The organism is Glycomyces niveus (assembly GCF_017592475.1).
GTDB classification, from domain to species: domain Bacteria; phylum Actinomycetota; class Actinomycetes; order Mycobacteriales; family Micromonosporaceae; genus Glycomyces; species Glycomyces niveus.
Genome location: NZ_JAGFNP010000004.1, coordinates 1 through 115343, shown reverse-complemented (window position 1 = coordinate 115343; position 115343 = coordinate 1). Strand labels below are relative to the sequence as shown.

Sequence of the window (115343 nt, the reverse complement as noted above, 5' to 3'; positions counted from 1 at the left end):
CGAGCAGGAGCTCCACGGCGAGGCGGCCCATCCGCTCGCCGTCCTGGCGGACGGTGGTGAGGGAGATGCCGGGGTGGCCGGCGATCTCGATGCCGTCGTAGCCCGCCACCGAGACGTCGTCGGCGGTGAGCCCCGCGTCCGCGACGGCGCGCAGGACCTCGAGCGCCGGTTCGTCGTGGCAGGCGAAGACCGCGGTCGGGCGTTCAGACCCCGAGAGCATCCGGAGCGCGGTCGCGTGCGCGTCGGCGGTGACGTCGGCGGCGCGCGCGACGCTGATGCGGTCGCCGAATCCGGCCTCCTGCATCGCCGTGCGGTACGTGTGGAGGCGGATCGTCTGCGGCACACCGGAACCGTTCGTGGCGTGGTCGGCCTCCCCGGTGAGGTGGGCGATGTCGCGGTGCCCGAGTTCGAAGAGGTGCCGCATGACGGCCCTGGCCCCGGCCTCGTCGTCGCTCACGACGGTGTCGTAGCCGTCGGCCCGGTCGTGGCGGCCGAGCATCACCACCGGCACCGTCGCCGAGAGTTCGGTGAGCCACGCGGGCTCGACCAGCGGCGAGACCGCGATGACCCCGTCCACCTGCCGGTCGACGAGGGCCCGGATGGCCCGGTAGCCCTCGGCGTGCGCGGGGTCGGCCGGGGCGATGATGAGCTGGTAGGGCGAGCCGGAGAGCGCCGCGGTCGCGCCCGCCAGCAGCAGCGGGAAGAACGGGTTGGAGAGCTCGGGTATCTCGATGCCGAGGGTGAACGTCTTGCCGCGCATGCCCCTCGCCGAGATGCTGGGGCGGTAGCCGAGCTGTTCGACGGCGGCCGTGACGCGCTCGCGCATCGCCGGGCTGACGCCGTAGGCGTCGCGGATGACCTTGGAGACCGCGGCCCGCGAGACGCCCGCCGCGCGCGCGACGTCCTCGATCGTGACCGAACCGGCCGGGCCGCGAGCCGCCATGCCAACCCCCGTCGTGTGTAGTGGCGATCAATCTACACATGTTGTAGAGCGATCTACAAGACCCGAGTCCGGGAACACTTCGGGGCCGCCCGCGCCTGCGGACGGCCCCTCGCACGATCGCGCTGCGGCGCTAGGTCATTCGGCGGTCAGGTGGATCATGACCGCCTGCACCGGCCACAGGCTCGGCAGCTGCAGGCCGACCTCGCCGAGGACGCGGCCGGGCACCGTCACGGCGTCCTTGCCGAGCCACGGCGGGGTCGTCCAGCCGTGCTTCGCCGCGCCGATCTCGTCGCGCACCCGCAGCGTGTAGCGGCGCTCGGGGTCGAGGCCGTCGAGCCGGACCCGTTCGGGCAGCGCGTCTTCGAGCGAGGCGACCGTGGCGACGGTGAAGACCGCTTCGGAGCCGTCGGGGGCGACGACGCCGCGCACGCGCAGCGCCGGGTCCACCGCGTCCGGGTGCACCACGGCGCCGGTGTGCAGCAGGCCGCGCAGCTCCTTGTAGAGCGCGCCGAACGCCTTGATCTGCTCGGTCTCCTCCTCGGTGCAGGAGAGGATGTCCCATTCGAAGCCCGCCGAGCCCTGCATCGAGGTCGCGATCCGGTAGGCGAGCGGCGTGGCGCGCCCGGAGGAGTGCGCGGGGGAGGGGCCGACGTGCGCGCCGATCATCTCGGGCGGCAGCACCAGCTCGGTCCAGCGCTGGATGTCCTGGCGCTCGACCGGGTCGTTCGAGTCCGAGGCCCACACGCGGTCGGTGCGGGCGAGGATGCCCAGGTCGGTCCGTGCGCCGCCGGAGGAGCACGACTCGATCTCGAGGCCGGGGTGGTCGGCCTTGAGCCGGTCGATGAGCCGGTACGCGGCGAGGGTCTGGGGGTGCACGCCCGGCCGTCCCCCGTGGACCGCTTCGACCAGGTCGCGGTTGTGGTCCCACTTGATGAAGGCGATGCCGAGCCGGTCGACGAGGGTCGACATCTGCGAGCGGATGTGTTCGAACGCATCGGGATCGGCGAGGTCGAGCACGTACTGCGTGCGGTACGAGAGGCCCTCGGGCGAGGGCACGGACGCGGGGTTGGCGAGCAGCCAGTCCGGGTGCGAGCGGGCGAGGTCTGAGTCGAGGTTGACCATCTCGGGCTCGAACCACAGCCCGAACTGCATGCCCAGGCTCCGCACGAGCTCGGCGAGCGGTTCGAGGCCGTCGGGCCACACGGCCGGGTCGACCTCCCAGTCGCCCAGGCCGGCGCGGTCGTGCCGGCGTGCCGTGAACCAGCCGTCGTCGAGCACGAACCGTTCCACGCCCACTTCGGCCGCCTTGCGCGCCAAGGCTTCCACGCGGGCGGGGTCGTGGTCGAAGTACACGGCCTCCCAGGTGTTGAGCACGAGCGGGCGGGCGGTCCGCGGGTGCTGCGGGCGGGCGCGCATCCAGGTGTGGAAGCGGGCCGAGACACCGTCGAGCCCGGTGTCGGACCAGGCGAAGTAGGCGGTGGGCGTGCGGTAGGTCCCGCCGGTCTCGAGGCGGATCTCGCCGGGGCGCAGCAGTTCGCCCGCGCCGATGAGCGTCACGTGGTCGGTGTGGCGGTCGGTGCGGTGGCGCACGTCGGCGCTCCAGCCCAGGTGCACGGCCCACACGTCGCCGCTGCGGTTGCGCGGGGATCCGTTGGAGGCCAGGGTGACCCACGGCGAGTCGTGGCCGCCGCGCCCGCGCCGCGATTCGCGCACGGTCGAGCCGCGCGGGATCGCGCCGGTCGCCGGGGCCTTCTCCCGCGCCCAGCGGCCGGTGAAGGAGGTGAGGTGGTCGGCGGTCTTCGGCATCGGGAGCACCGTCTCGAGCCAGGCGACGTCGACCGTGCCGCCGCCGTCATTGCGCAGCTCGTGGTCGACCAGGACGAGCCCGCCCGCGCCGATCTCGAGCCGGGTCGTCAACGTCAGCCCCGCTTCGGCGTCGACGGCGGTGACCGTGGCGGCCGTTTCGCCTTCGGGCGCCACCGTCGCGGTCCAGCGCGGGAAGAGCGGCATCCCGTCGCGGGTGGCGAGGAGGGCCGGACGGCCCGACCAGCCCTCGGACTCCTGCGGCGCCAGCGAGAGCCGCCACGCGGCGTCGAGCGTGCCGGGCGCGGTCTGGCGGCCGGTGAGGCGGTCGAGCCCGTCGAGGTCCGCGGCCGTGAGCGGGCCGAGGTCGGCGCCCCAGTGCAGCACGGCCGGGAGCCCTGAATCCGGGGCGCTGAGGATGAGGGCCACGCCGTCGCGGCGCAGGAGGGTCGGGGTTCCGTGGTTCACGTTGCTCCTTCGGGTGCGGACAGTGCTTGCGGCGCTTGCAGAGTGGTCGGCGGCAGCGCCGCCGCGCGTCTCGCGCGGTGAAAGTCGCGGCGGAAAGGCGCGGTCCAGGGGCACGCTACAGGGCTTAACCGGGTTAACGAAACCGGATTCTCAACCCGTTCCAATGATATGTGATATGTGATATGTTACTGCGAATCCGACGGCGTGAGGCAGCACGCAAAGGGTCCAACGGCACGCACCCTCCCGCGCACCCCCCTGCATGCCAGCGCGAACTAGCGATTGGAAATCCCCCCATGATCAGAAGAGCAACCCGCGCGGCGGCGGCGCTCGCGGCGGCGGCGCTGCTGCTCACCGCATGTTCCGGCGGCGAGAGCGGCTCAGGCGGCGACGGCCCCGGCGGCGAGCCGCAAAAGGGCGGCACCGTCCACATGCTCCAGAACGCCGACTTCTCCTACCTCGACCCGGCCCGCGGCTGGGACGGCGGCGTCAACGCCTTCTACCGCCTCATCTACCGCGGCCTCACCATGCAGGCCGCGGGCGACGCCGAGGACCCGAACGCCGTCGTCCCCGACATGGCCGAAAGCCTCGGCACCGCTTCGGAAGACGGGCTCACCTGGACCTACACCCTCAAAGAGGGACTGAAGTTCGACAGCGGCGACCCCATCACCTCCGCCGAGCTGAAGTTCGGCATCTCCCGGGCCTGGGACCCCGAGATCGGCATCGGCTCGCCCTGGCTCCGGAACACGATCGAGGCCCCCGAGGACTACAAGGGGCCGTACCAGTCCGGCGAGCACCCCGGCATCGAGACCCCCGACGAGCGCACGATCGTCTTCCACCTCAAGGCCCCGTTCCCCGAGTTCGACAACGTCGTGGCGCAGGTGAACGCCGTGCCCTTCCCGGTCGGCACCGGCGCGGGCGACGAGTTCATCAAGGACGTCATCGCCTCCGGCCCCTACACGCTCGAGTCGTACACGCCCGGCAGCTCGATCAAGCTGGTGCGCAACGAGCACTGGGACCAGGCCACCGACGACGTGCGCAAGGCCTATCCGGACGCGTGGGACTTCGAGATCGGCCTCGAAGGCGCCACGATCGACGAACGCCTCCTCGCCGGGCAGGGCTCGGACGTGAACGCCATCTCCGGCAAGATCCAGCCCGCGACCCTGGCCCGCCTCCAGTCCCCGGAGCTCCAGGACCGCGTCGTCAGCGCCGAGGCCTATTGCGTCACGTACATGGGCATGGACACCACACAGGCCCCGTTCGACAAGCTCGAGGTGCGCCAGGCGATGAACTACGCCGTCGACCGCACCTCCCTGCAGACCGCCTCGGGCGGCACGCAGCTCGCGCTCCCGGCGACCACGATCATCCCGGACGCGGTGAACGGCCACAAGGACTTCGACCTCTACCCGAGCGAAGGGAACAACGGGGACTCCGAGAAGGCCAGGGAACTGCTCGAATCGGTGGGGCTGGGCGGCGGCTTCTCGTTCGTCCTCGACATCCGCTCGAACCCGATCATGCAGGCGCAGGCCGAGTCGATCCAGCAGGCCCTCGCCAAGATCGATGTGGAGGTCGAGCTCAACGTCATCGACACCTCCACCTTCTACGAGACCATCGGCACCCCGTCGCAGATGCACGACGCGGCGATCACCGGCTGGTGCCCGGACTGGGCCTCCAGCTCCAGCACCATGGTCCCGCCGCTCGTCGACGGCCGCGTCATCACCGAGAAGGGCAACACCAACATCGCGCAGATCAACGACGCGGGGCTGAACGCCCGCATCGACGAGATCCGGGCGATGACCGACCTCGGGGCGGCGAACGTCGAGTGGGGCGAGTTCGACGAGGAGGTCATGGCGCTGGCGCCGATCGTCCCGCTGCTGCAGGAGCCGAGCGTGTTCCTGCCGGGCGAGAACATCGCCGGCTACATCCCGAACACGAGCATGACCGACCTGACGATCATCGGCCTGAGCGACCCGTCGCGAGGCTGATCTCCGATGACCTTCACTCCGACCGAGCTCGAAGTCGAAGGCGCGGCGGGCGGCGAGGCGGTGCGTGAGGGCGCCGCCGCGCCGCCCGCCCGCGGGCGGCACCTCGTCCGCGCCTTCCTCCGCGACCGCGCGGCCGTGGCCTGCAGCGTGTACATCCTCCTCATCGTCCTGACGGCGCTCGCCGCGCCGCTGCTGGTGAAGCTCAGCGGCTACGGGCCGCTGGAGTTCGACCAGGACGCCGTCGACCCGAACCTGGGCGGCATCCCGCTCGGGGCCGCCGGCGGCATGGGCGCCGACCACTGGTTCGGCGTCGAGCCGGGGAACGGGCGCGACATCTTCGCGCGGATCGTCTACGGCGCCAGGGTCTCGATGCTCATCGCGATCTCGGCGACGGTGCTGACGGGCGTCCTCGGCGTCGTCTTCGGGCTCGTCGCCGGCTACTTCGGCGGGCGCGTCGACATGGTGGTCTCGCGCGTCATGGAGTTCCTGATGGCGTTCCCGGCGCTCATCTTCATGATCGCGGTCCTCTCGGCGCTGCCCGCCGAGAACCGCCAGGTCCTGCTGGTGCTGGTGATCTCGTTCTTCGGCTGGCCGTACTTGGCCCGCATCGTGCGCGGGCAGACCATGTCGCTCAAGGAAAGGGAGTTCGTGGAGGCCGCGAAGGCCTCGGGGGCGACGAGCGCGCAGATCATCTTCAAGGAGATCCTGCCGAACCTGACCTCGACGATCATCGTCATGACCACGCTCGCCGTGCCCGGCTACGTGGGCACCGAGGCGGGCCTGTCCTTCCTCGGCGTGGGCGTCGTCCCGCCGACCCCGTCCTGGGGCCAGATGATCGCGAGCTCGGTGCCCTGGTACGCGGTCGACCCCGCGTACTTCCTCATCCCGGGGTCCTTCCTGTTCCTGCTCGTGCTCTCCTTCACCGTCCTCGGCGACCGCATCCGCAAACTCCTCGGGGAGGGGGCCGCATGATCCGCTTCGTCGCGAACCGCGTGCTCGGCATGCTCGTGGTGCTGTTCCTGGTATGCCTGTTCACGTTCGTGATCTTCTTCGTGCTCTCGCCCGACCCGGCGGTGCAGATCTGCGGCAAGAACTGCACGCCCGAGGCGATCGACCGGATCCGCGCCAACCTCGGCGTCGACCGGCCGTTCTGGACCCAGTTCGGGACGTTCCTCGCCGGGCTCTTCGCGGGCCGCACCTACGGGACGGGGGCGAACGCGATCGAATGCGCCGCACCGTGCCTGGGCTACTCGTTCCAGTCGAGCCAGGCCGTGACGGACATGATCGTCCAGCGCCTCCCGGTCTCGGCCACCGTGGCGGTCGGCGCCGCCGTGCTGTGGCTCCTCGCCGGCGTCGCCGGGGGCCTGCTCAGCGCCGTGCGGGAAGGGAAGTTCGCGGACCGGTTCATCGCGGGCCTGACCCTCACGGGCATGTCGATCCCGAACTACGTGCTGGCGCTCTCGCTCCAGTTCGTGCTCGTGGTGACGCTCGGCTGGCTGCCGTTCCCGCAGGCCGTGCCGTTCTCCGAAGACCCGCTGCAGTGGTTCCAGAACTTCCTCATGCCCTGGATCGTGCTCGCGATCGGCATGGCCGCGGTCTACACCAGGCTCACCCGCGCGAACGTCATCGAGACGCTGCAGGAGAACTACGTGCGCACTGCCCGCGCCAAGGGGCTCAGCCCAGGCCTGGTGTGGCGGCGGCACGCGCTGCGGCCGGCGCTCACGCCGATCGTCACGATCTTCGGCATGGACTTCGCCGGCCTGCTCGGCGGGGCCCTCATCACCGAGACCGTGTTCGGGCTCAACGGCATCGGCAAGATGGCCGCCGACTCGATCACCAAGAACGACCAGCCGGTCATCATGGGCGTCACGCTGCTCGCGGCCTTCCTGGTCGTCGTGGGCAACATGGTCGTCGACCTGCTGTACACCGCGATCGACCCGCGAGTGCGAGTGGGGAGCACGGCATGACGGACACACTGCTGCGCGTACGGGGACTCACCGTCTCATTTCCCAGCGCGAACGGCCCGGGCGAGGTCGTCAAGACCCTCGACTTCGACCTGGCGCGCGGCGGCGCGCTCGGCATCGTCGGCGAATCGGGCTCCGGCAAGTCCATGACGAGCCTCGCCATCATGGGCCTGCTCCCCAAAGGCGCCGAGCGGACCGGCTCCATCGAGTTCGACGGCGCCGAACTGACGGCGCTGCCCGAACGCGCCATGCGCTCCTACCGGGGCGACCGGATCGCGATGATCTTCCAGGACCCGCTCTCGTCCCTCAACCCGTACTACACGGTCGGGACGCAGATCGCCGAGGCCTACCGCTCGCACCGCAGCGGCGTGACCCGCCGCCAGGCCCGGGCCGTCGCCATCGAAGCGATGGAACGCGTCCACATCGCCGACGCGGCAAGGAGAGTGGACCACTACCCGCACCAGTTCTCCGGCGGCATGCGCCAGCGCGTCATGATCGCGATGACCCTCAGCATGGAGCCCGAGCTCATCATCGCCGACGAGCCCACCACCGCCCTCGACGTCACCGTCCAAGCCCAGATCCTCGACCTCCTGGCCGAGATCCGCGCCGACACCGGGGCCGGGCTCATCCTCATCACCCACGACCTCGCGGTCGTCAGCGAGGTCGCCGACCACATCGTCGTCATGCGCGACGGCGACCTCGTCGAGCAGGGCACGGCCGAGCGGATCTTCACCGACCCGCAGGCGCCCTACACCCGGATGCTCCTCGACGCCGTGCCGCGCATCGACGACGAGATCGGGCTGCTGCGCACCCTGACCGAGGAGGCCCGATGACCGACACCCTGCTGCGCGCCCGGAACCTGGTCAAAGAGTTCACCGTCTCCGGCGGCGGCCTCCTCGGCCGCTCGGGCAGATTCCGGGCCGTGGACGACGTCTCGCTCGATGTCCGCAGAGGCGAGACCCTCGCGCTCGTCGGCGAATCGGGCTCGGGCAAGTCCACCACCGCCCGCCTCATCGCCCGCCTCATCGACACCACCAGCGGCACCATCGAGTTCGACGGCCGCGAGGTCCACGCGCTCACCGGGAAAGCCCTCCACGCCTTCCGCTCCGAAGTGCAGATGGTGTTCCAGGACCCGTACTCGTCCCTGAACCCGAAGCACACCGTGGAGCGGATCGTCACCGCCCCGCTCGTCTACCAGCGCCGCCCGATCCCCGGCGGCGCACGGGCCTTCGCCGGCGCGCTCATGGAACGCGTCGGCCTCGACCCCGACCACGCCGGCCGCTTCCCCGCCCAGTTCTCCGGCGGGCAGGCCCAGCGCATCGGCATCGCCCGCGCGCTCGCCGTCTCGCCCAAGCTCATCATCGCCGACGAAGCGGTCTCCGCCCTCGACGTCTCCGTGCAGGCACAGGTCATCAACCTCCTGCGGCGGCTCCAGGAAGAAGAAGGGTTCAGCTACCTGTTCATCGCCCACGACCTCGCCGTCGTCCGGCAGATCGCCACCCGCGTGGCGGTCATGAACGGCGGACGCATCGTCGAGACCGGCGACCGCGACACCGTCTTCGACGCCCCGCAGGACCCGTACACGCGCAGGCTCCTCGCCGCCGTCCCACGCATCCGACCCGAATGGGACGCTGCCCGGAGGCGGAACGAACAGGCCCGCCGCGAACGAGAGGAAGCCGAACTGTGAAGGACCCCAAGGCGGAGTACCAGCTGCCCGGCATCTGGGTGCGCGAGCGGCACACGACCGTCCCGCTCGACTGGTGGCGCCCCGAGGCCGGCACCATCGAGGTCTTCGTGCGCGAGCTCGTCGACCCCGACAAGCGCGGCGACGACCTGCCGCTCCTCACCTACCTGCAGGGCGGCCCCGGCGGCGCCAACCCGCGACCGCTCGAACCCGGCGGATGGATCGAAGAGGCCCTCCAGCACTACCGGATCGTCCTGGTCGACCAGCGCGGCACCGGCCGCAGCACCCCGCTCGACGCCCAGATCCTGGCCGCAATGGACGCCGAAACCGGCGCGGACCACCTCGCGCGCTTCCGGGCCGACTCCATCGTCCGCGACCTCGAGCACGTTCGCACCCACGTCTACGAAGGACGGAAATGGGCGACGCTCGCGCAGAGCTACGGCGGCTGGCTCACCCTCGCCTACCTCTCCCACGCGCCCGAGGCGCTGGCCGCCGCGTACGTGTGCGGCGGCATCCCCGGCAACCCGATGAGCGCCGACGAGGTCTACCGCCGCACCTTCGACCGCGTCGCGGCCAAGACCGCCGAGTACTACCGCCGCTACCCGCACGACGTCGAGACCGTCGCCCGCATCGCCGACCGCCTCGCGGCCGAACCGGTCCTGCTCCCCGACGGCGACGTGCTCACCGTGCGCCGCTTCCAGTCACTCGGCATCGACTTCGGCATGAAGCCGGGCTTCGAGCGCATGCACTGGCTCGTCGAGGACGCCTTCGTCACCGGCGACCGCCTCTCCGAGGGCTTCCTCGCGGGCGTCCTCGCCCGCACCTCCTCCGCCGGGAACCCGCTCTTCTGGACCCTCCAGGAGTCCATCTACGGCGACGGCCCCAACGGCCCCACCGCGTGGGCCGCCCAGCGCGAACGCGACCGCCGCCCCGAGTTCGGCGAGACCGTCCGGCCGCTGCCGTTCACCGGCGAGATGGCGTTCCCGTGGATGTTCGAGGAGGTCCGGCTCCTGCGCGGCTTCGGCCCCGCCGTCCACGCTCTCGCCGCCCGCGAGGCCTGGAGCCCGATCCTCGACCCCGAACGCTTGGCCGCCAACGAGGTCCCCGTCGCGGCCGCCGTCTACTTCGACGACATGTTCGTCGATTCCGGACTGCAACTCGACACCCTGCGCGGCATCGGCGGCGCCCAAGCATGGGTCACCAACGAATACGAGCACGACGGCATCGGCGCCGAGCGGGTCTTCGCCCGCCTCCGCGAACTGGTGCGCGACCGAGGAGGAGAACGCCGATGACCGGCCAGAGGCCGCCCTACGCGGGCACCCGCTACCCGAAGATCAAGGACGTCAAGGGGTTCACCGACTTCATCGCCACCGGCTGGGGGACCGACCCCGTCCCCGCCGCGCCCGTCGCCGGTGCCGCCGAAGCGGCCGCCGACCACCGCCGCCGGCTCAGCGAGCGCCTCCCCGGCGAGACGCTCGTCGTCGCCTCCGGCTCCGCTCCCACCCGCAACGACGACAACGCCTACCCGTTCCGCCCCGACAGCGACTTCGTGTGGCTCACCGGCTGCCAGGCCGAGGACGCCGTCCTCGTCATGACCCCGCGCCCCGGCGGCCACGACGTCCGCCTCTACCTCCCGCCGCCCTTCCGCCCCGGCGAGACCGGATTCTTCGGCGACGTCAACCACGGCGAACTGTGGGTCGGCGCCTCCCCAGGCCTCGCCGAATGGGCCGACGCCCTCGGCCTCGACGTCGAGCCCGCCAAGCACCTCGACGACCTGGACATCAAGGGCGCGTTGACGATCCAAACCACCGATGCGGCCTTCACCGCTGCACACGGCCTCGAACCCTCCGCGCTCCTCGACCGGCACCTCTCAGTCCTGCGCATGGTCAAGGACGCCTGGGAGATCGCGCAGATGCGCCTCGCCGTCGACGCCACCGTGGACGGCTTCGCCGCCGTCGCCCGCGAGATCCCGCGCGCCGTCGGCGAGGGCCTCGGCGAGCGGTGGCTCCAGGGCACCTTCGACCGGCACGCCCGCACCCACGGCAACGGCACCGGCTACACCACCATCGTCGGCTCCGGCCCCAACGCTCCAGTCCTCCACTGGGTCCGCTGCGACGGCGCCGTCCTCCCCGACGCCGCCCTCCTACTCGACATGGGCGTGGAGGCGAACAGCCTCTACACCGCCGACGTCACCCGCACCCTCCCCGCGAGCGGCGCCTTCAGCCCGCAGCAGCGCGAGGTCCACGACCTCGTCGAAAAGGCCCACCGCGCCGGCATGGCCCAAGTCCGACCCGGCGTCCCCTACCTCGACTTCCACTTCGCCGCCATGGAGGTCGTCGCCCAAGGCCTCCACGACTGGGGCCTGCTCCCCGTCTCCGTGGACGAGGCGCTCTCCCCGCCAGGACAGCAGCACCGCCGCTACCTCGCCTGCGGCATCGGCCACCACCTCGGCCTCGACGTGCACGACTGCGGTCACGCCGAATACGAGGAGTACATGGGCGCCGACCTCGAGCCCGGCGTCGTCATGACCGTCGAACCCGGCCTCTACTTCCACGCCCACGACCTCACCGTCCCGCCCGAACTGCGCGGCATCGGCGTGCGCCTCGAAGACGACCTCCTCGTCACCGCGGACGGCGCCGAAGTCCTCTCCGGCGCCCTCCCCATCGACGCCGCCGGCGTCGAGGCATGGACCCGGGCCCGCCTCAAGGAAGCCCCATGACCGCACCCTCTTTGCGGCCCTTCCCACTCGGCGCGGTCCGCATCGACGACGCGAGCGTCTTCGCCCGCGCCCGCGACGAGATGCTGCACCTCGCCCGCGCCTACCCCGTCGACCGGCTCCTCGCCGTATTCCGCCGCAACGCAGGCCTCGACACGCGCGGGGCGCTCCCGCCCGGCAACTGGGAGGACTTCGGCCACCCCGACGAACGCCCCTGGAACGAGGCCGACTACCCCGGCCGCGAGCACGCCCCCACCGCCAACCTCCTGCGCGGCCACTACGCCGGGCACTTCCTCTCCATGCTCGCCCTCGCGGCGGCGGGCGAACGCGACCCCGCCCTGCAGGCCAAAGTGGACGAGTTCGTGGCGGGCCTGGGCGAAGTGCAGGCCGCGCTGGCGGCCACGGGCCGCTACTCGCACCCGGGCTTCCTCGCGGCCTACGGCGAATGGCAGTTCTCCCGCCTGGAGGACCACGCGCCGTACGGCGAGATCTGGGCGCCCTACTACACCTGCCACAAGCTCATGGCCGGGCTGCTCGACGCGCACGAGCTGACCGGCAGCGCCGAGGCATCGGCGATCGCGACTGCGATGGGCCACTGGGTCCACCACCGCCTCGCGCGCCTCGACGCCGCACGCCGCCAGCGCATGTGGTCGCTGTACATCGCGGGGGAGTTCGGCGGCATGAACGAGACTCTGGCGCGCCTGAGCGCCGCCGCGAACGAGCCGCTGTTCTTGGAGACGGCCGCGTACTTCGACCAGGAGAACGTCCTCGAAGCGGGCGCGAGCGGGATCGACATCCTCACCGACATGCACGCGAACCAGCATCTGCCCCAGCTCATCGGCTACGTCGAGACGTACGAGCAGACGGACGAGGCCCGTTACCTCGAAGCGGCGCAGGGCATCTGGCGTCAGATCGTGCCCGGCCGCATGTACGCCCACGGCGGCACCGGCGAGAGCGAGCTGTGGGGTCCGCCCGGCACGGTGGCCGGGGACGTGGGGCACCGCAACGCGGAGACGTGCGCCGCCTACAACCTGCTGAAACTCGCCAGGAAGCTGTTCGCGCACACGCTCGACCCGGCCTACATGGACTACTACGAGCGCACGCTCCTCAATCACATACTGGGCTCGCGCCGCGCCGTCAGTTCAGCGACGAGTCCCGAGGTCACGTACATGTTCCCGGTCCACCCGGGCGCGTTCCGCGAATACGGCAACACCGGCACCTGCTGCGGCGGCACCGGCCTGGAGAACCACGTCAAGTACCAGGACACGGTCTACTTCCAGGGACCGGACGGCCTCTACGTGAACCTCCCGATCGACTCCGCACTCGACTGGGAGGAGGCCGGGCTCCGCATCAGGCTGCGCTCCGGCTACCCGCTCGGCGAGGGCGTCACGCTCGCCTTCGACGGCGACGCCGCTGCGGAGCGCAGCGTGCACCTCCGCGTCCCGGCTTGGGCCGCAGGCGATCTCGAACTGCGCCTCAACGGCGAGCCGACCGGAGTGGACCCCGTTCCCGGCCGGTACGTCGCCGTCACCCGCGCCTGGAAGTCCGGCGACGAACTGCACCTCGCCACCCCGGCCCGGCTCCGCGCCGAGCCGGCGAGCGACGACGAGCGCCAGTGCGCGCTCTTCCTCGGCCCGACCCTGCTGCTGGCCCGCTCGGAGCTGACCACGCCGCTGCCGTTCCCGCTCGCGGCCCGACGCGACGAGCACGGCCTCCCGAGCGGTCCGGAACCGCTGGCTGAACTCGCCTCGGCGGGCGTCGTCACGCTCGACGGCGTCGAGTTCGAGCCGTGCTGGTCGGGGCTGGACACGAAGTACCACATGTACGTCCGCTCCCACGAGGCCGAGATCGCCTTCGACGGCGTCGGCTCCGGCATGCCCGGCGTGGCCATCGAGATCCTGACCGAGCCGGCCCCCTCGGGCTGGTATACGACCGCGCCCGCGGTCCGCCTCCACATCCTCGAAGCCGAGACCGCGGCGGCCGAGAGCGTGGAATGGCGGCTCGGCGACGCCGACTGGCGGCCCTACACCGCGCCGTTCACCGTCGAAGTCGAAGGCGTGCAGCGCATCGAGGCCCGCGTGCGCGACAGCGAGGGCCGCACCGCGGCCACCGCCCGCGAGATCAGCGTGGACACGGCGCCGCCGGTCTCCCGCGCCACGGTGAAGGAACTCGGGTCGAGCTGGGAGATCACGCTCCACGCCGACGACGGCGTGTCCGGTGTGGAGCGGATCCAGTGGGAGGGGCCCGGTACGTTCTGGGGCACCTTCCAGGAGGCGTTCGTGCGCGCGCTCGGTCCCGAACCGCAGGTCATCGAATACGCGGCGACCGACCGTGCGGGCAACGAGGAGCCGCGGCGGCGGCTCGTGATCCCCGGGACGGGCAGCCCGCGATGAGCGGCCGCCGCCTCGAGCCCGGCGAGAGCCTGCGCGTGCGCGTGGGCCGGATGCTCTCGCTCGCGATCATCTCGGGCGAGCTGGCGCCCGGCACGCTCATGACCGTGCCGCGGGTCGCCGAGCAGTTCGCGGTCTCGGCCACCCCGGTCCGCGAGGTCATGCTCGACCTCGAGAAGCGCGGCTTCGTGGAGACGGTGCGCAACAAGGGCTTCCGGGTCACCGCCGTCAGCGACGAACTGCTCCAGGACATCGTCGAGATCCGCCTGCTCCTCGAACCGCCCGCGATGGCCCGCGTCGCCCGGGACTTCCCGGCCCACCGCCTCGCGGACTTCCGCGCCCAGGCGGACGCGATCGTCGCGGGCGCCCGCTCCGGCGACCTCCCGGCCTACCTCCTCGCCGACCAGCGGTTCCATCTTGAGCTCACGGCGCTGCTCGGCAACGGCGTCCTCGTGGAGACGATCGCGGACCTGCGGGAGCGCACCCGCCTCGTCGGGCTCGTCTCCCTCGTCGAGTCGAGCCGCCTCCACGTCTCGGCCGACGAGCACCACCGCCTCCTCGACCACCTCGCCGACGGGGACGCCGAGGCCGCCGAGACCCTGATGCGCCAGCACATCCGCCACGCGACCGGCTGGTGGGCGGGCAAGACCGAGGACCCTCGCCCGCGCGGCTGAAAGTTTTTTCGCTCCTCCTGTCACAAACCGCGGAGCTGCCTTGTCCTAGCTCGTATCGGGGCGGCGAACCGCTCCTGCGAAGAGGAGGACATCATGAAGATCGCTGTCATCGGCGGCACTGGGCGCGTCGGATCGCAGGTCGTGGACCTGCTGAACGGCCACGGCCACGAGGCGGTGCCGCACTCGCCGTCGACCGGGCTCGACGTGCTGACAGGGAAGGGCATGGCGGAGGCGCTGGACGGCGCAGACGTCGTGGTCAACCTGACGAACTCGCCGACCTTCGACGAGGCGTCGTTCGAGTTCTTCCAGAAGAGCATGGACAACATGATCAAGGCCGCCGACGAGGCCGGGGTCGGCCACGCGCTGATCCTCTCGATCGTCGGCGTGGACCTCGTGCCCGACCTTGATTACTACCGGGCGAAGACGCTCCAGGAGGACCTGCTCAAGGCCGGGCCCGTGCCTTACACGATCGTGCGGTCCACGCAGTTCTTCGAGTTCATGGAGGCGACGATGTCCTGGACCTCGGACGACACCACCGTGCGCTTGCCCGCCACGCCGATGCAGCCGATCGCGGCGGCGGAGATCGCCGCGGCGGTGGCCAAGGCGGCGGCGGGCGCCCCGCTCCAGGGCACGCGCGACGTGGCCGGGCCCGAGGTGTTCACCCTCGACGAGATCGGCCGGATCACCCTTGCGGCCCATGGCGACTCGCGCAAGGTCGTCGTCGACGACACGGCCGGGCTGTTCGCCGCCGTCAAGGGCGACGCCCTGGTGCCCAAGGGGGACGCCGTGATCACGAAGACCACCTACCGGGAGTGGCTCGCGCGTTAGCCGGTCGGGCCCGCGTCCAGGCCTGTCCTGCGGATCGATCCGATCGTCATACGGCTCCGCAGGACAGGCCCGAGCGCGGGCCCGCCTTTCAATCCCGTCGCGGCAGCGCCGTCAGCTTCTCGGGGTTCACCATCCACAGCACCTGGTTGATGCCCGCATCGGAGGCGCTGACGGTGATGACCCCGTACACCTCGCCGTCGCGGCGCAGCACCGCGCCGGTCTGGCCGTTGACCTCGACCAGCTCGATCTCGAGGGCCTCCCAGAACCAGCTCGCGATGGCCACGAGGAACTTCGCGACCCGCACCGCGCCGACCACCGGCCGCCGCGAGACCTGATGCGCGCCATTGCCGTCGGACAGGCTCGTCACGTCGGCCGCGAACAGCTTCTCGAGCTCGCCCATGTCGCCGGACTTCGCCGCGGCGAGGAACGCGGACAGGAGCCGGCGCTGCTCGTCTCGCTGCACCGGCGTGCGCCGCCCCAGCGCCACGTGCTTGCGCGCCCGGCTCACCAGCTGCCGCACGGCGGCCTCATTCACCCCCACGATCTCCGCGATCTGCGCGTACGGGTAGTCGAAGGCCACCCGCAGCACGTACGCGGCGCGCTCGTTGGGGGAGAGCCGTTCCATGAGCAGCAGCGACGCGAACTCCAGGGCCTCGCCGCGCTCGGCGCCCAGGTACGGGTCGGCCTCGGTGTCGACCGGTTCGGGCAGCCACGGCCCGATGTAGGTTTCGCGCCGGGCCCGCGCCGACTTGAGCGCGTTGATGGCGAGGCGCGTGGTGGTGGTCGCGAGGAACGCCCCGGGGTGCTCGACCCGCGCCCGGTCGTATGCCTGCCAGCGGAGCCAGACCTCCTGCACGAGGTCCTCGGCTTCGGCGGCGCTGCCGAGCATCCGGTAGGCGATGCCGAACAGGCGCGGCCGCACCTCGGTGAAGACCGCCGCGGCCTCGTCGAGCGCGTCGTCCGGCCGCCGCTCCGCCTCAGTCGACACACCGCGCCCCTTCCGCTCGCCCGCTCCGGAGCGTACTCCGCGGGCGGGCGGCGCCGCCCCGCGCGCACACCGTATTCATATACTTGACTACGTTAATTAAATCTCGCTACGATCTCCGGGAGCGCTCCCGAAAGGACGTTGCGATATGGATGTCAAACGAAGCAGGCGGCTGGCCCTCACCACCGCCGCGGTCGCGGCCCTCGGCGCAGGCGCGCTGACGATCGCCACCGCCAACCAGGCCCAGGCCGAGGACGGCTGCGAAGTCGAGTACAAGGTCGTCAGTAGCTGGGGCAGCGGGTTCCAGGCGAACGTCGCCGTCACCGCCGCCGAACCGATCGACGGCTGGGAGATCACCTGGGACTTCCCGGCCGGAACCACCGTCTCCAGCGCCTGGAACGTCGACTGGAACCAGTCCGGCACCGGTTTCAGCGGCGCCGACGTCGGCTGGAACGCGCAGATCGGCTCCGGCCAGACCCGCGAGGTCTTCGGCTTCATCGGCTCCGGCAGCACCGCCGCACCGCAGGGCATCGCTGTCAACGGCGATCTCTGCGACGGCCAGTCCGAACCCACCGGCGGACCCACCGACCCGACCGCGACACCCACCGTCGACCCGCCCGGCGAGCCCGTCACGATCATGCCCCTCGGCGACTCCATCACCGGCAGCCCCGGCTGCTGGCGCGGCAACCTCTGGGACCTCCTCGACCAGGCCGGCCACGAGGTCGACTTCGTCGGCTCCCTCTCCCAGGCCTGCAACCCGGCCGGCTCCGACCCCGACCACGAGGGTCACGGCGGCTTCCTGGTCACCCAGTCGGTGAACAACGGCAGCGTGCGCGGCTGGCTGGAGCAGCACACCCCCGACGTGCTCATGATGCACTTCGCCACGAACGACGTCTGGTCGGCGATCCCGCCCTCGCAGATCCTCGCGGCCTACACGCAGATCGTCGCCGACCTGCGCGAACTCAACCCCGACGCGGTCATCCTCGTCGCGCAGATCATCCCGCTCCACCCCGACCCGTCCTTCGGCTGCACCGACTGCCCGCAGCGCGCGATCGACTTCAACGCCACCATCCCGGGCTGGGCCGCCGGGCTCACCACGGCCGAGTCCCCGATCGTCGTGGTCGACCAGTGGACCGGCTTCGACCCCGCCGTCGACACCTACGACGGCGTCCACCCCGACGAGGACGGGTACGTCAAACTCGCCGCCAACTGGTTCGAGGCCCTCGACCCGATCCTGTCCTAGCCCCACGGCCCGGCACCGCCGCCGGGCGCCGAGCAGGGCGCCCGGCGGATGCTTTCGCGTTCCGCCTGGGTACGGCACGCCCTCGTTCTACCGTTGACGCATGGCGCCGCTCACCCGGCGGGTGAGCGGCGCTGACGTTTCGTGGCGGTCACTGGCTTTCGCAAGCGATCCCGTCACTGTCGCCGTCCAGGTGCTCTGCGTACCGATCGTCGGTCGCGGGGATGTCGTTCGCCCCGTCAGCGCGAGCCTCGGTGCAGTTGTCGTACTGGGAATCCTGAGGAGCCTGGCCCGATCCCTCGGAGTCCTGCCCGGTTCCGGTCCAGTTCTCGCATCCGACGCCATCGTTGTCGGCGTCCAGGTGCTCGCCGAACCCGTGTTCGCTTTCGAGGACGGGAGCCGCTCCCGCATCGCGAGCCGCGTCGCAGTTCTCGTACTCGAAGTTCGGATCCGACTCTGCGGCCGATTGTTCGTCGGTGTCGTCCATCGACGTTTCGCCGGAGGCGCCGTCGTCCGACTCCTCCATCATCGCTTCCTCGTCTAGCGGCTGGAAGTCGACCAGTTCGAAGTCGCGGGCGACTTCCCGGTCTTGCGTTCGTTCTCCGCCTGCGGGCGAAGCCGCGATGACACCCAGGGCGAGCGTCATGACCCCCGCTGCTTCGAGCAGCACTCGAGGCAGTAGACGATTGCGGTGAGGTTGCGTTTCGTGCCGTCTGTTGTGGACTGACGGCGAGGACGGTGATCGCATCACTACCTCCAATAGCATCGCTTTCGTGCTATTCGACGACCCCTCTGGGGCCTCCCTCGAAGGATAGGTCGGCGACTGCGGTCGAGCACGCAAGATTCGAAATCGAAGTGCGGGCCCCCTGGTCGCGAAGGGCGATCGGGTGCGGCCCGGCTGTTTTCGGCACGGGACGACCATGCCGAAAACAGCCAAAGCGCGCTGGGCTGGAGAGGCGCTTTAGAGCACCACGCCCTCGATCTCGAAGGTCTGCACCGTGTTCGCCGGGAACGCCCGCGAGAAACGCTTGGAGGCGACCTGCGTGTCCGTGTACCGCGCGTACCGCTCGGAGCCGCCGGTCTGGGTCGACCAGCGGGTGACGGTTCCATTAGGGACAGTGGCGAAGCGCGAGAGGTCGTACGTGATCGTTTGTGCCGTGCCGTAGTTGGTGGTGACGAGCACGAGCCGCCGCGCGGCGGCGTCGTAGGCCGCCACCGTGTTGGCCTCGCCGCCGTCGATGATGCGCATGCCGGGGCGGATGTGGCGGGCGTACTGGGCGTACACAAAGTACTTGGCGTTCGCCGAGCCGAGCGTGCCGGTCTCGTTGTTGGCCTCGATGAGGCCCCAGCCGCCGCCGTCGAGGACCTGCCAGTAGCACCACGCGGTCGGGTGCAGCCAGCGGAAGTCGAGGTTCAGGTTGCGCGCCAAGCGCATGCCGGTGGCGTCGCTCTCGCCGTACTCGGAGTTCCAGAGCTTCTTCCCTGCGGCGCTGACGGCGTTGTACACCGAGTCGCGGCGGCCGTTCTCGTACTGGTAGCCGTGGACGTTGACCTTGGTGATCTTGCCCTTCGCGGAGGCCGTGAGCCCGTTCCAGGTGCTCACGGCCTGGTCGTACAGGGACTCGTCGGAGGCGGTGATCGGCATCCACGAGAGGCCGCGCGCATCGAGCTCGGCCCGCAGATGGTCGATGACGATCGACTGGGTCGCGACGTTGAAGTGGCAGCCCTCCTGGGTGCCGGTGGCGGTCCACCAGTTCGCGATGGGCTCGTTGAAGGGGTCCACGTAGTCGAAGTCGACGCCCCAGTTGTCGTGGGCGTACTTCGCGATGGTGGCCATGTAGACGGCGTGCTGCCGCCGGTTCCAGGACTGGAGGTTGTCGGCGTTCCCGTCAGCGCCGCCGGAGGGGTTGTGGTTCACGCACATCCACCACATCGGCGAGTTCGAGAACAGCTCGAAGATGTTCGCGCCGCGGTCGCGGGCCTTCCACACGAGGTTGCGCTGGGCGCTGTCTACGAACCAGTTCCAGCTCGCGGACGCCGGGTCGCTGGAGTTCCAGTCGAGCCAGTAGCCGTCGATCTGGCGCGAGCGCATCATGTTGGGCGAGACGACCATCGACTCGCCGTTGATCGAGTTGGTGGAGCACGCGCCCGCGTTGTAGCGCACGATGTTGAGGCCCAGGCCCGGCAGGTTCGCGCCGCCGAAGGCCACTGTGTTGCGGGTGAACATGATGTCCGCGAGGTCGTTGCGGTTGCCGAAGGCCTTGCCCCACCAGGCCAGCGAAGTGCCCCAGCCTTCCCAGGTGCCCCAGTTCGTCGTCGGCACCGGGGTGGTCGTGTAGTCGGCCTGCGCCGAGGACGCGACGGCCCCCGAAGCGACGGCGCCGACTCCGGCGGCGGTGATGAGTGTGCGGCGACGCATGCGGGCCTCCATTGGCTCGGGCGGTGAGAGAACCCGATGATCGCACCCGCAATCGAGAAAGTCAACTCCTTCGATAAAGCATGAGAAGAAGTGGAACCCTAGCGCACGGACGCGATCGGATCGACGAATGTAAATTCGAATCCAGGCGCTCGCGGTCCGGTCCCGGCAGAGCCGCCACCCGCGACGCGCACAACGGTAGGGTGGGGCCGTCAGCGACCGAAAGGGGTTTCACGTGAGCGTCAGCGTGCTGTTCATCGGCGGTACCGGCCGCATCTCCACCTCCTGCGTGCGCGAGGCCGTGCGCCAGGGCATGGACGTCACCGTCCTCAACCGCGGCCGCACCGCCGAGCGCACCCTCCCCGCCGAAGTCGCCATCCTCACCGGCGACGCCAACGACCCCGCCTCCGTCCGCGAAGCCCTCGCCGACCGCACCTTCGACGCCGTCGTCAACTGGGTCAACTTCACCCCCGCGCAGGTCGAGCGCGACATCGAGCTCTACGCCGACCGCACCGGCCAGTACCTCTTCATCAGCTCCGCCAGCGCCTACCAGACCCCGCCCGCGTCCCTGCCCGTCACCGAGTCCACCCCGCTGCGCAACCCCTACTGGCAGTACTCCCGCGACAAGATCGCCTGCGAGGACCTGCTCGTCGCCGCCTACCGCGACACCGGCTTCCCCGCCACGATCATCCGCCCCTCCCACACCTACGACGAGACCATGCTGCCCTTCGACGGCGGCTGGACCGTGGTCGAGCGCATGCGCCAGGGCAAGCCCGTCATCGTCCACGGCGACGGCACCTCGCTGTGGACCATCACCCACGCCCGCGACTTCGCCGTCGGCTTCACCGGCCTCCTCGGCCGCGACGACGCGATCGGCGAGGCCTTCCACATCACCGGCGACGAGGCCCCCACCTGGAACCAGATCTTCGGCTGGGTCGCCGAAGCCGCCGGCGCCGAACCCCGCCTCGTGCACGTCCCCAGCGACGCCATCGCCGCCGCCGACCCCCACTGGGGCGCCGGCCTCCTCGGCGACAAGGCCCACTCCATGGTCTTCGACAACGCCAAGGTCAAGCGCCTCGTGCCCCAGTTCGGCCTCGGCGCCACCCCCTACAAGCTCGGCGCCCGCGAAGTGATCGAGTGGTACGACGCGCACCCCGAGCACCAGACCGTCGACGCCGAAGCCGACAGGACCATGGACTGGCTCGCCGACCGCTACACCCCCAAGGCGATGTAGCGACTAGTCGCCCGCCAGCTCCCAGCCGTCCGGCACCAGGTCCGCGTCCTCGCACAGGAGGGCGCGGCCCTCCTTCACCCGCACCTTGTCGACGTACACGCCGCGCCCCTGGTACGCCGGGTCGCTCGTGTACCGCCACCGCACCCGCGCCGTCCGGTCCGGCAGTACCGCCTCCGCCTGGATCCACTGCCGCCCCGCGAACCCCGAGAACACGCCCTCGGTCCGCCAGCAGTGGTCCTCCGTGCGCAGCGACAGCGGCACCGCCGTCCACGTCGCGCCGTCGGCGCTCGCCTCCAGCACCGCCTCGTCAGTCGCCTCGGTGTCGTACCACAGCGCGAACGACGCCTTCGCCCCCGAAGTCGCGCGCGGCAGCACCGCCGTCAGCGTCGCGGTCACCGCATCCGCCTGCCCCGCATACCAGGCCGTGCGCCCGGTCTTCGGCTTCACCGGCACCGCCCGGCCCATCGGGCGGCTCGCCGCCCGCCGGTACGCGCTCGCCGTGCCCCAGTTCCGCGTCGGGTGGACCCGGTTCGTCAGCAGCACCAGCATCGTCCCCGCCAGCGGGTCGAGCACGAGCGACGTGCCCGTGTACCCGGTGTGCCCCACCGTGACCGGCGAGCTCATCGCGTCCATGTACCAGCGCTGGCCGAGCTGCCAGCCGAGGCCGCGCGCGGCGCTGTCGCCCATGCCGGCGTTCATGTCGGTGAAGACGAGCCGCGCGGTGTTCTGGGTGAGGACCTCGGCGCCGCCGTAGCGGCCGCCGTTGAGGATCATCTGCCCGAAGACCGCGAGGTCCCAGGCGGTGGCGAAGACGCCGGCGTGCCCGGCGACGCCGCCGAACGCCCACGCGTTCTCGTCGTGCGCCTCGCCGTGGACCATGCCGCGGCCGGTCCAGGGCTGGTACTCGGTGGCGGCGGTCCGCGCCCGGTCGGCCGGGTTGTACCCGGTGTCCTTGAGCCCCAAGGGTTCGCAGATGAGCTCGTTGACGAGCGCGTCGAGGGGCTTCTCGGCCACGATCTCGAGGATCTTGCCGAGCACGATGAGGTTGAGGTCGGAGTACTCGTAGCCGCTGCCGGGCGGGCGGCGCAGCGGCCGCGCGTAGATCGCCTCCATGCGCGCCTGCTCGTCGGGCAGGCTGTACAGGTTGATGAAGGCGATCATCCCGGAGGTGTGGGAGAGCAGGTGCCCCAGGGTGATCGGGGTCTTCTGCGGGTCGAGCGCGTCGAAGTCGGGCAGGTACTCCACGACGGGCAGTTTGAGGTCGATGAGGCCCTCGTCCATGAGCGCGCCGGTGACGGTGGCGGTGAACAGCTTCGAGATCGACGCGAGGTCGTAGACCGTGCCGGTCTCGGCGGGCAGCCACTCGGCGGGCGGCAGCTCGATCGCCGTCTTCGCCGCCTCGTCCCAGCCGGAGTAGCGCAGCCGGTGCCCGCCGGCCGCGTGCTCGACGACCACGCCGTCACGCGCGGCGAGCACGGTGTAGCCGGGGAACGCGGGCGCCGGCCCCGACATGAACGACTCGAGGCCGGGGGTGATTCGGGCGATGTGGGCGGTGGTGAGGCGGGCGTCGCCGCACGAGCCGTACCGCAGCTGAGCAGGGTTTTCAGGGAACGTCACGTCGTAGGGGCCGGCCGTTGGCGGGCCGGTGAGTTCGGGCATGGAGGGGATCTCCTCGGCGTTGGCGCGGGAGGCCAGCGCGAGCGCCAGCGCCGCCCCCGCCGCGCCCCCGAGCATGGTTCGACGCTGCATTCGTGTCTCCTGGTTATCGTGCCATCACTAAGCGGTGCGGCGATAGAGCAAATACGACTCTCTTTGCTCGGAAAACGCATCCAATTCCTCGGCCCACAGCGTCGTCACCTCGTCGACGTCGGCGCCCGCCTCGATCGCCAGGCGCACGGCCTGGTTCCCTGTCAGCTTGTCCAGCCAGAACGAGGTCGTGTCCTGCGAGCGCCACCCGTACTGCGGGAAGGCCCGCCGCTGCGCGATGATCATCGCCAGCGCCGTCCGGATCGGGTCGAAATCCCTCCTGGAGGTCACCTGCAGCTCGACGCCGCCGCAGACCTTGCCCGCCCACTTCGAGAACGTAGGCGTGAAGTACGCCTCGCGGAACCGGGCGCCCGGGAGGCCTTGCACCGCCTCGGCCCAGGCGTGGTCGATCCCGGGAGCGCCGAGCAGTTCGAACGGCTTGGTCGTGCCGCGCCCCTCCGAGAGCGCGGTCGCCTCGAACAGGCACGTCCCCGGGTAGGCGAGCGCCGTGGCCGCGGTGGGCATGTTGGGGGACGGCGGCACCCACGGCAGGCCGGTCTCCTCGAAGTGCATGTCCCGCTTCCAGCCGCGCATCTTCACGACGGTGAGGTCCGCCGGGGTCGCGACGAACTCGCCGTTGAACAGGGACGCGAGTTCGCCCACGGTCATGCCGTGCCGCTGCGCGATCGGCTTGAGCCCCACGAACGTGGCGTGCTCGGGGTGGAGGACCGGCCCGCTCGCCTCCCGGCCGGTGACCGGGTTCGGCCGGTCGAGCACGACGAACCGCAGTCCGAGCTGCCCGGCCGCCTCGAGCGCGAGGTACATGGTCCAGATGTAGGTGTAGAACCGCGAGCCGACGTCCTGGATGTCGAAGACCAGCGTCTCGACACCGGCCTCGGCCAGCAGCGCTGCCATCTGGTCCTTGTTGTTGTAGGCGTTGTAGACCGGGATGCCGGTCTTCGGGTCGAGGAAGAAGTCCTCGCCCTCGCCGGCCTGGGAGACCCCGCGGAAGCCGTGCTCGGGTCCGAACACGGCCACGAGGTCCACTCGGCCGCTGGCGTGCATGAGGTCCACTTCGTGGCTCAGGTCGGGGAGCACGCCGGTGGGGTTGGAGACGACGCCGACCTTCTGGCCGGCGAGTGCGGCGAAGCCGTCCTCGGCGAGCACTTCGATGCCGGTGCGGACCCGCCTGCCGCCCGCGGCGGCCGGGACGGCGGCGGTGGTCGCGAGCGCGGCCCCGGCCAGTGCGCTCCCCAGGAGCCTCCTGCGCTGCATGACGATCCCCTTCACTAGTACGAGAGGCCGTGGCCGAAGGCGAACAGGACCGATTCGGGGTCGTCCGCGCGCGGGATGTCGACGGGCAGCCGCCCTTGCGGGTCGAGGTGGCCGAGGACGGCGGCGACGGCCGATTCGAGCCCGTCGGCCGAGTACGAGTAGGTCGCCAGGTAGGCGTTGACGTCCTCGGTGAGGTGCGCGATGTCGTACGGGTTGCGGACCCCGAGCGCCACGACCGGCACGCCGGTGGCGGCGAGCGCCTTGACGAGCGCGACCTGGCCGGGGTTGTCGCCGACCCCGTTGGTGCTCACCACGATGAACGCCTTCCCGTCGGCCGCGGCGACGGCCGTGTCGATCTGCGCCTGGGTCGGGGCGATGCCGGTGACGACGCGGGTGGGGGAGAAGCCGCGCTCGGCGAACTCGGCGGTGAGCACGTTGGTGGTGGTCTCGCCCCAGCCGGTGACGAGGAGCGCGCCGCCGTCGGTGGGGATCGGCAGCGTCCCGTCGTTGGTGACGAGGGTCGTGGTCCGGTCCGAGAGCGCTTGGGCCGCTTCGAGGTGCGCGGGGACGCCCACGATGGAGGCGACCTCGCCGGGGTCGGCGTAGGGGTCGTCGTAGAGCCCGAGCCGGTACTTGAGGCCGAGGATGCGTGTCACGGACTCGTCGATGCGGGCCTCGGTGAGCTCGCCGGAGGCGACGGCGGCGAGGACCGCGTTGTAGGCCAGGTCGAGGTCGACGGGCATGAGCAGCATGTCGATCCCGGCGAGGAGGGCGAGAACGGGGATGCGGTCGTCGCCGTAGCCTTCGCGCACGCCTTCCATGGCGAGGGAGTCGGTGACGATGACGCCCTCGTAGCCCAGCTCCTCGCGCAGCAGTCCGGTGAGGATCGGCTTGGAGAGGGTGGCGGGCGTCAGTGTCGGGTCGAGGGCGGGGAACTGGATGTGGGCGCTCATGATCGCGCCGACCCCGGACTCGACGGCGGCGCGGAACGGCGGCGCGTCGATCGCCTGCCACTCCTCGTAGGTGTGGTCGATCCGCGGCAGGTCGGTGTGGCTGTCGTCCTCGGTGTCGCCGTGCCCGGGGAAGTGCTTCACCGTCGCGGCGAGGTCGCCGCGCGCCTGGTAGCCCTCGACCTGGGCGGCGGCGAATCCGGCGACGTGCTCGGCGTCGGACCCGAAGGAGCGCACGCCGATCACCGGGTTCGCCGGGTTGACGTTGACGTCCGCGTCCGGCGCGAAGTTCAGGTTGAGGCCCATGGCGCGCAGCTCGGTGCCGCTGATGACGGCCGCGTCGTAGGCGGCCGCGTTGTCGTGGGTCGCGCCGAGCGCCATCGCGCCGGGCAGCTGCGTCGCGGGCGCGGTGATCCGCACGACCAGGCCGTGCTCCTGGTCGGTGGCGATGAGCAGCGGCTCGCCGCCGTCCGCTGTAGACGCGGCCTGGAGGCCGTTGGAGAGGCCCGTGATCTGGGCGGGGTTCGCGACGTTGTTCGACCAGGTGAAGTAGATGATGCCGCCCACTTTGTAGGCGGCGATGAGCTCGGCGGCGTTGTCCACGCCGTGCGTCTCCTGGTTCTTGGCGACGTCGGCGGCGTCCGTGGTGTCGGCGGTGCGCCCGTACGCGTACACCGTGAACAGCTGGCCCACTTTCTCTTCGAGGCTCATGGCCTTCAAGCGGCGCTTGACGAACCGCTTCTCTCCCTTGTCGCCGTGGGCTTGGGCGGCGCTCGCGGTGGCGGCGGCCGCGGCGGCGCCGAGGGCGGCTGCGAGCACGGTCCGGCGGGGATGCGTCATGGGCTCCTCCAGGTGGGGCGGGTCCTTTTTTGACCTACTTGACCCGATCGGCTCATCCTGGCAGAAAACTTCACGTGAAGGCAAGACTACGGAAAGAATTTTCAAAAGTGTTCAGTCGAGGGCAGGCTCCGCGAAGTGGAGGGTCCCGGCATCGGCGTCCAAGGTCGCCCTGAGCCCCAACGGGATCGACAGCGAACCGGCGCAGTGCCCGAACCCGAACTCCTCGACCACCGGGAGGTGCAGTCCCGCGAAGCGGTCGCGAAGGACCGCGCGGACCTCCTCGTACGGCCCGCAGTCGGCCCACGAGCCGAGCAGGACTCCGCCGATGTCGTCCAGGTACCCGGTCCGTTCGAGCTGGGTCAGCGCCCGGTCGATCCGGTAGGGCGCTTCGCCGACGTCCTCGAGGAGCAGCAGGCCGCCGCCCACGTCCTGCCGGTGGTGGTACGTCCCGGCCTCGGCGGCCAGGAGCGTCAGCGTGCCCCCGAAGGTGATCCCGGTGGCCGTGCCGCCCCGCAGCGGCTTCGCTGTGGGCGACACGATCCGCTGCACCCGTTCGGGTTCGAACAGTGTCGCCCGCAGGTGCTCCCGCATTGCCGCGTCCGATGCGAACAGCGACCAGCTCGGCATCGGCCCGTGAATGGAGGCGACGCCGAGTTCGAGGGCGATCGCCTCGTGCATCGCGGTCATGTCGCTGAAGCCCACGAACGCCTTCGGTTCGGCCGAGGCCAGCGCGGCCCAGTCGACGAGCTCGACCATCCGCTGCGAGCCGTACCCGCCGCGCGCGGCGACCACGGCCGCGAAGGACGGGTCCAGCCAGGCCTTCGCGAAGTCCGCGGCCCGGTCGGCGTCTGCGCCGGCCAGGAACCCGGTGCTCGCGTCCGCATGGGGCATGAGGACCGGCTCCAGGCCCCAGCTCCGCAGGACCGCGAGCCCGGCGTCCAGCGCGCCCTCGGGGTACGGGCTCGCGGGGGAGACGATCGCGACCCGGTCGCCCGGGACGAGCCGCCTCGGACGGCGCAGCGGCTTGAGGCTCAAGGCTTCAGCTCCAGTTCGAAGTCCGGGCCGGGGAACGCGAAGACCCGCGCGTACAGGGCGTGTTCGGCGAGCACCGCGTCGATGACCGTGGCGTCTCGGCGGAAGCCGTGCTGCTCGCCCTCGTACGTGCGGTAGGCGTGCGGCACGCCCCGGCCCTCGACCGCCCGGAGCAGCCGCTCGGCCTGCTCGGGCGGGCAGATCTCGTCGTCCAGGCCCTGCAGCAGCAGGAACGGGACCTCGATGCGGTCGGCGTGGTGCACCGGCGAGCGCAGGAATGAGCGCTCCTCGAGCACGTCCGGCCCGCCCACGAGCGAGTACACGTACTGCGACTCGAAGTCGTGCGTGCCGTTCCCGGTCCAGCCGGAGAGGTCGAGGATCGGGTACTTCACCACCGCGCACGCGTAGACCCCCTGGGCCGCAGGGGAGGTGAGCGACGCGGCGGCGGTCCAGCCGCCCGCGCTGCCGCCCCGGATCGCGATCCGCGCGGGATCGGCGGTGCCCTCGGCGGCCAGCGCCCGCGCGACGGCCGCGCAGTCCTCCACGTCCACCTCGCCCCAGCGTTCGCGCAGCCGCTCCCGGTACTCGCGGCCGTAGCCGGTGGAGCCGCCGTAGTTGACCTCGACGACGCCGATGCCGCGCGAGGTGAAGTAGGCCAGCTCCATGTCGAGCACCGCCCGCACATGGCTGGTCGGCCCGCCGTGGACCCACACCGCAAAGGGCGGCAGTTCGCCTTCCGGCCCTTCGTAGTCGGGGTTGCGGGGCGGGTAGACGTGCGCGTGGATCTCGCGCCCGCCCGGCCCGGTGAACGTCCGGTCCTCGGGGACCGGATAGTACGCCCGGTCCACGATGTCCTCATTCGCGGCGGCGATGACCCGCGCCGTGCCGTTCACCGCGTCGACCTCGACCACCTCGTAGCCGGTGTGCGGGGTCGCGGCCAGGCCGTACACGCGGTCGCCGACCGCGGCTATCCCCGGCGCCCACTCGGTCCAAGCCCCGTCGACGAGGTTCATCTTCCGGTCCCACGCGTCGAACACGCCCAGCCGGCCCTCGCCCTTGCCGTGCACGGCCGCGATGTCGCCGCTGGCGAGGATCTGGAACCAGCGCTTGCCCAGGTCCCACATCGGCCCCGCGAACTCCGCCTCGGCCTCGTGGACCGTGCCGGACTCGCCGGTGAACGGGTCGATCCAGTGCAGGTTCCACCAGCCGGTGCGGTCCCCGGTGAACACGAGCGTGCCGTCGCGCGACCACTCCGCCTGCGCGATCGCCTCGCCCTCGCCCCCGGCGACCGTGCGGACCTCCGCCAGCGACCCGTCCCCGGTGACCTCCGCGACCCGCAGTTCCGTCTCGTCCCAAGGCATGTGCGGGTGGTTCCAGGCGATCCACGCGACCGAGCCGCCGTCCGGACTGAGCTTGGGGCCGGTGAGGAACCGGTACGCGTCGTCGGTCAGCTCCCGCACCGCCGCCGCTTCGCCGCGGCCGGTCAGGCCCACGGCGGCGAGCACCCGCCGCACGTCGGTCGGCTCCGGCCCGGTGTGCTGCTCCATGACAGCCCACGCCTCGAACCGCTCGAGGTCGATCACCGGATCGGACCAGCGCAGCCCCCCGGGCCGCTCGGGCGCGGGCGAGACCGGCCGTGGCTCGCCGCCCCTGTCGGGCTCGAACACGTACAGGCGCTGGTCGTCGAAGTTCGTGAAGACCACGATCGGCGAGCCGTCCTCGAGGATCGCGCCCGCCCACGGCCGCCCGCCGTACTCGTGGACCCGGTTGCGCACGTTCCACGGCGGGGGCAGGACCGACACGGCGGTCCCGTCCTCGGTGCGGCGCATCAGCGCCCGCCGCCCGCCCTCGTCGGGGCGCGGCTCGGTCCACCACAGCTCGCCGCCGACCGCGCCGAGGTGCCCCGGCCGCCCTTCGGCGGCCGCGACCATCTGCACGGTGATCGGGGATTCCCAAGCGCCGTAAGGGGACTGCTTGCTCATGAGCGACCTTTCTCAGGCGTTGCGCAGGAAGTCGTCCAGGACCTTGAGCCCGAACCGCAGGCCCTCGACCGGGACCCGCTCGTCGACGCCGTGCGCGAGCCGACCGTACCCGAGCTCCGCGGTCTGGCCGAGCGGGGAGAACCCGTACCCGGTGATGCCCAGCTGCGCGAACTGCTTCGCATCGGTCCCGCCGGACATGCAGAACGGCACCGGGAGCCCCTCGGGGTCGAACTTCCGCACCGCCGCGCGCATCGCGGCGAACGTCGGGGAGTCGACCGGCGCGGCGAGCGGCTGCGTGCGGTGCTGGTACTCCCAGCGCACGTCGGGTCCGCACAGCTCGTCCATGGTCGCCTCGAACTCGGCCTCGCCGCCGGGCAGCACCCGGCCGTCCACTTCGGCATAGGCGTGCTCGGGGATCACGTTGACCTTGTACCCGGCCCGCAGCACGGTCGGGTTCGCGCTGTTGCGCAGCGTCGACTCGACCAACTGCGCGGCCGGGCCGAGCTTCGCGAGGAGCCCGTCCACGTCGTCGAGGTCCGGTTCGGCGCCGTACACCGCGGCCAGCTCGGTGAGCGCCGCCCGCACCGTGGGCGTCAACCGCAGCGGCCACTCGTGCGCGCCGATCCGCGCGACCGCGGCCGCCAGCTTCGCGACCGCGTTGTCCGGGTTGGCCTTCGAGCCGTGCCCGGCCGTGCCCCCGGCGGTCAGCCGCAGCCACGCCGTGCCCCGCTCGCCCGCCGCGATCGGGTAGAGCCGCAGCCCGTTCCCGCCGTGGAACGTGAACCCGCCCGACTCAGAGACGCCCTCGGTGCAGCCCGCGAACAGCTCCGCGTGCGCGTCCGCGAGGTACCCCGCCCCGTACTCGGCGCTGGCCTCCTCGTCGGCGGTGAACGCCACGACGATCGGCCGCCGCGGCTCGACCCCGGCCTTCGCCCACGCGCGCACGGCCGCGAGGACCATCGCGTTCATGCTCTTCATGTCGATCGCGCCCCGGCCCCAGAGCATCCCGTCGCGGACCTCCCCGGAGAACGGGTGCACGCTCCAGTCAGCGGCCTCGGCCGGGACCACGTCCATGTGCCCGTGCACCAGCAGCGCCGGAGCCCCCGGGTCGGTTCCCTCGATACGGGCGACCACATTGGACCGGCCCGGGGCCTTCTCCAGGATCTGCGACTCGACGCCGACCTCGGCCAGCTTCGCGGCCGCGTACTCGGCGGCCTCGCGCTCGTTCCCGTCCCCGCCACCGTGATTGGTGGTGTCGATCCGGATCAGCTCCGACGTGAACCTCACGACCTCGTCGAGCGCCTCCTCGCCGATCGGCTCACCCATATTGCTCCTCCATCGCCGCCGAGGCGATCGTCGTGACGGCCTTGAAGCACCGGATGGCCTCGTACATCGTGGGCAGTTCGAAGCCGACCCGCCGCTCACCGCACCGCTCCACGCCCGGGATGACCGTGACGGCCGCGGCCAGGTGCTCGGCGTCGAACTCGACCTCGATCCGGTGCGGCTCGACCACGGCCTCGCGCCGCCCGGCCAGCGCCACCGCCTCAGCCGCGCCCTTGCGGATCGCGCGTACCGCCCACTTCGGAGTCCGGCACGCCGCCGCATACCGCGAGATGCAGTCCTTCACCGCGATGCCGACCGCCTTGGGCGCGTACCCGTGCGCGTCCTCGATCGTCTTGTCGTCGCCGGTCACCATGATCACCGGCACCCCGAACTCGGCCGCCACGGCCGCGTTCAACCGGCCCTCGCTCGCGCGCACACCGTCGAGCCACACGCCCGTGATCGTGTTCGCCAGGTAGGTGTGCGCGAGCACGCCCTCCAGGCCCGCCCCGGCGTGGTAGCCGAGGAACACCACCGCGTCCGCGTCCCGCACGCCCTCTATCATGGACAGGTCCTTGTGCCGGCCGCTGATCACCGTCACCGGCCACTCGAACCGCTCGGGCATGAGGTTCCGCATCGACCAGTGCGCGTCGTTGACCACGACCTCCCGCGCCCCGCCCCGGTGCAGCCCCTCCACGGCGGCGTTCACCTCGTCGGTGAACAGCGGCCGCATCCGCTCCCAGCCCGGGCCCCCGGGCAGCACGTCGTCGGGACAGGTGACGCCCGTGGCGCCCTCCATGTCGGCGCTGATCAGAATCCTCACACTTCGATCCTCGCATCCGCGTGCGACGAGCGGTCGAGATGGCACGCGACCAGATGCGGTTTCGCCTCCGCCCCAAGGACCTCCGGGTCCTCGCCCGTGCACTGGTGCAGCACCGGCGCGGCGTTCCCTGACGCCACCTCCTGGCAGCGCGGCCGGAACCGGCACCCGCCCGGGATCTTCGACGCGTCCGGCAGCTCCCCGGCCAGCACGATCGGCTCGGCGACGGGCGAGTCCGGCAAGACCGACACCAGCGCCCGCGTATACGGATGCCTCGGAGCCGTGAGCACCTGCTCGACCGGCCCCTGCTCCACGATCCGCCCCAAGTACATGATCGCGATCCGGTCCGCGATGCTCCACGCCAGACCCAGGTCGTGCGTGATGATGAGCGACCCCAGGCCCTGCTCCTCCTTGAGCCGCAGCAGCAGCGCCAGGATCTCCCCGCGCACCGACGCGTCCAGCGAGGCGACCGGCTCGTCCGCGATGAGCAGGCTCGGCTCCAGCACCAGCGCCCCCGCGATCACCACGCGCTGGCGCTGCCCGCCCGACAGCTCGTGCGGGTACGCCAGGAAGAACTGCTCCGGCGGGCGCAGGCCCGCCCGCGACAGCGCCGCCGCCACCCGGCCCGGCTCGTCGTCACCGATCCCGTGGATCCGCAGCCCCTCGGCCACCGCGTCGTACACCGTGTGCCGCGGGTTCAGCGCGCCCGTCGGGTCCTGCAGCACCAGCTGCACCCGCCGCCGGTACGCCTTCAACGCCCGCGACGAGTACCGCAGCGGCACCCCGTCGAACGCGACCGTGCCTCCGGTCGCGCGCTCCAGACCCAGCAGGGTCCGCGCCAACGTCGTCTTGCCGCAACCGGACTCGCCCGCCAGCGCCACGATCTCGCCCGGCGCCACGTCCAGGTCCACCCCGTCCACGGCCCGCGCGACCCGCCCGCCCGGCAGCCCGAACTCGACCCGCAGCCCCCGGGCCGTCAACGCCCTCTCCTCAACCGACAACGGGCATCCCTTCCTGCGCGACGAAACAAGCGCTCACCCGCGCCGCACCCACCTCGAGCAGCTCCGGCGACTCGGCGCCGCACCGCTCCACCGCCACCGCGCAGCGCGGCCGGAACGAGCACCCCTCCGGCAGCCGCAGCGGATCCGGCGGATCGCCCGCCAGCCCGCCCGGGTGCATCCGCGCCGCCGGGTCCCCGATCACCGGGAACGCCGCCCCCAGCGCCGCCGAATACGGGTGCCGCGCCTGCGCGAACACCTCGTGCGCCGGGCCCTGCTCGACGATCCGGCCGGCGTACATCACCGCCGCCCGGTCGCACACCGCCGAGAGCACCGACAGGTCGTGGCTGATCATCACCAGGCCCACGCCCCGCTCCCGCACCAGATCCGAGATCAGCCGCAGCACCTGCGCCTGCACCATCACGTCCAGCGCCGTCGTCGCCTCGTCGGCGATCAACAGGTCCGGGTCGCACGCCAGCGCCATCGCGATCATCACGCGCTGCCGCTGCCCGCCCGACAGCTCGTGCGGGAAGCTCCGCGCCCGCGACGGCGGCAGCCCCACCCGCTCCAGCAGCGCCTCCGCGCGCTTCGCGGCCTGCGCCGGCGTCGTCTTCGGCTCGTGCACCAGGATCGGCTCGGCGATCTGCCTCCCGATGCGCTGCACCGCGTTCAGCGAGTGCATCGCCCCCTGGAACACGATCGACGCGCCCGTCCACCGCACCGCCCGCAGCCGCCCCCACCCCATCGCGAGCAGGTCCTCGCCGTCGAGCAGGATCTGCCCGCTCACCTCGGCGCTCTTGGGCAGCAGCCGCAGCACCGCCATCGCCAGCGTCGATTTCCCGCACCCCGACTCCCCGGCGATCCCCAGGGTCTCGCCGGCGTCGACCGCGAGGTCCACGCCCCGCACCGCCGGGAGCCGCCCGCGCGAACCCCGGTACGTCACCCGCAGGTCCTTGAACTCCAAGAGCGTCATGACGACTCACCCCGCAGCCTCGGATTGAACACGGCCTCCAGCGCCCGGCCGCACATCATGAACGCCAGCACCACGACCAGGATCGCGATGCCCGGCGGCAGCAGGTACCACCACGCGTGCGCCGAGACCGCCCCGTTCTCCGAGGCCCGGTTGAGGATCGACCCCCACGACACCACGCCCGGGTCGCCCAGGCCCAGCCACGCCAGGGACGACTCCATGAGGATCGCCGAGGGCACGAGCAGGGTCGCGCTGGCGAGCACGAGCGGGAGCACGTTGGGGAGGATGTGCTTGGTCATCTGGTGCCAGTGGCCCGCGCCGAGCGCCTTGGCGCGCTCCAGGTACGGGCGGGACTGGACCGTGAGCGTCTGGGCGCGCACGAGCCGGGTCGTGCCGGGCCAGGAGACGAGGGCGATCACGGTGATGGTGGTGGCCATGCTGCGGCCGAGCACGGCGAGGAGCGCGATGGCCACGACCAGGCTGGGCAGCACCATGAACCAGTCGGAGAGGCGCAGCGCGACCCACCCGTACCAGCCGCCGATGTGGCCGCTGGTGACGCCGACGGCGGTGCCGATGACGATCGCGACGACGGTGGCGGTGAGTCCGATGAGGAGCGAGAGGCGCGAGCCCCAGACGGTGAGCGCGAGGATCGAGCGGCCGGTCTCGTCGGTCCCGAGCGGGTAGCCCGCGCTGGGCGGGGCCATGCGCTCGCCGGTGGCGCGGGTGACGCTGAGCGCCGACTCGTCGATGAGGACCGGCGCGGCGAGGGCGATGACCACGATGGCGCCCAAGAGGACGAGCCCCCACATGCCGGTCCTCTGGCCGCGGTAGGCGGCCCAGGACCGCTGGAAGGACTGCCGCCGCCGCGCCCATGTGAGGGCGCGCGGGGAAACGGTGGTCGTACTCGTCATGACCTGCGGATCCTGGGATCGATGAACCAGTAGAGGATTTCGGCGCACAGCACGGCGACGATGGTCGAGCTGGAGAACAGCACGAACAGGGCCTGCAGCACGGGCCGGTCGGGGTAGAAGATCGCGTTGACGAACAGGGTCCCGAGGCCGGGCCAGCTGAAGACCGTCTCGGTGACGATGGAGCCGTTCACGACCGAGCCGAGCGCGAGGAACACCAGCGTCACGGTGGGCAGCAGCGCGTTCGGCACGGCGTGCTTCTGGCGAACCTCGTCGTCGCGCAGGCCCTTGGCGCGCGCGGTCGTGAGGTAGTCGCTCCCGATCTCGTCCAGGATGGACGAGCGCATGATCATGAGGTACCCGGCGTAGACCACGGCCGTGTAGGTGAGCACGGGCAGCACGAGGTGGTGGCCGATGTCGACGGCCTGCGACCAGAAGTCGGGCGGCGTGCTCGGCGAGCGCATCCCGTTGACGGGGAACAGCCCCAGGTACCGCGCGAAGACCAGGATCACGATCATGCCGAGCCAGAACGTGGGCGCCGAGTAGAGCACGAGCCCGGTGGCGACCTGGCCCTTGTCGAACCGGCTGCCCTGCTTCCAACCCGAGCGCGTGCCGATCCAGAATCCGAGCAGGACCGCCAGGACCATGCCGGTGCCCGAGAGCAGGAGCGTGGCGGGCAGGCGCTCGACGATGAGGTCGAAGATCGGCCGCCGGTACTGGAAGGACTCGCCGAGGTCCATGGTGAGCGTGCCGGTGATGTAGTCCCAGAACTGCTGCCACAGCGGCCGGTCGAGGCCGAGTTCGGCCCGCATCGCCGCCCGCTGCTCGGGCGAGACCGGCCGCTCCTTCGTGAGCTGGTCGATCGGGTCCCCGGCGATGAGCCGGAAGATGAAGAACGACGAGAACAGCACCAGCAGCAGCGACACGGCCGCGCCGCTCACGTGCTTGAGCAGGTACCGCCCGAACCCTGTTGAACTGCGCCTTTCGACAGCGCGGGCGGCACGCCCCGCGGACGGCGCCTCGGTGGAGGCGCCGTCCGCGGGTGGGAGCGGGTCGGTCATTCGCGCTCGTCGGCCGTCTGCTTGCGCCGCATCACGAAGAACACCGCGGCGGCCGCGGCCAGCACGGCCGCCGCCGCGACCGCGATCCACACGCCCATCGGGACGCCGCCCTCTTCGTCGGCGTCGGCGGGCTGCGCCGTGTAGTACGACCAGGTGAAGCCCTGCTGGCCGGTGTACATGCCGCCGCTCGGCTGCGGGGACATGCCCGTCACGCGCTCGTGGTTGAAGGCCTCCATGACGTTCTGGTAGTACAGCCAGATCACGGGGGTGTCGGTGTAGAGCAGTTCCTGCTGGCGCTTGACGAGCTCGGCGCGGGCGGCCGGGTCGGACTCGACCTTCTGCTGCTCGTGCAACTGGTCGAACTCGGCATTGCAGTAGGAGTTCTCGCTCGAGCGCTCCGAGCCGTCCGTCAGTGTGGGCAGCACCGCGCAGGTGTGCATGCCCAGCTGCTCGGTCGGGTTGGGGCCCACGCCCCAGCCGGAGAACGCGATGTCGAACTCGCCGAGGTAGGCCAGGTCGTTCAGGGTGCCCTGCTCGATGGCCTGGGCCTCGACGGCGATGCCGAGCTCGGCCCACCACTCGGTCACGAACTCCACGATGGTGGCGTACGCGGTGTTGTCGGCGTGGTGGTAGAAGCGGAAGTTCAGCGGTTCGCCGCCGCCGGGCATCGTGCGGATGCCGTCCGCGCCGCGGGCGTACCCGGCCTCGTCGAGCAGCCGGTTCGCCTCGTCGAGGTCGAACTGCACCAAGGCGTCGCCGCCGTCCCAGTGCCACTGCTCGAAGATCGCGGGGATCAGCGAGGTGGCGGGCTTGCCGCTGCCGTCGAGCACGGTGTCCACGAGGGCCTGCTTGTCGATCGCGGTGTGCAGCGCCTGCCGCACGATCGGGTCCTTGAGCGCGGGGTGCCCGTCGCCGAACTCGGTGCCGTCCTGCGTGACGGTGCCGTGGTTGATGGTGAGCGAGACGTACCGGCGGCCCTGCACGTCGTTGGTGGTGATGTGCTCCTGGGACGCGAGCGCCCCGATCTGGGCCGGGTTCAGCGCGCCCTGCATGCCGTTGCCGACGATGTCGACCTCTTCGGCCTCGAGCGCGGCCACGGCCGCGTCGGTCTCGAGGTAGTACTGGTAGACGACCTCGTCGAAGCCGGGCGCGCCCTCCCAGTAGTCCTCATTGGCCTCGAGCCGGATGAACTCGTCGGTCCGGTACTCCACGACCTGGAACGGGCCCGAGCCCACCAGCGGCAGCTGGTTGGCGTCGTCGGCCGAGGGGTCGGGGTACTGCGACCAGATGTGCTCGGGGACGATGTAGACCTCGCGGCTGAGCACCTCGGCGGGCGCGGGCTCGGCCAGCGTGAGCACGAACGTGGTCTCGTCGGTCGCCTCGGCGCTCACCAGGTTCGCGGCGAAGTCGATGTTCCAGTCGTGGATCGCCTGGTTCTCGATGAGCAGGCCGTACGTGTAGGCCACGTCGTCGGCGGTGAGCGGCTCCCCGTCGGACCAGGTCGCGCCCTCGCGGATGGTGAACGTCCACGTCAGGCCGTCCGCGGACTCCTCCCACTCGGTCGCCAGGCCGGGTGTCGGCTCGTAGTTGTCGGCGCTCATGCGGACCAGCGTCTCGTACGTCATCATGCTGGTCTCGTAGGTGATGACGAACCGCCGCTTGAACGGGTTGAAGGTGTCGACCTCCTGGTTCGTGGCGATCCGGAGGGTGTCGACGTCCTCCTCCTGGGCGGCGGCGCCGGGCGCGGCCACCGCGAGCGCGCCGGCCGAAAGGGCCAGCGCGGCGACGGCGGAGAGGCACCGCCGCATCAGGGCATGGGGATTCATGGGGTGCAAGGTCCTCGCATTCGGTTCCAGGAGGCGGGCACGCCGCCGGTCCTCGATGTACCGACCAGAATGACGGAATACTTCTCGAGTTGTCAATGAAGTGAAGAAAGTTTTCATTGCTGCAACATCGTACGACCCCGTCGCCGCGAATCCGACGAGCGAACCCACGCTCTGAGTGCCCCGCCCGTACGAGAGTCAGAGCGTCCAGGCGCCCTTGGCGTTCAACAGGATCGAGTACACCGAGTCGGTCGCGGTGATGAAGAGCCGGTTGCGCTTGGGACCGCCGAACACGAGGTTCGAGACGGCGGGCTGGGGGATCGGCAGGGTGCCGAGGTGGGTGCCGTCGGGGTCGAAGCAGTAGACGTCGTCCGCGGCGGCCCACACCCGGCCCTGCGTGTCGACGCGCAGGCCGTCGAGCCCGCCGCCCGGCGACTTGCAGAACTCGCCGCCGCCCGAGAGCCTCCCGCCGTCCACATCGAACGCACGGATGTGCCCGCCCTGCGTGTCGGCGATGTAGAGCACGGACTCGTCAGGGGAGAAGGCGAGGCCGTTGGGGCGCTCGAAATCGTCGGCCACGAGCTCGACCGCGCCCGTGTCGGGGTCGACCCGGTAGACGTGGCAGCCGTCGATCTCCGGTTCCGCCCGGTGCCCTTCGTAGTCGCTGAGGATGCCGTAGACCGGGTCGGTGAACCAGACCGCGCCGTCGCCGGAGACGACGACGTCGTTGGGGCTGTTGAACCGCTTGCCGTTCCAGCGGTCGGCGATGACGGTGACCGATCCGTCCAGTTCGGTGCGCTCCACGCGCCGCTCGCCGTGCGAGCACGAGACGAGCCGCCCCTGCCGGTCGAGGGTGTGGCCGTTCGTGTACCCGGCGGGGGAGCGGAAGACGCTCACCGAGCCGTCGGTCTCGTCCCAGCGCAGGATCCGGTCGTTCGGGATGTCGCTGAACAGCAGATACTTCCCGGAGGGCACGTACACGGGGCCTTCGAGCCAGCGGCCGCCGGTGTGGAGGCACTCAAGGTAGCGGTCGCCCTTGATGGCGAAGCGCTCGTCGAGTTTTCGGAAACCCACCGGAGCATTGTGCATCGAAACTCCTCGATATAGCCTGATTCGTGTGAACGTGAACAGCAGCTGTTCCGGTCACCGGTTGCGGCCCTTGGGGGCCGCATTCACGTTAGCCGAAGACAAGGCGGCCGGAATGGACCGGCCGCCGCTATGAGACGGGAAACGAACATGGGACCGGCACTCCCCAAACGAAGGCGCCTGCGCGCCGCGATCGCCGCGACGGCGGCGGCCGTCGTCGGCGCGGGCGCGATGGCGTTCACGATGCAGGCGGCCGAGGCCGCCACCGCCGGATGCGATGTCGACTACCAGGTCACCGCGCAGTGGTCCGGCGGCTTCAACGCCAATGTGGAGATCACCAACCTCGGCGACACCGCGGTCGACCCGTGGAGGCTCGAATGGGACTTCCCCGGCACGCAGAAGGTGACGAACGCCTGGAACACCACCGCGACCCAGTCCGGCGCGCACGTCACGGCCGTCGGCGTCGAGTACAACAAGCGGATCGCCCCCGCCGCGACGTCGAGCTTCGGCTTCAGCGGCACCTTCACCGGCAGCGCCGACGCGGTGCCGACCTCGTTCAAGCTCAACGGGGTCGCGTGCACCGGCGACACCGGACCGTCCCCCTCGAACCCGCCCACGAACGTCACCGCCTCGCCCACCGAGGTGCCGACGGGCGGCCCGGGCCAGATCGAATGGAACCCGCCCTCGCACCTCGTCCAGCCGCTGGGCGAGGTCTGGGCGCACGTCGAGGACACCTACAACCTGAACTTCCGCAACTTCGGCTGGGACCAGATCATGGCCACCAGCGGGAAGATCAACTACTGCGTCCGCTGGGACTCGCAGAACACCGTCACCGTGCAGACCCGCGACGCGATCGAGGCGAAGCTCCAGCAGCAGTACGACGTCTGGTTCGACCAGATGGCCGGCTTCAGCGAGTTCCCCTTCGACCAGATCGACGTGAACGTGGTCGGCTGGGCCGCGCGCGACCGCAACCTCCTGCAGTGGAACGACTCCTCAGTGGACGTCTACATCGGCGACATCCGCGAGAACGCACCGCAGTGCGCCGAGACGTGCGGGCGGTTCTTCCATCAGGACGGCAACTACTCGCAGTGCCCGGGCGGCGCTTCGCGCCACTACGACCAGAGCCTGTGGCTGACCCAGGGCATGGGCGGCGGCGCGGGCGGCGACTGGGGCCAGCGCATGGGCCAGGAGTACTTCGTCAACTCGCTGAACTCCAACCAGATCACGATCTACCTGCATGAACTCGGCCATACCTTCGGCCTGGACGACTTCTACGACTGGACGCCGACGGGCCAGTGCTGCTTCATCATGAACGCCGGCTCCTCCGCGACGGTCACCGAGTTCGACGTGTGGATGCTGCGCGACTGGTGGCGTCACCTCAAGAGCCGTTACGGCTACTAGTTCCCGATTTCCCACGGCGGCGGACCTCCGGGTCCGCCGCCGTCCGCGTATCCCGAATCCCCCGAAAGGCGGACACGGTTGGTCGGCAAGGACCGATAGCGTTTAGCATTGTCGAACGGGGCACTGCCTGAACGGGCGCTGCCGGGTGCGGCATCGTCAGGTGCGGCACCGCCGAAGGGGACTCGGCCGCGTCGGACACCTGAGGAACGGAGGCGTGCTGGTGGCCAAGAACATCCAGTCGCTGGAGCGGGCGGCGGCCATGCTGCGGCTGCTCGCGGGCGGCGAGCGCCGCCTCGGCCTGTCCGACATCGCCTCCTCGCTCGGCCTGGCGAAGGCCACGGCCCACGGCATCCTCCGCACCCTCCAGCACGAGGGGTTCGTCGAGCAGGACCCCGGCTCGGGCCGCTACCAGCTGGGAGCGGAGCTGCTGCGCCTGGGCACGACCTACCTCGACGTCCACGAGCTGCGGGCCCGCGCCCTGGTGTGGACGGACGACCTCGCGCGCTCCTCGGGTGAGGCGGTCTACCTCGGTGTGCTGCACCAGCACGGCGTGCTCATCGTCCACCACGTCTTCCGCCCCGACGACAGTCGCCAGGTGCTCGAGGTGGGCGCGATGCAGCCGCTGCACTCGACGGCCCTGGGCAAGGTCCTGGCCGCCACGGACCCGGTGGCGCACGCGGAGCTGGTGGACGCCAAGCGCGAGCCGTTCACGGCCCGCACGGTCACCGAACTCGACGAGATCGAGCGGGAGCTGGACCTCACCCGCTCCCAGGGCTACGCCACGGACAACGAGGAGACCCTGGAAGGGGTCGCCGCGGTGGCGGCCCCGATCTACGACCGGCGCCGCCTCGCGGTGGGCGCGGTCGGCATCACCGGCGCCGTCGAGCGGGTCTGCCGCGACGGCGAGCTGCGGCCCGAGCTCATCGCCGCCGTGCGCGACACGGCCCGCTCCGTCTCGCGCGATCTCGGGGCGAAACCCTTCTAGCGTTTCGTCCGTTTCCTGCACTTCCCTGCGCTTCCCGTGTGACCCTGGTATGCCTGTCTTGCAGGCGTTTCGGGTGTTTCATGATTGGAAAAGTGATGGACGTCACATATTACTTGACGGGTCGGTACGGAAGGAGAACACTTTCGTACATCGGTCGGCATTGTCGAACGCCTAACGGCTTCGGTGCTCGATCCGCCGCCCGTGTCGAAACAAGCCCTTCCAACGAGGTCGAAACCCCCAGTGTCGGCCTCGGACGCAGACAAAGGAGTCGGTGTGTCCAACTCAGACATCATCCTCGGCGAGGTCGTCGGCACCGCGGTGCTGATCCTCCTCGGCGCGGGCGTGTGCGCCGCCGTCACGCTCAAGAAGTCCAAGTCCCAGAACGCGGGCTGGCTCGCCATCGCCTTCGGGTGGGGCTTCGCGGTCCTCACCGCCGCCTACATCGCCGCCCCGATCTCGGGCGCGCACCTGAACCCGGCCGTCACCCTCGGCCTCGCCGTCCAGGGCAACGTGCCGTGGGACCAGGTCCCGGTCTACATCGTCTCCCAGGTCGTCGGCGCCCTCCTCGGCGCGGTTCTCGCCTGGGCCGCCTACTACGGCCAGTTCCAAGCCCACATGGCCGACATCGCCCACCAGGCCGACGCCGTCGAAGGCGCCAAGGACGCCAAGGCCGGCCCGGTCCTGGGCATCTTCTCCACCGGCCCCGAGGTCCGCAACGCCGCCCAGAACCTCGTCACCGAGATCATCGCGACCTTCGTGCTGGTCTTCGCGATCCTGACCCAGGGCCTCAACGACGCCGGCAACGGCCTGGGCACGCTCGGCGTGCTCATCACCTCGCTCGTCGTCGTGAGCATCGGCCTCTCGCTCGGCGGCCCCACCGGCTACGCCATCAACCCCGCCCGCGACCTCGGCCCCCGCATCGCCCACGCGATCCTGCCCATCAAGGGCAAGGGCCGCTCCGACTGGGGCTACGCCTGGATCCCGGTCGTGGGCCCCGTGGTCGGCGGCGTCCTCGCCGGCCTCCTCTACAACGTTGCCCTCGGGTAGCGATGAGGACACAATCGACGTATCCCTCGCCGACTCCCACCACGACAACGACGTTCTGGAGCGAACCATGACCGACACGCACACCGGCCCGTTCATCGCGGCCATCGACCAGGGCACCACCTCCTCGCGGTGCATCATCTTCGACCGCGACGGCCGCATCGTCGCCGTCGACCAGAAGGAGCACGAGCAGATCTTCCCCAAGCCCGGCTGGGTCGAGCACGACGCCGCCGAGATCTGGAAGAACGTGCAGGACGTCGTCGCCGGGGCCATGGTCAAGGCGGGCGCCTCCCGCGAGGACATCCTCTCCATCGGCATCACCAACCAGCGCGAGACCACCATGCTGTGGGACAAGCGCACCGGCAAGCCCGTCCACAACGCCATCGTCTGGCAGGACACCCGCACCGACGTGCTCTGCAAGAAGCTCGGCGGGGAGGTCGGCCAGGACCGCTGGCGCCAGGAGACGGGCCTGCCGCTCGCCGCCTACTTCGCCGGCCCCAAGATCGCCTGGCTCCTCGACAACGTCTCCGGCCTCCGCGAGCGCGCCGAGGCCGGCGAGCTCCTGTTCGGCACCATGGACTCCTGGGTCATCTGGAACCTCACCGGCGGCGTCAACGGCGGCGTGCACGTCACCGACGTCACCAACGCCTCCCGCACCCTCCTCATGAACCTCGAGGACCTGAGCTGGAACGAGGCGATCGCCGAGGAGATGGGCGTGCCCATGCAGGTGCTGCCCGAGATCCGCTCCTCCTCCGAGGTCTACGGCACCGTCACCGGCGGCCCCCTCGGCGGGCTCCTGGCGGGCGTGCCCGTCGCCTCCGCCCTCGGCGACCAGCAGGCCGCCCTGTTCGGGCAGACCTGCTTCGCCACCGGCGAGGCCAAGTCCACCTACGGCACCGGCACGTTCATGCTCATGAACACCGGCGAGAAGCTCATCCACTCCGAGTCCGGGCTCCTCACCACCGTCGGCTACCGCATCGGCGACCAGGACCCGGTCTACGCCCTCGAAGGCTCGATCGCCGTCACCGGCTCGCTCGTCCAGTGGATGCGCGACCAGATGGGGCTCATCAAGACCGCCGCCGAGATCGAGACGCTGGCGATGTCCGTGGAGGACAACGGCGGCGCGTACTTCGTCCCCGCCTTCTCCGGGCTCTTCGCCCCGTACTGGCGCTCCGACGCGCGCGGCGTCATCGCCGGCCTCACCCGGTACGTCACCAAGGCGCACATCGCGCGCGCCGTCCTGGAGGCCACCGCCTGGCAGACCCGCGAGATCACCGACGCCATGACCAAGGACTCCGGCGTCGAGCTCTCCGCGCTCAAGGTCGACGGCGGCATGACCTCCAACAACCTCCTCATGCAGTTCCTCGCGGACGTCCTCGACGCCCCCGTGGTGCGCCCGATGGTCGCCGAGACCACATGCCTCGGCGCCGCCTACGCGGCGGGCCTCGCGGTCGGCTTCTGGGAGAACGTCGAAGACCTGCGCGCGAACTGGCGCCGCGCCGCCGAATGGACGCCCGACATGGACCCCGAGGTCCGCGATCGGGAATACAAGAACTGGCTCAAGGCCGTCGAGCGGACCATGGGCTGGCAGGACGAGTAGAGGGAGCATCGCGATGACCACCTTGCAGCACGTCTCCGGCCCGGAGGCGAACCCGACCGGCCCCGTCCGCTTCACAGCGAACGTCGGCCGAGCCGAAGCACGCGAGCAGCTGGGGAGCGCCACGTTCGACCTGCTCGTCATCGGCGGCGGCATCCTGGGCATCTCCACGGCCTGGCACGCCGCCCAGTCGGGGCTGCGGGTGGCCCTCGTGGACGCCGGCGACTTCGCCGGCGCCACCTCCTCCGCCTCCTCCAAGCTCCTCCACGGCGGCCTGCGCTACCTGCAGACCGGCGCGGTGAAGCTGGTGGCGGAGAACCACTTCGAGCGCCGCGCCGTCACCCGCCAGGTGGCGCCGCACCTCTCCCGCCCGCTCAAGTTCTACCTGCCCGTCTACAAGGGAGGCCCGCACGGGGCCGCGAAGCTCGGCGCGGGCGTCTTCGCCTACTCCGCGCTCTCCGGCTTCGGCGACGGCGTCGGCCACCTGCTCAGCCCCGCCAAGGCCCGCGCGGCCGTCCCGGAGCTGCGCGTCAAGGACCTCAAGGCCGTCGCCGTCTACGGCGACAGCCAGATGAACGACGCCCGCATGGCCCTCATGACCACCCGCGCGGCGGTCGAGGCCGGCGCGTCGGTCCTCAACTACGCCGAGGTCACCGGCCTTCGCTTCACCGACGGCCGCGTCACCGGCGCCGACCTGCGCGACAAGGTCGACGGCACCGAGTTCGGCGTGAACGCCCACGTCGTCCTCAACGCCACCGGCCCGTGGGTCGACCACCTGCGCCGCATGGAGGACCGCGGGGCCGACCCGTCCATCCGGCTCTCCAAGGGCGCGCACCTGGTGCTCAAGCGCACCGCCGACTGGGGCGCGGCGCTGGCGACGCCGGTCGACAAGTACCGCATCACGTTCGCGCTGCCGTGGGAGGACATGCTCCTGCTCGGCACCACGGACGAGGTCTACGAAGGCGACCCGGGGCAGGTCTCGCCCACGAAGGCCGACTTCAAGCAGATCCTCGACGAGGCGAGCCTCTCGGTGCGCTCGCAGCAGCTCAATCCCGAGCTCATCACGTACGCGTTCGCGGGCCTGCGGGTCCTGCCGGGCGGCCCGGGGGCGACCGCGAAGGCCAAGCGGGAGACCGTGGTGACCGAGGGCCGCGGCGGGATGCTCTCGGTGGCGGGCGGCAAGTGGACCACGTTCCGTCACATCGGACGGACCGTGATGAAGAAGCTCGCGGCCCTGCCGGGCTACTCGCTCGGCCAGGAGATGGAGCCGATGGCGAACCTGCCGCACCGCCTGCCGCTGCCGGGCATCGCGAACCCTCACGCGGTCGCGCACCGGCTGCTCTCCGACGGCGGCGCGCCGCTGCCGAACCTCGGCGAGGACACCGCGAAGCACCTTGCGACGCACTACGGTTCGCTCGCCTTCGACATCACCCGCCTGGCGGGGGAGCACCCGGAGCTCGCCGAGCGCGTCCACCCGGACGCCCCGGAGATCATGGCCCAGGTCGTCTACGCCCGCGACGTCGAATGGGCCGAGACCGCCGACGACGTCCTCCGCCGCCGCACCACCCTCATGATCCGCGGCCTCGACACACCCGAGGTCCGCGCCAAAGTCCAGGCACTGCTCGACCGAAAGTAAAAGAGGGAGCGGCAAGGCCGCGACGCGAACCCCATTCGCGTCGCGGCCTTGCCATGTGCTGTCGCACCCCGATGGGACCATGGAGATCGGGGGGTCCCCGGGTGTCCGATTTGAAGGCTGGCGCCGCAAAGGCCCGTTAATCCCGGCCCGCGTCCGGGTGGATCGCCGTGAACAGCGAGTAGGGCTTCGCGTCCGGCCCCGGCTGGATCGCCGCCAGCTCGTCGAAGAGCACCTTGAACTTGCGGGTGACCTCCTCGTACTGCTCCTCGTTGAGCCGCATGCCGAGCCGGCCGATGTTCACCTTCGACGGGTCGCCCAGCTGCGCGACCTCGGTGCGGAACGCGTCCATCATCGCCGTCGACAGGTCCGACCAGTGCTCCTCGCCCAGCCGCAGCGCCCACGACTTCCGCGTCGCCAAGTACGGGATCTCCCGCGACCCCCGCGCGCCGACCCGCTCCTCCTGCGGCGCCAGGAACCCCGTTTCGACCAGCTTGCGCACATGGTGCAGCACCGTCGCCGGGTTCGACTCGAGCCGCTGGGCGATCTCCTTGTTCGTCAGCGCCTGGTCGAGGCACAGCCGCAGGATGCGCAACCGCACGGCCGACGCCACCGCCTTGGCCTCCGCCTCGGAGGCCAGCGGCCGGTCGTCCTTGAACCCCTCGGTCTTGCGCTGCTCTGCCACGCCTTCATCCTAGCGGTCCGAGTGATTGACAGAACCCAATTGATTGGGAATACTCAATCGCATGATCTCCCCCGGTGACGGCACTGCCGTGCCCCGCGACCGCCTCGGCCTCCTCCGCGAACGCGACTTCCGCGACCTCTTCCTCTCCACCACGGTCGCCCAAGTCGGCTACCAGATCACCTCGCTCGCCCTGCCGCTCGCGGCGGTCCTCGCACTCGACGCCGGCGAGCTCGAAGTCGGCGTGCTCTCCTCGATGACCATGGTCGCGTTCGTCCTCATCGGACTCCCGGCGGGCGCCTGGATCGACCGGATGCGCCGCCGCCGGGTCATGATCGTCAGCGACGTCGTACGCGCCGCCGTCCTGCTCACCGTCCCGATCGCCTGGTGGACCGGCACGCTCACCATCTGGCAGCTCTACGCCGTGGCACTCGTCATCGGCGCCTTCACCGTCTTCTTCGACGTCTCGTACCAGAGCTACCTGCCCCACCTCGTCGGCCGCGCGAACCTCGTCGAAGGCAACGCCAAACTCGAGACCGTCCGCTCCACCGCCCAGCTCGGCGGCCCCGTCCTCGCCGGCCAGCTCATCGCCTGGCTCACCGCGCCCGTCGCGCTGGCCTTCGACGCCGTCGCGCTCGGCGCCTCCGCGCTCTTCCTCCTGCGCATCCGCCGCCGCGAACCCAAACCCGAAGTGGCCCAAGGCTCCCGCATCGCCGCCGAGGTGAAGGAAGGCCTCGCGTTCGTCTTCAAGAACCGCATCCTCGCCTCGATCATCGCCTGCACCGGCTCCTGGAACTTCTGGATGGGCGCGTTCATGGCGATGATCGTGGTCTTCCTGCCCCGCGACATGGGCCTGACGCCCGGCGAGATCGGCCTCTTCTTCGCGCTCTTCGGCATCGGCGGCGTGGCGGGCGTGCTCGTCGTCGGCCCGGCCACCCGCCGGCTCGGCCAGGGCCCTGTCGTGTGGATCTCGGTCGCCGCGACCTCGCCGTGGATCCTGCTCATCCCGCTGGCCGAACCCGGTTGGCGCGTCTGGCTCGGCGCGGTCGCGATGACCTTCGTCGGCATCGGCGGCGTCGTCTACAACGTCACCCAGGTGAGCTTCCGCCAGCGCCTGACCCCCGACCGGATGCTCGGCCGGATGAACGCGACGGTCCGCTTCATCGTCTACGGCGCGTACGCGGTCGGCTCGCTCCTCGGCGGCGTCCTCGGCCAGGCCCTCGGCGCCCGCGCGACCCTCTGGATCGCAGCCGCCGGCATCTGCTCGGCGTTCCTGCCGGTCTTCTTCTCCCCGCTGCGGAATCTGCGCACCCTGCCCGAACCGGAACGGGAACGCGAACCGGTCGCGGCTTAAGGCGTCCTCGCGGGCAGCCCGTCGACGCCGCTGGCCGCGGGGAGGTCGCGCGTGCGCGCGACGTCGATGCTGGTGCGCACGAACGACCCGTCCACCGTGCCGCCGATGATGGCCGCGATGATGAGCAGCGGCAGGAGGACGGTGCGGATCACCATCGCCCACGGGCCTTTGGCGCCGATCCGCCCGCCGTCGCGCAGCCGTACCAGCCGCGTGCCGGTGCACAGCGCGCCGAGCGCGCGGCCGTCGGTGTAGCAGAGGCCGTAGAGGAGCGGCACGCCGAAGAGCAGCACCGCCATGCCCAGCACGAGCATGCCGCCGCCGAGGTGCAGCGCGTCATCGAGCGCCGCCAGGGCCCCGACCCCCATGAGCAGTCCGAACAGGACCACGATCGCGTCGATCAGCCACGCGAAGGTCCGCGCCCAGCCGCCGGCCTCGACGTACCGTGTCCCGTTGCCGAACGCCTTGACTCTGCTCGCTGCCATGCGTACCAGCGTATCCGCGCGTGTCGAGTCCGCTGTCTGGCGAGCGGGCGGCTCAGTTCTGGGCGTCGAAGCCGGGGGAGTAGGTGTAGGTGCCGCGCAGGTCGTCGCGCCAGTTGGCGAGCCTGCGGACCTGGAACGCGGGCTCCCACTCGGCTTCCTGCGGGTCGATGCCGTACCGGGCGGCGGGCTCGAAACCGAAGCGGCCGTAGTAGTCCGGGTTGCCGAGGAGGATGATCATGGGCTCGTCGCGCGCGTCGGCCGCCGCGATGGACGCGTGCATGAGGGCCGACCCGATCCCCTTGCCGTGCAGCGCCGGGTCGACGCCGATCGGGCCGAGGCCGAGGACGCGCTCGCCGGCGAGTCGCCCGTACGAGCACACGGCGTGCCCGACCGGCTTGCCGTCGATCTCGGCCACGAGCGAGAGCTGCGGCACCCAGTCCTCGCTCCCGCGGAGGGCGTCGACGATCGCGGCCTCGGTCCCGGAGGCGTAGGCGACCGTGGCGAAGGCGGCGTCGTGGAGGGCGTGGATGAGGGGCCCGTCGCCCTCGATCTCGCGGCGAATGAGAGTCATGGGGCCGAGTATCACAGCCTGCCCGAACGCCCGCAACGGATTTGGCGGGCCGCCGTCGGCGAGGCCTTGTCACGTTCGCGGTTCCCGGCGGGTCAGTACAGTGGGGCAGGCCCGAATGGAGGATGCGATGAGTCAGAGCATTGCGGTGGAGGCGCGGCGGTTCGAGGCGCACCGCGAGCACTTGCGGGCCGTGGCGTTCCGGATGCTCGGCAGCGCCGCCGAGGCGGACGACGCGGTCCAGGAGGCGTGGCTGCGGTCCGCGCGCACCGACACCGCCGACGTGGCGAACCTGCGCGGCTGGCTCACGACCGTGGTCTCGCGGGTCTGCCTGAACCTGCTGCGCTCGCGCCGCCACCGCCAGGAGGACGCGCTCGAGGCCGACCTGCCGCTGGCCGCGGGGCCGGGAGCGGGCGGCGACCCGGAGTCGGACGCGGTCATGGCCGACGCGGTCGGCTCGGCGCTCCAGGTGGTCATCGAGGCGCTCGGCCCGGCCGAACGCGTGGCGTTCGTGCTGCACGACCTGTTCGGCGTGCCCTTCGACCGCATCGCGCCGGTGCTCGACCGCACGCCCGAGGCCACCCGCCAGCTCGCCAGCCGCGCCCGCCGGCGGGTCCGCGCGGGCCGCGACCGCGCCGAGGCGGATCGCGATGCGCGGCAGCGCAAGTCGGTGGTCGACGCCTTCCTCGCCGCCGCCCGTGAAGGCCGCTTCGAGGACCTGCTCGCCGTGCTCGATCCCGACATCGTGGTCGTCGCCGACGAGGATGCGGTCGCGACCGGTTTCTCCGGCCGCGAGGTCATCGGCGCCTCCGCGGTGGCGGCGATCTTCAATGGCCAGGCCCGGGACGCGGTCACCGTGCTCATCGACGGCCTCGCCGGAGTCATGTGGGCCCCGGGCGGCTCGCCCCGCTCGGTCCTGTCCTTCGCCGTGGTCGACGGCAAGGTGACCAGCATCGAGATCATGAACGCCCCCACCACGATCGCGGGTCTCGCCCTCGAACCGGCCGGCGCCTGACAGACCGTAGATGAAGCCGCGCGCCTCGCGCGGCGGGTTTCCTCCGGCCATCGTCCGATGCCTGAGGGGCCGGCTCGACTCCGCGGCCGTCCCCGGCGCAGCCCTCTGCGCGGCGTTTCCCGGGCAGGGCTGACGCCATCGGCGCCCGGGAAGAAGTGCCCTTATGCAACGATCGCTCGGGGGTACGACATTTTCGGGTCCCTGAGTGCGGTAAGGGCCGGTGGTCTCGCTCACTGAGCTTCGACCACCGGCCCTTTCGAGGCTGTTCAGGAACAGGCGCCTACTGTTCGATGAGGACCTTCACGTCCCACGGCCCGAGCTGCAGGACCGCGCCCGCTTGGTGGGCGGTGTCGTCGATCGCGTCGGTCGCCGCCGCGGGCAGCGGGTAGTCGATCTCGTTCCAGGACCAGTTGTGGATGAACCGGACCGTGCGGCCTTCGGCCGTCACGCCGCTGGTGGTGGTCACGCTGGGGTGCTCGGGGCGCCATGCGTTCTCCGGGGCGATCCACTCGAAGAGCGCTTGGCCGAAGGCCGAGTTGGGGATGGTGCCGACGTACGTGACGCGGCCACTGCCGTGCGCCTTCGTGGTCGCCGCCGCGAAGCGGCCGTAGTGCGGGTGCACATATTCGGCGAGCGGTTCGGCGCCTTCGACATTGAGGCCGTCGGCCCACTTCACGGCCGCCGCGCCTTCGGGCAGCGCCAGCGGCGAACCCTCCGGCGAACGCAGGGTGAGCGCTTCCTTGAGGTTCGCGAACTCGTCGTACCAGACGCCGGCGGCCTCGGTGAGGCGCGCGGGCTTCACGTCGCGGCGCGCCCGCGCCTCCTCGTCGGCGTAGGCGGTGCGCGGCCCCACGACGAGGTGCCCTCCCGCCGCCGCGTAAGCGGTGAGCCAGTCGAGCAGGTCGTCGTCCTCCGCGTAGAGGCCCGCGGCCACGAGGACCGGGTACTCGGCGGCCGCTTCCTCCGGCGAACCCAGCTGGCTGGTGTGGACGATGCGGGCCTGGAGGCCGGCGTCGAACGCGGAGCGGTAGAACGGACCGTGGATCGCCTCGAACGAGCGGTGCTCGGGGCCGCCGTCGTCGTTCTGGATCTGCGGCTCGGCCGCCAGAGCCCATTCGCTGCGCTTCGAGTACAGGATCGCCACATCAGCGCTCGGCACCATGCCCTGCAGGGCCTCGCCGGTCTTGCGCAGCTCCGCGCCGATCCGGGCGAGCTCGCGGTAGGTCCGCCCGGGCTGCCCGCTGTGGGGCAGCACCCCGCCCCAGTACGTCTCGGTGCCGAAGTGGAGGGTCTGCCACTGCCAGTACTCGATCATGGCCGCGCCGCGCGAGACGAGCGCCCAGGCGGCCTGGCGCCACTGCCCGTCGAAGGCCGGCTCGTTCCACCACGGCATGCCGATGGCCTGCGCGTTGGTCTCGGTGACCAGGTACGGCGCCTGCTTCGAGGAGTACATGCGGTCGGCGGAGTGGTAGAGCGCCCACGCGCCCTTGGTGTTCCAGTCGATGGCGCTGCCGCCGTCGGCGGCGGGCATCGCGAGGCCGTCCTGCATCGCGTAGTACGGGTTCCCGGCGGTCACGTCGAGGTCCGCGGTGAGCGCGGGGTCGTCGATGCCGGGGCGCGAGTAGGAGATGCACGTGGTCACGAACTGGTCCTCGCGCGCGTACTCGCGGGCCAGCTCGGCCTGCCAGTGGATGAACTCGGTGGTCAGGTCCGCCTGGAACTGCCGCCACGCGAGCGTGTACTGCGGCTGCGCGTTCCCGTCGGGCCGCCACAGGTCGGCCCACGTGCTGAGCCGGTGCGACCAGTAGACCAGGCCCCATTCGCGGTTGAGGGTCTCGACGTCGCCGTACTTGGCCCGCAGGCGGTCGACGAACTGCTGGAAGACGCCCTCGTTGTGGAAGATCTGGAGGCCGGGCTCGTTGTCGACCTGGAAGCCGATGACGGCCGGGTGGTCGGCGTACCGGGCCATGATCTTGCGGATGACGCGCTCGGCGTGGAACTTGAACGCGGCGTGCGTGTAGTCGACCTCCTGGCGTCCGCCCCACGGGATGCGCTCGCCGGTGCGGCGCTCGCCGGCGATCTCGGGGTAGAGGCGCACGAGCCACGGCGGGACGGCGTACGTGGGGGTGCCGAGGATGACGGCGATGCCGCGCTCGTGCGCGCCGTCGAGGACCGGCTGCAGCCAGTCGAGGTCGAACCTGCCGTTCTCGGGCTCCCAGGTGCTCCAGACGGATTCGCCGACGCGGATGACCGAGAACCCGGCGTCGACCATGAGGTCGAGGTCGGTCTTGAGCCGCGCCCGGGCGGCCTCGGTGTCGAATCCGCCGACGGCGTCCGGCTGGTATTCGAAGTAGTACGCGGCCCCGAACAGGATCGGGTTCGGCCAGTGGGACATCTGCGGCTCCTTCTGACTACGTAGTCAGCCCGTACCGTACGCAACCCCGGGAGCGTATGTCAACCCCTATCCCGCCGCCCCGTTTCCGCACCACAGCAGGCGAATGCAAAGGGCCGCCCGCATCCGCGGGCGGCCCTCAGTCCATTCGATGAATATTCGATGCCGTCAGTATTCGACGCCCAGCGCCCGGCCGGACTCCTCGGCGTCGATAGGCGACTCGACCGGCTCCTCCTCGGCCAGCTCCGCCAGCCGGATCGGGGACGCGATGGGCCGCTTCGCGAATCCGGCGGCGTCGACGCCCGCCAGCTCGGCCACGTTCCGGCCGCACACCCGGCCCTGACACAGGCCCAGACCGGCGCCGCTCACGAGCTTGAGCGAGCGCACCGCCTCCACGTCCCGCTCGTCCACGGCCCGGTAGAGCGCCGCCTTCGTGACCTCTTCGCACCGGCACACGATCGTGTCGTCGCGCAGCCAGCCCTGCCAGCCCGGCAGCACCGGGTACGCCGCGTTCAGCGCCGCCGCGAACTTCCGGCCCGACCGCACCCGCGCCATCGCCTTCAACGGCGGTTCGACCGCCGCGCCCACGAACTTCGCCGCCGCCGCGCCCGCGACCTCGCCCTCGGACGCTGCCAGCGCCGCCCCGCCGATGCCCGTCAGCTCTCCGGCCGCGAACACGCCCGGGGCCGAAGTCCCTTGCGCCGCATCGACGACGACGAACCCGTCCTCGACCCGGCACCGCGCCGCCAGCGCGAGCTCCAGCTGCGGCGTGAACCCGAACCCGACCGCCACGGCGTCGGCCTCGATGCGCCGCTCCGTGCCCGGCACCGGGTTCCACAGGCCGTCGAGCCGCGCCACGGTCACCGACTCCACGACGTCGATGCCGTGCGCCTCGATCACCGCGGACCGCGACCGGTACGGCACCCGGTGCCGCGCCAGCGCCGCCGCGAACCGCATCAGCTCACCGGTCTTCGACCAGCCCGCCAGTGCCCCCGGCGGGTCGGAGAGCCACCCGGTGACCGCCGCATTCGCCTCCGCGACCTCCACGACCCGCGCGCCGGCGCCGATCAGCGAGGCCGTCACCGGCAGCAGGAACGGCCCGGTCCCGCCGACCACGACCCGGTCGCCGACCGCCACGCCCTGGCCTTTCGCGAGCGCTTGCGCCGCACCGGCGGTGAACACCCCCGGCAGGTCCCAGCCCGGGAACGGCAGCGCCCGGTCGTACGCGCCCGTGGCGAGCACGAGCGCCCGCGCCTCGACCGCCCGGCCGTGGCGCCGCGGACCGTCGGCGGGGCCGATGCGCAGGTGCACGCGGTGCCCGCCGTCGACCGGCTCGATCGCCCACACGGTCGCGTCCGCGACGTGCTCGACGTTCCCCGGGAGGACGAACGCGTCGCCGGGCGCGAGCGCGTCCTGCCGGTGGTACTGCCCGCCGAGCTTCGCGCCCGCGTCGATGAGGACCACGTCGACGCCGTGCCGCGCGGCCGCTGCGGCGGCCGCCATCCCGGCCGGGCCCGCCCCGACCACCACGATGCGCCTCATGACGGCAGCTCCGCCCCGGTCTGGGTGCGGATGTCGTCGCCGTCGGCCACGACCCGCTGGCAGGCCCGCACATCGGGCACGCCGTTCACGTTCACCAGGCAGTCGAAGCACACCCCGATGCCGCAGAACAAGCCGCGCGGGCGGCCCGCGCCGCGCGTGGTCCGCCACGAGCGGACCCCTTTCGCGAGCAGGACCCCCGCGACGGTCTGGCCCTCCTCGGCCTCGAACTCTTCGCCGTCGAACAGCACTCTCACGTCCGCACCTCCGCGATCACCGCAGGCCTGTCCACTCTGAACCGGGTCGGGTCCACCACGGGCGCCCGCCCGTACATCAGGTCCGCCAGCAGGCGCCCCGTCGCCGGCGCCAGGCCGATCCCGGCGCCCTCGTGGCCGGAAGCGTGCCACAGCCCCCGGAAGCGCGGGTCCTCGCCGATCACCGGCAGGTGGTCGGGCGTGTACGGCCGGAACCCGCCGTACGCGCGCATCACCGGCACGCCCGCCAGCACCGGGAAGAGCTTCACGGCGCTGCGCGCGAGCCGCCGCAGCACCTCCACTTGCAGGGCCTCGTCGAAGCCGACGCGCTGGCGGCTCGAACCGATGAGGACCGTGCCCGTCGCGGTCGACTCCACGACCGCCGACACCTGCAGGTCCACGTCGGAACTCGCCACGGCCGCAACGTAATCGGCGGCATAGACCTTGCGGCTCACGACGTGGGGGAGCGGGGCGGTCACCAGGACCATGCCCCGGCGCGGCAGCACCTCGACGGGCGCGCCCGCCGCGGCGCCGAAATGCCCCGCCCACGGCCCGCAGGCGTTCACGACCGCGCCGCACGCGATCGTCCCCTCGCCCACGCGCACGCCCGCGACCTTGCCGTTCACGACGACCAGGCCGTGCGCCTCGGACCAGCCGCGCACGTCGCCGCCGCGCGAGCGCACGGCCGCGAGCATCGCGGTGGCGGCGAGCACGGGCTGCAGCTGCGCATCCTCGGGATAGTGGACCGCGGCGGCGACGTGCTCGGTCAGGTGCGGTTCCATCTCGCGCGCCGTGGCGGCGTCGACGGCGGTCGCCTGGACGCCCGCCCGGCGCTGCGCCTCCGCGAGGATCGCGAGCGGGCCCCGGGCGTCGTTCTCGGTGGCGACCACCAGGCCGCCCTTGGGCTCCCATTCGACCCGCGCGATCTCGTCGCCGAGCTCGGCCCGCAGCGACTCGATCAGCTCGGGCCACAGCCGCCGCGACGCGACGGCCAGGTCCAGTTCCGGCCCGGGGGCCTTGTCCGACAGCAGCACATTGCCCTCGCCCCCGGCCGTGGTCCCCCCGGCGGGGGCGCCGCGATCGACCACGAGGACCCGCATCCCGGAGGCGCTGAGCGCCTCCGCACACGCGGCACCGATGATCCCGGCCCCGATCACGACGACGTCAGCGGTCTCGATGCGACTCACCTGCCCCTCAACACACGCACGATCAGAGAGTATGCCCGCTCCCGGACCCGGTTACACGGCGGTCCGCGGACCGGGCCGCGCCTCCCGCATGGTGAAAACGGCGCGACCGCCCGCGCCCGCTGCCCTTACCCTTCCCGCAGCGACGACGAAGGACGATGCCTTATGGAACCCCCGATCGACGGCCCCGTGCTCCAAGGCGACCGCGTGCGCCTCGAACCCCTCGCGCACGCGCACGCGGCGGACCTCGCCGCGGCCGCAGAAGAAGGCCGCGACCGGTACGGGTTCACGTGGGTCCCGCGCGCCGACGAGGTCGGCGACTACATCGACCAGCAGCTCGAACGCCAGTCCCAGGGCCGGCTCGCCCCGTACGCCCAGATCGACCTCGCCACCGGCCGCGCGGTCGGCGCGACCGCCCTCTGGGACCCGCGCCACCTGCCCGGCCGCGGCCTCTACGCGATCGAGGTCGGCTTCACCTGGCTCGCCGCCTCTGCCCAGGGCACCGGCCTCAACGCCGAAGCGAAGCTCCTGCTCTTCCGCCACGCCTTCACCGTCCTCGGCGTCGAACGCGTCGACCTCAAGACCGACGCCCGCAACGCCCGCTCCCGCGCCGCCATCGAGGCCGCGGGCGCGAGGTTCGAAGGCGTCCTTCGCAACTGGTCCCGCTCCTGGGCACCCGGCGAGGACGGCCTCCTCCGCGACTCCGCGATCTTCTCCATCACCCGCGCCGAATGGCCCGACACCGAAGCGGCCCTTGAGAAGCGCCTCGCCCGCATTCGCGAGCGATGCGCATGAGGGCCACTGTGGCGCAACGCCGCTAATCTGGCGCGCATGAGATCGAACCAAGGGCCGCCCGACCTCGACGGCGGGTCCGGTCCGCGATGGCCTTCGCGGCTCGGCCGCGCCCTGGGCATCACGGCGCTGCAGATCCTGGCCGCGGTCGCCGTGTTCGCTCTCTTCCTGATCCCGGCCGCCAACGCCACCTCGGACGGCCCCGACGACTGGCCCGGATTCGAGTACCTCGTCATTGGCGTGTTCGCGGCGCCCGCCGCCGCGGCGATCGTCGGCATGCTCGTCGCCGCCCGCATGCGCATGCCGCTCTACGGCCTCTACGCGCTGCCGGCGCTGATGGCACTGGCGGGATTCATAGCGTCGGTCACCGGCAGCCGACTGCTCCTCCCCGGCCCGTGGATCTTCATCGCCGGCAATCTCCTCATCGCCCTCGCCACCGTCCACATGCCACGCCGGCCCAGGAAGCCTCAAACCGGCGTCTCTCATTGACCAGAGCCGGCGGCGAGTGCGCCTTCCGAATGCCAATGCCGCCCTCGTCATGAATGCCGGATGAACTCCACGGTGCCGCCGACGATCTGCCCGCCCGCCTTCTCCAGCAGCCATTTGGAACCCGGGTTGGCCGCGTCGCACTCGGTGGCCACCGTCTCGTGGCCGCGATCGCGCAGCACCCGGAACGCCGTGCCCAGCAGCGCCGCCGCGACCCCGCGCCCGCGGTACGGCCGCGCCGCCGCGACCAGGCCGAGGCGCGGCCCCGACGCCACCATCCAGACCCGCACGATCCCGGCGAACCGCTCGGCCGCCGGGTCCCAAGCGATCGGATAGACCGCCGGGTCGTAGGCGGCGTCGCCGTGCTCGCCCTCCCAGAACGCGGCGTCCGAGCGCCATCCCCGCAGCCCCGGGATGTCGGCGCGGATCTCGTCGTCGAAGCGCCGCACCGCGTCCATGCCGAACGTCTCGGGCGAGCCGAGCGTGAACCCGGCCAGCGCCGCGTCGTCCCAGTCGGCCGCCGTCGCGACCGGCAGCGTCCAGTCGTGCTCGTACCGCTCGCCCACGAAACCGGCCGCAGCGAGTTCCCGCTGCAGGCCCCGCTCGTGCACGTCGGCCAGGGTGTGCACCGGTCGGTCCGCGCCGATCGCCGCGCACAAGGCGGCGATCAGTTCCGCGTCGATCGGGTCGAACCAGGCGAAGCGCTTTCCGTCCGGGCGGTCCCACACGTGCGCCGTCCCGACCCGGCCCGATCCATTACGGACTTCCCAGCGGTCCTCGACCTGCTTGATCTCCATGCTGCTCCTAGCCGCGCCTGGGCGGGGTGCCGTAGACCGGGCGGTATTCGGCGAACTCGGTCGTGAAGAGCGCCAGGCCCTCCGTGATGCCCGGGAGGCGCCGCTCGACGCCGTGGACGGCTTCGGTCGGCATGAACCCCGAGACGTAGCCGGTGGTCTCGGTCGAGAACTGGCCCTTGATGTTCGAGCGAGCCTCGCCGAGGGTCTTGAGCACCGCGTTGCCGGTTCCGGACGGGAACTCCACGTGGAAGCTGTTCACCGGCTCGCAGACCACGGTGCCGGCCTCTTTGAGCATGAGGTCGAGGAGGAACGCGGTGACCTCGCGGAAGTCGTTCGCGGTGCTGGCCCGGCCGATGTAGCCGGTGGCCGTCAACAGGACCCGGCAGTCGGTCACCGCCCAGCCGTACAGACCCCGCCTCAGGACCTTGTGGACGGTCTCCTCCACGGCGTTGCGGAGCGCCCGCGTCAAAGAGCCCCGCTCGACCTCGAGCCCGTAGTGCAGGCCGGACCCCGGCTCGCCCGGCTCCAGCCGCAGGCCCACGGTCGCGATGTGCGGGGTCTGCTGCCACGGGCCCATCTCGTGGAGCGCCTCGACCGTCCGGGCCGGGCGCTCGACGTGGATCGCGCGCGTCTCCTCGAACTCGACCGCGATGCCGAACTCCTCGTCCAGCAGCGAGGCCACTACTTCTTTCTGCACCTCGCCGTAGAGCCGCACCGCCATCTCCTCGGACAGCTCGTCCAAGTGCGGGTCGACCAGCGGATCCCGCTCGGCCAGGCTCAGCAGCGCCCGGTTCAGCGGGATGCGGTCGTGCGGATCGGCCGGGCGCACCACCGTCTCCAGCGTCGGCGGCGTGAAGAACCCGCCGCTCGCCAGCGCGTCCTCCGAGCCGATCGCGTCGCCGATGCGGACCTCGGTGAGGCCCTTGACCTTCGCGATGCTCCCGGGCTCGGCGACCGCCGTCACCGTCTCGGTGCCGGTCGCGAAGACCTCTACGGCGGTCACCTTGCCCTCGAAGGACTCGACGGTCCCGTCGACGCGGCGGAACGTCGTGAGCTGCTCCCGCGGTGCGATCCGCCCGCTGCGCAGCCGCACGTACGCCACCTTCTGGCCCGCCGCGGCGTGCTCGACCTTGAACACCGTCCCGACCGGCTCGCCCTCCGGGTCCCGTTGCGGCACAGGAAGATACCGGCGGATGCCGTCGGTCAGCGCCGCCACGCCCGCGCCGGTCACGGCCGACCCGAAGTAGACCGGGTGGGCCCGGCCAGTGCGCACCTGCGCGGCCAGCTCGGCGTCGCAGTCGAGCGCGTCGGGGTCGTCGAGGTACGCGGCCAGGAACTCGTCCGAGCCCGCGGTGAGCATCTCGACCGCCTGCTCGGTGAAAACCGGGTCGCCGAACCCGAACGGCGCCACTTCGGCGTCGCCGGTGCCGATCGCCCGGACCGTCCCCATCGGCAGCAGCCGCGGGCTCAGCATCTCGGCCAGGTCCCGCATGAGGTCGTCCTCGCGCGCGCCCCGGCGGTCGACCTTGTTGACGAACAGGAGCGTCGGCACGCCCAGCCGCTCCAGCGTGCGGAACAGGACGCGCGTCTGCGCCTGCACGCCTTCGACGGCCGAGACCACGAGCACCGCGCCGTCGAGCACGCGAAGCGCCCGCTCCACCTCCGCGATGAAGTCGGTGTGACCGGGAGTGTCGATGAGGTTGACGGTGAGGCCGTCCAGCTGGAACGCCACGACCGCCGACTGGATGGTGATACCGCGCCGCCGCTCCAAGTCCATGGAGTCGGTCTGCGTGCTGCCGGAGTCGACGCTGCCGACGCGGTCGATGATGCCCGCGTTGAACAGCAGCCGCTCGGTCAGGCTGGTCTTACCGGCGTCGACGTGGGCGAGAATCCCCAGATTCAGAAAAGGCAAAGCAGGTCCTCGAGAGTGAGATCGTCTGGTTTCGGATGAGGCACTCCGAGATTTGGCGCATGGCGATCTCCTGCTCAGGCGAGGACTGACACGTCTGGACCGACGATCAGCCGAGGGTAGGACCCCTCAGGGGACCGCGCAAGCGAATTAGCGCGCACCGGACCGCTAGCATCCGGTGCATGGAGCAGACCACCCTGCAAGACGCGCTCAACGCCGACGAGATCGCCGCCGCCAACGAGCTCACCCGCAGCTGGCTCACCGGCCGCGCCGAAGTCCCCGCGGTCGCCTCCGGGCTCGGCATCTGGCCCCTGCTCGCCGTCCTCGCGACCGGCGCGGTCGAAGCCACCCTCGACGAACTGCTGGAAGCCGCCGGGCTCGACATCGGCCAGGCCGCCGACGTCCCCGCCGCCCTCCTCGACGCGGTCAAGTCCGCCCCCGCCCTCAACCTCGCGCTGGCGGCCTGGGCCGGACCGAGGGTCACCCTCGACCCCGACTGGATCGGCGGCCTCCCGGTCGACGCCATCGGCGCGCTCACCGGCGACGCCGCCGTCGACAAGCCCGCCCTCGACGCCTGGGCCTCCCGCAACACCGGCGGCCTCATCGAGCGGATGCCGGTGAACCTGGAGGAACCGATCGAACTGCTCCTCGCCAGCGCGCTGTCGGTGCGCACGACCTGGCGCACCCCCTTCGACGAGCGCGCGCCCTTCCGCAGCGGCCCTTGGAAAGACGCCGGCACCGTCCTCACCGCCTGCTACCGCGAAGCAGTCCTGCGGGTCAGCGCCGACACGGCCGTGCTCACCGTGCCCGGCGGCGACGACATCGACGTCCTGCTCGCGCTCGGCCTCGAAACGACCCCGCCCCGAGACGTCCTCTCGACCCTCATCGACGCGGCCGCCGACCCCGCATGGGGCCGCCCCGCAACCGAACTCACCGCGGAAGCGCAGCCGATCGGCGTCACCCTCCTCGAGTACCCGAGCCCCCAGCCGCAGACCGGTCCCGAGATCAACGCGATCGTGCCCGCGTTCAAGCTCGACAGCGACCTCGACCTCCTCGAAGACGCCGCCTCCCTCGGCCTCGAACTCGCCTCCGACGACGAGTTCGCGCAGTTCGACCGCCTTGCGGCCCAACGCCTCTACGTGAGCCAGGCCAAGCAGACCTGCACCGCGGTCTTCAGCGCCACCGGATTCGAGGCCGCCGCCGTCACCGCGTTCGGCATGGACTGGATGGGCGCGGCCCCGCCGCAGGAGATGCACCGCCACCGCGCCGTCGTCGTCACCTTCGACCGCCCCTTCGCCTACCTCGCCCGCCACCGCCCCTCCGGCCTCATCCTCATCGCCGGCTGGGTCAGCGAACTCGGCGCATAGTCCGCAACCGCCGGGCGCGGCGGCACGACCGGGTTAGCATCCAGGGCATGGGCACCGAGACGACGATCCAGGACGCACTCGCCGAACGCGAGGTCAAGGCCGCCAACGAGTTCACGAGGCGGTGGCTCGCCTCCCGCGACTCGGTGCCGGCGGTCGCCTCCGGACTCGGCATCTGGCCCCTGCTCGCCGCGCTGGCGACCGGCGCCGTCGAGGACACCCGCGACGAACTGCTCGCCGCCGCCGGCATCGACGCGGACCAGGCCGCGAAGGTCCCTGCGGCGCTGCTCGAAGCGGCCCGGACCAGTCCGGCGATCCGCCTCGCCATCGGCGCTTGGGCCGGCGGCAGGGTCACGCTCGACCCCGAATGGGTCGCCAAGCTCCCGGTGGAGGCCGTCGGGTCGCTCACCGGCGACCCTGCAGCCGACAAGGCGGCCCTCGACGCGTGGGCGTCGCGGAACACCGACGGGCTCATCGAGCGGATGCCGCTGGACTTCCAGCAGGCGATCGACCTCGTCCTCGCCAGCGCCCTGTCGGTGCGCACCACTTGGCGCACGCCGTTCCGGGACGCGAGCCGCGCCTTCGACCGCGGCCCCTGGTCCAAGCTCGGCCGCTGCCGGGCGCTCACCGCGACGCTGAATGACGACGTCCTCCGCGTCGCCGAAGACGCCTCGGTCCTCACGGTCCCCGGCGACGGCGGCATCGACGTGCTCCTCGGCCTCGGGCGCGAAGGCCTTGCGCCGCAAGCGGTCATGAGCGCCCTCATCGACGCCGCGACCGATCCCGGCTGGGGCCGCTCCTCGACCGAACTCGAGGTGGGCGAGCGGGCCGTCGGCGTCGAAGTCGCCGAGTACCAGGGAATGCGGCCGCAGACCGGCCCTGAAGTGAGTGTCCAGACGGTCCGCTTCTCGCTCGACAGCAACCTCGACCTCCTCGAAGACGCCGAAGCGCTCGGGCTCGTGCTCGCCTCCGATGAAGAGCGCGCCCGCTTCGACCGCCTTGCGGCCCAGCCGGTGTACGTGACACAAGCCAAGCAGACCGCGATGTCGGTGTTCAGCGCCATCGGTTTCGAGGCCGCGGCCGTCACCGCGATCGCCATGACCCGCGCCGGGTTCTTCGCGAAGCCCCAGCACCGGCACGTGCGGGCATCGGTCCGCTTCGACCGCCCCTTCGCCTACCTCGCCCGCCACCGCCCGTCCGGCCTGATCCTCATCGCCGGCTGGGTCGACGAGCCCGAGCGCGGCTAGTCTCGATTCCCTCCCTTACTTTCCCTCCCTTACGTCCTCGATCGGTGGAAAGTCGTTCCGCCTCCCACGCACACCTCATCGCCTGGGCGAGGTGTGTCCGCCAGTCTGGACACCGTGGCGCTCAGCTGGTCGGAGTGATTGCTGCCTCGCATGAGGGCAATGGGTAGACCGGGTCCTCCAATGCCGGCCGGCATTGCCATTCACGCTGGCGGTCTTACGAGTTCGTGTGCCTCGTTCCGGGCACTGCCGCGGCCGAGGTGATCCCGACCGTCGATCTCCCGCCCAGCACGCCCCCGAAGGGCCGTGGTCAGCTGCGGATCCCGATAGCACCTGGGGCTGAGCGGTCGCGCTCGGAATCGGTCCGGTTTGGGTTTCGGCCAGAGGCTTGTCGTAGTCTGCTTGCACCTACTCGCCACCTGTACGTTTTCCGTACCCCTGTGCGTACCTCGATTGTCTCGCGAACAGCCTTGCCTGCCATCACCCACAAGTCGAGAAGATATTCATGTTTCGCCTGCCTGCCTGGGCCCCAAGGCAAAGCGCAAGGGGGTCCCTGCGGGTCGGGAGGTCGCCTCCAGCCACCCAGCGGCAAGCCCCCGAGCGCCCTCCGTCGCCGACAGGGGTAAGCGAGACCAGCGCAGTTCCCGACCATCGAAACCACCCGGCACCACCCTCGCCCCGTCGGCATCACACCAACGGATCAGTCGCCCTGCCACGCGTGCCAGAGTCCGGCGTAGACCCCGCCCGCCGCGAGCAGCGCGGCGTGCGGGCCCTCCTCGGCGATCCGGCCGTCCTCGACCACCGCGATCCGGTCCGCCGAAGCCGCCGCCTGCAGCTGGTGCGCGATCGCGATGACCGTGCGGCCCTCGAGCGCCGCCGCCAGCGCGACCTCCACATTGCCCGCGCTCGCCGGGTCGATGCCGGCCGTGGCCTCGTCGAGGATCACGATCGGCGGGTCGGCGATCACGACGCGGGCGAGCGCGATCTGCTGCGCCTCGGCCGTGGTCAGCTGCCGGTGCTCGGGGCCGAGCATCGTGTCGAGCCCGGTCGCCACGGCCCAGCCCGCATCGACGCGGCGCAGTGCCGCCACCAGCCGCGCGTCGTCCGCGTCAGGGGCGGCGAGGATCAGGTTCTCGCGCAGAGTCGCGGTGAACACGTAGTGCTCCTGGGTCACGAGCACGACGCGGCGGCGCAGCTCCTCGACCGGGATGTCGCTCACGGGGACGCCGCCGAGTGTCGCCGTCCCGGTGCGCGGCCGGTCGATCCCGGCGAGGAGGCGCGCGATCGTCGACTTGCCGGCCCCGGAGGGCCCGACGACGACCAGCCGCTCGCCCTGCCGCGGATGGAGGCTGAGGCCGTGGAGCACGTCGGGGCCGTCGCCGTATCCGAAGGTCACCGTGTCGAGCACCAGGTCGTTCCCGTCCGGAACGGCATCGCGGGTCTCGGGCTCGATGAGGCCGACGCCCGCGATGCGCGCCAGCGCCGCCGCGCCCTGCTGGAACTCGCTGAGCTGGGTCATGACCGAGTTCGTCGGGTTGGCGATGCGCACCACCACGGTGATCGCGGCGATCGCGGTGCCGAGGCTCATGCCGCCCTCGAGGTACCAGAACCCGGCGGCGACGACGACCAGCACGAGCTGCAGCCGGTTGAGCCACAACAGGAAGAAGAAGAACTCGACCTGCAGCCGGATGAGCCGCTTGAACCGCTCGAACAGGGTCTCGGCCCGGGCGTGCCCGATCGCCCGCCGCTCCTCCTGCATCGCCAGCGCCGCAACGGTCCTCGCGCCGCTCCCGGACGCGGAGAGCGTCTCGGCGGCCTCACTCATGGCCGCGCGCTGCTCGGTGAACACCCGGTTCGCCTGCCGCAGGTACCGGCGCGACGCCAGCAGCAGCGGCGGCAGCGTCAGCAGCGAGACCAGGCCGAGGAGCGGGTCGACCACGAACAGGGCGATGTACAGGACCACGACCTCGATCAGCGAGGTCACCATCGAAGGGCCGTTGTCCCGCAGCAGGTCGGCGACGGTGTTGACGTCGGCCGATGTGCGGGTGCCGAGGTCCCCGCGCCCGGCCTGCTCGACCCGGTCCAGCGGCAGGCCGAGGACCCGCGCGACCACGTCCTCGCGCAGCCGCGCTGCCGCCCGCTCGCCGAATCGGTACCCCGCGCGCCGGCCCGAGCGGCTGAGCACGAACTGCACCGCGACGCAGGCGAGGATCACCGCGCAGGTCAGGTTCACCTCGTGCGCGCCCCAGCCCGCGCCGATCCCGTCCACTACCCGGCCCAGCAGGACCGGGATGGCGACGCTGAACCCGGCCGCGAGCGTGTACATGATCAGGACCTGCACGGCCGGGCCCTTGTCGGCGGCGAGCAGCCCGCGGAACGCCCGGCGCACCTGCGCCGGGCTCGCGATCGGCAGCCGCTCGTGGAGGTCGGTGGCGCTCATGCGGTCTCCCCTCCTTGGCGAAGCTTGCGAGCCATGAATTCGCGCGGTGACGCGAGGCGGCGGTAGGCGGGGTCGGCCAGCAGCTCGGCGTGCGACCCGGTGGCGTGGACCTTGCCCTCGACCATCCACACCACCCGGTCGGCGTGCGCGAGCCACAGCGGCGAGGCCGTCACCACCAGCGTCGACAGCGACGCCCGGGCGGCGGACACGCGGTCGGCGATGAGCGACTCGGTGTGCGAGTCGACCGCCGAGGTCGGTTCGACCGCCAGGAGCGTCTGCGGTGCGGCCGCGAGCGCGCGGGCGAGCCGAAGGCGCTGGCGCTGGCCGCCCGAGAGGTTCCGGCCGCCTTCGGCGACCCGGCCGTCGAAGGTGCCGCCGAGGCCGGTGTACACGTCTGCGGCGCAAGCGGTCTCGATGGCGGCGAGGGCGGCGTCCGGCCCGACCCGCAGGGTCTCGCCGAGGGTCGCCTCGAACAGGTGGTCCTCGTCGGTGAGCAGCATGATCCGCTCGCGCACGTCGGCGAGCGCGTACGACTCGAGGGGCCGCCCGTCCCACACCGCTTCGGAGTCGCGGTGGCGGGCGAGCCGTTCGCAGGCCTCCGCGGCCGGGGCGGTCTCGGCGGTGACGAGGACGGTGAGCCCGGACTCGGGCACGACCAGGCCCGAATCGGGGTCGCGCAGCTCGCCGATCCCGCCCCGGAGCGTCCCGTCGTCGTCCACATCCGTTGCGATGGCCAGGAACCGGGTGAGCCGACCGGCGGCCACCCAGCTGGCGACCAGGTAGTTCGCGGAGATGATGAAGTTCCCGGAGACGGCGATGAAGATGGTCGCGAAGCTGAACGCGGAGGCGAGGCCGCCGATGGTGAGCGCGCCGTCCACCGCCAGGAGCGCGCCGACCCAGGTGATGACCGCGACGAACACGATCGGCATCGAGTGGCGCAGGGCGTGGATCCAAGAGCTGGAGTTCGCCACGGCGTAGCCGCGGTCGCGCAGTGCCGTCGACTGCTCCCGGTACCGGTCGGTGAAGAGCAGGTCGCCGCCGATGCCGCGCAGCACGCGCAGGCCGCCCACGATGTCGGCCGCCTGGGCGGTGAGGCCGCCGATCATGTCGCGGTAGTCGGCTTGACGGCGTTGCAGGCGTTTGAGGAGCGGCCCGGCGACCAGCGCGGTCGCGCCGCTCCCGGCGATGATGATGACCCCGAGCAGCGGGTGGATCGACCACACCAGGGCCGATCCGATGAGGAACATCGCGAGGTTGTTCGCGACGAAGCCGAGTTCGGTGACGGTGTGGGCCGCCTTGCGCATGTCCTCGCTGGGCAGGTTCACCAGCTCGCCGGCGGAGACGCGGCCGCGCACGCCGGTCCCGGCGGTGTTGAGGTGGTCGGTGAGCCGCCGCACGATGGCGCGCTGGCCGGCGGCGTCGGCGGTGTTGAAGAGCCGGAAGCCGAGCACCCAGAACGTCGGCTGCACTGTGACGGCGAGGGCCATGAGCCCCAACCAGAGCGCGAACGCGCCCGCGTCGCGGGCGATGAACCCCTCGTCGATGATCCGGCCGACGATCCACAGCCCCGACATCGAGGCGCCGCCCGCGAAGAGGAAGAGCAGCGAGCCGAGTGCGAGCCGTCCCGCGTGCGGCCTGGCCAGGCCGGTCAGCAGGCGCAGCGGGGTGAGCGGTGGCGGTGCGGAGGGCATGGGTACCAAGCTTACCGGCCGACCGGTATTCGAGAAAGCGCTTAAAGTGTCGCATTCCCGGCTGTGCCGATTTCGGCCGCGTCCTGTTTGCACCGCTTCGATCCGGGAACCCGGTGTCCAAGAACGACAGACACTAGACCGAACGGAATCGTCATGGCCCACGTCGTCACGCGCTACAACCCCCTGATCGTGCACATCATCACCGCGGTCTTCGGTGCGATCGCGCTGATCATCCTGCTGCACTTGGGGTTCGTCCTCCTCGAGGCCAACCCCCACAACCCGCTGGTGAACTTCATGGCCGACCTCGCCAACTGGTTCTCCTGGCTGTTCCGCGACATGTTCACCGGCATCGAGGACCCGAAGGTCCGCGCCGTCGTGAACTACGGGATCGCGGCCCTGGTCTACCTGGCCATCGGCGGGCTCTTCTCCGGGTTCGGCCGCCGCTGGCACGACTGACCCATACCCGCTTGAATTGAAGTTTCAAGTTAATGTGCGGAGCACCACGTTGGCGGTAGCGCGCGCGAGCCATTAGGCATGCCTTACCTAATCTGCTCGCGTGCTCGACGCCCAGCCCGCCACCGCCGCGGTCCCCCGCCGCACCCCCGCGCGCACTGCGGGGGTGTTCGCCGCGGGCATTGCGGCCCTTGCGGTCTGCGCGGCGCTCAGCCTCGCCCTCGGCACCCGCCCGGTGCCGCTCGGCACGGTCGTCGACGCGCTCTTCGGTGACGACACGAGCCGCGACGCCCTCGCCGTCACCGGCATCCGCCTGCCCCGCACGATCACTGGCCTCGTCGTCGGCGCCGCGCTCGGCCTCGCCGGTGCCGTCTGCCAGGGCGTCACCCGCAACCCCCTCGCCTCGCCGACCACGCTCGGCGTCAACGCCGGCGCGGCCTTGGCGGTGGTCACCGCGATCCACCTACTCGGCCTCACGCGCCCCGCCGAGTTCCTGCCCTTCGCGCTCGCCGGAGCCGCCGTCGCCGCCGTCGCGGTCTTCGCCCTCGCCCGTGGCGCGGGCGACCTCGACCCGGTCCGCTTGGCGCTCAGCGGCACCGTGCTCGCCTCGGTCCTCGCCGCCTGGACGTCGGCGGTCCTCCTCACCTCCGAGCAGACCCTCGACGAGGCCCGCTTCTGGCTCGTCGGCTCGCTGGCGAGCCGCAGCCTCGACATGCTCGTCCCCGTCGCCGCCCCGCTCATCGCCGGGACCGTGCTCGCCTTCCTGGTCGCACCCGCGCTGAACGCCCTGAGCCTCGGCGACGACGCCGCCTCGGCACTCGGCGTGCCCGTCGCCCGGACCCGCCTCATCGGCGGCGTCGCCGTCGTCCTCCTCGCCGCATCGGCCGTCGCGGTCGCCGGACCGATCGCGTTCATCGGCCTCGCCGCGCCCCACCTCGTGCGCGCCGTCGTCGGCCCCGACCACCGCCTGCTGCTGCCGGGCTGCCTCCTCGGCGGCCCGATCCTCCTCCTGGCCGCCGACGTCCTCGGCCGCATGATCGTGCGCCCCAGCGAGATCGAAGTCGGCATCATCACGGCGTTCCTGGGCGCGCCCCTCCTCGCCATCCTGGCAAGGAAGGCCGCCCGATGACCGGCGATATCGGCCGCAACGTGCGGTGTCCCGGCGGCGCGACCGCAGCGCTTTCGGATCGCTCGCCTGCGGAGGCCGGCGAACGCGCGCGCTGCGTCGCGTCCCTCTCGCTCGCCAAGTCCGTTCGCTTCGCGGGGAAGGCCGCCCGATGACCGCGCTCGCCACCGACACCGCCCCGGCCGCCCGCCGCCTCGGGGCCATCGCCCGGCAGCGCCGCCGCGTCGCGGTCCTCACGCTCGCCGGGCTCGCGCTGCTCGCCGCCGCGATCCTCGCCGGGATCTGCCTGGGGGAGAACATCCTCACCCCCGGTCGCGCCCTCAACGCACTCTTCCTCGGCACCGGCGACCGCGGCGAAGTGCTCCTCGTCGGCCGGTTCCGCACCCCGCGCGTGCTCAGCGCCGTGATCGCCGGAGCCGGGCTCGCCGTCGCCGGAGCCGTCCTCCAGCGCGTCGCCCGCAACCCCCTGGCGAGCCCCGACGTCGTCGGCATCACCGGCGGCGCCTCACTCGGCGCGACCGCCGCCGTCGCCCTCGGACTCGCCGCGCCGCTCACCCCGCTCGCCGCACTCGGCGGCGGCCTCTGCGCCGCAACCATTCTCGGCCTCCTCGCAGTACAACTCGACGGCTCGCACGCTTCGCCGAGACTGAAAGGCGGCATCAACCCGACCCGCCTCGTCCTCGTCGGCCTCGCCGTCCAAGCCGGCCTCACTGCCGCCGTGAACCTCTTCATCGTGCGCTTCCCGGCCGAACTCGCCTCCTCCGCGCTCCACTGGACCACCGGCTCCCTCTACGGCCGCAACTGGAACGAGACCATCGTCGGCGCCATCGCCACGACCGCCGCCCTCACCGCCGCCTTCGCCCTCCACCGCCGCGCCGCCGTCCTCGACCTCGGCGACGACGCCGCAGGCGCCCTCGGCGTCCGCCCCGGCACCGCCCGCCTCCAGCTCCTCGCCGCAGCCGTCGTCCTCGCCTCCCTCGCCGTCGCCCTCACCGGCCCGGTCGGCTTCGTCGCGCTCGCCGTCCCGCACCTCGTCCGCCGCCTCGCCGGCCCTCCGACCGCCGGAACGCTCGCCCTCAACGCCCTCGCCGGAGCGCTCCTGCTCCTCACCGCCGACCTCGTCGCCCAGCACGCACTGCCGCTCGACGGCCTCCCCGTCGGCGTCGTCACCGCCACCCTGGGCGCGCCGTTCCTGCTCGCCCTCCTGGCCCGCCAGAACCGACCCGACCCGAGGACCGTCCGATGACGAACGCCCCCAACGCCATCACCGCCGCCGGCCTCCGCATCGGCTATGGCCGCAACACCATCGTCACCGACCTCGACCTCACCCTCCCCGGCGGCCGGGTCACCGCCATCGTCGGCCCCAACGCATGCGGCAAGTCCACCCTCCTTCGCGGCCTCGCCCGCCTCATCGCCCCCGAGACCGGCACCGTCACCATCGACGGCGACGACGTCCACCGCATGAGCGCCCGCGCCCTCGCCCGCCGCCTCGGCCTCCTCCCGCAGCAGCCCACCGCCCCCGAAGGCATCAGCGTCGAAGCGCTCGTCCGACTCGGCCGCTACCCCCACCAACGCACCCTGCGCCCCTGGTCCCCGGCCGACACCGCCGCCGTAGAGAACGCCTTGGCCCGCACCGGCACCGCGGCCCTGCGCGACCTCCCGGTCGACCACCTCTCCGGCGGCCAGCGCCAGCGCGCCTGGATCGCGCTCGCCCTCGCCCAGGACACCCCGCTGCTCCTCCTCGACGAGCCGACCACCTTCCTCGACCTGCGCCACCAGATCGACGTCCTCGACCTCGTCTCCGAACTCAACGCCACCGCCGACCGCACCGTCGTCATGGTCCTCCACGACCTCGGCCAGGCCGCCCGCTACGCCGACCACCTCGTGGTCATGCGAGACGGCGCCCCCGCCGCGACCGGCGCGCCCGCCGACGTGCTCACCGCCGAACTCGTCGAGGACGTCTTCGGCGTCCCCTGCCGCGTCGTCCCCGACCCCGAGACCGGCACCCCGCTGGTGGTCCCGCGCGCCAGCGCCCGGCACCGCCGCTCCTGATTCCCTTGACACCCCTTCCACCCGAAAGGAATCCATCAAGAATGAAGACCACGATCCGGGCCGCGGCGGCCCTCCTGGCCACCGCCGCGCTGGCCGCCACGGCCGCCTGCGGCGCGGCCACCGCCACCGGCGACGCCGCCGAGCAGCAGGCCGACGCGACCGGCGCGTTCCCGCGCACCGTCACGCATGCCATGGGCGAGACCGAGATCCCCGCCCAGCCCGAGCGCGTCGTGGTCCTCGACTCCGGTGAGCTCGACGATGTGACGCTTCTCGGCATCGAGCCGGTCGGCGCGGTCGCCCCGCATTTCAAGAGCGGCGGCGGCTTCCCCGACTACCTGGCCTCCATGACCGAGAACACCGTGGACGTCGGCCCGATGGAGGAGCCCGACCTGGAGAAGATCGCCGAGCTCGCGCCCGACCTGATCCTCTCCTCGAAGATCCGCCACGAGGCCATCTACGCCGACCTCGCCGCGATCGCCCCGACCGTGTTCACCGAGACCACCGGTGTGGCCTGGAAGGAGAACCTCGCGGTCCACGCCGAGGCCCTCGGTCTCGAAGACGAGGCCGCCGGCGCCCTCGCCGCGTACGAGGCCCAGGCCGCCGAGCTCGGGACCGCCATCGAGGCCGTCTACGGCGAGGTCCCGACCGTGTCGATCGTCCGCTTCGTCGCCGGCCCGACCCGCCTCTACCAGAAGGCCACCTTCTCCGGCGTGATCCTCGAGGACGTCGGCGTCGCCCGCCCCGAGTCGCAGGACGTGGACGACTTCGCGCTCGAGGTCGGCCCCGAGCAGATCGATCTCGCGGACGCGGACTTCCTCTTCGTCACCGCCGCCGACGTCCCGGAGAACACCGAGCAGGAAGCGGCCATGGACAACCCGCTGTGGGCCGAGATGGAGGCGGTCAAGAACGACCGCGTCTTCAACGTCAAGGACGAGATCTGGATGAGCGGCATCGGCATCCAGGCCGCCCGCCTCGTCCTCGCCGACCTGGCGAGCGCCACCGGCGTCGAACTGCCGAACGCCGAGTAGCAGACCCGGGCCGCGCCCTCCTCGAACGGGGCGCGGCCCGTCACTCGCTGCAAACCGTCTTGCCGCCCGCGCCCGGCGATGCGAAGCTGGGGGACATGCCCGGTCCGATCGAAGCGCTGCGCGCCCGCTACCGCTCCCACACGTGGGAGCCGGTCGGGATCGGCCATTCCGACGCGCTGGTGTGGCGGCTCGCCGGGCCGACCGAGCTGTTCGTCAAGGTCGGCAACCAGCTCGAGCGCGAGGCCGAGGCGCTCGCCTGGCTCGCGGGCTTCGATACGGGCACCCCCGCGATCGAGGCCGCAGGCGCGCTCGACGACGGCCGCGCCTACCTCGTCACCACGGCGGTCCCCGGCCGCTCCGGTGCCGAGCCCTGGCCCGAGCCCGACCGGAAAGCGGTCGTGCAGGCGATCGGCCGCTACCTCGCCCGCTTCCACACCCTCCCGGTCGACCAGTGCCCCTTCCGAACCGGGACGGACCCTGAGGACCCCGTCGTCTGCCACGGCGACTACATGCTCCCCAACGTCATCCTCGACCCGCGGACGCTCACCGTCAACGGCGTGATCGACGTGGGCGCCCTCGGCGTCGCCGACCGCGGCCGCGACATCCACGACATGGTCTGGAGCCTCACCGCCGGGCTCAACCCGCAGTACGGCGAGGCCTACGCCGACCGCTTCCGGGCCGCCGCGACCTCAGTCGCCGCGTGAGTCGTACGCTTCGCGGCTGGCCAGGACCTCCTCGATGTGCGACTCAGCCCAGTGCTTGATGCCGAGACACAGATGATGCAGTGAGACACCGAGATCGGTCATCTCGTACGTGACCGTCGTCGGCACCGTCGGGGTCACCGTCCGGGTGATCAGCCCGTCGCGCTCGAGCGAGCGCAGCGTCTGCGTGAGCATCTTCTGGCTCACCCCCGCCAGCTTCCGCGACAGTTCGGAGTACCGCATCGGCTGCGACTGCCCGACGCGGTCGGGGTCGGCCTGCGGGTCGTCGCCGCCCAGCGCCGCCAGGATAAGCGCCACCCATTTGTCGGAGATCCGGCCGAGCATCTGGCGGCTGGGGCACGCGGCCAGATAAGCGTTGTACTTCATCTGCGCCTCTTCGCGCTGTTGCGCCGCGGTCCTCGTAGGCATGCGCCGGTCCTTCCTACTTCGGGGTGACCTACGCACTTCGAAGTGCGTACTTCCCAATAGAGAGTTACCCGAGCAAAGTAGAGCTGTCAAGCCGGAACAGCAACCACTGGAGCGAATCCATGAGCACGTCCACCTACCGCGCCGCCGTCGTCCGCACCCCGGAAGGCCCGGACTCGATCGAGATCATCGACGTCCCCCTCGCCGAGCCGGGCCCCGGCCAGGTCCGCGTCGCGGTCGCCGCCGCGCCGGTCAACCCCACCGACCTCGGTGTCGTGGGCGGCTTCTTCCACACCATGGGGATGATCGACCAGGCCGAGCACACGGGTCTGGGCTGGGACTTCGCCGGGACCGTGGACGCGGTCGGACCCGGGGTCGACTTGCCCGAAGGCACCCGGGTCGCGGGGATCGTCGTCGGTTTCGACCGCGACTTCGGCACCTTCGCCGAGCGGCTCATCGTGGACGCCGCCGACCTCGCCGCCGTCCCTGACGGCCTCGGTCTGGACGCCGCCTCCACGGTGCCGCTCAGCGGGCTGAGCGCGGCGCAGATCGTCGACCTGCTCGGCGACGTGCCCGCCGAGGGCGCGCGGCTGCTCGTGGCCGGCGCGGCCGGGGCAATCGGCGCGAATGTGGTCTCGCTTGCGCGCGAACGGAACTGGCGGGTGACGGGCCTGGCCCGCGCCGCGGACGAGGCGTTCGTGCGGGGCCTGGGCGCCGACTTCACGACCGAGGCGGCACCCGGCTGGGATGCGGTCGTCGACACCTCTTCCCAGCAGGAGTGGGGCATCGCCCCGGTCCGGGACGGCGGCGTCTTCGTCGGCGTCCGCCCCAACATCGTGCCCGAGCCCGAGCGGGGGATCACCGTGCGGACGCTGATGGTGCAGTCCGACGGGGCGCGGCTGGGCGAGCTCCTGGCGCTCGCCGCGTCTGGCCGCCTCGCCACCCGGGTGCACGCGGTCATGCCGCTGAGCCAGGCCGCCGACGCCTACAAGGCCACCGCCAAAGGCGGTCTGCGCGGCCGCTACATCCTCAAGCCGTAATCCCGGCCTAGCACTCAGCGCCCTGATCGGCAGGGATTTGAGGAGTTCTCGGAAAGTCGGACAGGGGTTGCGGCCCGCGGTGCAATGGGAGTGCCGACCGGTGCCACGACTGCCCGAAGCGCCGTCCGCCGGTCCGGCGACCAGGAGGATGAGCCCGATGCGCATGTGTATGAAGGCGCAGGTCCCGGCCGACGGAGCCACCAATATCTCCGACGAGGAGTGGCCGGCCAGGCTGAAGCAGATGCTCGACATGCTCAAGCCGGAGGCCGCTTACTTCTTCCCGCAGGACGGCATGCGGACCATGATGATCTTCTTCGACATGGAGGACGTGTCGATGATGCCGGTGATCTCCAATCCGATGTTCGACGACGTGCACGCGAAGATCACGTTCTCGCCCGCCATGAACCTCGACGACCTCATGGCAGGGTTGAAGAAGGCGCAGAACAACCGCTGAGCGTGACTGCAAGGCAACGAGAAAGGCCCGGCCGCTTGCGGCCGGGCCCTGCCGTTCGGGTCAGGAACCCGTCCGCCAGGTCAGGTCGGCCGAGCCGACCACGGCGCCGAACCGGGGGAGGTCGAGGGTCACCGCCCCTTCGTGCTCGGCCGCGCTGAGCGCGCTCATGGCGTCCTCGGCGAACACCAGGTCGTAGCCGTGGTCGGAGGCGGCCCTCGCGGTCGACTCCACGCCGAGGTTGGTCATGACGCCGGCCATGACCAGGGTTCGCGCGCCGAACCGGCGCAGCGCCTCGTCGAGGTCGGTGCCGTAGAAGCCGCCGATCGAGCGCTTCACCACGACCGTATCGGCGAGCTTCGCGACCGCCGGGGCCAGTTCGCTGCCCGGCGGCTGCGCCCCCACGTTCGGTCGTTCCACCCGCACCGCCACCACGGGCGCACCGGCGTCGCGGGCGCTTTCGGCGAGGGCGAGCGAGGCTTCGAGGACGGCGGGTCCGGTGCGGGGCTCGAGGTCGAGTTCCAGGAGCCGGGGCATCAGGTCGATGAGGACGACGGCGCTCTGCCGGGGATCAAGGGAGGTCACGCCGTCCACACTAATCGGGGGCGGCGACGGCTCGAGCCCGGCCGCGACGCGGCCGGGCTCGCAGCGTCCACTCAGTCGGCGTCGCGCATCCGCAGGAGCTTGCGCGCCTCTGCGGTCGTGATCGCCGGCCGCTGCGCCAGCGCGGCCGCCGCAGCGGCCCGCTCCACCAGCTGGTCGTTGCCCGTGACCGGCTGCCGGCGCGCGAACGACACCGTGTCCTCCATGCCCACCCGCAGGTGCCCGCCGTGGGCCAGCGAGGCGAACATGACCGGCAGCGTCGCCCGCCCGATGCCCGTGGCGGAGAACGTGGTCCCCTCCGGCAGGTACCGGCGCACGCCTTCTGCGAACGCGGTCACGGTCGAGGCGTCCCCGGCCGCGCCGCCGGGCACGCCCAGCACGAAGTCGACGTGCACGTGCCCGCCGAACGGCAGGCCCTCCTTGTCGAGCAGCCGCTCGAGCGCCGCCAGGTGCCCGAGGTCGAACAGCTCGTACTCGGGCACGACCGCCTTGTCCTGCATGCGCTCGTGCAGGCCGACGATGAACTCCCAGCGGTTCATGAAGACGTCGTCGCCGAAGTTCACGGTCCCCATCGTGCAGGAGGCCATGTCGGGTTCGGCGTCGAGCACCGCGAGCCGGGCGGCCTCGCCGTCGCGCACCGAGCCGCCCGTCGAGAGCTGCACGATGAGGTCGGTCGTGTCGCGAAGGGCCGCAACGGCATCGCGCAGCCGGACCGGGTCCAGCGTCGGCTTCGCCTCGTCGTCGCGCAGGTGCACGTGGATGATCGAGGCTCCGGCCTGCTCGCACCGCTTCGCGGCGTCGACGAGCTCGTCCAGGGTCACCGGGAGCGCCGGGACTTCGGCCTTGTCGACCTCGGCCCCGGTGGGCGCCACGGTGATCAGGGTGCCGGTCATGCGACCTCCGCGGCCGCGTCCTGGTTCGCGACGGCCTGCCGGGACTGCGCGGCGGCCGCGTTCCCGGCCTCCTTCGCGAGGACCGGCGGGTGCATGTGCCGCCACCACTCCTGGCCGGCCTTGGGCAGGGTGTCGATCGGGTCGTAGAACGGGTACCGGCGGGTGAGGGCGTCGGGGTCGTCGGCCTCGATGGAGGTGCGGTAGTTCTTGGTCCAGTAGGAGATCCCGAGCTCGCGGTCGTACTCGGAGAGCTGGTGGACCCAGCGCTTGCCGACCATCGGCACGTCGCAGATGATGCGCGGGGTCGCGTACCCGGGCAGGTAGCCCATGATCGCGGTCTGCAGCTCCTGGGCCTGCGCGACGGAGGTGCGCCAGTGCTCGGCGTTGGGGATCATGTCGCACATGTAGAAGTAGTACGGGAGGATGTTCGCCTCGCCCTGCAGCGCGAAGCACAGGTCGAGCAGGTCCGCCTGGGTGTCGTTGACGCCGCGCATGAGCACGCCCTGGTTGCGCACGTCCCGCACGCCCGCGTCGAGCATCGCCGCCGCCGCCCGCGCCACGGCAGGGGTCACCGAGTTGACGTGGTTGATGTGCGTGTGGATCGCGAGGTTCACGCCCTGCCCGGCCGCGCGCTTGGCGACGCGGGCCATGCCCTCGACGATCTCGTCCTGGAGCCAGTGCTGCGGCAGCCCCATCAGGGCCTTGGTGGCCAGGCGGATGTCGCGGATGGTCTCCACGTCGAGGAGCCGGTCGAGGAACCGCTCGAGCTGCTTCCACGGCAGGTTCGCCACGTCGCCGCCCGAGACGACCACGTCCCGCACGCCCGGGTGGGTCTCGAGGTAGTCGAGGATCGCCGTCTGCCGGTCGACCGGTTTGAGCGCCAGCCGTCGCTTGTCCACTGTGGGGGTCGAGTTGCCGACGAGGTCCATGCGGGTGCAGTGCCCGCAGTACTGAGGGCAGGTCGAGAGGAGCTCGGCGAGCACCTTCGTCGGGTACCGGTGGGTGAGGCCTTCGACGGCCCACATGTCGTGCTCGTGCAGGGAGTCGCGGGTCGCGAACGGGTGCGAGGGCCAGTCGGCGTGCCGGTCGGAGGCGACCGGGAGCATGTACCGGCGCACCGGGTCGGCGTAGAACGCGTCGGTCCACGAACCGGGCGCGGTCTCCTCGATCGCGGGCGCCATCGTGTTGAGCATCTGCGGCGGCAGCAGCATCGACATGGTCGCCGAGTGCGCCATGTCCGCCGCGAGGTCCTCGTAGAACGACTCGTGGAGCCGGTCGCCCACGACCTCCCGGAGCTGCTTGACGTTCTTGACGCAGTGCACGCGCTGCCACTGCGCCGAGGCCCAGTCGGCCTCGGCCACGTCCGCCCAGCCGGGGAACCGCGTCCAGTCCGGCTCGTCGAGCCTGCGCCGCCGGTACTGGTAGGGCTGCTCGATCACGGGCACCTTCGGCGACGCTTGCGAGCCGTCAACGGGCGCGGTGTCTCCCGTAGGTCGATCCGACACCTTCTCACCTCCATGTCCGGGCTGTTGGCCCGGGGAAACCTCGCAGACGGGGATGACCGTCCTTGTGACGAGGATAACCTTCCGTTACTGTTGTGCGCTAGGTCCCGCATATTGAGACTCTATAAACTCCCCGCTACCAGAAAGGGCGGCAACGATGTCGACAGGCTCACCGGTCGGATCGCACCGAGTCGTCAGCCCCGCCGGAGCGCTGCCACAAGCAGCCGACCGGCTCGACCCCGACCCCGATATCGCCGACGACGAGGTCCGCATCAGCGTCGAGCGCCTCAACCTCGACGCGGCCTCCTACCGGCAGCTCCACGACGCCCACGGCGGCGACGGCGAGGCCATTCGGGCCGAAGTCCGCGCCATCATCGAGCGGCGCGGCAAGATGCACAACCCCGTCACCGGCTCCGGCGGCATGCTCATCGGCACGGTCGACGCCGTCGGCCCCCGCTCCCCGCTCGGCCTCAAGACCGGCCAGAAGGTCGCCACCCTCGTCTCCCTGACCCTCACCCCGCTGCGCATTGATGATCGTTTGGCGCGCTGGGACGGCAGATCCGAGCAGGTGCCGACCAGCGGGCACGCCATCCTCTTCGCCCGCTCCATCGCCGCCGTCCTCCCCGACGACCTGCCCGAACACCTCGCGCTCGCCGTCCTCGACGTGTGCGGCGCGCCCGCGCTCGTCCGCCGCGTCGTGGGCCGCCGCCCCGAAGGCGCCGCCACCGTCGCCGTCATCGGCGCGGCCGGGAAGTCCGGCTCGCTCTCGCTCGCCGCCGCCCGCGACGCCGGCGCCGCCCAGGTCGTCGCGGTCGTCCGCGACGAGATCGAGGCCGCCCAGCTGCGCGGCTCCGGACTCGCCGACGAGATCGTCGTCGCCGACGCCACCGACCCGCTCCTCCTCGCCAAAAAGGTGAACAAGGCGCTCGACGGGGGCGGCGCGGACGTCACCGTCGTCTGCGTCGACGTCCCCGGCTGCGAACACGGCGCCATCCTCGCCACCGCCACCGGCGGCACCATCGTCTTCTTCTCCATGGCCACGTCCTTCCCGGCCGCCGCCCTCGGCGCCGAAGGCCTCGCCGCCGACGTCGAGATGCTCATCGGCAACGGCTACGTCCCCGGCCACGCCGACTACGCCCTCGAACTGCTCAGGGCGAACCCGCACCTGAAGGACCTCTTCATCGACCGCGTCGACCACGCGAACCGACAGCTCGCAAGCCTCTCCGAAGAGGAGCAAGCGTGACCGCCGAACTCCCGCTCGACCCGGCCGTCGTCGCCAAGGCCCGCCGCCTCGCCGCCACCGCCGCCCAACCCGTCGTCGACCTGGCCCGCAGCCACACCACCGTCTCCGTCGAACGCGCCACCCTGCGCCTCGCCGGACTCACCGGCGCCGACCCCGACGGCATCCCCTGGGTCAACCGCCTCGCCGACGCCGTCCAAGAGCAGGTCGGCATCGAGCACGGCATCGCGCTCCCGGTCTTCCACGCGCTCAAGGACTTCCCTGACCTTGAACGCCTCGCCCACGCGGCCGCCGCCGACGGCGCCCGCTTCACCCTCCCGACCGGCGGCGACGCCGAGGCCGCCCGCACCCGCGCCCAAACCGCCGTCCGCCGCGGCTTCGACCGCATCGACCGGTCCCGAATCAGGCGCGACGAACTCGTCGCCGAGATCGGCGACCCGCCCCAGCGCCCCTGGATCTACCTCATCGTCGCCACCGGCGACATCTACGAGGACATCCCGCAGGCCCAAGCGGCCGCCAAAGCCGGAGCCGACGTCATCGCCGTCATCCGCTCCACCGGCCAGTCCCTCCTGGACTACGTGCCCGAAGGCGCCACCCGCGAAGGCTTCGCCGGCACCTACGCCACCGGCGAGAACTTCCGGCTCATGCGCGCCGCCCTCGACGAGACCTCCCGCGAGGTCGGCCGCTACATCCGCCTCACCAACTACGCGTCCGGGCTCTGCATGCCCGAGATCGCCGCGCTGGCGGGCATGCACCGGCTCGACATGATGCTCAACGACTCGATGTACGGCATCCTGTTCCGCGACATCAACCCGATCCGCACCTTCGTGGACCAGCGGTTCAGCCGCCAGGTCCACGCCCGCGCCGGGATCATCATCAACACCGGCGAGGACAACTACCTGACCACCGCCGACGCGGTCGAAGCCGCGCATACGGTCACGGTCTCGCAGCTGCTCAACGAGCGGTTCGCGCACGAGGCCGGGCTCCCGGACCCGCTGCTGGGCCTCGGGCACGCCTTCGAGATCAACCCCGAAGTGCCCGAGTCGTTCCGGCTCGAGCTCGCGCACGCGCTGCTGGCCCGCCAGCTGTTCCCGGACGCGCCGCTGAAGTGGATGCCGCCGACCAAGCACATGACCGGCGACGTCTTCCGCGGCAACCTCCTCGACGGGTTCTTCAACCTCGCAGGGGTCATGACCGGGCAGTCGATCCTCTTGGTGGGCATGATGACCGAAGCGGTCGTCACCCCCTGGCTCTCCGACCGCGACATCGCACTGCAGAACGTGCGGTACGTGCTCAGCGCCTGCGCCGGCCTCGCCGAGGACTTCCATCCGCCCAAGGACGGCTTCATCGCAGGCCGCGCCAACCAGGTCCTCGGCGAAGCCGTCGACCTGCTCGAGCGGATCGTGGACGACGGCCTGCTCAACGCCATCGCCGACGGCACCTTCGGCATCATGAAGCGCCCCGCCGACGGCGGGCGCGGCCTCGACGGCGTCGCGAAGCGCGCCGACGACTACTGGAATCCGGCCGCAGAGGAGTTGGACCGGACGAGCCCCGACCAGGACGCCCCGCTCGCCGGCGCGCGGAAGGAGGCCGCCCGATGAGCCGCATCATCAGGCCTTACGGGGACACCACCGGCGACGGCATGGTGCAGCTGTCCTTCACCCTGCCCGTCCCGCACGACAAGCGCGCCGAGGGCGCGGCCCTCCAGCTCGCCGCGAAGATGGGGCTCGACGGCGCGATGCTGGTGCACGCCAAGGCCATCGGCGAGGGCTACACGTTCTTCGTGGTCTACGGCGCCTCCACGCACCTCGTCAACCTCGACGAGGTCAAAGTGGTCGAGAAGGACTACCCGCACTTGAGCCCCAAGGACGTCAACGACGCCATCCGCGAGAAGCTCGGCCGCAAGCTCTGCGTCGTGGGCGCGTGCATCGGCACCGACGCGCACACCGTCGGCATCGACGCGATCCTCAACATCAAGGGCGTGGCGGGGGAGAAGGGCTTGGAGTACTACCGGGAACTGCGGGTCGTGAACCTCGGCGCGCAGGTCGCCGTGCCCGACCTCGTCAACCGCGCGGTCGACGAGGAGGCCGACGCGGTGCTGGTGAGCCAGGTCGTGACGCAGAAGGACGCCCACCTGCACAACACCCGCGAGATGTCGGCGGCCTTCCGGGAGGCGCTGCCGCCGGGGCGCCGGCCGCTGCTCGTCGTCGGCGGCCCCCGCTTCGACGAGGGCGCCGCGACCGAGCTCGGCGTCGACCGCATCTTCACCCGCGGCACCACACCGTCCGATGTGGCCTCCTATCTCGTCCACCGTCTCGTCACCATGAAAGCGAACGCATGAGCGCCAACCACGACGGTGTCTCCGTCACCCACCGCCGCTACATCCCCCACGGCCACGCCCACTACGGCGGGAACCTCGTCGACGGGGCCTACGGGCTCGGCCTGTTCGGCGACGTGGCCACCGAGCTGTGCATCCTCACCGACGGCGACGAGGGCCTGTTCGCGTCCTACGCGGACGTGCAGTTCAAGGCGCCGGTGAAGGCCGGCGACGTCGTGGAGGCCACCGCCACGGTGGTCCGCACCGGCCGCCGCAGCCGCACCATCGAGTTCACGCTCAAAGTGGTGTGCCGCGCCGACCCCGAGCGCGGCGACTCGGCGGCGTCGCTGCTGGACGAGCCGATCACCGCCACCACCGCGACCGGGACGGTCGTCGTCCCGTGACCGAAGCCGTCGTCTGCGTCGACGTCGGATCGACCTACACCAAGGCCGCCGCCGTCGACGCCGGCTCCGGCGCGCTCCTCGGCGGGGCCTCGCGCCCGACCACGATCGGGACCGACGTCATGGACGGCCTCCGCGCCGCCGTCGCCGAAGCAGTCCCCAAGGGCGCCAAGGTGATCGACACGCTCGTGTGCTCGTCTGCGGGCGGCGGTCTGCGGCTCGCCGTCATCGGCAACGAGCCCCTGGTCACGGCCCGCGCCGCCTACCGGGCCGGGCTCAGCGCCGGCGCCAAGGTCGTTGACGTGCGCGCAGGAGGCCTGGCGGCGGGGGACTTCGTGGAGCTCGCCGCCGCCCGCCCCGACGTGATCCTCCTGGCCGGCGGCACCGACGGCGGCGACGAGACCGCCCTGCGCGCCCACGCCGAAGCGCTCGCCGAGTCCGGTTTGCGCACCCCGGTCGTCCTGGCGGGCAACGCGGACGCCGCCGAGGACGTCGCAGCGGTGCTCACCGCGGCCGGGATCGACACGACCCGCGTCGCGAACGTCCTGCCGCGCATCGGGGTCCTCAACCCCGTCCCCGCCCGCACCGCGCTCCGCGAGGTCTTCCTGCGCCACGTGATCGCCGGGAAGCACCTCTCGGCCAGCGCCGAATTCACCCGCATGGTCAAGGCCGCCACCCCCGACGCCGTGCTCACCGGCGTCGAACTCCTCGCCGAGATCACGGGCGCGGACCTCCTCGTGGTCGACGTGGGCGGCGCGACCACCGACGTCTACTCGGTGCTCACCCCCGACGCCGAACGCGAAGGCCCGCGCGCCGAAGTCGCCGGGACCGCTTGGCGCTCAAGGACCGTGGAAGGCGACCTCGGCGTCCGCCACACCGCCGTCGGCATCGTGGAGGCCGCCGACGAGGAGGACCTCCCGACCGGCTGGGGCCTCCCCGAGGCCGCCCGGCTGCGGGCCGCGAACCCGGCGTTCCGGGCGAGCGATCCGGCCGACGACGCCGAGCTGAGCGCCCTCGCCGCCCGCATCGCCGTGCGGCGGCACGCCCGCGGCGAGCGCATCGGCGGCCCGACCGAGCCGCTGCGCGGCGGCAAGGACCTCGCCGCCGTGAGCCTCGTCGTCGGCTCCGGCGGCATCCTGCGCCGCGACCCCGATGCGGCCGTGTGGCTGCGCGAGGCGGTCGGCGCGGACACCTCCGGCGGGGTGCGGCCCCCGAAGGGCGCCCGCTTCGCCGTCGACGCGGACTACCGGCTCGCCCCGGCCGGGCTGCTCGCCGCCAACGGCCGCCGCGGACTCGCGATAGGACTCCTCAGGTCCACTTCGTTCTGATCCGCGGGCAACCGCTCGCCCCGCTCCGGGCGTACCTGTGATGGAACATCCCTCAGCACCTTGCAAGCCAACGAAAGGCGACCATGGAACGACGCGATGTAATCAAGCTCGGCGCCGCCGTGACCGCTGGCGGGGCCGTTCTCGGCTCCGCCTCCGCCGCGCACGCGGAGCGGTCGACCGCGCAGGCCACCACGACCGCCCAGGCGATCAAGGCGGTCTGGGACGCCGAGACCGCCAAGGCCGGCGGCACCTGGCAGGGGTACGTGACCCTGCTCAACGGCACCGCCGCGCCGGTCGTGGCCGTGAACCAGAACTCCGCGAGCGTCCAGACCGCCGCGAGCATGAACAAGCTCGGCATCGCGCTCGGCGTGCTCGACAAGATCGACCGCGGCGAGCTCGCCCTGGACGACCGGATCACCCTGACCCCGGACATCATCCTCACCGGCTCGGGCTTCTACTTCCACCAGACCGCGTACGGCGACGAGATCACCGTCGCCAACGTCCTGGTCGCGATGCTCCTGACCTCCGACAACACCTCGGTGCGGCTGTGCGGCCTGGTCTGCCCGCCCGCCGAGATCAACGAGACCCTGGCGGCCAAGGGCTTCACCGACACCCGCGTGATCCCCAACCCCGCCAACCCGAACCGCATGTGGCTCGGCGACACCACCACCATCGAGACCAACAAGCTCCTCACCCGCCTGGCGAAGGGCGAGCTGCTCTCGGCGAAGGGCACGAGCTTCTTCCTCAACATCCTCAAGGGGCTCAGCGGCTACCACGACGGCTTCCGCCGCAACATGTCCTCGGTCGAGCGCGCCCGCGTCGCCATGAAGTACGGCGCGGACGACGCCACCCGCAACGAGTCGGGCGTCGTCTACAGCAGCGCGGGCGCGCCCGCCCTCGTCTACTCGTTCATGGCTCAGTTCACCAACCACTGGGGCAACTACGGCGCGACCCACCCGGCCGTGCAGGCGCACGCCGCCATGGGCCGCAAGATGTTCGACATCGTGAACGCCGCGGGCACCGCCGCGACCAACGCGGTCGAGCTCGAAGTGGAGCAGGAAGCCCTCAACGGCGGCCTGACCCAGTAAGCGATCCAGGAGGTCCCGGCCGCGGTGCGGCCGGGACCTCCGCACGTCCGCTGCAAACGTTAGCCACCGTGCAGACCGCGCTCACCGGGCCGCTACGATCCGTTCACCGCGCGCCGCGAGAGTGATGCTCACCGATGTTCCGCGGCGCCGCCCCCACGGCCGCGAGGCCCTGCCCTCCGCACTGAATCGAGCACAACATGCCAGGACAACAGCACACGATTGGCCGCCGCGCCCTCCTCGCCGGCTCCGCCGGGATCGTCGCCGCCGCGGTCGCCGCCGAGCACGCGGCCGCGAACGAGCTGCCGACTAGCGCGCTCCAGTCCACAGTAGAGTCAACCCCGACCGGGACGCCCCCCGTCACCGCCCAATGGGCCCAGTACGACGGCCCGGCCTTCGTGGACACCTACACCACGAACGTCCCGGTGAACACCACCGCGGAGACCAACGCGGCCATCCGGGCGCTCAGCGGCTTCGAGGAGATCTGGCAGACCGGCCCGACCTGGGACACCGGCACCGTCATCGACGAGCGCGTCCTCGAGGACAACATCGACTACAGCGTCGAGGTCACCACCGACCGGCCGCTCGCCGTCGCCAAGCAGTCCTTCATCTTCGACCGCCAGCACCAGAGCTACAGCGCCATCGGCGGCCTCGGCCCGCTCGCCGCCCACTACAAGACCGGCGCGAAGGCCGTCACCTCGATCACCGCCGCCCCTGACGGCGTCCCCGCCGGCAAGATCGACGACGCCGTCCCGGCCGACGCCCCGGCCGGGTCCGCCATCGGCGCCGGCGCGGCCGACTCGGACCTCGGCAAGGTCGTCGCGCTCATGAGCACCCTGCGCGGCACCTACGCCTCCGGGAACCCCAGCAAGGCCGCGTACATGTACCCGCGCCCGTGGCGGATGAACCGCGACAGCGAAGTGGCGCCCACGGGCGGCATCCCCGTCCTCGGCGTCCCCGCCTACGAATCGCCCGTGGTCGTCGCCCCGCAGCTGCTCCGCCACAAGTCCACCACCCCGGCCACGGACGGCGGCTTCCCCTCCGGCCACGCGAACGCCGCCTGGATCTCCGCGTACGTCTACGCCTACGCCGTCCCTGAACGCTTCCAGGAGCTGCTGGTGCGCGCCTCGGACGTCGCGCACTCGCGGATCACCTGCGGCATGCACTCGGTGGTCGACGTCGTCGGCGGCCGCCTCCTCGGCACCGCCCTCGCCGCCGCCACCCTCCACGACCCGGCGAACGCCACGGTCAAGGCCGAGGCCCGCGCCCAGGCCCTGGCGTACTTCACTGCCGTCACGGGCGTATCGGCCGACGAGCTGTACGCGTACGCGCACCGCGAGGGCCCCGACACCGACGAGTACGCCGACCGCGAGGCCAACCGCGAGCGCTACCGCGAGCGCCTCACCTACTTCCTGGAGCGGTCCGGCTCTGACACCGCCATGGTCGTCCCCAAGGGAGCGGAAGTGCTTCTGGAGACGCGACTGCCCTACCTGGACGCCGACCAGCGCCGCGAGGTGCTGCGCACCACCGCCCTCAAGGGCGGGTACCCGATCCTCGACGGTCCCGAGTACTGGGGCCGCCTCGACCTCTTCACGGCCGCAGACGGATACGGCCGCTTCGACGCGGACCTCACCGTCGCCATGGACGCCGAGAAGGGCGGCTTCAACGCCGCCGACACCTGGCGCAACGACATCGGCGGCAGCGGCAAGCTCACCAAGACCGGCTCCGGCGCGCTGACCCTCGCCGGCGACAACTCGTTCTCGGGCGGCGTGGTCGTCCAGGAGGGCGTGCTGCGCGCCGCCTCGGCGAACGCCCTCGGCAAGGGCGGCACCACGCTCACCGGCGGCACCTTCGCGGTCGACGCCGCCCAGCTCGAACTGCGAGCGCTCGCCCAGTCGAACGCCACCCTCCAGGTGGTCCTGAACGACGGCGGCGAACCGGCCCTCGACGTCTCGAAGCAGGTCACCCTCGGCGCGGGCGCGGTCCTGCGGATCGCCCTCGACCCCCAGCGCCCGCCCGTCGCGGACGTGGAGCTCCCGGTCGTCAAGGCCAAGGAGGTCAAGGGGAAGTTCGCCGAGGTCGTGCTCGACGTCCCCGGCTACACCGCCACTGTGGAGTACGAGAAGCAGCGCGTCAACGTCCGCATCGGCGCGGCTTAAGACCCGACTCATCCCGTCCTGCCCCGGCCGCCGAGCGGCCGGGGCAGGCGCGTCTTCCGTTCGGCGTCCGCTCGCCGCCCGTTCCCCGGCCATCCGCCTAGAAATCGACGTATCTCGATGTTTGGTGGTGTGGAACCCTTGTCCTCCAGCGGATCGGGACAGGATAATTGCAGGCGTTCCTGCATGTTCACGGGACATCGATCCATCGTCACGCCCTCATGACGACTAGGGCCCTCACCCCTGGGAGTTCGTCGACGCCGACTGATGCGCCGTACCCCGGTACGCCGCCGGCCTCCGCCGGCCGGTGCGCCGGGCGACACCCCCAAGGAGGCCGACCATGCGAAGCCGCATGCGAACGCTCATCGCCACCCTGTCCGCCCTCGCCCTCGCGATCGGCACCGCCGCCATGGTCATCGTCGCCGCCGCGTCGCCCGCGCAGGCGCAGACCTGCAACGGCTACGTCGCGCTCACCTTCGACGACGGACCCAGCTCGGGCACCACTGCAAACCTGCTCAACGCCCTGACCTCCAACGGCCTGCGGGCCACCATGTTCAACATCGGGCGGAACGTCGCCGCCAACCCCTCGCTGGCCCGTGCGCAGGTGAACGCGGGCATGTGGATCGCCAACCACACGCAGACCCACCCCGACCTGACGAAGCTCTCCTCCTCCCAAGTGGCACAAGAGATCTCCAGCGCCCAGCAGGCGATCCGCCAGGCCACCGGGGTCACCCCGGTCCTCTTCCGGCCGCCCTACGGCGCCACGAACGCCACGGTCAAGTCCGTCGCGGCCCAGCAGGGGCTCACCGAGATCCTCTGGAGCGTGGACTCGCGGGACTGGGATTCCAGCACCACGACCGCGCAGATCGTGCAGAACGTCCGCAGCGTCCAGAGCGGCGGCGTCGTCCTGATGCACGACCTCTACCAGAGCACGATCAACGCGATCCCGCAGATCGCCGCCGACCTGCGCTCGCGCGGGCTGTGCGCCGGGATGATCTCCCCGAGCACCGGCCGGGCCGTCGCCCCCGACGGCTCCGGCGGCGGCACCGACACGGACATGCTGCGCAGCAACTCGGCCGGCAAATGCATCGACGTGCCGAGCAGCAACACCGCCAACGGCACCAAGGTCCAGCTCTACACCTGCCACGGCAACGCGAACCAGCAGTTCGCGTACACCGCGGCCCAGGAGCTGCGCATCCTCGGCAAGTGCCTCGGGGCACCTGCGGGGAGCAACGGCACGCAGATCCAGATCAACGCCTGCGGCGGCGCGGCGAACCAGAAGTGGACGTTCAGCTCTGACGGCACCATCCGCAGCGTCGCCTACGCGAACATGTGCCTGGACGTCTACAGCTCCTCCGACGGCGCCCCCGTGCAGCTCTACAGCTGCTGGGGCGGCGACAACCAGAAGTGGACCCGCGTCTGACGGAAGCGAGTGGCCTCCGGCCGACACCGGCCGGAGGCCCGGCAAAATTCCCACAAATTCAAGCCCGCACATTTGTACGATTGAATTTGGAAGAATAGGCACGAATTTCCTTAGGCTTCAAGGCACTCCACCGAAAGGAACGCCATGAGCGCCAGTGAAGTCCTCGCCTACTACACCCAACCGGGCCCGCTCTCCGACGCCGGAGCCCACCGCGACGCCCTCCTCGCCGTCCCCGGCGACCTCCCCTCGATCCTCACCGCCGTGCAAGGCGTCCTCGTCCACCAGGCCCTCACCCACCTGTACGGCTTCGAACTCGCCGAAGCCCGGCGCGAGACCGCCCACCTCCGCGCCGCCGACCGCATCCTCGGGCAGATCCTCGACGACGACGCCCGGCCGCTCGCCGACCCGCGCGAACCGCAGCACCGCCTCGCCTGCACCTGCCGCACCTTCACCCTCATGACCGTCGCCGCCTTGCGCGCCCACGGCGTCCCCGCCCGCGCCCGCTGCGGCTTCCTGCACTACGACCCGGCCTCCGAGTGGTACATCGACCACTGGGTCGCCGAGCACTGGAACGGCGAACGCTGGATCCTCTCCGACGCCCAGATGGACCCCGTCCAGGCCACGGCGTTCAAGATCGACTTCGACCCCGCCGACGTGCCCCGCGACAGGTTCGTCGTCGCCGGGCAGGCCTGGACCGCCTACCGCGCGGGCGAACTCGACGCCGACAAGTGCGGCCTCCCCGGCATCCCCGGCGAGAGCGGTCCCTGGTGGATCGCCGCCAACCTCATCCGCGACGCCGCCGCACTCACCAACATGGAGCTTCTACCTTGGGACGTATGGGGCCGCATGCCCGAACCCGAGGACGAGATCGGCCCCGACCTCCACGCGCTCCTCGACGAACTCGCAGCCGTAACCGCCGACCCGGACACCGCCGCCGACGTCCGGTCGCGCTACGAAGCCGACGAGCGACTCCGCGTCCCCGAGCAGGTCCTCAATGCGGTCCGGCAGACCGCCGAACCGGTCATCCCGGTCGACTGACCGCCCCGTGCGGTACGGTTCGGTGCGTATCCCACACAAAAGGAGTCACAAAAGTGGACGTGGAGCGCACCGAGCTGCCCGGAATCGGAGTGCGGTTCGAATTCGAGACCAAACGGCATGTCCGCCTAGGCATCGTCGCCCACCGCGAAGGCCGCCGCGACTTCATCATCTACGACCCCGACGATCCCGACTCGATGCTCGACTGCATCGTCTTCTCCGCCGACGAGTCCGCCGCCATCGGTGAACTCCTCGGCGGCGCCCGCATCGTCGAGAAGCTCAACCGCCTCCACCACGAGATCGACAACCTCGTCTCGCGCCAGCTCAAGGTCGACGCCACCAGTCCGTACGCCGAACGCCCCCTCGGCGACACCCGCGCCCGCACCCGCACCGGCGCGTCCATCGTCGCCATCGTCCGCGCCGACGGCGTCGAGACCGGCCCCGCCCCCTCCGCGATCCTCCACGTCGGCGACCGCCTCGTGACGATCGGGACCCAGGAGGCCGTCGACGAAGTCGACCGAATTCTGCGCGGTTCCGCCTAATGCACGGGACCGTCGCGCTCCTCCTCGAACTCGGCCTGCTCATCGGAGCCCTCGGTCTGCTCGGCGCCGTCGCCGGCAAGTTCGGCATCTCCGCCATCCCGCTCTACCTCCTCGCCGGCCTCGCCTTCGGGCACGGCGGCATCTACGAGATGCACGCCATCACCGGCTTCCTCGACGTCGGCGCCGAAGTCGGCGTCGTCCTCCTCCTCTTCACCCTCGGCCTGGAGTACACGCCGCGCGAGCTCCTCGGCACCATGAAGACCTCCTGGCTCGGCGCCGTCGTCGACCTGGTCCTCAACGCCGCCCCCGGCGTGGCCTGCGCGCTCCTGCTCGGCTGGGGCCCGGTCGCCGCCGTCGTCTTCGGCGGCGTCACCTACGTGTCCTCCTCCGGCATCATCGCGAAGGTCCTCAGCGACCTGGGCTGGCTCGGCAACCGCGAAACGCCCACGATCCTCGCGCTCCTCGTCGCCGAGGACATGATCATGGCGCTCTACCTGCCGATCCTCACCACCATCCTGGCCGGGCTCGCGTTCGCGCAGGCCGCCGTCGGCCTCGGCGTCGCCCTCCTGGCCGTCGCCGCGGCCTTCGTCATCGCCTCCCGCTTCGGCGGGCTCCTCTCGCGCTTCCTCGCCTCGCCGAACGACGAGATCCTCATGCTCAAGGTCATGGGCATCGTCCTCGTCGTCGCCGGACTCGCCGAGCAGGTGCACGTCTCGGCCGCAGTCGGCGCGTTCATCGTCGGCATGGCCCTCTCCGGCGAGGTCTCGCGCCAGGCCGAGGAGACCCTGGAACCGCTCAAGAACCTGTTCGCGGCGGTCTTCTTCGTCAACTTCGGGCTCGAGACCGACCCGACCGCGCTGCCGCCGGTGCTCCCGGTCGCCGTCGCGCTGGCGGTCTGCACGATCGCGACGAAGTTCGCCACCGGCTGGTGGGCGGCGGGCCGCTCCGGCTCCGCCTTCACCGGCAAGCTCCGCGCCGGGCTCGTGCTCCTGCCGCGCGGCGAGTTCTCGATCGTCATCGCCGGTCTCGGCGTCGCCGCCGGGCTCAATCCCGCGCTCGGTTCCGTCGCCGCGGCGTACGTGCTGATCCTGGCCGCCGTCGGCCCGCTCGCACCGCGCCTGGCCGGACCGATCGTGGCCAAGCGCCGCAAGAAGAACCGCGCCCGGCGTCTCGCCGCGGCCGCGTCATGACGAGGCGGTGGCGGGAGTGAAGAGTGCGACTCCCGCCACCGCGCACCGCGAACCCTTATCCGGGCTTGATAGAACTCATGGATGGCTGAAACCGCGAACCCGCCCCGCCCGCAAGACGAGGTCGTCGACATCGCCCGCGACCTCATCCGGATCGACACCACCAACACCGGCGACAACGCGACCGCCAAGGGCGAGCGCGCCGCCGCCGAGTACGTCGCGGAGAAGCTGGCCGAAGTCGGCCTCGAACCGAAGATCTACGAGTCCGCGCCCGGCCGCGCCTCCGTCGCCTGCCGCTACCCCGGCGCCGACGCGAGCCGCGGCGCCCTCCTCCTCCACGGCCACCTCGACGTCGTCCCCGCCGAGGCCGGCGAGTGGACCGTCCACCCCTTCTCCGGCGAGATCAAGGACGGCTACCTCTTCGGCCGCGGCGCGGTCGACATGAAGGACTTCGACGCGATGCTCCTCGCGCTCGTGCGCGACTGGAAACGCCGCGGCAAGGTGCCCCCGCGCGACCTCGTCCTCCTCTTCACCGCCGACGAAGAGGCCGGCTCCGACTACGGCGCCCGCTTCATGGTCGAAGAGCACCCCGAGGTCTTCGAGGGCGTCACCGAAGCGGTCGGCGAAGTCGGCGGCTTCTCCATGACCCTTCCCAACGACCTGCGCGTCTACGTGGTCCAGACCGCCGAGAAGGGCCTCGACTGGCTGCGCCTGCGCGCCACCGGCCGCCCCGGCCACGGCTCGATGCTCCACGACGACAACGCCGTCACCCGCCTCACCCGGGCCGTCGCCAACATCGGCGAGCACCGGTTCCCGGTCGAGATGACCCCCACCGTGCGGCAGTTCCTCGAAACCGTCTCCGAACTCACCGGCATCGAGTTCGACCCGAACAACCCCGACGAGACCGTCGCCAAGCTCGGCCCCGTCGCCCGCCTCATCGGCGCGACCCTCCGCAACACCGCCAACCCCACCCGCCTCAACGCCGGATACAAGACCAACGTCATCCCCTCCACCGCCGAGGCCGTCCTCGACTGCCGCTCGCTCCCGGGCCGCAACGACGAACTCGAGGCCACCCTGCGCGAACTCGCGGGCGACGGCATCGACTTCGAGTACGAGATCCGCCAGCCCGGCTACGAGACCGGCTTCGACGGCGTCCTCGTCGACGCCATGGCCGAGGCCATCCGCCAGGCCGACCCCGGCGCGCGCACCGTCCCGTACATGCTCTCGGGCGGCACCGACGCCAAGGCCTTCGCGACCCTCGGCATCCGCTGCTTCGGCTTCGCTCCCCTGAAGCTCCCCGCGGACCTCGACTTCACCGCCCTCTTCCACGGCATCGACGAGCGCGTCCCGCTCGACGGCCTGAAGTTCGGCGTCGACGTCATGGACCGCTTCGTCTCCCAGTCCTAGCTGAAGCCCAACGGCCCCAAGCCAGTGAGCACGCTCACCGGCTCGGGGCCGTTCGAACTCTGGACACCGCACCCCGATCGCCGCTACCATTGGCGGCGATGTTGATTTTCCTTTAGAAAGCAGCCAGGTCCCGCGTAGAGCCGAGCTCCGCGAGGACCGCCGAGGCACGCATCGCAATCCACTGAGCCAATGGGCTTCTTCTGTGCACGCGTGCCGTTCCTCTCCCTTTCCCGAACAGGACTGCTTTCTGGAGGCGCGCATGCTCCGCCATGCCCAACTGTCCCTTGTAGAAGTAACCAAGCGCTACGCCGACCGCCTCGTCCTCGACCGCGTCTCCTTCACCGTCAAACCGGGGGAGAAGATCGGCGTCATCGGCGACAACGGATCCGGCAAGTCCACCCTGCTCAGGCTCATCGCCCAGGCGGAGGACCCCGACAACGGGGAGCTCACCGTCGTCTCACCGGGAGGCATCGGCTACCTGCCGCAGCAACTCGACCTCCCCGAGCACGACACGGTCGCCGACGCGATCGACCTCGCGCTGGCCGACCTGCGCGCGATCGAACGCGCCATGCGGCGGGCCGAGCAGCGGATCGCCGCCGGCGACGAGACCGCCGGCGACGCCTACGCCGACCTCCTCGCGGACTTCGAAGCCCGCGAAGGCTGGGAGGCGGACCTCCGCGTCGACCAGGCGATGGCGGCCCTCGGCCTGCCCGCACTCGACCGCGACCGTCCCCTGGGGACGCTCTCGGGCGGGGAGCGGTCGCGGCTCATGCTCGCCGCGACCCTCGCGTCACGGCCCGCGCTGCTGCTGCTCGACGAACCGTCGAACGACCTCGACGACGACGCCGTCACCTGGCTGGAAGCGCAGCTGCGCGACTGGCGCGGGACGGTCGTCGCCGTCACCCACGACCGGGCCTTCCTGGAGGCCGTCACCACCACCATGATCGAAGTGGCCGACCGCAGAGCCCGCCGCTACGGCAACGGCTACGCCGGCTACCTGAACGCGAAGGAGACCGAACGCCTGCAGGCGATCGAGGCCTACGAAACCTGGAAGAGCGAAGTGGACCGCCAGGAGGGCATCGTGGACCACAACGTGGTCCGCATGGACGCCATCCCCCGCAAGCTGGAGAAGGCCGGCTTCGGCCACGGCGGCTTCCGGGCTCGAGGCCGCACCCACGGCGCGAGCAGCCGCATCAAGGTCGCGAAGCAGATGCTCGAACGGCTGCGGGCCGACCCGGTGCCGCAGCCGCCCGAACCGCTGCGATTCAGCGCCGAACTCGCCGTCACCGCCGCCGAGACCGACGCTCCGGCCCTGCGCTGCGAGGGCATCCGCGTAGGCGACCGCCTCAAGCTCGACTCCCTCTCGATCGCGAGAGGGGAACGAGTCCTCATCACCGGCCCGAACGGCGCGGGCAAGACCACGCTCATGCGAGTCCTGGCCGGTGAGCTCGAACCGGACGAAGGCATGGCCGATCGCAACGGAGCAATCGGCCACCTCCGCCAACTCGCCGCACCCGGCTCCGACCGAGCGTCCGTCCTCCGGGCGTTCGCCTCAGGCCGCGTCGGCACGCTCGATGAGCACGCCGAAGCACTCGATCGCCTGGGACTGTTCACGCGCGAGGAATTCGGCAAGCCGGTGGCGACGCTCTCGGTGGGCCAACGCCGCCGTCTTGAACTGGCGAGACTGGTGAGCCGCCCAGTCGATGTCCTCCTTCTCGACGAACCGACCAACCACCTGTCCCCGCTGCTCGCCGAACAGCTCCAAGAAGCCTTGGCGGACTATGCCGGGACCGTGATCCTCGTCAGCCACGACCGGCGCCTCCGCGATGCGTTCCGAGGCCGCCACCTGCGAATGGACGCAGGAGCGATCGAGTAGACCGCGACGCGATCGGCCGTGACCGGTGTCCGCCCGTGCGGGCGCGCGCAACCGACCCCGGGGTCTCCCCGGGCGGGAACGCCGCTCGCACCGGCGGTCTTCGCGTGTCAGCAACCCGAGGGGATCCCGATCACACGCAATGTGCTTGCCGTGCATGGCGGTGGTAGGGAAGACCGGGTCCTCAATTGCCCGGCCGAGCCTCACCGTTCATGCCAGCGGTCGTGCAGTGATGTGCCTCGTTCTGAGCACCGCCTCCGTTCGAGGTGATCCCGACCGGCGATCTCCCACCCAGTACGACCCTGCGGGCCGTGGTCAGCTGTGGGTCCCGATAGCACCCGGGGACTGAGCCGATGAGCTCGGAATCGGTACGGTTTGCGTTTCGGCCAGAGGCTTGGCTGAGTCTGCTTGCACCTACTCGACACCTGTACGTCTTCCGCATCCCTGTGCGTATCTCAATGATCCCCGACATCGCCCCGGATCGTCATCGCCTACAGGAGTAGAAAACCCTCACGTTCCGCACCGGACCCACGGTGTCGCAAGGACACAGCGACGCCCGACCCCCGCGCCCGGGAGTGTCGCGAGCGCCCCGAGGCCGCAGACGAACCCCACTCCGCAACCCACCTCTCCGTCGCCGCCCGCCTGAGCCCCGACCGAGTGCGACCACGCCCCGGCAACGCACCCGGTCGGCGTACCCGCCCTCATCGCTCTCAGCGGTGGGCGGCGACCAGTTCCCTTCCCGCCGTGGCGCACTGCGCCGCGTACTCGGAGGGCGGGAAGCCGATGAGGTCTTTGAAGTCGTGGGTGAAGTGGGCCTGGTCCGACCAGCCGAGCTCGGCCGCGAGCCGGGCGAGGTCCGCGCCCGCGTCCTCGGCGAGGCGGTCGGCCGCGTCGTGGATGCGGTAGCGGCGGATCAGGGTCTTGGGTCCGAGCCCGATGTAGTCCTGGAAGAGGCGCTGGAGCGTCTTGGGGGACATGGCGAACCGGGCCGCCACCTCGTCCACCCGGGTGACCGTGCGGTCCTCCAGCATGGCCTTCACGACCGCGAGCGCCCGCCCGTACCGGGGGTCGGGCCGCTCGGGCATGCGGTCGGCGAGGAACCGCGAGGCCACCCGGATCGCGTCGATGTCGTTGCCGTTCATGATGATCGCGTTCAACTCGTCGACCTCGGGGCCGAACACGACCGCCGCGCCCGCCGACCAGTCGGCCAGTGCGGCCGCTTCGACGCCGCTGAACGCGGTGAACCCGCCGGGCCGGAACTTCACGCCGAAGACGCGGCCGCCGCCGGTGAGCGGGTGCCGCGAGACCGCGATGCCGGGCCCGTGGACCTCCGCGCCGAGGACCGGCATGAAGCTGAGGTTCACGCACGGGTGGGGGATCACCACGGACTCGTACGAGGCGCCCTCGGGCAGGTCCCAGCGCACCGACCAGTACCGTTCGACGTACTGGCCGAGCAGGCCGGTCTCGCGGTACCGCCGCAGGTCGATGAATCGCGCGGCCTCGTGCGGCCGCAGCAGGCCCTTGTCGCTCGCGGTTGCTCCGTTCACGTCCCGAATATTAGAGCGGGGGTGTGTCGTTTTTTCACAAGCGCGAGGTCAGGGGCTCGGCGAGACTGGCCCCATGAACGAGAACAAGGTCAATCCCATCCCTGACGGCTACCACTCGATCGTGCCGTTCATCGTCGTGAACGAGGCGGCGAAGGCCATCGAGTTCTACAAGGAGGTCTTCGGCGCGCAGGTGCTGATGCGCAACGACGGACCGGACGGCTCGGTCATGCACTGCGACCTCAAGATCGGCGACTCGGTCCTCCAGCTGGGCGACGCGAACCCGCAGTGGGGCCTCGAAGCGCCGAACGCGGAGCAGATCACCGGGTCGCTCGCCCTCTACGTCGAGGACTGCGACGCCGTGTACGCCAAGGCGGTCGAGGCGGGGGCGACCGTGCGCGAGGAGCCGTCGGTGTTCCTCACCGGCGACCGGTACGCCTCGATCGCCGACCCGTTCGGGCGCCGCTGGTCGATCATGACCCGCGTCGAGGACGTCTCGCACGCGGAGGCCGAGCGCCGCATCGACGAGTGGATCGCTTCGATGGGCCAGGAGTCCTAGGGAACGCAGACCGCCCCGCGCGCCCGCGCGGGGCGATCTTCACTGCCCTCTAGTAGCTCTCGGGGTAGCCGACCGTCGGCGCGGACACGTCGTCGAGCGCGAGGCGGATCTCCGGCGGCAGGAACAGCTGCTCGGCCGCGAGCGAGGCCCGCAGCTGCGTCGCGTTGCGCGCGCCCACGATCGCCGACGCGACCCCCGGCTGGTCCCGCACCCACGCCAGCGCCACCTCGAGCGGGCTCACCCCGAGCCCCTCGGCCGCCGTCGCGCACGCCTCCACGATGCCCGCCGACCGCTCGTCCAGGTACACCCCGGCGAACCGCGACCACTGCGCCGACACCGCCCGCGAATCCGCGGGCCGCCCGAACCGGTACTTGCCCGTGAGCACCCCGCGGCCCAGCGGCGACCACGCCAGCACGCCCATCTCCAGGGCCAGGCACGCCGGCAGCACCTCCCGTTCGACCCCGCGCTGCAGCAGCGAGTACTCGACCTGGCTCGCCACGATCGGGGTCCGCCCCGGCCACGCCGACTGCCACGCGAACGCCCGCGCCGTCTGCCAGCCCGTGTGGTTCGACAGCCCCACGTACCGGACCTTCCCGCTCGACACCGCCGCGTCGAGCACCGACATCGTCTCCTCCAGCGGCGTGTCCGGGTCGTACACGTGCAGGATCCACAAGTCGATGTAGTCGGTCCCCAGCCGCCGCAGCGACCCCTCCAGCGACCGCATCAGCCACCCTCGCGAGGTGTCGCGCTTGCGCGGCGCGCCGTCCGTGCGCACCCCCGCCTTCGTCGCGATGTGCAGCTCCGAGCGGGCCACGATCTTGCCCATGAGCTGCCCGATCACCGCCTCGGCCGCGCCCTGCCCGAACACGTCGGCGGTGTCCACCAGCGTGCCGCCGGCCTCCACGAACGTCTGCAGCTGCGCCGCGGCGTCCTCGAGACCGGCCTCGTCGGTGGTCCACGTCATCGTCCCCAGGCCTAGCGAGGAGACCTCGATGCCGCTGCGTCCAAGTGGTCGGCGTTCCATGACCACACAAGTTACATCGAGCAACCTTCGCATGAAAGCCTCAGGTGCGCTTGGAAGGACAACAAGTACGTCTCGGTCGCCGATCTCCGGCACTGGCCGGGCGGCCGGTATTCGAAATAAGATCGCGGGCATGGATTCCTGGACCGCACCGCACCTGCCCGCCCTCCCCGGCCAAGGCCCCGCCCTGCGCCTGCACGACACCGCCTCCGCGGGCGTGCGCGAGACGGTCAAGCCCGGCGCCGAGAGCGCCTCGATGTACGTCTGCGGCATCACCCCCTACGACGCCACCCACCTCGGCCACGCCGCCACGATGATCACCTTCGACCTCGTGCACCGTTACTGGCTCGACCAGGGCATCGACGTCAACTACGCCCAGAACGTCACCGATGTCGACGAGCCCCTCTTCGAACGCGCCGAACGCGACGGCACCGACTGGCAGGTCCTCGGCCTGCGCGAGACCGCCCTCTACCGCGAGGACATGGAGGCCCTGCAGGTCCTCCCGCCCCGCCACTACATCGGCGCCGTCGAGTCCATCCCCGCCGTCGGCCGCGCCGTCGCCCGACTCCTCGAGAGCGGCGCCGCCTACCGCCATGAATCCGGCGACGTCTACTACGCCGTCGAAGCCCACACCGCCTTCGGCGGCGAGTCCAACTACGACCGCGAGACCATGCTCCGCTACGCCCGTGAACGCGGCGGCGACCCCGAACGCGAAGGCAAGCGCGACCCCCTCGACGCGATCCTGTGGAACGCCCCCCGCGACGGCGAGCCCTCCTGGGACTCGCCCGTCGGCCCCGGCCGCCCCGGCTGGCACATCGAATGCGCCTGCATCGCCCTCGACTACCTCGGCGACACCATCGACGTCCAAGGCGGCGGCAACGACCTCATCTACCCCCATCACGAGTTCTCCGCCGCCCACGCCGAATCCCTCACCGGCGCGAACCCCTTCGCCCGCGCGTACGTCCACACCGGCATGATCGGCCTCGACGGCGAGAAGATGTCGAAGTCCCTGGGCAACCTCGTCTTCGTCTCCAAGCTCCGCGCCGAAGGCGTCGACCCCGCCGCCGTCCGCCTCGCCCTCCTCGCCGACCACTACCGCTCCGACCGCCAGTGGAGCGCCGCGAAACTCGCCGAAGCCGAACTGCGCCTCGGGCGCTGGCGAGAGGCTGTCGCCCGCGAACTCGCTGCCCCGGCCGGCGCGATGCTCAAGGCCGTGCGCGAACGCCTCGCCGACGACCTGGACACCGCCGGGGCGCTCGCCGCCGTCGACGCCTGGGCCAATGACACGCTCGCGAACGGCGGCGAGGACCCGTCCGCGCCCGACCTTGCCCGCGACACGGTGCGAGGACTGCTCGGAATAGACTGCACGCGCTGATTGTGCGAAATGCCGAGTATCGGTACGCTCACAGTTGAGCGTGGCCGACTCCCCATCCTCCTGGAGTCGAATTGAAGATCCTGCTGCTCGCGTCCGCGTTCAACGGACTCACCCAGCGCGTCTGGTGCACCCTGCGCGAGCAGGGGCACGAGGTCGGCGTCGAGCTCGCCCCCGCCTACCGCGCCCCCGAGGCGCTGACCCGCGCGGTCGAGCGGATCGACCCCGACCTCATCCTGTGCCCCTTCCTCAAGCACCGTGTGCCCGAAGAGGTCTGGAAGCGCTGGACCACCGTGATCGTCCACCCCGGACCGGTCGGCGACCGCGGTCCCTCCTCCCTCGACCACACCCTGCTCGGCCAGGGTCCCCGCTGGGGCGTCACCGCCCTCTCCGCGGTCGAGGAGATGGACGCCGGACCCGTCTGGGCCTGCTCCACATTCGACGTCCCCGAGGGCATCACCAAGTCCGCCCTCTACAACAGCCGCGTCGCCGACGCCGCCATGGACTGCGTCGCCACCGTCCTGCGCAAGGTCAAGAACGGCGAGCGCCCCGTCCCCGCCGCCGAACTCCCGCTCCCCGTCCCCGGGACGGGTGAACTCCCGCTCCTGCGCCGCGACGCCTTCGCGCTCGACTGGCGCGCTTCGGCGACCGAACTCGCCCGTCGCATCGCCGCCGCCGACGGCGCCCCCGGCGCGCCCGCCCTCATCGACGGCCGCACCTACTGCCTCTTCGACGCCGCCGCCACCACCGAGCACACCGGCGCCGAACCCGGCGCCATCGTCGGCCGCGACTGCGAATCCATCGCCTTCGCCACCGGCCGCGGCACCCTCTGGGTCGGCTACGCCGCCCTCCTTGAGAAGCTGGACTCATCCTCGGGTCGCAAGCTCCCCAAGCGCGGTCCGAAGCTTCCCGCAGCCATGGTCATCGACGCCTCCCGCGCGCCCTTCAAACCCGCGCCCGAGGCCATCGCCGAGTCCGTGTACCGCCGCGAAGGCGACATCGGCTACCTCTCGATCCGCTCCTACAACGGCGCCATGCACACCGAGCAGTGCCGCCGCCTCACCGGCGCGGTCGAGAAGGCCCTCACCGAGGACACCCGCATCCTCGTCATCACCGGCACCGAGCACGCCTTCTCCAACGGCATCCACCTCGGCGTCATCGACGCCGCCCCCGACCCCGCCGCCGAGGCCTGGGACAACATCAACGCCATCGACGAGCTGTGCCTCGCCATCGCGCAGGCCGAGCAGCTCACCGTCGCCGCCTTCTCCGCCAACGCCGGCGCGGGCGGGGTCATGGCCGGCCTCTGCGCCGACGTCACCGTCGCCCGGGACGGCACCGTCCTCAACCCCTACTACGACATGGGCATCTACGGCTCCGAGCTGCACACCTGGTCGGTCGCCAACCGCGTCGGCGAGGCCACCGCCGCCCGCCTCCTGGGCGACAAGCTCCCGATCTCGGTCGCCGAGGCCAAGCAGATCGGCCTCATCGGCGCGGTCGGCCCCCGCGACTGGGACGAGTTCCAGCGCTGGCTGCGCGCCGTCGCGATCGGCTACAACGAGCCGGTCACTCGCGGGCGCATGTTCGCCGCGAAGGCCCGCCGCCGCGCCGAGTCGAAGCCGCTGTCGTACTACCAGACCATCGAGCTGGCCGAGATGGCCCGCGACATGTTCGACGACCGGCACGGCTTCCACGCGAAGCGCCGCGCGTTCCTGGGCAAGGCGGCCCCGGCCGAGACCCCGGGGAAGCTGCGTTTCCCCTAGTCGGGGGCGGAGAGGGCTTGCCAGTCTCACCACCGCGTTGACAGCGGCCGTCCCACCTGATGGACTGTCCCTATGTTCGAAGAAGGACAGTACTTCGCGCCGGTCAACACCGACGCCGACGGCACGGTCGTCGTGGAACTGGGTGAGAACCACCCGGGCTTCGCCGACCCCGAGTACCGCGAGCGGCGCAACGCCATCGCGGCCCTCGCAATGGACTGGGAACCCGGCCTACCCATGCCGACCGTTTCCTACTCCGACACCGAGCACGAGATCTGGCGGCTGGTCAGCGCCGAACTCGCCGTGAAGCACCAAGCCCTGGCCGTACACGAGTACCTGGAGGGCGCCGAGCGCCTGAAGCTCCCCGCCGACCACATCCCGCAGCTGCACGAGGTCTCCGAGTCCCTCGCGCCGCTCACCGGCTTCAGCTACCTGCCCGCGGCGGGGCTCGTGCCCCTGCGCGAGTTCTACGGGGTGCTCGCCGACGGGAGGTTCCACGCGACCCAGTACATCCGCCACCACTCGGTGCCGCTGTACACGCCCGAGCCCGACGTCATCCACGAGGTCATCGGCCACGCCAACGCCCTCGCCTCGCCGCGTTTCGCCGCGCTGTACCGCGCCGCGGGCGAGGCGGCCCGCCGCGTCCACTCCGAGGACGCGCTCGAGTTCGTCTCCCGCGTCTTCTGGTTCACCCTCGAGTTCGGGGTGATGAGTGAGAAGGACGGCCTGAAGGCCTACGGGGCGGGCATCCTCTCCTCGTACGGGGAGATCGACGAGTTCCGCGGCATGGAGATCCTGCCGCTCGACCTGGTCACCATGGGCACCATCGACTACGACATCACGAAGTACCAGGACCACCTGTTCGACGCGGGGTCGATGGAGCAGCTCGAGGACGTCGTGGGCGAGTTCTGGACGACCTGCGACGACGACTCGATCGCCCGCCTGAAGGCCGAGCGGGAGTAGCCGCGCGCAGTGAAGCGGCCGGGCGCATCGCCCGGCCGCTGGAGACCCCCGCGTCATTTGCCTGACTTGAGCGCGGCCATGCGCGCCTCGATCTCGGTTTCGTCGGCGAGCCCGTCGAGGCTCTCGAACTGCTTGTCCAGCGAGGACATCGACAGCTCCGCCTGCCCGCGGACCTTCGCCTCCTCGCGGCGGACCTTCTGCTCGAAGCGGTTGACCTCGCTGAGCGGGTCCATGATGTCGACGCTGCCGACCGCCTCGTTCACCTGCCGCTGCGCCTGCGCGGTCTTGGCGCGGGCGGTCAGGCTGCTGCGCTTGGACTGCAGCTCGGAGAGTTTCGACTTCATCTGGTTGAGCGCGTTCTTGAGCTTGTCGACGACCTCCTGCTGGGCCTGGATGGTCGGCTCGGCGGTCTTGATCTCCTTCTCCAGCCCGAGCTGCTTGCCCAGGGCCACCTTGACGAGGTGATCGAACTTGTCGGCCTCGGCGGTGTTCCCGGCCGCGCGCAGCTCGTCGGCCTTGCGGCTGGCGTTGCGGGCCTTGTTCTCCCACTCCTGCGCGGCCTCCCTGTCGGCGGCCGCGTCCTCCTCCATCAGCCGCAGGTTGCCGATGGTCTCGGCGATCGAGCTCTCGGCCTCGGCGATGTTGTTCTTGTAGTCGCGCTCCATCTGGGCGAGCATCTTCTCCGGTTCCTCCGCGGAGTCGATGGCGTCGTTGATGTTCGCCTTGAGCAGCTGGCCGATGCGGCCGAAGATCGACTGCTTCTGTGTCATGGGTCCCCATGCCTTTCGGTTCGTTCCGGTAGTCGCTTGCGCCTCGCGGTCGTCAGAATCGGCCACCACCGCCCCTGCGGGTGCCCGCGCCGCCGAAGGACCCCGGCGAGGGGCCGCGGCGGCGAGAGGAACTCGGCGCGCCGAATCCGCCGCCGCGCCCGCCTCCGTTGAGGATGCCGCCCAAGAGGATCCCGCCGAGCATCGCGCCGGCGTTGCCGCCCATGCCGCCGCCGAACCCGCCGCCGGGTCTCGCCGGGTTGCGGTAATCGTTCACGTCCTGCTGGGCGTGGCGCGACGCGGCCGCAGCGAGCTGGTCGGCCCGCTGCGCCTTCGCGAGCGCCTGCACCGGATCGCCCGCGGCCAGGGCGCGAGCGGTGTCGAGCTCCTGGTTCGCCTCGTTGAGGCGGGTGCGGGCCTCAGTGCCGACGCCGCCGCGGTTGGTGTTGATGTAGTCCTCCACCGCGGCGGCCGTGGCCGCGGCGTTCGCGATCGTCTGCGCCAGTTGGGCTTTCGCGCTCTCGCGCTGCTCCTGCTCGTCGCGCACGGCCTGCAGCTCCCCGCCGAGGTCGGCTTGCGCCTGCTCGAGGCGGCGGGTGCTGTCGAGCGGATCGACCGGTCCGGCCGCCTGGGCTGCCCCGACCGCTTCGGTCACGGCCCGCGCGTTCGCGGCAGCGCGGCGCAGCCGCTCCCCGCCGGGCGAGCCGTCCGCTTTGCGTTCGGCCTCGCCGATGTCCTGGTCGAGCGAGGCGAGGAGCCCGGGCAGCCCTCGGGCGGCCTCGGCGAGTTCGGTCTGCCGCCCGGTGACGGCGTCGAGCAGCTGCTTCGCCTGCGCGAGACCGCCTTCGGCGGCGCGCACGCCCACCGCGGCCCGACCGTTCTCACCGGCCGCGAGCGCGTCGCGGGCCTCGGCGAGGCTCCGGTCGGCGAACCCGAGCCGGTCCTCGGCGTCGGCGACATTGGCGGTGACCGTGTCGAACGCCGACGCGGGGTACGCGGCCGCGAGCGACGCCAGCGCCTCCTTCGCCGGCCCGGTGCGCCCGGCGAGGGCCTGCGCCTCGGCGGTGAGCTTCTCGATCGCCTCGGGCGCGCGGCGGCCGAGGTCGCGCAGCTGCTCGAACTCTGCGGCGGCCCCGTCGAGCTCCTGGTCGGCCTTGGTGAGCCGGTCGACGATCTCGGTGAGCATCGCGCGGCGCTGCTCCTCGGTCTCGGGCACTTCGTCGTCGAGGGACTGGCGGATGCGGAAGGCCGCGGCGAGTTCGCTCCTGGCGGTCTCGAGCGCGGCCGAGAACTTGGCGGTGTTCTCCTGCCCGAACTCGGCGACGGCGAAGCCGAGGTCCTGGTCGCTGGTGCGGACGGCGTCGTCGCCCTCCACCAGGAGGCGGCTGGCCTCCCGGTCGAGGTTCTGGGTCGACATCCGCTGCACCTGCTTGCCCGAAGGGACACCCTGCCTGCCGCGACGCTTGCGCCACACCAGAAACACGATGACCGCGACGGCGACGAGGACGAGCAGGAGCACGATCCAGCCCGCGCCCCCGCCGCCCGAGCCCCCGGCCGCCTCGGCCCGGTACCCGTCGGCGGCGGCGATGGCCGCGCCGGCCCAGTCGTCTCGCGACAGTTCGGGTTCGATCGCCGAGGTGGCGACCTCGTTCAATTGCGAGTCCGACAGCGGGAACCCGGACGCGACCGACCAGGCGTAGCGGCGGTCGCCCGTGGCGACGGCGAGCAGGATGTCGTTGGTGCCGAGGCCGCTGTTCACGGCGGTCTGGTCGGCCCAGTCCTGTGGGGCCCACCCGGAGAACGAGTCGACGTACGCCACGTACAGCCCGATCGCGGCCTCGGACCTGAGCCGGTCGATCGCGGCGTCGACCTCCGCGCCCCGGCCCCCGACGGCGCCCACACGGTCGGTGACGGCCCCGGAGTCGAGTTCGATCGGCGCGACCGCGGCGGCGGTGGTGGCACCGGAGAGGGCGAAAACGAGGGCGGCCAGTACGGCCGCCGCGTATCTCACTGTTGCCGACATCGGCGCCCCTGCGTCTTCCCTGCCCTGAGCTGCGGATATTGCGAATCTCAGCGTAGGGAAGAAACCTCGCGGGTAGCGCGGTTCGGTGAAAGAGCCCGCCGTGTCCGGATCGGCGGAGCGGGTGCCGCTAGTAGAGGCCCGCCTCGTACTTGGGGCCGTACTTGTCGATCAGCTGCTCCAGCGTGGCCTCGACGACCTGGGTCTCCTTGACGAGCTGGGCGTGTTGGGGGACCGCGTCGGGTGTCCACGTCTCGGGCTTCCAGATCCCGGCGCGCATGGCGGACTTGCCGCAGTGGAAGTAGATCGTGTCGATCTCGATCACGAGCGCCAGGATCGGCTTGTGGCCCTTGACGACCATGTCCTCGAAGAAGGGCGCGTCCGAGACGATGCGGGCGCGGCCGTTGATCCGCAGCGTCTCGCGCCGCCCGGGCAGGAGCGAGAGCAGGCCGACGTGGGGGTTGGCGAGCACGTTGTGGTAGCCGTCGGCGCGGTGGTTGCCGGGCCGCTCGGGGATCGCGAGGGTCGAGTCGTCGAGGACGTGCACGAGCTTCCCTGCCGGGTCGCCCTTGGGGGAGGCGTCGCAGTTGCCGTCGGCGTCGGCGGTCGCGATCACGCAGTAGGTGGAGGCGGCGAGCCATTCGCGGTCGCGCGGGTGGAGCTTCGCGCGCTCCTTCGTGATGGCCTGCGGCATCACCTCGCCCACGATTTCGCGGAGCTTCTCCGGATCGGTCAGTTCGGTCCACATGCCCATTTCCGTGGCGTCCATGTGTGTCCCTTCTCAAACGATCTCGTTACGGACCGAGCCTACGCGCGGTACGAGGCCGGGGCCAGCTCGATCCACGCCTCTGCGAACTCCCAATCCCTGAAACCCGATTCCCATCTGGCGGCACCGGCCAGTACCCTGGAGCCGTGTCTGCGAACAGCCTTTTCCTTGATGTCCTGAGCCGCCGCGTCGTGATCGCCGACGGTGGTATGGGCACCATGCTGCAGACCTTCGACCCCACGATGGAGGACTACGACGGCTTCGAGGGCCTGACCGACATCCTCTGCATCACCCGGCCCGACATCGTCCTGGGCATCCACGACGCGTACCTGGCCGCCGGGGCCGACTGCATCGAGACGAACAGCTTCAACGCCAACTACGGCGGCCTCGTCGAGTACGACATCGTCGAGCGCGCCCGCGAGATCGCCCGCGCCGCCGCCTCGCTCGCACGCCAGAAGGCCGACGAGTACGCCACCCCCGAGTGGCCCCGCTTCGTCCTCGGCTCCATGGGCGGCGGCACCCGCCTGCCCACCCTCGGCCACGCGCCGTCTGCGCTCCTGCGCGACCACTACCAGGAATGCTCGATCGGCCTCATCGAAGGCGGCACCGACGCGCTCCTCGTCGAGACCGCCCAGGACCTCCTCCAGGCCAAGGCCGCCGTCATCGGCGCCAAGCGCGCCAACGCGGCCCTCGGCACGAACGTCCCGATCATCGCCCAGGTCACCGTCGAGACCACCGGCACCATGCTCGTCGGCGGCGAGATCGGCGCCGCCCTGACCAGCCTCGCCGCCCTCGGCATCGACCTCATCGGCCTCAACTGCGCCACCGGCCCCGAAGAGATGAGCGAGCACCTCCGCTACCTCTCCCGCCACTCGCCCGTTCCGATCTCGGTCATGCCGAACGCGGGCCTGCCGACCCTCGGTCCGAAGGGCGCGGTCTACCCGCTCACCCCCGAAGAACTGGCCGACGCGCACGAGGAGTTCGTCAAGAACTTCGGCGTCAGCCTCGTCGGCGGCTGCTGCGGCACCACCCCCGACCACATCCGGGCCGTCCGCGCCCGCCTCGGCGGCGCCCCCGGCACCGGGGACCCGGTCGTCCCCAAGGAGCGCACCCCCGTCCTCGAACCGGGCGTCTCCTCCTCCTACCACCACGTCCCGTACCTCCAGGACGCTTCGATCCTCAACGTCGGCGAGCGCACGAACGCCAACGGCTCCAAGGCCTTCCGCGACGCCATGCTCGCCGCCGATTACGACCGCTGCGTCGAGATCGCCCGCGAGCAGGCCGGCGGCGGCTCGCACCTGCTCGACCTCTGCGTCGACTACGTCGGCCGCGACGGCGCCGAGGACATGCGCGTGCTCGCCTCCCGCTTCGCCACCGCCTCCACGCTGCCGATCATGCTCGACTCCACCGAGCCGAACGTCGTCGAGGCCGGGCTCGAAGCCCTCGGCGGCAAGTGCATCGTCAACTCGGTCAACTTCGAGGACGGCGACGGCCCGAACTCCCGCTACCAGCGGATGATGCCGCTCGTCGCCGAGCACGGCGCGGGCGTCGTGGCCCTGTGCATCGACGAGGAAGGCCAGGCCCGCGACCGCGACTGGAAGGTCCGCGTCGCCGCCCGCCTCATCGACGACCTCACCGGCAGGTGGGGCATGAAGATCCAGGACATCTTCGTCGACGCCCTCACCTTCCCCATCTCCACCGGCCAGGAGGAGACCCGCCGCGACGGCATCGAGACCATCGAGGCCATCCGCGAGATCGCCCGTCTCTACCCGGGCATCAACTTCACCCTCGGCGTCTCCAACATCTCGTTCGGCCTCAACCCGGCCGCCCGCCAGGTCCTCAACTCCGTGTTCCTCAACGAATGCGTCGAGGCGGGCCTGACCAGCGCGATCGTCCACGCCTCCAAGATCCTGCCGATGGCCTCGATCCCCGAGGAGCAGAAGCAGGTCGCCCTCGACATGGTCTACGACCGCCGCACCGAGGACTACGACCCGCTGCAGAAGCTCATCGAGATCTTCGACGGCGTCAGCCTCGCCGGGACGAAGGAGGCCCGCGCCGAAGCGCTCGCCGCGCTCCCCCTGGACGAACGCCTCGCCCAGCGGATCATCGACGGCGACAAGAACGGCATGGACACCGACCTCGACGAGGCCCTCGCGAGCGGCAAGCGGCCCCTCGACATCATCAACGACAACCTCCTCGAAGGCATGAAGGTCGTCGGCGACCGCTTCGGCTCCGGCCAGATGCAGCTGCCGTTCGTCCTGCAGTCCGCCGAGGCCATGAAGTTCGCCGTCGCCCACCTCGAACCGCACATGGACAAGGCCGACGCGGCCGACAAGGGCACCATCGTCCTCGCCACCGTCCGCGGCGACGTGCACGACATCGGCAAGAACCTCGTCGACATCATCCTGTCCAACAACGGCTACACCGTCGTCAACCTCGGCATCAAGCAGCCCATCAACGCCATCCTCGACGCCGCCGAAGAGCACCAGGCGGACGTCATCGGCATGAGCGGCCTGCTCGTCAAGTCGACGGTCATCATGAAGGACAACCTCGCCGAGATGATGGCCCGCTCGATGCACACGCGCTGGCCGGTCCTCCTCGGCGGCGCCGCGCTCACCCGCGCGTACGTCGAGGACGACCTCCGCGAGATGTTCGAAGGCGGCCAGGTCCACTACGCGCGCGACGCGTTCGAAGGCCTCGACCTCATGAACAAGGTCATGACCGCCCGCCGCACCGGCGTCCCGATCGTCGACGCGGAGAAGGAGGCGAAGATCGCCCTGCGCCGCGAACGCCGCGCCAAGCAGGCCACGATGGTCGCCGACACCCTCCCGGACTTGAACGACACGTCGGTGCGATCCAACGTCGCCACCGACGTCGAGGTCCCGGTCCCGCCGTTCTACGGCTCGCGCGTCATCAAGGGCATCCAGACCTCCGAGTACGCCGCGCTGCTCGACGAGCGCGCGACCTTCCTCGGCCAGTGGGGCCTCAAGCCCGCCCGCGGCGACGGCCCCTCCTACGAGGAGCTGGTCGAGACCGAGGGCCGCCCGCGCCTGCGCTACTGGCTCGACCGGCTCGCCACGGACAACGTCCTGGAGGCGAAGGTCGCCTACGCGTACTTCCCGGCCTACTCCGAGGGCAACACCCTCGTCGTCCTCGACGAGAACGGCCACTCCGAGCGCGCCCGGTTCACCTTCCCGCGCCAGCGGCAGGGCCGGCGCCTCTGCCTCGCGGACTTCTTCCGCGCCAAGGACGGCGGCCAGCTCGACGTCCTCGGCATGCAGCTGGTCACCTTGGGCTCCAAGGTCTCCGAATACACGAACGAGCTCTTCCAGGCCAACGCCTACCGCGACTACCTGGAGGTGCACGGCCTCACCGTGCAGCTCACCGAGTCGCTCGCCGAGTACTGGCACCGGCGCATGCGCCGCGAATGGGTCCTGCCCTCCGGCGGCACCGTCGCCGACTCGGACCCCGGGGACCTCAAGGGCTACTTCGACGTCGACTTCCGCGGCTGCCGCTACTCGTTCGGCTACCCGGCCTGCCCCGAGCTCGCCGACCGCGCGACCCTCGTCGAACTCCTCGGCGCCGAACGCATCGGCGTCGAACTGTCCGAAGGAGACCAGCTCCACCCCGAGCAGTCCACCGACGCGATCGTCCTCCACCACCCCGAAGCGAGCTACTTCAACGCCAAGTGACCCCGGGAGGTGCCCGGCGCCGATAGGGCGCCGGGCACCGAACCCGCGGCCGAGTTCACCCCCGCGACACCCACCCGGCACCATAGGTGCCATGTCGCACGAACTCGTCGCCTACCTCGGCGTCATGGACGCGGGGAAGTCCACCCTCGCCCTCCAGTACCACCACTCCCTCGGCGGGCAGGGCGTCGTCTACACCTCCATGGACCGCGGCGGCGAAGGCGTCGTCTCCAGCCGCATCGGCCTCAGCCACGAGGCCCGCGAGGTCAAACCCGGGTTCGACATCTACGACGACCTCGCCGCCCTCAAACCCCCGTACGTGATCGTCGACGAAGTCCAGTTCCTCGAAGCGCCCAAGCAGATCAACCACCTCGCCGACGCCGTCGACGGCCTCGACCTCGACGTCTACGCCTTCGGCCTCAAAACCGACTTCCTCGGCCGCCTCTTCCCCGCCACCCAGCGCCTCATCGAACTCGCCGACCGCGTGGAAGAGCTCCCCGTCCGCGTCAACTGCTGGTGCGGCGAACGCGGCACCCACAACGCCCGCGTCCGCGACGGCGTCATGACCTTCGCCGGCGACGTCGTCGAAGTCGGCGACATGGACTCCTACACCGTCCTCTGCCGCCGCCACCACCGCGCCGGCCTCGCCTAGCCCCTGTGTGAGCCGCCTCGCGGCCCCGCCGCGAACCAGACCGCCCCAACGGCCCCGCCCGTACTGTTGACACCGTGACTGACCGAACGGAAGCCGCGTTCCCGCAAGCCGTGCTCTTCGACATGGACGGCACGCTCGTCGACAGCGAGATCATCTGGGACACCGGCGTCGAAGAACTCGCCGGACTCCTCGGCGGCGCCCTCGACCCCGAAGTCCGCTCCCGCATGGTCGGCACCAACGAGGACGCCTCGGTCGTCATGCTCCTCGAAAGCCTCGGCATCCCCCTCACCGAGACCCCGCACCACCAGACCTGGCTGCGCACCCGAATGAAGGAACTCTTCGCCGCCGGCGTCGCATGGAAGCCCGGCGCCCGCGAACTCCTCCTCGAATGCCGCGCCGCCGGCATCCCGACCGCCCTGGTCACCTCCACCCCGCGCGAGCTCGCCGACATCATCATCGGCCACGTCGGCCCCGACAACTTCGACCTCACCGTCTGCGGCGACGAGGTCGAACGCCCCAAACCCGACCCGGTGCCCTACCTCGCCGCCGCCGCGAAACTCGGCGTCGACATCGAACGCTGCGTCGTCATCGAGGACTCCGTCTCCGGCACCAGCTCCGCGCTGGCCGCCGGCGCGGTCACCCTGGCCGTTCCCGGCGATGTCGAACTCCCGGCCGAGATCGACGTCCCCCGCGTCGACTCCCTCGACGGCGTCGATCTGGCCTTCCTCCGCGCCCTGGAATAGCGCTCTGCGGGCATGGGATCAGAAGTCCGATGGTCGCAGATTCGAAGAAAACGCGTTGACGCCCTGGGGGACCGGCACCAGTCTGTCCCCATGACCGTTCCATCGCATGACGCCGGCGACCTCATCCTCAAGGCCCTCGCCGACCCCGAACGCCTCCGCGTGTTCGCGGACATCGTCCTCACCGAATCCGGCACGACCGTCACCGACCTGCGAGCGCGCCATCCGCGCGCCGAGAAGGCCCTCCACCGCCTCTTCGAAGCCGGCCTCGTCACTCGGGACGGCAGCATCCGCGCCGCGCCCGACGCCTTCAAGACCGCCGCCGCGGCCGCCCGCGAGGCCCGCCCCGACGCCCCGCCCGGCGTCAGCCCCGAAGTGGCCCACTTCTATTCGAACGGGCGCATCACCACGATCCCCGTCAACCGCCGCACCCGCGTCAAACTCCTGCGCGACCTCGCCGAACGCCTCTTCGCCTTCGACCGGGTCTACACCGAGCTCGAGGTCAACGAGACGCTCGCCGCCGAATACCACGACCCGCTCCAGCTGCGCCGGGACCTCATCGACGAACTCCTCCTCGAACGCAACCTCGGCGGCAGCGAATACCGCCGCCGTGAAGCTCCGCCCCTTTAGATCACCGCCCGCTAGGGCACTTCGACGTCGGCCCGCGACAGCACCTCGTCGCGGTGCCGGTCGCCCCACGCCTCCAGCGGCTCCAGCGCCTCGTTCAACGAGCGCCCCAGCGGCGTCAGCGAGTACTCCACCCGCGGCGGCACCTCCGCGTACAGCTCCCGGTGCACCACCCCGCTCGCCTCGAGCTGCCGCAGGTTCTCCGCGAGCACCTTCTCGCTCACCCCGTCGAGCTTGCGCCGGATCTGCCCGAACCGCACCGGCCCCTCGGCGAGCACCCACATCAAGTGCATCTTCCACTTGCCGCCCACGACATCGATCGCAATCGACATCCCGCACGTTTGATCTGTGTCACTCATCGCCTGCATCGCTGCGCTCCCGACCATATTGCGAACGTCCCGGTAAGTAACCCCACCTGCAAGTGCGGTCTTGCGATCCTACCCGCCCCGACCGACGATGGATCTCGTCAAGCGACGCAAGAAACCATCACTTACCAAGGGGCACAACATGTCTGCTAGGAAGTCCGTCTCCGTACTCGGCCTCGGCCCGATGGGTCAGGCCACCGTCAAGATCCTTCTCGCCGCCGGCGTCGACGTCACCGTCTGGAACCGCACCCCCGGCAAGGCCGAGGCCCTCGCCGAACTCGGCGCCAAGCCCGCCGCCACCGCCGCGGAAGCCGTCGCCGCCAACGACACGATCCTGCTCTCCCTCATCCACTACGACGCCATGTACGGCGTCCTCGAACACGCCGACCTCGCCGGCAAGACCGTCGTCAACCTCTCCTCCGACTCCCCGGCCAACACCAGCAAGGGCGCCGGATGGGTCCTCGACCGCGGCGCCCGCTTCCTCACCGGCGCGTACATGACCCAGAGCGACGACATCCAGCACCCCGTCTCCCGCATGTACGTCAGCGGCCCCGGCGCCCTCCACCAGGAACTCCAGGACCTGCTCGAACTGCTCTGCCCCACCGAGTACCTCGGCGAGGACTACGGCATCGCGCAGCTCTACTACCAGGCCAACCTCGCCATGTTCCACGCGTTCCTGATCTCCCTGGAGCAGGCGGTGGCCATGATCGAGCGCTCCGGCGGCGACGTCGACCGGTTCATGGCCCTGCGCGAGAACGAGCCGCAGAGCCTCAAGGACTTCTCGTACTTCTTCGTCGAGGCGGCGAAGCAGGGCGGCTGGGGCGACCTCGCGAACCTCAAGATGATGCACGCCGGCGCGCAGCACGTGATCGACGCCAGCGAAGAGGCCGGCGTCGACGCCGAGATCACCAAGACCATCCAGCAGTACTACCAGCGCGCCCTCGACGCGAGCGAGCAGGCCGGACGCGTCGTCCCCGTCCACCAGATCTTCAGCCGGAACGGCTGAACCGCACCGTTATGCGGGGCCGGGCCACCGGCTTGGCCCCGCACGGAAAGGCACGATCATGACCCAGCCCTCCACCACGATCCTCGGCCTCGGCGCCATGGGCTCGGCCGTCGCCGCCCGCCTCCGCGAGACCGGCTACGCCACCACCGTGTGGAACCGCACCGCCGCCAAGACCGAACCGCACGTCCAAGCCGGCTCGAACACCGCAGCGACGGTCGCCGAAGCCGTCCGCGCCGGCGAACTCGTCTTCGTCGTCCTGCTCGACCACGCCCGCGTCCGCGAACACCTCGAACCGGTCGCCGCCGACCTCAAGGGCCGCACCGTGGTCAACCTCGTCACGACCACGCCCGGCCAGGGCCGCGAGACCGCCGCCTGGGCCGCCGAGCACGGCATCCCGTACGTCGACGGCGCCATCATGGCCGTCCCGTCGATGATCGGCGACACGAGCGCCCGCCTCCTCTACTCAGGCGACCAGCACGCGTTCAACACCGTTCGGCCCGTCCTCGAGACCCTCGGCACCGCCGAATACGCGGGGGAGGACCCCGGCGTCGCCTCGCTCAAGGACATGGCCCTGCTCTCCGCCATGGACCTCATGCTCCTCGGCTACGTCCAGGCCATCGCCATGATGCGCACCACCGGGACCTCCGCCGCCGACACCGCGGGCGAAGTCGAAGCCTGGCTCGCCGCCATGCTCCCGCACGGCAGGGAACTCGCCGCCATCGTCGACGGCGGCACCTACGACACCGGCGGCCAGAGCGTCGACTTCGACCGCTTCGGCATCCGCTCGCTCATCACCGCCAGCCGCGAACAGGGCGTCCGCGCCGACCTCCTCGAGCCCCACCAGAAGCTCCTCGAAGAACTCGCCGCCACCGGCCACGGCGACAGCGACTGGATCCGCATCATCGAACGCCTCACCATCCACTGACCCGACCGCACCCACCAGGGAGACCAGCAATGCCAAAGGGAACCGTCACCATCCTCGGCCTCGGCGCCATGGGCTCGGCCATCGCCGCCCGCCTCCGCGAGACCGGCTACGCCACCACCGTGTGGAACCGCACCGCCGCCAAGACCGAACCGCACGTCCAAGCCGGCGCCACCGCCGTCGCCACCATCGCCGAAGCCGTCCAGACCGGCGACATCATCCTCGCCGTCCTCCTGGACCACAAGAGCATCCACGACAACCTCGAACCCGCGGCCGCCGAGCTCAAAGGCAAGATCCTCGTCAACATCACCACCACCACGCCCAACGAAGCCCGCGCCACCGCCGCCTGGGCCGCCGAGCACGGCATCACCTACCTCGACGGCGCCATCATGGCCGTCCCGGAGATGATCGGCCGGCCCGGCTCCCGCCTCCTCTACTCGGGGGACGAGAACGCCTTCGCCATCGCCAAACCCGCCCTCGAGACCCTCGGCACCGCCGAGTACCAAGGCACCGACGCGGGCCTGGCCTCGCTCAAGGACATGGCACTGCTCTCCGCCATGTACCAGACCTTCGGCGGCCTCCTCCAGGCCGTCGCCATGATGCGCACCGTCGGCACCCCGGCGGCGCAGACCGCCGAAGACGTCATCAACTGGCTGACCGCGGTCCTGCCCGTCATGGAGAGCCTGGCCCCACTCATCGACGAGCGGAACTACGACCCTGCCCCAGGCCAAGACGTCGCCTTCACCCGCCCCGCCGTCGCCTCGATCATCACTGCCAGCCGCGAACAGGGCGTCAGCGCCGACTTCCTCGAACCGCTCAAGAAGCACCTCGACGAACTCGCCGCCACCGGCCGCGGCACCGCCGACTGGATCAGCGTCGTCGAGCAGCTCACCATCAAGTAAGCAGCGCAACCTGGGGACGGGGGCCTACCCGCCCGTCCCCAGCAGCGCCAACTTCTCGTACCCGTCCGTCCCCGGCGCCGCCGTCAGCGTCACCAGCATCTGCCCCGAACCGTCCGCCACCCGGAACTGGTCCTTGTACAGCTGCAGCAACCCCACCATCGGATGGTCGAACCGCACCCAGCCGATGTTGCAGTCCTTCACCTCGGCCTGCGCCCACATCTCCGCGAAATCCCGGTGCGCCACCGACAACTCGCCGATCAGCGCCGTCATCGTCGCGTCCTCGGGGAACAGCGCCGCCATCTTCCGCAGCTGCGCCACCGTCTCATGCGAGCACACCGCCTCCCAGTCAGGGAAGTACTCCCGCGAATCCTCGTCGAACAGCAGCCGCACGAAGTTCGGACCCGCCTCCAGGTCCCACCCGAACCCGCCGTACAGCAAGCGCGCCAACCGGTTCGAAGCCAGCACATCCTGCCGGTGGTTCATGATCAACGCAGGGAACGCGTCAACCGCCGCCAGCATCGTCTGCAGCGACGGCCGCACCCCCGCACCCGCCTGCAACGGGCTCAACCGCGAGTTCCCCGCCAACCGGTGCAGATGCGCCCGCGTCGTCTCGTCCAACCGCAGCGCCCGCGCCACCGCATCAAGCACCTGATCAGAAGGCCGCTTCGCCCGCCCCTGCTCCAGGCGCGTGTAGTAGTCCACGCTCACCCCGGCCAGCAGCGCCAGCTCCTCCCGCCGCAGCCCCGGCACCCGCCGCCGCGCGTCCTCCCGCAGTCCCACGTCGGCCGGGTTCACCCGCGCGCGCCGCGCCTGCAGGAACTTGCCCAGATCGGCGACATCCTCGAGCTTGTGGATACCGGTCGCATCAGCTGACATCACTCAAACCTCCACGACAAGTATCGCCGCCATCGAGCCGAACTGCCTAGGTCTGTCAGTCCTAGGGTCGAACGGCCCCAGGTCGAACAGACGTCTGGCAGCCCCGCCGCAACCGCAGCAGCATGGTCCGCATGAGAACTCACATCGTCTACGCCCACCCGCACAACGGCTCCCTCAACGCCGCCCTCCGCGACGAAGCCGTACAGACACTCGAAGCCCTCGACCATACCGTCACCGTCTCCGACCTCTACGCCATGAACTTCAAGGCCGTAGCCGACTTCGACGACTTCGGCCCCACCGAGAGCGAGACCTTCATCGACGCCGCCGCCGAAGCCTGGGAGAAGGACGCGCTGGCCCCTGACATCAAGGCCGAGCAGGAGAAGCTCCTTGCCGCCGACAACGTCATCCTCCAGTTTCCGCTGTGGTGGTTCACGGTGCCCGCCATCATGAAGGGCTGGATGGACAGGGTCTTCGCCAACGGCTTCGGCTACGGCACCTCCCGCGCCTGGAAGCGCTACGGCGACGGCGTCCTCGCCGGCAAGCGCGCGATGATCGTCGTGACCACCGGCGCGGCCGACGCGCACCTCTCCGATCGGGGCGTCAACGGCGACATCAACGACCTGCTGTTCCCGATCCAGCACGGCGTCCTCTTCTACACCGGCATGGCGATCCTCCCGCCCGTGGTGATCACCGGAGCCGGCTGGCAGTCCGAGTACGCCGACATGGTCAAGCACCTGCGCGAGCGCCTCGAGACCCTCGCTGAGACCGAGCCGATCGCCTACCGCAGGCAGACGGACGACTACGACGAGCACAAGCGCCTCCTGCCCGGCCGCGAAGCCCCGGGCACCACCGGATTCGCGCTGCACATCGCCCAGTGACGAACAGGCACGAGAAGGGCCGGAGCGGTCTTGCCGCTCCGGCCCTTACACCTTGCCTAGCGCCCTACTCGAACGGGAACTTGTCCGCGAACGCCGGTTTCAGGTCGTCCACCCACACCGCCGTCTCGTCGTACTTGGCGAAGAACGGCCGCCCGACGAGGTCGGGGTCCCGGGCCTGGAGCATCCGCAGTGCGAACGCCTTCTCCCCGCCGATCTCCACGACCCCGTCCACCGCCACCTTGCCCGGCGTGGCCGACATCGACGGGCCGCGCACGGTCCGGCACAACCCCGACACCTGGCTGAACGCGTCGCGGAAGATCTCCCACGCCCGCGCCAGCGGCACCGAGAAGTAGTCCTGCGGCCCGGTGTCCCGCTCCACGAACATGTAGTACGGGACCATCCCCATCCGGTGCTGGGTCCGCCACATCCCGGCCCACTGGTCCGCGTCGTCGTTGATCGTCCTGATCAGCGGCGCCTGCGTCCGGATCACCGCGCCGGTCGAGCGGATGCGGCGCACCGCGTCCTGCACGATCTCCGACTCCAGCTCCTTCTGGTGCGAGAAGTGCGCCATGAACGCCAGGTTCTTCCCCGACGCCACCACGCGCTCGAACAACCGCAGCGTGTCGTCCGCGTCGGGGTCCGACACGAACCGCTGCGGCCAGTACGCCAGCGCCTTCGACCCGATCCTGATCGACTCCACGTGGTCGATCTCCAGCAGCGGCTCGATGTACCGCCGCAGGACCGGCTCTCCCATGATCATCGGGTCCCCGCCGGTCAGCAGCACACTGCTCACCTCGGGATGCTCCCGCACGTACCCCGTCAACTGCTCGACGTCGTTGTTCGCCATCTTCAGGTCGGCGATCCCCACGAACTGCGCCCAGCGGAAGCAGTACGTGCAGTACGCGTGGCAGGTCTGCCCCTGCTGGGGGAAGAACAGCACCGTCTCCCGGTACTTGTGCTGCAGACCCGGGATCGGTTCTTCGCCGGCCTTGGGGATGTTGAGCGCCAACTGCCCGGCCGGATGCGGGTTGAGCCTGAACCGGACCTCATTGGCCGCAGCCGTGAGCTCCTGCTTCGAAGCGTCGTTCTTCAACAGCGCGGCGATGCGGTTGACGTCCTCGACCGGCAGCATGTCCTCCTGCGGAAAGACCAGCCGGAACATCGGGTCCTCGAACGGATCGTCCCAGTCGATGAGCTCATCGACCACGTAGGCGTTCGTCCGGAACGGCAGTACAGAAGCCACCGCCCTGGTCCGGAGCCGCTGCTCCTCGCTCAAGGGCGCTCTCTGGAGCAGCTCGTCCAGGTGGCGAATGGTGTAGGCGTGGAACCGCCTACCGGTGTTGTGGTCTTCAGGAGCAGTCACGAGAACTCCCTCCTCTGCATGTCGGTTCGCAACTGGGCAGGCAGGCCTGGTTACAAACAAGTGCGCGAAACCAACGACCACCGTGCCGCCGACAGGCGATACCGCCTGCGATCGGCTCCGTGACATATCGGCCACGGATGGTGCACCCGATGCTTTCGCGCACACTGTGCGTGAATATGAAATTTTCAGGCGTTTGTGACGACCCTAACCCAGCGTTGCTTCGATCGAAATCGGGACCGCCTTCAGGGCCTGGCTCACCGGGCAGTTCTCCTTGGCGCCCTGCGCGATGGTCTGGAACTCGTCGTCCTCGATCCCGGGGATGACGGCGTTGACGGTCAGCGCGATGTCGGTGATGCCCGTGCCGGGCTTGAAGGTGACCGCGGCTTCGGTGACGATCTCCTCCGCGGTGTACCCGGCCCTCCCCAGCGCGCCCGAGAACGCCATGGAGAAGCAAGAAGTGTGCGCCGCGGCGATGAGCTCCTCAGGGCTGGTCTTGCCCTCGGGGTTGTTCGTGCGGGCGGCCCACGTGACCGGCGTGTCCGGCAGCCCGGAGGACACGAAGCTGGTGACGCCGTTGCCTTCCTGCAGGTCGCCGGTCCAACGGGTGCGTGCATTGCGAGTGGCTGACATGCCTTCTCCTCTGATCGGAAGTCCTTCGCTCGCAGGCTAACAGCCGACCCTGCGCGCCAAAGTCGATCCGCGACGGCGGCCGGCCCGGCGGCCCGACAGCGTCTTCGCGGAAGCCCTTGATGTCTCCGCTGGTCAGGCGTATCGTTGAACCGAAGGTGACCCCCCTGGATTTGGCCCCTTCGAGGGTGTGTATATTTGTCTTTGCCCGCGGGGGAACGGAACGGCCGAGGAAAACGAGGCCGGTCCGGAGATCACGGAGGCACGCGACGAGCTCACGGAGCTATGGCGCGGTCCGGATCGAGGCGCGGGGATCACCTGAGACTCCATAGAGGCTCAATCGCATGTGATGAGGGTCTACGACCCCCAGTTAGACAGCGCGGTTCGAGACTAGTAATGTTGTTCGGGTTGCTCCGGCTGAGGCTGAATCCTTTAAGTGGATCGACTTGGGTTGGCGTGTTGTTTGAGAACTCAACAGGGTGTTTGGATGGTCAGCGTGCGGGCTGACTGGGACGATCGGACAAGGTTTCGGTGGTTTCCGGTTGGTACTGTTTTTGACTGTCTTTTCCTTGGGACACTTGCTTGGTGTCCCGTTGAAAATCGGTCAGGACATGCTTCGACACATACCAAAAGTCGCCATGGTCTTCGGATGGTGGTGCGCAACAGG

General features: G+C 70.9%; 98 protein-coding genes (1 of these 98 running past the window's edge). 56 read left to right on the top strand and 42 right to left on the bottom strand.

The genetic code is table 11. The annotated features are described in order from the left end of the window. Both J5V16_RS08935 and J5V16_RS08930 read right to left on the bottom strand, forming a co-directional pair. Positions 1-943: the 5' portion of a LacI family DNA-binding transcriptional regulator gene (locus J5V16_RS08935; RefSeq protein ID WP_208495758.1), read on the bottom strand. Its footprint begins 128 nt before the window's first position; the window shows 943 of its 1071 coding nt (coding positions 1-943); the start codon lies at positions 941-943; its stop codon lies off the left edge, out of view. 135 nt (positions 944-1078) lie between these two features. Next, positions 1079-3214: an alpha-galactosidase gene (locus J5V16_RS08930; RefSeq protein WP_208495757.1), complete on the bottom strand. Its 2136-nt coding sequence runs from the start codon at positions 3212-3214 to the stop codon at positions 1079-1081. 293 nt (positions 3215-3507) lie between these two features. On the opposite strand from J5V16_RS08930, the gene J5V16_RS08925 reads away from it, so the two are divergent. The 10 genes from J5V16_RS08925 to J5V16_RS08880 all read left to right on the top strand — a co-directional run bounded on the left by J5V16_RS08925 (position 3508) and on the right by J5V16_RS08880 (position 15452). Further along, entirely contained in the window at positions 3508-5196 is a 1689-nt protein-coding gene (locus tag J5V16_RS08925) for an ABC transporter substrate-binding protein (RefSeq protein WP_208495756.1), read from the top strand. Between the two features lie 6 nt (positions 5197-5202). Next, positions 5203-6168, top strand: a complete 966-nt coding sequence (locus J5V16_RS08920; RefSeq protein WP_208495755.1) for an ABC transporter permease — start codon at positions 5203-5205, stop codon at positions 6166-6168. Further along, positions 6165-7163 carry an ABC transporter permease gene (locus tag J5V16_RS08915; RefSeq protein WP_208495754.1) on the top strand — a complete coding sequence of 333 codons (999 nt, stop codon included), beginning with the start codon at positions 6165-6167 and terminating at the stop codon, positions 7161-7163. Before J5V16_RS08920 ends, J5V16_RS08915 begins: the two co-directional genes overlap by 4 nt. After that, positions 7160-7993, top strand: a complete 834-nt coding sequence (locus tag J5V16_RS08910) for an ABC transporter ATP-binding protein (protein WP_208495753.1) — start codon at positions 7160-7162, stop codon at positions 7991-7993. Before J5V16_RS08915 ends, J5V16_RS08910 begins: the two co-directional genes overlap by 4 nt. Continuing rightward, entirely contained in the window at positions 7990-8847 is an 858-nt protein-coding gene (locus J5V16_RS24975) for an ATP-binding cassette domain-containing protein (RefSeq protein WP_208495752.1), read from the top strand. The genes J5V16_RS08910 and J5V16_RS24975 overlap by 4 nt, the downstream gene beginning before the upstream one ends. After that, a complete protein-coding gene (locus tag J5V16_RS08900) occupies positions 8844-10136 on the top strand; it encodes an alpha/beta fold hydrolase (protein WP_208495751.1) in 1293 nt (430 codons plus the stop codon). Before J5V16_RS24975 ends, J5V16_RS08900 begins: the two co-directional genes overlap by 4 nt. After that, on the top strand, positions 10133-11563 hold the full coding sequence (locus J5V16_RS08895) for an aminopeptidase P family protein (RefSeq protein ID WP_208495750.1): 1431 nt from the start codon (positions 10133-10135) through the stop codon (positions 11561-11563). Before J5V16_RS08900 ends, J5V16_RS08895 begins: the two co-directional genes overlap by 4 nt. Beyond that, a complete protein-coding gene (locus J5V16_RS08890) occupies positions 11560-13953 on the top strand; it encodes a beta-L-arabinofuranosidase domain-containing protein (protein ID WP_208495749.1) in 2394 nt (797 codons plus the stop codon). The genes J5V16_RS08895 and J5V16_RS08890 overlap by 4 nt, the downstream gene beginning before the upstream one ends. Then, positions 13950-14624 (top strand): GntR family transcriptional regulator, encoded by a 675-nt coding sequence (locus tag J5V16_RS08885; protein ID WP_208495748.1) that lies wholly within the window; start codon positions 13950-13952, stop codon positions 14622-14624. Before J5V16_RS08890 ends, J5V16_RS08885 begins: the two co-directional genes overlap by 4 nt. A 93-nt stretch (positions 14625-14717) precedes the next feature. Beyond that, complete coding sequence (locus J5V16_RS08880; protein WP_208495747.1) at positions 14718-15452, top strand: SDR family oxidoreductase; 735 nt, start codon at positions 14718-14720, stop codon at positions 15450-15452. Positions 15453-15540: 88 nt separating this feature from the next. On the opposite strand, the gene J5V16_RS08875 is transcribed toward J5V16_RS08880, so the two are convergent. Continuing rightward, positions 15541-16440: an RNA polymerase sigma-70 factor gene (locus J5V16_RS08875; RefSeq protein ID WP_208495746.1), complete on the bottom strand. Its 900-nt coding sequence runs from the start codon at positions 16438-16440 to the stop codon at positions 15541-15543. 145 nt (positions 16441-16585) lie between these two features. Here J5V16_RS08875 and J5V16_RS08870 point away from each other — a divergent pair, with 145 nt between their 5' ends. Next, positions 16586-17680, top strand: coding sequence for a cellulose binding domain-containing protein (locus tag J5V16_RS08870; protein ID WP_208495745.1), 1095 nt, complete (start codon positions 16586-16588; stop codon positions 17678-17680). 148 nt (positions 17681-17828) lie between these two features. Here J5V16_RS08870 and J5V16_RS08865 read toward each other — a convergent pair whose 3' ends face one another. Further along, on the bottom strand, positions 17829-18347 hold the full coding sequence (locus J5V16_RS08865; protein ID WP_208495744.1) for an excalibur calcium-binding domain-containing protein: 519 nt from the start codon (positions 18345-18347) through the stop codon (positions 17829-17831). 291 nt (positions 18348-18638) lie between these two features. Continuing rightward, complete coding sequence (locus J5V16_RS08860) at positions 18639-20096, bottom strand: glycoside hydrolase (RefSeq protein ID WP_208495743.1); 1458 nt, start codon at positions 20094-20096, stop codon at positions 18639-18641. A gap of 232 nt (positions 20097-20328) precedes the next feature. On the opposite strand from J5V16_RS08860, the gene J5V16_RS08855 reads away from it, so the two are divergent. Then, positions 20329-21327, top strand: coding sequence for an SDR family oxidoreductase (locus J5V16_RS08855; protein WP_208495742.1), 999 nt, complete (start codon positions 20329-20331; stop codon positions 21325-21327). 3 nt (positions 21328-21330) lie between these two features. Here J5V16_RS08855 and J5V16_RS08850 read toward each other — a convergent pair whose 3' ends face one another. The 13 genes from J5V16_RS08850 to J5V16_RS08790 all read right to left on the bottom strand — a co-directional run bounded on the left by J5V16_RS08850 (position 21331) and on the right by J5V16_RS08790 (position 38141). Then, the gene (locus J5V16_RS08850; protein ID WP_208495741.1) at positions 21331-23076 is read right to left on the bottom strand and encodes a serine hydrolase domain-containing protein; all 1746 of its coding nucleotides are present in this window, start codon (positions 23074-23076) and stop codon (positions 21331-21333) included. Between the two features lie 27 nt (positions 23077-23103). Then, positions 23104-24354 carry an exo-beta-N-acetylmuramidase NamZ family protein gene (locus tag J5V16_RS08845; RefSeq protein ID WP_408612403.1) on the bottom strand — a complete coding sequence of 417 codons (1251 nt, stop codon included), beginning with the start codon at positions 24352-24354 and terminating at the stop codon, positions 23104-23106. Positions 24355-24362: 8 nt separating this feature from the next. Beyond that, the gene (locus J5V16_RS08840) at positions 24363-26138 is read right to left on the bottom strand and encodes a glycoside hydrolase family 3 protein (protein WP_208495739.1); all 1776 of its coding nucleotides are present in this window, start codon (positions 26136-26138) and stop codon (positions 24363-24365) included. 111 nt (positions 26139-26249) lie between these two features. Beyond that, positions 26250-27173: a S66 peptidase family protein gene (locus J5V16_RS08835; RefSeq protein ID WP_243900975.1), complete on the bottom strand. Its 924-nt coding sequence runs from the start codon at positions 27171-27173 to the stop codon at positions 26250-26252. Then, entirely contained in the window at positions 27170-29152 is a 1983-nt protein-coding gene (locus J5V16_RS08830) for a S9 family peptidase (protein ID WP_208495738.1), read from the bottom strand. Before J5V16_RS08830 ends, J5V16_RS08835 begins: the two co-directional genes overlap by 4 nt. A gap of 12 nt (positions 29153-29164) precedes the next feature. Further along, positions 29165-30478 (bottom strand): M20/M25/M40 family metallo-hydrolase, encoded by a 1314-nt coding sequence (locus J5V16_RS08825; RefSeq protein WP_208495737.1) that lies wholly within the window; start codon positions 30476-30478, stop codon positions 29165-29167. After that, on the bottom strand, positions 30471-31295 hold the full coding sequence (locus J5V16_RS08820; RefSeq protein WP_208495736.1) for a M55 family metallopeptidase: 825 nt from the start codon (positions 31293-31295) through the stop codon (positions 30471-30473). Before J5V16_RS08820 ends, J5V16_RS08825 begins: the two co-directional genes overlap by 8 nt. Next, the gene (locus J5V16_RS08815; RefSeq protein ID WP_304605715.1) at positions 31292-32272 is read right to left on the bottom strand and encodes an ABC transporter ATP-binding protein; all 981 of its coding nucleotides are present in this window, start codon (positions 32270-32272) and stop codon (positions 31292-31294) included. Before J5V16_RS08815 ends, J5V16_RS08820 begins: the two co-directional genes overlap by 4 nt. A gap of 10 nt (positions 32273-32282) precedes the next feature. Then, complete coding sequence (locus tag J5V16_RS08810; protein WP_208495734.1) at positions 32283-33263, bottom strand: ABC transporter ATP-binding protein; 981 nt, start codon at positions 33261-33263, stop codon at positions 32283-32285. Further along, the gene (locus J5V16_RS08805) at positions 33260-34171 is read right to left on the bottom strand and encodes an ABC transporter permease (RefSeq protein WP_208495733.1); all 912 of its coding nucleotides are present in this window, start codon (positions 34169-34171) and stop codon (positions 33260-33262) included. The genes J5V16_RS08810 and J5V16_RS08805 overlap by 4 nt, the downstream gene beginning before the upstream one ends. After that, complete coding sequence (locus J5V16_RS08800) at positions 34168-35229, bottom strand: ABC transporter permease (RefSeq protein ID WP_208495732.1); 1062 nt, start codon at positions 35227-35229, stop codon at positions 34168-34170. Before J5V16_RS08800 ends, J5V16_RS08805 begins: the two co-directional genes overlap by 4 nt. Continuing rightward, positions 35226-37055 carry an ABC transporter substrate-binding protein gene (locus J5V16_RS08795; protein ID WP_208495731.1) on the bottom strand — a complete coding sequence of 610 codons (1830 nt, stop codon included), beginning with the start codon at positions 37053-37055 and terminating at the stop codon, positions 35226-35228. Before J5V16_RS08795 ends, J5V16_RS08800 begins: the two co-directional genes overlap by 4 nt. A 195-nt stretch (positions 37056-37250) precedes the next feature. Then, the gene (locus J5V16_RS08790; RefSeq protein ID WP_208495730.1) at positions 37251-38141 is read right to left on the bottom strand and encodes an SMP-30/gluconolactonase/LRE family protein; all 891 of its coding nucleotides are present in this window, start codon (positions 38139-38141) and stop codon (positions 37251-37253) included. Between the two features lie 147 nt (positions 38142-38288). Here J5V16_RS08790 and J5V16_RS08785 point away from each other — a divergent pair, with 147 nt between their 5' ends. The 5 genes from J5V16_RS08785 (at position 38289) to J5V16_RS08765 (ending at position 44801) form a co-directional block, all read left to right on the top strand. Beyond that, positions 38289-39539 (top strand): cellulose-binding domain-containing protein, encoded by a 1251-nt coding sequence (locus tag J5V16_RS08785; RefSeq protein ID WP_208495729.1) that lies wholly within the window; start codon positions 38289-38291, stop codon positions 39537-39539. 220 nt (positions 39540-39759) lie between these two features. Continuing rightward, complete coding sequence (locus J5V16_RS08780; RefSeq protein WP_208496172.1) at positions 39760-40524, top strand: IclR family transcriptional regulator; 765 nt, start codon at positions 39760-39762, stop codon at positions 40522-40524. A gap of 273 nt (positions 40525-40797) precedes the next feature. Next, positions 40798-41571 (top strand): MIP/aquaporin family protein, encoded by a 774-nt coding sequence (locus tag J5V16_RS08775; protein WP_208495728.1) that lies wholly within the window; start codon positions 40798-40800, stop codon positions 41569-41571. Positions 41572-41638: 67 nt separating this feature from the next. Further along, entirely contained in the window at positions 41639-43168 is a 1530-nt protein-coding gene (gene glpK, locus J5V16_RS08770) for a glycerol kinase GlpK (protein ID WP_208495727.1), read from the top strand. A 13-nt stretch (positions 43169-43181) separates the two neighbouring features. Beyond that, entirely contained in the window at positions 43182-44801 is a 1620-nt protein-coding gene (locus tag J5V16_RS08765) for a glycerol-3-phosphate dehydrogenase/oxidase (RefSeq protein ID WP_208495726.1), read from the top strand. Positions 44802-44937: 136 nt separating this feature from the next. Here J5V16_RS08765 and J5V16_RS08760 read toward each other — a convergent pair whose 3' ends face one another. Continuing rightward, positions 44938-45483, bottom strand: a complete 546-nt coding sequence (locus J5V16_RS08760) for an ArsR/SmtB family transcription factor (RefSeq protein ID WP_208495725.1) — start codon at positions 45481-45483, stop codon at positions 44938-44940. 61 nt (positions 45484-45544) lie between these two features. Here J5V16_RS08760 and J5V16_RS08755 point away from each other — a divergent pair, with 61 nt between their 5' ends. Next, on the top strand, positions 45545-46834 hold the full coding sequence (locus tag J5V16_RS08755; protein WP_208495724.1) for an MFS transporter: 1290 nt from the start codon (positions 45545-45547) through the stop codon (positions 46832-46834). Here J5V16_RS08755 and J5V16_RS08750 read toward each other — a convergent pair. Together J5V16_RS08750 and J5V16_RS08745 are read right to left on the bottom strand one after the other, a co-directional pair. Continuing rightward, a complete protein-coding gene (locus J5V16_RS08750) occupies positions 46831-47316 on the bottom strand; it encodes an RDD family protein (RefSeq protein ID WP_208495723.1) in 486 nt (161 codons plus the stop codon). The two genes, J5V16_RS08755 and J5V16_RS08750, sit on opposite strands and share 4 nt — an antisense overlap. A 52-nt stretch (positions 47317-47368) precedes the next feature. Continuing rightward, entirely contained in the window at positions 47369-47887 is a 519-nt protein-coding gene (locus tag J5V16_RS08745; RefSeq protein ID WP_208495722.1) for a GNAT family N-acetyltransferase, read from the bottom strand. Positions 47888-48014: 127 nt separating this feature from the next. Here J5V16_RS08745 and J5V16_RS08740 point away from each other — a divergent pair, with 127 nt between their 5' ends. Beyond that, on the top strand, positions 48015-48899 hold the full coding sequence (locus J5V16_RS08740) for a sigma-70 family RNA polymerase sigma factor (protein ID WP_208495721.1): 885 nt from the start codon (positions 48015-48017) through the stop codon (positions 48897-48899). Positions 48900-49179: 280 nt separating this feature from the next. On the opposite strand, the gene J5V16_RS08735 is transcribed toward J5V16_RS08740, so the two are convergent. From J5V16_RS08735 to J5V16_RS08720, 4 genes are all read right to left on the bottom strand, one after another. After that, positions 49180-51294 (bottom strand): beta-galactosidase, encoded by a 2115-nt coding sequence (locus J5V16_RS08735; protein ID WP_208495720.1) that lies wholly within the window; start codon positions 51292-51294, stop codon positions 49180-49182. Positions 51295-51459: 165 nt separating this feature from the next. After that, the gene (locus J5V16_RS08730; RefSeq protein ID WP_208495719.1) at positions 51460-52833 is read right to left on the bottom strand and encodes an NAD(P)/FAD-dependent oxidoreductase; all 1374 of its coding nucleotides are present in this window, start codon (positions 52831-52833) and stop codon (positions 51460-51462) included. Next, on the bottom strand, positions 52830-53087 hold the full coding sequence (locus tag J5V16_RS08725; protein WP_208495718.1) for a (2Fe-2S)-binding protein: 258 nt from the start codon (positions 53085-53087) through the stop codon (positions 52830-52832). The genes J5V16_RS08730 and J5V16_RS08725 overlap by 4 nt, the downstream gene beginning before the upstream one ends. Further along, entirely contained in the window at positions 53084-54262 is a 1179-nt protein-coding gene (locus tag J5V16_RS08720; RefSeq protein WP_208496171.1) for an NAD(P)/FAD-dependent oxidoreductase, read from the bottom strand. Before J5V16_RS08720 ends, J5V16_RS08725 begins: the two co-directional genes overlap by 4 nt. A 171-nt stretch (positions 54263-54433) precedes the next feature. Here J5V16_RS08720 and J5V16_RS08715 point away from each other — a divergent pair, with 171 nt between their 5' ends. Both J5V16_RS08715 and J5V16_RS08710 read left to right on the top strand, forming a co-directional pair. Then, positions 54434-55063: a GNAT family N-acetyltransferase gene (locus tag J5V16_RS08715; protein ID WP_208495717.1), complete on the top strand. Its 630-nt coding sequence runs from the start codon at positions 54434-54436 to the stop codon at positions 55061-55063. 36 nt (positions 55064-55099) lie between these two features. Next, positions 55100-55549, top strand: a complete 450-nt coding sequence (locus tag J5V16_RS08710; RefSeq protein ID WP_208495716.1) for a hypothetical protein — start codon at positions 55100-55102, stop codon at positions 55547-55549. A gap of 47 nt (positions 55550-55596) precedes the next feature. Here J5V16_RS08710 and J5V16_RS08705 read toward each other — a convergent pair whose 3' ends face one another. After that, positions 55597-56343: a GNAT family N-acetyltransferase gene (locus tag J5V16_RS08705; RefSeq protein WP_208495715.1), complete on the bottom strand. Its 747-nt coding sequence runs from the start codon at positions 56341-56343 to the stop codon at positions 55597-55599. A gap of 7 nt (positions 56344-56350) precedes the next feature. After that, on the bottom strand, positions 56351-58255 hold the full coding sequence (locus tag J5V16_RS08700) for a GTP-binding protein (RefSeq protein WP_208495714.1): 1905 nt from the start codon (positions 58253-58255) through the stop codon (positions 56351-56353). Between the two features lie 179 nt (positions 58256-58434). On the opposite strand from J5V16_RS08700, the gene J5V16_RS08695 reads away from it, so the two are divergent. Together J5V16_RS08695 and J5V16_RS08690 are read left to right on the top strand one after the other, a co-directional pair. Beyond that, positions 58435-59619 (top strand): serpin family protein, encoded by a 1185-nt coding sequence (locus tag J5V16_RS08695; RefSeq protein WP_208495713.1) that lies wholly within the window; start codon positions 58435-58437, stop codon positions 59617-59619. A gap of 47 nt (positions 59620-59666) precedes the next feature. Continuing rightward, positions 59667-60863, top strand: coding sequence for a serpin family protein (locus J5V16_RS08690; RefSeq protein WP_208495712.1), 1197 nt, complete (start codon positions 59667-59669; stop codon positions 60861-60863). A gap of 697 nt (positions 60864-61560) precedes the next feature. On the opposite strand, the gene J5V16_RS08685 is transcribed toward J5V16_RS08690, so the two are convergent. Continuing rightward, complete coding sequence (locus tag J5V16_RS08685; protein WP_208495711.1) at positions 61561-63300, bottom strand: ABC transporter ATP-binding protein; 1740 nt, start codon at positions 63298-63300, stop codon at positions 61561-61563. Beyond that, positions 63297-64991: an ABC transporter transmembrane domain-containing protein gene (locus tag J5V16_RS08680; RefSeq protein ID WP_208495710.1), complete on the bottom strand. Its 1695-nt coding sequence runs from the start codon at positions 64989-64991 to the stop codon at positions 63297-63299. The genes J5V16_RS08685 and J5V16_RS08680 overlap by 4 nt, the downstream gene beginning before the upstream one ends. A gap of 153 nt (positions 64992-65144) precedes the next feature. Here J5V16_RS08680 and J5V16_RS08675 point away from each other — a divergent pair, with 153 nt between their 5' ends. The 6 genes from J5V16_RS08675 to J5V16_RS08650 all read left to right on the top strand — a co-directional run bounded on the left by J5V16_RS08675 (position 65145) and on the right by J5V16_RS08650 (position 70354). Continuing rightward, complete coding sequence (locus J5V16_RS08675) at positions 65145-65447, top strand: hypothetical protein (RefSeq protein WP_208495709.1); 303 nt, start codon at positions 65145-65147, stop codon at positions 65445-65447. 100 nt (positions 65448-65547) lie between these two features. After that, positions 65548-66573 carry a FecCD family ABC transporter permease gene (locus J5V16_RS08670; RefSeq protein WP_208495708.1) on the top strand — a complete coding sequence of 342 codons (1026 nt, stop codon included), beginning with the start codon at positions 65548-65550 and terminating at the stop codon, positions 66571-66573. A 148-nt stretch (positions 66574-66721) separates the two neighbouring features. Next, positions 66722-67816: a FecCD family ABC transporter permease gene (locus J5V16_RS08665; protein WP_208495707.1), complete on the top strand. Its 1095-nt coding sequence runs from the start codon at positions 66722-66724 to the stop codon at positions 67814-67816. Further along, on the top strand, positions 67813-68622 hold the full coding sequence (locus J5V16_RS08660) for an ABC transporter ATP-binding protein (RefSeq protein ID WP_208495706.1): 810 nt from the start codon (positions 67813-67815) through the stop codon (positions 68620-68622). Before J5V16_RS08665 ends, J5V16_RS08660 begins: the two co-directional genes overlap by 4 nt. A 41-nt stretch (positions 68623-68663) precedes the next feature. After that, complete coding sequence (locus tag J5V16_RS08655) at positions 68664-69650, top strand: ABC transporter substrate-binding protein (RefSeq protein ID WP_208495705.1); 987 nt, start codon at positions 68664-68666, stop codon at positions 69648-69650. A 95-nt stretch (positions 69651-69745) separates the two neighbouring features. Continuing rightward, positions 69746-70354 (top strand): phosphotransferase, encoded by a 609-nt coding sequence (locus tag J5V16_RS08650; RefSeq protein ID WP_208495704.1) that lies wholly within the window; start codon positions 69746-69748, stop codon positions 70352-70354. Here J5V16_RS08650 and J5V16_RS08645 read toward each other — a convergent pair. Further along, positions 70340-70780, bottom strand: coding sequence for a winged helix-turn-helix transcriptional regulator (locus J5V16_RS08645; RefSeq protein ID WP_208495703.1), 441 nt, complete (start codon positions 70778-70780; stop codon positions 70340-70342). The two genes, J5V16_RS08650 and J5V16_RS08645, sit on opposite strands and share 15 nt — an antisense overlap. A gap of 119 nt (positions 70781-70899) precedes the next feature. Between J5V16_RS08645 and J5V16_RS08640 the strand changes: the two genes are divergently transcribed. Then, positions 70900-71817, top strand: coding sequence for an alcohol dehydrogenase catalytic domain-containing protein (locus J5V16_RS08640; RefSeq protein ID WP_208495702.1), 918 nt, complete (start codon positions 70900-70902; stop codon positions 71815-71817). A gap of 100 nt (positions 71818-71917) precedes the next feature. Beyond that, entirely contained in the window at positions 71918-72271 is a 354-nt protein-coding gene (locus J5V16_RS08635) for a hypothetical protein (RefSeq protein ID WP_208495701.1), read from the top strand. Positions 72272-72331: 60 nt separating this feature from the next. Here J5V16_RS08635 and J5V16_RS08630 read toward each other — a convergent pair whose 3' ends face one another. The 3 genes from J5V16_RS08630 to J5V16_RS08620 form a co-directional block, all read right to left on the bottom strand. Then, positions 72332-72853 (bottom strand): isochorismatase family protein, encoded by a 522-nt coding sequence (locus J5V16_RS08630; RefSeq protein ID WP_307792901.1) that lies wholly within the window; start codon positions 72851-72853, stop codon positions 72332-72334. A gap of 71 nt (positions 72854-72924) precedes the next feature. Further along, a complete protein-coding gene (locus tag J5V16_RS08625; protein ID WP_208495700.1) occupies positions 72925-73764 on the bottom strand; it encodes a BKACE family enzyme in 840 nt (279 codons plus the stop codon). Continuing rightward, entirely contained in the window at positions 73761-75209 is a 1449-nt protein-coding gene (locus J5V16_RS08620; protein ID WP_208496169.1) for a KamA family radical SAM protein, read from the bottom strand. The genes J5V16_RS08625 and J5V16_RS08620 overlap by 4 nt, the downstream gene beginning before the upstream one ends. Positions 75210-75423: 214 nt before the next feature. Between J5V16_RS08620 and kdd the strand changes: the two genes are divergently transcribed. From kdd to abc-f, 13 genes are all read left to right on the top strand, one after another. Next, the gene (gene kdd / locus J5V16_RS08615) at positions 75424-76509 is read left to right on the top strand and encodes an L-erythro-3,5-diaminohexanoate dehydrogenase (protein ID WP_208495699.1); all 1086 of its coding nucleotides are present in this window, start codon (positions 75424-75426) and stop codon (positions 76507-76509) included. After that, the gene (kamD, locus tag J5V16_RS08610) at positions 76506-78107 is read left to right on the top strand and encodes a lysine 5,6-aminomutase subunit alpha (protein ID WP_208495698.1); all 1602 of its coding nucleotides are present in this window, start codon (positions 76506-76508) and stop codon (positions 78105-78107) included. The genes kdd and kamD overlap by 4 nt, the downstream gene beginning before the upstream one ends. Next, positions 78104-78847 (top strand): lysine 5,6-aminomutase subunit beta, encoded by a 744-nt coding sequence (gene kamE / locus J5V16_RS08605; protein WP_208495697.1) that lies wholly within the window; start codon positions 78104-78106, stop codon positions 78845-78847. The genes kamD and kamE overlap by 4 nt, the downstream gene beginning before the upstream one ends. Next, positions 78844-79227 carry a 3-aminobutyryl-CoA ammonia lyase gene (gene kal / locus J5V16_RS08600; protein ID WP_208495696.1) on the top strand — a complete coding sequence of 128 codons (384 nt, stop codon included), beginning with the start codon at positions 78844-78846 and terminating at the stop codon, positions 79225-79227. The genes kamE and kal overlap by 4 nt, the downstream gene beginning before the upstream one ends. Continuing rightward, on the top strand, positions 79224-80552 hold the full coding sequence (locus J5V16_RS08595) for a glutamate mutase L (protein ID WP_208495695.1): 1329 nt from the start codon (positions 79224-79226) through the stop codon (positions 80550-80552). Before kal ends, J5V16_RS08595 begins: the two co-directional genes overlap by 4 nt. Before the next feature lie 83 nt (positions 80553-80635). Beyond that, a complete protein-coding gene (locus tag J5V16_RS08590) occupies positions 80636-81640 on the top strand; it encodes a serine hydrolase (protein ID WP_208495694.1) in 1005 nt (334 codons plus the stop codon). 197 nt (positions 81641-81837) lie between these two features. Next, the gene (locus J5V16_RS08585) at positions 81838-83796 is read left to right on the top strand and encodes a phosphatase PAP2 family protein (RefSeq protein ID WP_208495693.1); all 1959 of its coding nucleotides are present in this window, start codon (positions 81838-81840) and stop codon (positions 83794-83796) included. A 337-nt stretch (positions 83797-84133) separates the two neighbouring features. Next, positions 84134-85216, top strand: a complete 1083-nt coding sequence (locus J5V16_RS08580; protein WP_208495692.1) for a polysaccharide deacetylase family protein — start codon at positions 84134-84136, stop codon at positions 85214-85216. Positions 85217-85360: 144 nt separating this feature from the next. After that, on the top strand, positions 85361-86254 hold the full coding sequence (locus J5V16_RS08575; protein ID WP_208495691.1) for a transglutaminase domain-containing protein: 894 nt from the start codon (positions 85361-85363) through the stop codon (positions 86252-86254). A 53-nt stretch (positions 86255-86307) separates the two neighbouring features. Beyond that, a complete protein-coding gene (locus tag J5V16_RS08570; protein ID WP_208495690.1) occupies positions 86308-86793 on the top strand; it encodes a cation:proton antiporter regulatory subunit in 486 nt (161 codons plus the stop codon). Beyond that, on the top strand, positions 86793-87983 hold the full coding sequence (locus J5V16_RS08565) for a cation:proton antiporter (protein WP_208495689.1): 1191 nt from the start codon (positions 86793-86795) through the stop codon (positions 87981-87983). Before J5V16_RS08570 ends, J5V16_RS08565 begins: the two co-directional genes overlap by 1 nt. 81 nt (positions 87984-88064) lie before the next feature. After that, entirely contained in the window at positions 88065-89387 is a 1323-nt protein-coding gene (locus J5V16_RS08560) for a M20/M25/M40 family metallo-hydrolase (protein ID WP_208495688.1), read from the top strand. A gap of 259 nt (positions 89388-89646) precedes the next feature. Beyond that, positions 89647-91263, top strand: a complete 1617-nt coding sequence (gene abc-f, locus J5V16_RS08555) for a ribosomal protection-like ABC-F family protein (RefSeq protein WP_208495687.1) — start codon at positions 89647-89649, stop codon at positions 91261-91263. A gap of 707 nt (positions 91264-91970) precedes the next feature. Here the strand turns inward: abc-f and J5V16_RS25435 are convergent. Continuing rightward, positions 91971-92807, bottom strand: coding sequence for an AraC family transcriptional regulator (locus J5V16_RS25435; RefSeq protein ID WP_208495686.1), 837 nt, complete (start codon positions 92805-92807; stop codon positions 91971-91973). A gap of 73 nt (positions 92808-92880) precedes the next feature. On the opposite strand from J5V16_RS25435, the gene J5V16_RS08545 reads away from it, so the two are divergent. Beyond that, positions 92881-93363, top strand: a complete 483-nt coding sequence (locus J5V16_RS08545) for a VOC family protein (RefSeq protein ID WP_208495685.1) — start codon at positions 92881-92883, stop codon at positions 93361-93363. A 49-nt stretch (positions 93364-93412) separates the two neighbouring features. Here J5V16_RS08545 and J5V16_RS08540 read toward each other — a convergent pair whose 3' ends face one another. Next, complete coding sequence (locus tag J5V16_RS08540; protein WP_208495684.1) at positions 93413-94387, bottom strand: aldo/keto reductase; 975 nt, start codon at positions 94385-94387, stop codon at positions 93413-93415. Positions 94388-94517: 130 nt separating this feature from the next. Between J5V16_RS08540 and mshC the strand changes: the two genes are divergently transcribed. The 3 genes from mshC (at position 94518) to J5V16_RS08525 (ending at position 98476) form a co-directional block, all read left to right on the top strand. After that, entirely contained in the window at positions 94518-95759 is a 1242-nt protein-coding gene (mshC, locus tag J5V16_RS08535) for a cysteine--1-D-myo-inosityl 2-amino-2-deoxy-alpha-D-glucopyranoside ligase (protein ID WP_208495683.1), read from the top strand. Between the two features lie 71 nt (positions 95760-95830). Further along, positions 95831-97516, top strand: a complete 1686-nt coding sequence (locus tag J5V16_RS08530) for an enoyl-CoA hydratase-related protein (protein ID WP_208495682.1) — start codon at positions 95831-95833, stop codon at positions 97514-97516. A gap of 72 nt (positions 97517-97588) precedes the next feature. Then, positions 97589-98476 carry a phenylalanine 4-monooxygenase gene (locus tag J5V16_RS08525; protein WP_208495681.1) on the top strand — a complete coding sequence of 296 codons (888 nt, stop codon included), beginning with the start codon at positions 97589-97591 and terminating at the stop codon, positions 98474-98476. Between the two features lie 53 nt (positions 98477-98529). On the opposite strand, the gene J5V16_RS08520 is transcribed toward J5V16_RS08525, so the two are convergent. The 3 genes from J5V16_RS08520 to J5V16_RS08510 all read right to left on the bottom strand — a co-directional run bounded on the left by J5V16_RS08520 (position 98530) and on the right by J5V16_RS08510 (position 102032). After that, positions 98530-99246, bottom strand: a complete 717-nt coding sequence (locus J5V16_RS08520) for a PspA/IM30 family protein (protein WP_208495680.1) — start codon at positions 99244-99246, stop codon at positions 98530-98532. A gap of 52 nt (positions 99247-99298) precedes the next feature. Next, complete coding sequence (locus tag J5V16_RS08515) at positions 99299-101266, bottom strand: TPM domain-containing protein (protein WP_208495679.1); 1968 nt, start codon at positions 101264-101266, stop codon at positions 99299-99301. Between the two features lie 127 nt (positions 101267-101393). Continuing rightward, on the bottom strand, positions 101394-102032 hold the full coding sequence (locus J5V16_RS08510; RefSeq protein ID WP_208495678.1) for an MSMEG_1061 family FMN-dependent PPOX-type flavoprotein: 639 nt from the start codon (positions 102030-102032) through the stop codon (positions 101394-101396). 143 nt (positions 102033-102175) lie between these two features. On the opposite strand from J5V16_RS08510, the gene metH reads away from it, so the two are divergent. The 4 genes from metH (at position 102176) to J5V16_RS08490 (ending at position 107740) form a co-directional block, all read left to right on the top strand. Continuing rightward, on the top strand, positions 102176-105721 hold the full coding sequence (gene metH, locus J5V16_RS08505) for a methionine synthase (RefSeq protein ID WP_307792900.1): 3546 nt from the start codon (positions 102176-102178) through the stop codon (positions 105719-105721). 91 nt (positions 105722-105812) lie between these two features. Continuing rightward, positions 105813-106370 (top strand): thymidine kinase, encoded by a 558-nt coding sequence (locus tag J5V16_RS08500; protein ID WP_208495677.1) that lies wholly within the window; start codon positions 105813-105815, stop codon positions 106368-106370. Between the two features lie 110 nt (positions 106371-106480). Beyond that, positions 106481-107113, top strand: a complete 633-nt coding sequence (locus J5V16_RS08495; RefSeq protein WP_408612402.1) for an HAD family hydrolase — start codon at positions 106481-106483, stop codon at positions 107111-107113. Positions 107114-107203: 90 nt separating this feature from the next. Beyond that, complete coding sequence (locus J5V16_RS08490) at positions 107204-107740, top strand: DUF2087 domain-containing protein (protein WP_208495675.1); 537 nt, start codon at positions 107204-107206, stop codon at positions 107738-107740. An 11-nt stretch (positions 107741-107751) separates the two neighbouring features. Here J5V16_RS08490 and J5V16_RS08485 read toward each other — a convergent pair whose 3' ends face one another. After that, on the bottom strand, positions 107752-108105 hold the full coding sequence (locus tag J5V16_RS08485; protein WP_408612396.1) for a winged helix-turn-helix transcriptional regulator: 354 nt from the start codon (positions 108103-108105) through the stop codon (positions 107752-107754). Between the two features lie 139 nt (positions 108106-108244). Here J5V16_RS08485 and J5V16_RS08480 point away from each other — a divergent pair, with 139 nt between their 5' ends. Genes J5V16_RS08480 through J5V16_RS08470 form a run of 3 tightly spaced genes read left to right on the top strand, consistent with a single transcriptional unit; the run spans position 108245 to position 110932 of the window. Beyond that, positions 108245-109108, top strand: a complete 864-nt coding sequence (locus J5V16_RS08480) for an imine reductase family protein (protein ID WP_208495673.1) — start codon at positions 108245-108247, stop codon at positions 109106-109108. A gap of 58 nt (positions 109109-109166) precedes the next feature. Next, entirely contained in the window at positions 109167-110033 is an 867-nt protein-coding gene (locus tag J5V16_RS08475) for an NAD(P)-dependent oxidoreductase (RefSeq protein WP_208495672.1), read from the top strand. Between the two features lie 29 nt (positions 110034-110062). Beyond that, positions 110063-110932: an NAD(P)-dependent oxidoreductase gene (locus J5V16_RS08470; RefSeq protein ID WP_208495671.1), complete on the top strand. Its 870-nt coding sequence runs from the start codon at positions 110063-110065 to the stop codon at positions 110930-110932. Positions 110933-110956: 24 nt separating this feature from the next. Here the strand turns inward: J5V16_RS08470 and J5V16_RS08465 are convergent, their stop codons facing one another. Then, positions 110957-111808 carry a helix-turn-helix transcriptional regulator gene (locus J5V16_RS08465; RefSeq protein WP_208495670.1) on the bottom strand — a complete coding sequence of 284 codons (852 nt, stop codon included), beginning with the start codon at positions 111806-111808 and terminating at the stop codon, positions 110957-110959. A gap of 131 nt (positions 111809-111939) precedes the next feature. Here J5V16_RS08465 and J5V16_RS08460 point away from each other — a divergent pair, with 131 nt between their 5' ends. Further along, entirely contained in the window at positions 111940-112686 is a 747-nt protein-coding gene (locus J5V16_RS08460; protein WP_208495669.1) for an NAD(P)H-dependent oxidoreductase, read from the top strand. Between the two features lie 64 nt (positions 112687-112750). On the opposite strand, the gene J5V16_RS08455 is transcribed toward J5V16_RS08460, so the two are convergent. Both J5V16_RS08455 and J5V16_RS08450 read right to left on the bottom strand, forming a co-directional pair. Continuing rightward, entirely contained in the window at positions 112751-114049 is a 1299-nt protein-coding gene (locus tag J5V16_RS08455; protein WP_208495668.1) for a KamA family radical SAM protein, read from the bottom strand. Positions 114050-114253: 204 nt separating this feature from the next. Beyond that, on the bottom strand, positions 114254-114679 hold the full coding sequence (locus J5V16_RS08450) for an OsmC family peroxiredoxin (protein ID WP_208495667.1): 426 nt from the start codon (positions 114677-114679) through the stop codon (positions 114254-114256). Between the last annotated feature and the right edge of the window lie 664 nt (positions 114680-115343).

Excerpts from the sequence above, each read along its gene's own strand:
- J5V16_RS08545 (WP_208495685.1), top strand. The coding sequence starts at position 92,881 with ATGAACGAGAACAAGGTCAATCCCATCCCTGACGGCTACCACTCGATC.
- J5V16_RS24975 (WP_208495752.1), top strand. The coding sequence starts at position 7,990 with ATGACCGACACCCTGCTGCGCGCCCGGAACCTGGTCAAAGAGTTCACC.
- J5V16_RS08880 (WP_208495747.1), top strand. The coding sequence starts at position 14,718 with ATGAAGATCGCTGTCATCGGCGGCACTGGGCGCGTCGGATCGCAGGTC.
- J5V16_RS08510 (WP_208495678.1), bottom strand. The coding sequence starts at position 102,032 with ATGGACGCCACGGAAATGGGCATGTGGACCGAACTGACCGATCCGGAG.
- J5V16_RS08860 (WP_208495743.1), bottom strand. The coding sequence starts at position 20,096 with ATGCGTCGCCGCACACTCATCACCGCCGCCGGAGTCGGCGCCGTCGCT.
- J5V16_RS08475 (WP_208495672.1), top strand. The coding sequence starts at position 109,167 with ATGACCCAGCCCTCCACCACGATCCTCGGCCTCGGCGCCATGGGCTCG.
- mshC (WP_208495683.1), top strand. The coding sequence starts at position 94,518 with ATGGATTCCTGGACCGCACCGCACCTGCCCGCCCTCCCCGGCCAAGGC.
- J5V16_RS08705 (WP_208495715.1), bottom strand. The coding sequence starts at position 56,343 with ATGGAGATCAAGCAGGTCGAGGACCGCTGGGAAGTCCGTAATGGATCG.
- J5V16_RS08830 (WP_208495738.1), bottom strand. The coding sequence starts at position 29,152 with ATGAGCAAGCAGTCCCCTTACGGCGCTTGGGAATCCCCGATCACCGTG.
- J5V16_RS08715 (WP_208495717.1), top strand. The coding sequence starts at position 54,434 with ATGGAACCCCCGATCGACGGCCCCGTGCTCCAAGGCGACCGCGTGCGC.
- J5V16_RS08795 (WP_208495731.1), bottom strand. The coding sequence starts at position 37,055 with ATGAATCCCCATGCCCTGATGCGGCGGTGCCTCTCCGCCGTCGCCGCG.
- J5V16_RS08525 (WP_208495681.1), top strand. The coding sequence starts at position 97,589 with ATGTTCGAAGAAGGACAGTACTTCGCGCCGGTCAACACCGACGCCGAC.
- J5V16_RS08745 (WP_208495722.1), bottom strand. The coding sequence starts at position 47,887 with ATGACTCTCATTCGCCGCGAGATCGAGGGCGACGGGCCCCTCATCCAC.
- J5V16_RS08585 (WP_208495693.1), top strand. The coding sequence starts at position 81,838 with ATGCCAGGACAACAGCACACGATTGGCCGCCGCGCCCTCCTCGCCGGC.
- J5V16_RS08590 (WP_208495694.1), top strand. The coding sequence starts at position 80,636 with ATGGAACGACGCGATGTAATCAAGCTCGGCGCCGCCGTGACCGCTGGC.
- J5V16_RS08625 (WP_208495700.1), bottom strand. The coding sequence starts at position 73,764 with ATGACCGGCACCCTGATCACCGTGGCGCCCACCGGGGCCGAGGTCGAC.
- J5V16_RS08890 (WP_208495749.1), top strand. The coding sequence starts at position 11,560 with ATGACCGCACCCTCTTTGCGGCCCTTCCCACTCGGCGCGGTCCGCATC.
- J5V16_RS08800 (WP_208495732.1), bottom strand. The coding sequence starts at position 35,229 with ATGACCGACCCGCTCCCACCCGCGGACGGCGCCTCCACCGAGGCGCCG.
- J5V16_RS08915 (WP_208495754.1), top strand. The coding sequence starts at position 6,165 with ATGATCCGCTTCGTCGCGAACCGCGTGCTCGGCATGCTCGTGGTGCTG.
- J5V16_RS08870 (WP_208495745.1), top strand. The coding sequence starts at position 16,586 with ATGGATGTCAAACGAAGCAGGCGGCTGGCCCTCACCACCGCCGCGGTC.
- J5V16_RS08665 (WP_208495707.1), top strand. The coding sequence starts at position 66,722 with ATGACCGCGCTCGCCACCGACACCGCCCCGGCCGCCCGCCGCCTCGGG.
- J5V16_RS08765 (WP_208495726.1), top strand. The coding sequence starts at position 43,182 with ATGACCACCTTGCAGCACGTCTCCGGCCCGGAGGCGAACCCGACCGGC.
- J5V16_RS08520 (WP_208495680.1), bottom strand. The coding sequence starts at position 99,246 with ATGACACAGAAGCAGTCGATCTTCGGCCGCATCGGCCAGCTGCTCAAG.
- J5V16_RS08910 (WP_208495753.1), top strand. The coding sequence starts at position 7,160 with ATGACGGACACACTGCTGCGCGTACGGGGACTCACCGTCTCATTTCCC.
- J5V16_RS08735 (WP_208495720.1), bottom strand. The coding sequence starts at position 51,294 with ATGTCCCACTGGCCGAACCCGATCCTGTTCGGGGCCGCGTACTACTTC.
- J5V16_RS08920 (WP_208495755.1), top strand. The coding sequence starts at position 5,203 with ATGACCTTCACTCCGACCGAGCTCGAAGTCGAAGGCGCGGCGGGCGGC.
- J5V16_RS08645 (WP_208495703.1), bottom strand. The coding sequence starts at position 70,780 with ATGCCTACGAGGACCGCGGCGCAACAGCGCGAAGAGGCGCAGATGAAG.
- J5V16_RS08640 (WP_208495702.1), top strand. The coding sequence starts at position 70,900 with ATGAGCACGTCCACCTACCGCGCCGCCGTCGTCCGCACCCCGGAAGGC.
- J5V16_RS08655 (WP_208495705.1), top strand. The coding sequence starts at position 68,664 with ATGAAGACCACGATCCGGGCCGCGGCGGCCCTCCTGGCCACCGCCGCG.
- J5V16_RS08660 (WP_208495706.1), top strand. The coding sequence starts at position 67,813 with ATGACGAACGCCCCCAACGCCATCACCGCCGCCGGCCTCCGCATCGGC.
- J5V16_RS08840 (WP_208495739.1), bottom strand. The coding sequence starts at position 26,138 with ATGACGCATCCCCGCCGGACCGTGCTCGCAGCCGCCCTCGGCGCCGCC.
- glpK (WP_208495727.1), top strand. The coding sequence starts at position 41,639 with ATGACCGACACGCACACCGGCCCGTTCATCGCGGCCATCGACCAGGGC.
- J5V16_RS08750 (WP_208495723.1), bottom strand. The coding sequence starts at position 47,316 with ATGGCAGCGAGCAGAGTCAAGGCGTTCGGCAACGGGACACGGTACGTC.
- J5V16_RS08710 (WP_208495716.1), top strand. The coding sequence starts at position 55,100 with ATGAGATCGAACCAAGGGCCGCCCGACCTCGACGGCGGGTCCGGTCCG.
- kdd (WP_208495699.1), top strand. The coding sequence starts at position 75,424 with ATGTCGACAGGCTCACCGGTCGGATCGCACCGAGTCGTCAGCCCCGCC.
- J5V16_RS08805 (WP_208495733.1), bottom strand. The coding sequence starts at position 34,171 with ATGACGAGTACGACCACCGTTTCCCCGCGCGCCCTCACATGGGCGCGG.
- J5V16_RS08465 (WP_208495670.1), bottom strand. The coding sequence starts at position 111,808 with ATGTCAGCTGATGCGACCGGTATCCACAAGCTCGAGGATGTCGCCGAT.
- kal (WP_208495696.1), top strand. The coding sequence starts at position 78,844 with ATGAGCGCCAACCACGACGGTGTCTCCGTCACCCACCGCCGCTACATC.
- J5V16_RS08540 (WP_208495684.1), bottom strand. The coding sequence starts at position 94,387 with ATGGAACGCCGACCACTTGGACGCAGCGGCATCGAGGTCTCCTCGCTA.
- J5V16_RS08740 (WP_208495721.1), top strand. The coding sequence starts at position 48,015 with ATGAGTCAGAGCATTGCGGTGGAGGCGCGGCGGTTCGAGGCGCACCGC.
- J5V16_RS08695 (WP_208495713.1), top strand. The coding sequence starts at position 58,435 with ATGGAGCAGACCACCCTGCAAGACGCGCTCAACGCCGACGAGATCGCC.
- J5V16_RS08850 (WP_208495741.1), bottom strand. The coding sequence starts at position 23,076 with ATGCAGCGTCGAACCATGCTCGGGGGCGCGGCGGGGGCGGCGCTGGCG.
- J5V16_RS08825 (WP_208495737.1), bottom strand. The coding sequence starts at position 30,478 with ATGGGTGAGCCGATCGGCGAGGAGGCGCTCGACGAGGTCGTGAGGTTC.
- J5V16_RS08470 (WP_208495671.1), top strand. The coding sequence starts at position 110,063 with ATGCCAAAGGGAACCGTCACCATCCTCGGCCTCGGCGCCATGGGCTCG.
- J5V16_RS08485 (WP_408612396.1), bottom strand. The coding sequence starts at position 108,105 with ATGCAGGCGATGAGTGACACAGATCAAACGTGCGGGATGTCGATTGCG.
- J5V16_RS08480 (WP_208495673.1), top strand. The coding sequence starts at position 108,245 with ATGTCTGCTAGGAAGTCCGTCTCCGTACTCGGCCTCGGCCCGATGGGT.
- kamE (WP_208495697.1), top strand. The coding sequence starts at position 78,104 with ATGAGCCGCATCATCAGGCCTTACGGGGACACCACCGGCGACGGCATG.
- J5V16_RS08790 (WP_208495730.1), bottom strand. The coding sequence starts at position 38,141 with ATGCACAATGCTCCGGTGGGTTTCCGAAAACTCGACGAGCGCTTCGCC.
- J5V16_RS08755 (WP_208495724.1), top strand. The coding sequence starts at position 45,545 with ATGATCTCCCCCGGTGACGGCACTGCCGTGCCCCGCGACCGCCTCGGC.
- J5V16_RS08680 (WP_208495710.1), bottom strand. The coding sequence starts at position 64,991 with ATGCCCTCCGCACCGCCACCGCTCACCCCGCTGCGCCTGCTGACCGGC.
- J5V16_RS08650 (WP_208495704.1), top strand. The coding sequence starts at position 69,746 with ATGCCCGGTCCGATCGAAGCGCTGCGCGCCCGCTACCGCTCCCACACG.
- J5V16_RS08580 (WP_208495692.1), top strand. The coding sequence starts at position 84,134 with ATGCGAAGCCGCATGCGAACGCTCATCGCCACCCTGTCCGCCCTCGCC.
- J5V16_RS08690 (WP_208495712.1), top strand. The coding sequence starts at position 59,667 with ATGGGCACCGAGACGACGATCCAGGACGCACTCGCCGAACGCGAGGTC.
- J5V16_RS08895 (WP_208495750.1), top strand. The coding sequence starts at position 10,133 with ATGACCGGCCAGAGGCCGCCCTACGCGGGCACCCGCTACCCGAAGATC.
- J5V16_RS08925 (WP_208495756.1), top strand. The coding sequence starts at position 3,508 with ATGATCAGAAGAGCAACCCGCGCGGCGGCGGCGCTCGCGGCGGCGGCG.
- J5V16_RS08810 (WP_208495734.1), bottom strand. The coding sequence starts at position 33,263 with ATGACGCTCTTGGAGTTCAAGGACCTGCGGGTGACGTACCGGGGTTCG.
- J5V16_RS08730 (WP_208495719.1), bottom strand. The coding sequence starts at position 52,833 with ATGAGGCGCATCGTGGTGGTCGGGGCGGGCCCGGCCGGGATGGCGGCC.
- J5V16_RS08885 (WP_208495748.1), top strand. The coding sequence starts at position 13,950 with ATGAGCGGCCGCCGCCTCGAGCCCGGCGAGAGCCTGCGCGTGCGCGTG.
- J5V16_RS08460 (WP_208495669.1), top strand. The coding sequence starts at position 111,940 with ATGAGAACTCACATCGTCTACGCCCACCCGCACAACGGCTCCCTCAAC.
- J5V16_RS08685 (WP_208495711.1), bottom strand. The coding sequence starts at position 63,300 with ATGAGCGCCACCGACCTCCACGAGCGGCTGCCGATCGCGAGCCCGGCG.
- J5V16_RS08500 (WP_208495677.1), top strand. The coding sequence starts at position 105,813 with ATGTCGCACGAACTCGTCGCCTACCTCGGCGTCATGGACGCGGGGAAG.
- J5V16_RS08785 (WP_208495729.1), top strand. The coding sequence starts at position 38,289 with ATGGGACCGGCACTCCCCAAACGAAGGCGCCTGCGCGCCGCGATCGCC.
- J5V16_RS08560 (WP_208495688.1), top strand. The coding sequence starts at position 88,065 with ATGGCTGAAACCGCGAACCCGCCCCGCCCGCAAGACGAGGTCGTCGAC.
- J5V16_RS08575 (WP_208495691.1), top strand. The coding sequence starts at position 85,361 with ATGAGCGCCAGTGAAGTCCTCGCCTACTACACCCAACCGGGCCCGCTC.
- J5V16_RS08515 (WP_208495679.1), bottom strand. The coding sequence starts at position 101,266 with ATGTCGGCAACAGTGAGATACGCGGCGGCCGTACTGGCCGCCCTCGTT.
- J5V16_RS08675 (WP_208495709.1), top strand. The coding sequence starts at position 65,145 with ATGGCCCACGTCGTCACGCGCTACAACCCCCTGATCGTGCACATCATC.
- abc-f (WP_208495687.1), top strand. The coding sequence starts at position 89,647 with ATGCTCCGCCATGCCCAACTGTCCCTTGTAGAAGTAACCAAGCGCTAC.
- J5V16_RS08490 (WP_208495675.1), top strand. The coding sequence starts at position 107,204 with ATGACCGTTCCATCGCATGACGCCGGCGACCTCATCCTCAAGGCCCTC.
- J5V16_RS08450 (WP_208495667.1), bottom strand. The coding sequence starts at position 114,679 with ATGTCAGCCACTCGCAATGCACGCACCCGTTGGACCGGCGACCTGCAG.
- J5V16_RS08565 (WP_208495689.1), top strand. The coding sequence starts at position 86,793 with ATGCACGGGACCGTCGCGCTCCTCCTCGAACTCGGCCTGCTCATCGGA.